The sequence below is a fragment of the Catellatospora aurea genome (assembly GCF_042663325.1).
In the GTDB taxonomy this organism is placed as follows: domain Bacteria; phylum Actinomycetota; class Actinomycetes; order Mycobacteriales; family Micromonosporaceae; genus Catellatospora; species Catellatospora aurea.
In genome coordinates this window covers 335,108-423,905 of sequence record NZ_JBHTAC010000001.1, presented here as the reverse complement: position 1 = coordinate 423,905, position 88,798 = coordinate 335,108, and the positions used below count along the sequence as shown (strand labels likewise).

82 protein-coding genes (1 of these 82 only partly in view) are annotated in these 88,798 nt (G+C 72.0%); 51 read left to right on the top strand and 31 right to left on the bottom strand.

The window, feature by feature from the left end:
* Nucleotides 1-70: 70 nt before the first annotated feature.
* Genes ACFQO7_RS01975 through ACFQO7_RS01965 form a run of 3 tightly spaced genes read right to left on the bottom strand, consistent with a single transcriptional unit; the run spans nucleotide 71 to nucleotide 1,840 of the window.
* Nucleotides 71-712 carry a tetratricopeptide repeat protein gene (locus ACFQO7_RS01975; RefSeq protein ID WP_376804693.1) on the bottom strand — a complete coding sequence of 214 codons (642 nt, stop codon included), beginning with the start codon at nucleotides 710-712 and terminating at the stop codon, nucleotides 71-73.
* 58 nt (nucleotides 713-770) lie between these two features.
* Nucleotides 771-1,547, bottom strand: a complete 777-nt coding sequence (locus ACFQO7_RS01970) for an alpha/beta hydrolase (RefSeq protein ID WP_376804692.1) — start codon at nucleotides 1,545-1,547, stop codon at nucleotides 771-773.
* Nucleotides 1,544-1,840, bottom strand: a complete 297-nt coding sequence (locus tag ACFQO7_RS01965) for an antibiotic biosynthesis monooxygenase family protein (RefSeq protein ID WP_376804691.1) — start codon at nucleotides 1,838-1,840, stop codon at nucleotides 1,544-1,546. Before ACFQO7_RS01965 ends, ACFQO7_RS01970 begins: the two co-directional genes overlap by 4 nt.
* 57 nt (nucleotides 1,841-1,897) lie before the next feature.
* Here ACFQO7_RS01965 and pnuC point away from each other — a divergent pair, with 57 nt between their 5' ends.
* From pnuC to ACFQO7_RS01950, 3 genes are all read left to right on the top strand, one after another.
* Nucleotides 1,898-2,527, top strand: coding sequence for a nicotinamide riboside transporter PnuC (pnuC, locus tag ACFQO7_RS01960; protein ID WP_376804690.1), 630 nt, complete (start codon nucleotides 1,898-1,900; stop codon nucleotides 2,525-2,527).
* Entirely contained in the window at nucleotides 2,524-3,603 is a 1,080-nt protein-coding gene (locus tag ACFQO7_RS01955; protein ID WP_376804689.1) for an AAA family ATPase, read from the top strand. Before pnuC ends, ACFQO7_RS01955 begins: the two co-directional genes overlap by 4 nt.
* Before the next feature lie 247 nt (nucleotides 3,604-3,850).
* Nucleotides 3,851-4,861 carry a TerC family protein gene (locus tag ACFQO7_RS01950; RefSeq protein WP_376804688.1) on the top strand — a complete coding sequence of 337 codons (1,011 nt, stop codon included), beginning with the start codon at nucleotides 3,851-3,853 and terminating at the stop codon, nucleotides 4,859-4,861.
* Between the two features lie 65 nt (nucleotides 4,862-4,926).
* On the opposite strand, the gene ACFQO7_RS01945 is transcribed toward ACFQO7_RS01950, so the two are convergent.
* From ACFQO7_RS01945 to ACFQO7_RS01935, 3 genes are all read right to left on the bottom strand, one after another.
* A complete protein-coding gene (locus tag ACFQO7_RS01945; protein ID WP_376804687.1) occupies nucleotides 4,927-5,643 on the bottom strand; it encodes a C40 family peptidase in 717 nt (238 codons plus the stop codon).
* Nucleotides 5,644-5,659: 16 nt separating this feature from the next.
* A complete protein-coding gene (locus ACFQO7_RS01940; protein ID WP_376804686.1) occupies nucleotides 5,660-6,748 on the bottom strand; it encodes a mandelate racemase/muconate lactonizing enzyme family protein in 1,089 nt (362 codons plus the stop codon).
* Between the two features lie 69 nt (nucleotides 6,749-6,817).
* Complete coding sequence (locus ACFQO7_RS01935) at nucleotides 6,818-7,651, bottom strand: serine hydrolase (protein WP_376804714.1); 834 nt, start codon at nucleotides 7,649-7,651, stop codon at nucleotides 6,818-6,820.
* Nucleotides 7,652-7,718: 67 nt separating this feature from the next.
* On the opposite strand from ACFQO7_RS01935, the gene ACFQO7_RS01930 reads away from it, so the two are divergent.
* Nucleotides 7,719-8,378 (top strand): hypothetical protein, encoded by a 660-nt coding sequence (locus ACFQO7_RS01930; protein ID WP_376804685.1) that lies wholly within the window; start codon nucleotides 7,719-7,721, stop codon nucleotides 8,376-8,378.
* A gap of 123 nt (nucleotides 8,379-8,501) precedes the next feature.
* On the opposite strand, the gene ACFQO7_RS01925 is transcribed toward ACFQO7_RS01930, so the two are convergent.
* Together ACFQO7_RS01925 and typA are read right to left on the bottom strand one after the other, a co-directional pair.
* Nucleotides 8,502-9,158, bottom strand: coding sequence for a lysoplasmalogenase (locus ACFQO7_RS01925; RefSeq protein ID WP_376804684.1), 657 nt, complete (start codon nucleotides 9,156-9,158; stop codon nucleotides 8,502-8,504).
* A gap of 308 nt (nucleotides 9,159-9,466) precedes the next feature.
* Nucleotides 9,467-11,329: a translational GTPase TypA gene (gene typA, locus ACFQO7_RS01920; protein WP_376804683.1), complete on the bottom strand. Its 1,863-nt coding sequence runs from the start codon at nucleotides 11,327-11,329 to the stop codon at nucleotides 9,467-9,469.
* A gap of 111 nt (nucleotides 11,330-11,440) precedes the next feature.
* Here typA and ACFQO7_RS01915 point away from each other — a divergent pair, with 111 nt between their 5' ends.
* From ACFQO7_RS01915 to ACFQO7_RS01895, 5 genes are all read left to right on the top strand, one after another.
* Nucleotides 11,441-12,739 carry a glucosaminidase domain-containing protein gene (locus ACFQO7_RS01915; protein WP_376804682.1) on the top strand — a complete coding sequence of 433 codons (1,299 nt, stop codon included), beginning with the start codon at nucleotides 11,441-11,443 and terminating at the stop codon, nucleotides 12,737-12,739.
* A gap of 126 nt (nucleotides 12,740-12,865) precedes the next feature.
* Nucleotides 12,866-15,838: a hypothetical protein gene (locus tag ACFQO7_RS01910; RefSeq protein ID WP_376804681.1), complete on the top strand. Its 2,973-nt coding sequence runs from the start codon at nucleotides 12,866-12,868 to the stop codon at nucleotides 15,836-15,838.
* Nucleotides 15,835-18,765: an FtsX-like permease family protein gene (locus ACFQO7_RS01905; protein WP_376804680.1), complete on the top strand. Its 2,931-nt coding sequence runs from the start codon at nucleotides 15,835-15,837 to the stop codon at nucleotides 18,763-18,765. The genes ACFQO7_RS01910 and ACFQO7_RS01905 overlap by 4 nt, the downstream gene beginning before the upstream one ends.
* Nucleotides 18,762-19,586 carry an ABC transporter ATP-binding protein gene (locus ACFQO7_RS01900; protein ID WP_360529255.1) on the top strand — a complete coding sequence of 275 codons (825 nt, stop codon included), beginning with the start codon at nucleotides 18,762-18,764 and terminating at the stop codon, nucleotides 19,584-19,586. Before ACFQO7_RS01905 ends, ACFQO7_RS01900 begins: the two co-directional genes overlap by 4 nt.
* 202 nt (nucleotides 19,587-19,788) lie before the next feature.
* Nucleotides 19,789-20,181 carry a VOC family protein gene (locus ACFQO7_RS01895; protein ID WP_376804679.1) on the top strand — a complete coding sequence of 131 codons (393 nt, stop codon included), beginning with the start codon at nucleotides 19,789-19,791 and terminating at the stop codon, nucleotides 20,179-20,181.
* Between the two features lie 10 nt (nucleotides 20,182-20,191).
* Here the strand turns inward: ACFQO7_RS01895 and ACFQO7_RS01890 are convergent, their stop codons facing one another.
* Nucleotides 20,192-20,401 carry a DUF397 domain-containing protein gene (locus ACFQO7_RS01890; protein WP_376804678.1) on the bottom strand — a complete coding sequence of 70 codons (210 nt, stop codon included), beginning with the start codon at nucleotides 20,399-20,401 and terminating at the stop codon, nucleotides 20,192-20,194.
* A gap of 24 nt (nucleotides 20,402-20,425) precedes the next feature.
* Nucleotides 20,426-21,286, bottom strand: coding sequence for a helix-turn-helix domain-containing protein (locus ACFQO7_RS01885; protein ID WP_376804677.1), 861 nt, complete (start codon nucleotides 21,284-21,286; stop codon nucleotides 20,426-20,428).
* Nucleotides 21,287-21,470: 184 nt separating this feature from the next.
* Between ACFQO7_RS01885 and ACFQO7_RS01880 the strand changes: the two genes are divergently transcribed.
* Both ACFQO7_RS01880 and rsgA read left to right on the top strand, forming a co-directional pair.
* Nucleotides 21,471-21,668 (top strand): hypothetical protein, encoded by a 198-nt coding sequence (locus ACFQO7_RS01880; protein WP_376804676.1) that lies wholly within the window; start codon nucleotides 21,471-21,473, stop codon nucleotides 21,666-21,668.
* 190 nt (nucleotides 21,669-21,858) lie between these two features.
* A complete protein-coding gene (gene rsgA / locus ACFQO7_RS01875; RefSeq protein WP_376804675.1) occupies nucleotides 21,859-22,917 on the top strand; it encodes a ribosome small subunit-dependent GTPase A in 1,059 nt (352 codons plus the stop codon).
* Between the two features lie 135 nt (nucleotides 22,918-23,052).
* Here the strand turns inward: rsgA and ACFQO7_RS01870 are convergent, their stop codons facing one another.
* Both ACFQO7_RS01870 and ACFQO7_RS01865 read right to left on the bottom strand, forming a co-directional pair.
* Nucleotides 23,053-23,724 carry a hypothetical protein gene (locus tag ACFQO7_RS01870; RefSeq protein WP_376804674.1) on the bottom strand — a complete coding sequence of 224 codons (672 nt, stop codon included), beginning with the start codon at nucleotides 23,722-23,724 and terminating at the stop codon, nucleotides 23,053-23,055.
* A 201-nt stretch (nucleotides 23,725-23,925) separates the two neighbouring features.
* Nucleotides 23,926-24,669 (bottom strand): 3-oxoacyl-ACP reductase family protein, encoded by a 744-nt coding sequence (locus ACFQO7_RS01865; protein WP_376804673.1) that lies wholly within the window; start codon nucleotides 24,667-24,669, stop codon nucleotides 23,926-23,928.
* A gap of 112 nt (nucleotides 24,670-24,781) precedes the next feature.
* On the opposite strand from ACFQO7_RS01865, the gene ACFQO7_RS01860 reads away from it, so the two are divergent.
* The 12 genes from ACFQO7_RS01860 (at nucleotide 24,782) to secG (ending at nucleotide 40,683) form a co-directional block, all read left to right on the top strand.
* Nucleotides 24,782-25,372, top strand: coding sequence for a TetR/AcrR family transcriptional regulator (locus ACFQO7_RS01860; protein ID WP_376804672.1), 591 nt, complete (start codon nucleotides 24,782-24,784; stop codon nucleotides 25,370-25,372).
* Nucleotides 25,373-25,776: 404 nt separating this feature from the next.
* Nucleotides 25,777-28,683: an excinuclease ABC subunit UvrA gene (gene uvrA / locus ACFQO7_RS01855; protein WP_376804671.1), complete on the top strand. Its 2,907-nt coding sequence runs from the start codon at nucleotides 25,777-25,779 to the stop codon at nucleotides 28,681-28,683.
* 437 nt (nucleotides 28,684-29,120) lie between these two features.
* Complete coding sequence (locus tag ACFQO7_RS01850; protein ID WP_376804670.1) at nucleotides 29,121-29,585, top strand: Rieske (2Fe-2S) protein; 465 nt, start codon at nucleotides 29,121-29,123, stop codon at nucleotides 29,583-29,585.
* 214 nt (nucleotides 29,586-29,799) lie between these two features.
* Nucleotides 29,800-31,872 (top strand): excinuclease ABC subunit UvrC, encoded by a 2,073-nt coding sequence (uvrC, locus tag ACFQO7_RS01845; RefSeq protein ID WP_376804669.1) that lies wholly within the window; start codon nucleotides 29,800-29,802, stop codon nucleotides 31,870-31,872.
* Between the two features lie 192 nt (nucleotides 31,873-32,064).
* Nucleotides 32,065-32,952, top strand: a complete 888-nt coding sequence (rapZ, locus tag ACFQO7_RS01840; RefSeq protein ID WP_360529611.1) for an RNase adapter RapZ — start codon at nucleotides 32,065-32,067, stop codon at nucleotides 32,950-32,952.
* Nucleotides 32,949-33,923 (top strand): gluconeogenesis factor YvcK family protein, encoded by a 975-nt coding sequence (locus ACFQO7_RS01835; RefSeq protein ID WP_376804668.1) that lies wholly within the window; start codon nucleotides 32,949-32,951, stop codon nucleotides 33,921-33,923. Before rapZ ends, ACFQO7_RS01835 begins: the two co-directional genes overlap by 4 nt.
* Nucleotides 33,924-33,991: 68 nt before the next feature.
* Nucleotides 33,992-34,972, top strand: a complete 981-nt coding sequence (gene whiA / locus ACFQO7_RS01830; RefSeq protein WP_120315989.1) for a DNA-binding protein WhiA — start codon at nucleotides 33,992-33,994, stop codon at nucleotides 34,970-34,972.
* A 312-nt stretch (nucleotides 34,973-35,284) separates the two neighbouring features.
* Complete coding sequence (gap, locus tag ACFQO7_RS01825) at nucleotides 35,285-36,289, top strand: type I glyceraldehyde-3-phosphate dehydrogenase (protein WP_120315988.1); 1,005 nt, start codon at nucleotides 35,285-35,287, stop codon at nucleotides 36,287-36,289.
* Nucleotides 36,289-37,488, top strand: a complete 1,200-nt coding sequence (locus tag ACFQO7_RS01820; protein WP_376804667.1) for a phosphoglycerate kinase — start codon at nucleotides 36,289-36,291, stop codon at nucleotides 37,486-37,488. The genes gap and ACFQO7_RS01820 overlap by 1 nt, the downstream gene beginning before the upstream one ends.
* A 52-nt stretch (nucleotides 37,489-37,540) precedes the next feature.
* A complete protein-coding gene (gene tpiA, locus ACFQO7_RS01815) occupies nucleotides 37,541-38,320 on the top strand; it encodes a triose-phosphate isomerase (protein ID WP_361039516.1) in 780 nt (259 codons plus the stop codon).
* Nucleotides 38,321-38,597: 277 nt separating this feature from the next.
* Entirely contained in the window at nucleotides 38,598-40,340 is a 1,743-nt protein-coding gene (locus tag ACFQO7_RS01810) for an ABC transporter substrate-binding protein (protein WP_360529216.1), read from the top strand.
* Between the two features lie 76 nt (nucleotides 40,341-40,416).
* The gene (gene secG, locus ACFQO7_RS01805; RefSeq protein ID WP_203696709.1) at nucleotides 40,417-40,683 is read left to right on the top strand and encodes a preprotein translocase subunit SecG; all 267 of its coding nucleotides are present in this window, start codon (nucleotides 40,417-40,419) and stop codon (nucleotides 40,681-40,683) included.
* Between the two features lie 67 nt (nucleotides 40,684-40,750).
* On the opposite strand, the gene pgl is transcribed toward secG, so the two are convergent.
* From pgl to tkt, 6 genes are all read right to left on the bottom strand, one after another.
* Nucleotides 40,751-41,554 carry a 6-phosphogluconolactonase gene (pgl, locus tag ACFQO7_RS01800; protein WP_376804666.1) on the bottom strand — a complete coding sequence of 268 codons (804 nt, stop codon included), beginning with the start codon at nucleotides 41,552-41,554 and terminating at the stop codon, nucleotides 40,751-40,753.
* Nucleotides 41,551-42,546, bottom strand: a complete 996-nt coding sequence (locus ACFQO7_RS01795; protein WP_376804665.1) for a glucose-6-phosphate dehydrogenase assembly protein OpcA — start codon at nucleotides 42,544-42,546, stop codon at nucleotides 41,551-41,553. Before ACFQO7_RS01795 ends, pgl begins: the two co-directional genes overlap by 4 nt.
* Nucleotides 42,547-42,574: 28 nt before the next feature.
* On the bottom strand, nucleotides 42,575-44,110 hold the full coding sequence (zwf, locus tag ACFQO7_RS01790; protein ID WP_376804713.1) for a glucose-6-phosphate dehydrogenase: 1,536 nt from the start codon (nucleotides 44,108-44,110) through the stop codon (nucleotides 42,575-42,577).
* A 12-nt stretch (nucleotides 44,111-44,122) separates the two neighbouring features.
* The gene (locus ACFQO7_RS01785) at nucleotides 44,123-45,769 is read right to left on the bottom strand and encodes a glucose-6-phosphate isomerase (RefSeq protein WP_376804664.1); all 1,647 of its coding nucleotides are present in this window, start codon (nucleotides 45,767-45,769) and stop codon (nucleotides 44,123-44,125) included.
* Between the two features lie 67 nt (nucleotides 45,770-45,836).
* Nucleotides 45,837-46,952 carry a transaldolase gene (tal, locus tag ACFQO7_RS01780; protein WP_376804663.1) on the bottom strand — a complete coding sequence of 372 codons (1,116 nt, stop codon included), beginning with the start codon at nucleotides 46,950-46,952 and terminating at the stop codon, nucleotides 45,837-45,839.
* 3 nt (nucleotides 46,953-46,955) lie between these two features.
* Entirely contained in the window at nucleotides 46,956-49,034 is a 2,079-nt protein-coding gene (gene tkt / locus ACFQO7_RS01775) for a transketolase (RefSeq protein ID WP_376804662.1), read from the bottom strand.
* Nucleotides 49,035-49,353: 319 nt separating this feature from the next.
* Here tkt and ACFQO7_RS01770 point away from each other — a divergent pair, with 319 nt between their 5' ends.
* From ACFQO7_RS01770 to ACFQO7_RS01760, 3 genes are all read left to right on the top strand, one after another.
* Entirely contained in the window at nucleotides 49,354-50,256 is a 903-nt protein-coding gene (locus tag ACFQO7_RS01770) for a heme o synthase (protein ID WP_376804712.1), read from the top strand.
* 217 nt (nucleotides 50,257-50,473) lie between these two features.
* Nucleotides 50,474-50,794 (top strand): hypothetical protein, encoded by a 321-nt coding sequence (locus ACFQO7_RS01765; protein WP_203696723.1) that lies wholly within the window; start codon nucleotides 50,474-50,476, stop codon nucleotides 50,792-50,794.
* Between the two features lie 82 nt (nucleotides 50,795-50,876).
* A complete protein-coding gene (locus ACFQO7_RS01760; protein ID WP_376804711.1) occupies nucleotides 50,877-51,785 on the top strand; it encodes an ATP-grasp domain-containing protein in 909 nt (302 codons plus the stop codon).
* Between the two features lie 164 nt (nucleotides 51,786-51,949).
* Here the strand turns inward: ACFQO7_RS01760 and ACFQO7_RS01755 are convergent, their stop codons facing one another.
* Together ACFQO7_RS01755 and ACFQO7_RS01750 are read right to left on the bottom strand one after the other, a co-directional pair.
* Nucleotides 51,950-52,669: a hypothetical protein gene (locus tag ACFQO7_RS01755; RefSeq protein ID WP_376804661.1), complete on the bottom strand. Its 720-nt coding sequence runs from the start codon at nucleotides 52,667-52,669 to the stop codon at nucleotides 51,950-51,952.
* A 76-nt stretch (nucleotides 52,670-52,745) separates the two neighbouring features.
* A complete protein-coding gene (locus ACFQO7_RS01750) occupies nucleotides 52,746-53,666 on the bottom strand; it encodes a COX15/CtaA family protein (protein WP_465252376.1) in 921 nt (306 codons plus the stop codon).
* A 211-nt stretch (nucleotides 53,667-53,877) separates the two neighbouring features.
* Between ACFQO7_RS01750 and ACFQO7_RS01745 the strand changes: the two genes are divergently transcribed.
* The 12 genes from ACFQO7_RS01745 (at nucleotide 53,878) to ACFQO7_RS01690 (ending at nucleotide 63,331) form a co-directional block, all read left to right on the top strand.
* Nucleotides 53,878-54,642 (top strand): helix-turn-helix transcriptional regulator, encoded by a 765-nt coding sequence (locus tag ACFQO7_RS01745; RefSeq protein WP_376804660.1) that lies wholly within the window; start codon nucleotides 53,878-53,880, stop codon nucleotides 54,640-54,642.
* Nucleotides 54,639-56,060 carry a Fe-S cluster assembly protein SufB gene (gene sufB, locus ACFQO7_RS01740; RefSeq protein ID WP_360529192.1) on the top strand — a complete coding sequence of 474 codons (1,422 nt, stop codon included), beginning with the start codon at nucleotides 54,639-54,641 and terminating at the stop codon, nucleotides 56,058-56,060. The genes ACFQO7_RS01745 and sufB overlap by 4 nt, the downstream gene beginning before the upstream one ends.
* Nucleotides 56,060-57,202 (top strand): Fe-S cluster assembly protein SufD, encoded by a 1,143-nt coding sequence (gene sufD, locus ACFQO7_RS01735; RefSeq protein WP_376804659.1) that lies wholly within the window; start codon nucleotides 56,060-56,062, stop codon nucleotides 57,200-57,202. Before sufB ends, sufD begins: the two co-directional genes overlap by 1 nt.
* The gene (locus ACFQO7_RS01730) at nucleotides 57,199-57,534 is read left to right on the top strand and encodes a non-heme iron oxygenase ferredoxin subunit (protein ID WP_376804658.1); all 336 of its coding nucleotides are present in this window, start codon (nucleotides 57,199-57,201) and stop codon (nucleotides 57,532-57,534) included. Before sufD ends, ACFQO7_RS01730 begins: the two co-directional genes overlap by 4 nt.
* Nucleotides 57,531-58,310 carry a Fe-S cluster assembly ATPase SufC gene (sufC, locus tag ACFQO7_RS01725; RefSeq protein WP_376804657.1) on the top strand — a complete coding sequence of 260 codons (780 nt, stop codon included), beginning with the start codon at nucleotides 57,531-57,533 and terminating at the stop codon, nucleotides 58,308-58,310. The genes ACFQO7_RS01730 and sufC overlap by 4 nt, the downstream gene beginning before the upstream one ends.
* Before the next feature lie 16 nt (nucleotides 58,311-58,326).
* The gene (locus ACFQO7_RS01720; RefSeq protein WP_376804656.1) at nucleotides 58,327-59,619 is read left to right on the top strand and encodes a cysteine desulfurase; all 1,293 of its coding nucleotides are present in this window, start codon (nucleotides 58,327-58,329) and stop codon (nucleotides 59,617-59,619) included.
* A 2-nt stretch (nucleotides 59,620-59,621) separates the two neighbouring features.
* Entirely contained in the window at nucleotides 59,622-60,074 is a 453-nt protein-coding gene (sufU, locus tag ACFQO7_RS01715; protein ID WP_120315971.1) for a Fe-S cluster assembly sulfur transfer protein SufU, read from the top strand.
* On the top strand, nucleotides 60,074-60,487 hold the full coding sequence (locus ACFQO7_RS01710; RefSeq protein ID WP_376804655.1) for a metal-sulfur cluster assembly factor: 414 nt from the start codon (nucleotides 60,074-60,076) through the stop codon (nucleotides 60,485-60,487). Before sufU ends, ACFQO7_RS01710 begins: the two co-directional genes overlap by 1 nt.
* Before the next feature lie 64 nt (nucleotides 60,488-60,551).
* Nucleotides 60,552-61,007 (top strand): hypothetical protein, encoded by a 456-nt coding sequence (locus ACFQO7_RS01705; protein WP_376804654.1) that lies wholly within the window; start codon nucleotides 60,552-60,554, stop codon nucleotides 61,005-61,007.
* Between the two features lie 42 nt (nucleotides 61,008-61,049).
* Nucleotides 61,050-61,790: an N-acetyltransferase gene (locus ACFQO7_RS01700; protein WP_376804653.1), complete on the top strand. Its 741-nt coding sequence runs from the start codon at nucleotides 61,050-61,052 to the stop codon at nucleotides 61,788-61,790.
* Between the two features lie 157 nt (nucleotides 61,791-61,947).
* Nucleotides 61,948-62,577 (top strand): LysE family transporter, encoded by a 630-nt coding sequence (locus tag ACFQO7_RS01695; protein ID WP_376804652.1) that lies wholly within the window; start codon nucleotides 61,948-61,950, stop codon nucleotides 62,575-62,577.
* A 4-nt stretch (nucleotides 62,578-62,581) separates the two neighbouring features.
* A complete protein-coding gene (locus ACFQO7_RS01690; RefSeq protein WP_376804651.1) occupies nucleotides 62,582-63,331 on the top strand; it encodes an HAD family hydrolase in 750 nt (249 codons plus the stop codon).
* Between the two features lie 48 nt (nucleotides 63,332-63,379).
* Here the strand turns inward: ACFQO7_RS01690 and ACFQO7_RS01685 are convergent, their stop codons facing one another.
* Both ACFQO7_RS01685 and ACFQO7_RS01680 read right to left on the bottom strand, forming a co-directional pair.
* Nucleotides 63,380-64,018: a TMEM175 family protein gene (locus ACFQO7_RS01685; RefSeq protein ID WP_376804650.1), complete on the bottom strand. Its 639-nt coding sequence runs from the start codon at nucleotides 64,016-64,018 to the stop codon at nucleotides 63,380-63,382.
* A 26-nt stretch (nucleotides 64,019-64,044) separates the two neighbouring features.
* Nucleotides 64,045-64,521, bottom strand: a complete 477-nt coding sequence (locus ACFQO7_RS01680) for a DNA alkylation repair protein (protein WP_376804649.1) — start codon at nucleotides 64,519-64,521, stop codon at nucleotides 64,045-64,047.
* Here ACFQO7_RS01680 and ACFQO7_RS01675 point away from each other — a divergent pair.
* Both ACFQO7_RS01675 and ACFQO7_RS01670 read left to right on the top strand, forming a co-directional pair.
* A complete protein-coding gene (locus ACFQO7_RS01675) occupies nucleotides 64,520-65,557 on the top strand; it encodes an aminotransferase class V-fold PLP-dependent enzyme (RefSeq protein WP_376804648.1) in 1,038 nt (345 codons plus the stop codon). The two genes, ACFQO7_RS01680 and ACFQO7_RS01675, sit on opposite strands and share 2 nt — an antisense overlap.
* Entirely contained in the window at nucleotides 65,554-66,186 is a 633-nt protein-coding gene (locus tag ACFQO7_RS01670; RefSeq protein ID WP_376804709.1) for an acVLRF1 family peptidyl-tRNA hydrolase, read from the top strand. Before ACFQO7_RS01675 ends, ACFQO7_RS01670 begins: the two co-directional genes overlap by 4 nt.
* A 121-nt stretch (nucleotides 66,187-66,307) precedes the next feature.
* Here the strand turns inward: ACFQO7_RS01670 and ypfJ are convergent, their stop codons facing one another.
* A complete protein-coding gene (gene ypfJ / locus ACFQO7_RS01665; RefSeq protein WP_376804647.1) occupies nucleotides 66,308-67,339 on the bottom strand; it encodes a KPN_02809 family neutral zinc metallopeptidase in 1,032 nt (343 codons plus the stop codon).
* A 152-nt stretch (nucleotides 67,340-67,491) separates the two neighbouring features.
* Here ypfJ and ACFQO7_RS01660 point away from each other — a divergent pair, with 152 nt between their 5' ends.
* A complete protein-coding gene (locus ACFQO7_RS01660; RefSeq protein WP_376804646.1) occupies nucleotides 67,492-69,090 on the top strand; it encodes an ABC-F family ATP-binding cassette domain-containing protein in 1,599 nt (532 codons plus the stop codon).
* Nucleotides 69,091-69,189: 99 nt separating this feature from the next.
* On the opposite strand, the gene ACFQO7_RS01655 is transcribed toward ACFQO7_RS01660, so the two are convergent.
* Nucleotides 69,190-70,503 carry a hypothetical protein gene (locus ACFQO7_RS01655; RefSeq protein ID WP_376804645.1) on the bottom strand — a complete coding sequence of 438 codons (1,314 nt, stop codon included), beginning with the start codon at nucleotides 70,501-70,503 and terminating at the stop codon, nucleotides 69,190-69,192.
* Between the two features lie 137 nt (nucleotides 70,504-70,640).
* On the opposite strand from ACFQO7_RS01655, the gene ACFQO7_RS01650 reads away from it, so the two are divergent.
* From ACFQO7_RS01650 to ACFQO7_RS01640, 3 genes are all read left to right on the top strand, one after another.
* Nucleotides 70,641-70,868 (top strand): helix-turn-helix domain-containing protein, encoded by a 228-nt coding sequence (locus ACFQO7_RS01650; RefSeq protein ID WP_120315961.1) that lies wholly within the window; start codon nucleotides 70,641-70,643, stop codon nucleotides 70,866-70,868.
* A 45-nt stretch (nucleotides 70,869-70,913) separates the two neighbouring features.
* A complete protein-coding gene (locus tag ACFQO7_RS01645) occupies nucleotides 70,914-71,666 on the top strand; it encodes an enoyl-CoA hydratase/isomerase family protein (RefSeq protein ID WP_376804708.1) in 753 nt (250 codons plus the stop codon).
* A 284-nt stretch (nucleotides 71,667-71,950) separates the two neighbouring features.
* Nucleotides 71,951-73,843 carry an ABC transporter ATP-binding protein gene (locus ACFQO7_RS01640; protein WP_376804644.1) on the top strand — a complete coding sequence of 631 codons (1,893 nt, stop codon included), beginning with the start codon at nucleotides 71,951-71,953 and terminating at the stop codon, nucleotides 73,841-73,843.
* Nucleotides 73,844-74,074: 231 nt separating this feature from the next.
* Here the strand turns inward: ACFQO7_RS01640 and ACFQO7_RS01635 are convergent, their stop codons facing one another.
* The 5 genes from ACFQO7_RS01635 to ACFQO7_RS01615 form a co-directional block, all read right to left on the bottom strand.
* Nucleotides 74,075-74,500, bottom strand: a complete 426-nt coding sequence (locus tag ACFQO7_RS01635) for an SCO6045 C-terminal-like domain-containing protein (protein WP_465252375.1) — start codon at nucleotides 74,498-74,500, stop codon at nucleotides 74,075-74,077.
* 86 nt (nucleotides 74,501-74,586) lie between these two features.
* Complete coding sequence (locus ACFQO7_RS01630) at nucleotides 74,587-75,426, bottom strand: MbnB/TglH/ChrH family RiPP precursor modification enzyme (RefSeq protein ID WP_376804642.1); 840 nt, start codon at nucleotides 75,424-75,426, stop codon at nucleotides 74,587-74,589.
* Complete coding sequence (locus ACFQO7_RS01625) at nucleotides 75,423-76,349, bottom strand: TIGR04222 domain-containing membrane protein (protein ID WP_376804641.1); 927 nt, start codon at nucleotides 76,347-76,349, stop codon at nucleotides 75,423-75,425. Before ACFQO7_RS01625 ends, ACFQO7_RS01630 begins: the two co-directional genes overlap by 4 nt.
* A 47-nt stretch (nucleotides 76,350-76,396) precedes the next feature.
* Nucleotides 76,397-77,155, bottom strand: coding sequence for a dimethylargininase (gene ddaH / locus ACFQO7_RS01620; RefSeq protein WP_376804640.1), 759 nt, complete (start codon nucleotides 77,153-77,155; stop codon nucleotides 76,397-76,399).
* Between the two features lie 471 nt (nucleotides 77,156-77,626).
* Entirely contained in the window at nucleotides 77,627-78,199 is a 573-nt protein-coding gene (locus tag ACFQO7_RS01615; RefSeq protein ID WP_376804639.1) for a TetR/AcrR family transcriptional regulator, read from the bottom strand.
* Between the two features lie 210 nt (nucleotides 78,200-78,409).
* Here ACFQO7_RS01615 and ACFQO7_RS01610 point away from each other — a divergent pair, with 210 nt between their 5' ends.
* The 4 genes from ACFQO7_RS01610 (at nucleotide 78,410) to ACFQO7_RS01595 (ending at nucleotide 82,557) form a co-directional block, all read left to right on the top strand.
* Complete coding sequence (locus tag ACFQO7_RS01610; RefSeq protein ID WP_376804638.1) at nucleotides 78,410-79,828, top strand: DUF2637 domain-containing protein; 1,419 nt, start codon at nucleotides 78,410-78,412, stop codon at nucleotides 79,826-79,828.
* An 83-nt stretch (nucleotides 79,829-79,911) separates the two neighbouring features.
* Entirely contained in the window at nucleotides 79,912-80,580 is a 669-nt protein-coding gene (locus ACFQO7_RS01605) for an HAD family hydrolase (protein ID WP_203699328.1), read from the top strand.
* Nucleotides 80,581-80,873: 293 nt separating this feature from the next.
* On the top strand, nucleotides 80,874-81,803 hold the full coding sequence (locus ACFQO7_RS01600; protein WP_376804637.1) for a serine protein kinase RIO: 930 nt from the start codon (nucleotides 80,874-80,876) through the stop codon (nucleotides 81,801-81,803).
* Between the two features lie 151 nt (nucleotides 81,804-81,954).
* Nucleotides 81,955-82,557: a hypothetical protein gene (locus ACFQO7_RS01595; protein WP_376804636.1), complete on the top strand. Its 603-nt coding sequence runs from the start codon at nucleotides 81,955-81,957 to the stop codon at nucleotides 82,555-82,557.
* 84 nt (nucleotides 82,558-82,641) lie between these two features.
* On the opposite strand, the gene ACFQO7_RS01590 is transcribed toward ACFQO7_RS01595, so the two are convergent.
* Together ACFQO7_RS01590 and acnA are read right to left on the bottom strand one after the other, a co-directional pair.
* The gene (locus ACFQO7_RS01590; RefSeq protein ID WP_376804635.1) at nucleotides 82,642-83,601 is read right to left on the bottom strand and encodes a pirin family protein; all 960 of its coding nucleotides are present in this window, start codon (nucleotides 83,599-83,601) and stop codon (nucleotides 82,642-82,644) included.
* 220 nt (nucleotides 83,602-83,821) lie between these two features.
* Nucleotides 83,822-86,560: an aconitate hydratase AcnA gene (acnA, locus tag ACFQO7_RS01585; protein WP_376804634.1), complete on the bottom strand. Its 2,739-nt coding sequence runs from the start codon at nucleotides 86,558-86,560 to the stop codon at nucleotides 83,822-83,824.
* 138 nt (nucleotides 86,561-86,698) lie between these two features.
* Here acnA and ACFQO7_RS01580 point away from each other — a divergent pair, with 138 nt between their 5' ends.
* The 3 genes from ACFQO7_RS01580 to ACFQO7_RS01570 all read left to right on the top strand — a co-directional run.
* Nucleotides 86,699-87,061 (top strand): VOC family protein, encoded by a 363-nt coding sequence (locus tag ACFQO7_RS01580; RefSeq protein ID WP_376804633.1) that lies wholly within the window; start codon nucleotides 86,699-86,701, stop codon nucleotides 87,059-87,061.
* Between the two features lie 256 nt (nucleotides 87,062-87,317).
* The gene (locus tag ACFQO7_RS01575) at nucleotides 87,318-87,962 is read left to right on the top strand and encodes a LysE family translocator (RefSeq protein WP_376804632.1); all 645 of its coding nucleotides are present in this window, start codon (nucleotides 87,318-87,320) and stop codon (nucleotides 87,960-87,962) included.
* A 242-nt stretch (nucleotides 87,963-88,204) separates the two neighbouring features.
* Nucleotides 88,205-88,798: the 5' portion of a pirin family protein gene (locus ACFQO7_RS01570; protein WP_376804631.1), read on the top strand. Its footprint extends 411 nt past the window's final position; only the first 594 of its 1,005 coding nucleotides appear in the window; its start codon is at nucleotides 88,205-88,207; its stop codon lies beyond the right edge, outside the window.

Sequence of the window (88,798 nt, the reverse complement as noted above, 5' to 3'; positions counted from 1 at the left end):
GGAGCCGATCCTCGGCTCCCGCGACGGCGTTTCGGCCAGGTCGCCGTAGCGGGGAACGGGTGGTGGCCGGTCAGATCCGGACGCGGGCCGCGTCGATCCAGGCGAGCACCCCGTGGGCGCGACTGCGGGCGGCCGCGGTGCGGGCCTGTTCGAGCAGCTCCGCCGCCTCCTCGTCCCGGCCTTCCGCATAAGCGAGCTGGCCCAGCGCCAGTTGCGCCGCCGCGAGGCCCGGCAGGAATCCCAGCTCCTGGCGGATCCGAGCGGACTCCTCCAGCTTCTCCCGGCCACTCGCGCGGTCGCCCGCCTCCAGGTCGGCGAAGCCCAGGTGGCGCACCGCGTACGACCGCGTCAGCTCGTCACCGCTGTGCTGGGCCAGGTCGTAGGAGCGCTGCAGCAGCGGCCGGGCGGTGTCGGCGTCGTCGCGCACCACCTGGTGGAAGCAGCCGAGCCAGAACAGCGCCTCGCTCTCGCCGCGCGCGTCGCCGAGCTGGGCGTAGAGTTCCGCGGCGCGCTCGAACGCGGGCAGCTCGCCCGGGTCCTCCTCGCGCCGGTGCAGGAAGTCGGCGTGCAGCAGTCGGCCGCGAGCCAGGGACAGGTCGGCTTCGAGGCTGTCCAGGTCGCGGTGGGCGGGCTCGGTCGCGGTGGTGTCGCCGCCGAAGACGGCGTTCTCGTACGACTCGCCGGCGCGGGTCAGTCGTTCGTCCCCGTTCATGCCCACCAACCTAGTTGGACGGACGGTGCGGGCGCAGCCCCGGAATGAGCTGGCCGGATCAGTTGCCGGCGTGTGCGAGCGCCCACGCGCCGATGCGTTCCAGCAGCTCGTCGGGCGCGGCGTTCTCGGCGTGGCCGAAGCCGGACTCCAGCCACAGCTCCTTGGGCTCGGCGGCGTTGCCGTAGAGCTGCTCGGCGTGCTCGACGGGGAAGTACGCGTCCGCGTCACCGTGCACGACCAGCAGCGGGATCGGGGCGATCAGCCCGGCCACGGCGTACGGCGGGTCGGGCACCGGGTCCCAGCCGCCGGACGCGATCCGGGTGCGCAGCGCGACCCGGCCGACGAGCCGTCCCAGCCGCCGTTCCAGCACCCAGTGCACGCGCCGCATCGGCGGGGTGCCCCGGTAGTACCACCGGGCCGGCCCGCTGACTGCCACCACGGCGTCGACGCCGCGGTGCAGCGCCGCGTGACGGACCACGACGGACGCGCCCATCGAGAAGCCGACCGTGACGATGCGGCGGTAACCCAGCTCACGGGCCCAGGCGACGGCCGCCTCGACGTCGTGGATCTCCAGGTCGCCGACCGTGGACAGGCCGCCGGAGCGGCCGTGGCCCCGGAAGTCGAAGCTGATCACACCGGCGTTCCGCCCGAAGACCCCGGCGGCGCGGCGCACGGCCTCGCGCCGCCGGGAGCCGGTGAAGCCGTGCGCGACGACGATCGCCAGCCCGGGGTCACCCGGGTCGTGGTGGGCGTCGATCCGTACGCCGTCGGAGGTGGTGAGGATGCGGCCGGTCATGTCGGCGGTGCGCAAGCGGCCGGGCTCAGCGCGCGTCACTCACCGGCCACGTCGGCGTAGTGCTCGACGAACGGCGGCTTGGCGAAGAACGGGCTGAGGATCGTGCGCCACTGGGTGAAGCGGTCGGTGTTGCGGAAGTTCTCCACGTGCGCCTCCACCGACTCCCACTCGACCAGCAACACGAAGCGCGACGGCGACTCGATGCCGCGCGTCATCCGCGTGGTGAGGCAGCCCTCCGTGTCGGCGAGGATGGGCCGGGCCTGCGCGTACGCGGCGGCGAAGCCGTCCTCCTGGCCGGGCAGGACGTCGATCTGGGCGATCTCGAGCACCATGTCGATGATCCTCGCACGGCCGTCCGGCCCTGGCACGGGTGCCCTAGGGTGTCGCCCATGCTCGACTGGCTGCTCAGCACCGCTCTCACCGTGTACGGCACGCCGATGACCTGGGCCGAGGTGCTCGGCTTCGGCACCGGTGTGCTCAACGTGTGGCTGCTGGTGCGCCAGAACGTCGCCAACTGGGCCGTCGGCATCCTCAACGTGGTGCTGCTGGGCGTGGTGTTCGTCACCTACGGCCTGTACGCCGACGCGAGCCTGCAGGTGGTCTACGTGGCGCTGGGCCTGCTCGGCTGGTGGCAGTGGCTCCGGGGCGGGGAGCGCGGCGGCCGGCTGGAGGTGTCGCGGACCACGCGGGCCGAGTGGACCGTGCTGGCCGTGGCGGGCGTGGCGGCGACCGCCGGGCTGTGGCTGCTGCTGGACCGGGTCACCGACTCGACGGTGCCGCTGCCCGACGCGCTGACCACGGTGCTCTCCCTCGTCGCGACGTACCTGCAGACCCGCAAGAAGCTGGAGAGCTGGTGGATCTGGATCATCGCGGATCTGTTCTACATCCCGCTCTACCTCTACAAGGACCTGTGGCTGACCGGCGCGCTGTACGTGGTGTTCCTGGGCCTGTGCGTGGCGGGCCTGCTGGCCTGGCAGAACGCGCTGCGGGCCCGGGTGGCCGCACCGGTGGCGGCATGACCCGCCCGTATGCCCACGGCATGGTGGTGGGCAAGTTCTACCCGCCGCACGCCGGCCACCACCTGCTGATCCGGACGGCCGCCGCGGCCTGCGCGGCCGTCACCGTGGTGGTCGCGCCGTCGCGGCAGGAGTCGATACCGCTGGACACCCGGCTGGACTGGCTGCGCGAGGAGCACGCGGACACCCCGTGGGTGCGCTTCGCGGGCCGCTACGACGACCTGCGGGTCGACTACGACGATCCGGCGGCCTGGGACGCGCACTGCGCCGTGTTCCGCGAGGCGGTCGGCGACCGGCCCGTGGACGCCGTGTTCAGCTCGGAGAAGTACGGCGATGAGCTGGCCCGCCGGTTCGGGGCGGTGCACGTGGAGGTCGACACCCCCCGCGTGGCCTGCCCGGTGTCGGGCACCGCGGTGCGCGCGGACCCGGTGGCGCACTGGGACCTGCTGTCCGCCCCGGTGCGGGCCTGGTTCACCCGCCGGGTGGTGGTGCTGGGGGCGGAGTCGACGGGCACCACCACGATGGCCGCGGCACTCGCGGAGCACTACGCCGCGCGTGGCGGGGTCTGGGCGTCCACCCGCTGGGTCCCGGAGTACGGCCGGGAGCTGACCGCACGCAAACTGGACCTGCTCCAGGCGGCCGACCCGGCGGCCACGGTGTTCGACGTGACCTGGGACCGCGCCGACTTCGTCGAGGTGGCCCGGGCGCAGTCGGCAGCCGAGGACGCGGCCGCCCGGTCGGGCTCACCGCTGTTGATCTGCGACACCGACGCCCTGGCGACCCAGGTCTGGGAGGAGCGATACCTGGGCAGTTCGTCACCGCAGGTGCGCGCGCTGGCCCGGCGTCCCGATCTGTACCTGTTGACCTCGCCTGTCGGGGTCGCGTTCGACGACGACGGGCTGCGGGACGGGGAGCACCTGCGTGGCTGGATGACCGGCCGGTTCCGCGAGGTCCTCGCGGGGTCGGGGGTCCCGGTCGTGGAGTTGTCGGGATCACACGAAGTGCGCTCCAGGGCGGCGGTGAAGGCGTGCGAGCAGGTGCTGAGCGCGGGCTGGAGGTTGGCTGCACCACTTGGCTGACCTGGCCGGATGTCCCGGATGACCCGATCGCCCGTCCGTGCGGGCGACCCCGTCTGGGTTTACGGCTCGGCGTGGTAAACAATAGAGAGACGCGGGAGGGGAGTATCCCTCACGACGGTGTCGTCAGCACGGCTCCCCCCGGCCACCATAGGCCTGGTGTGATCCCGGCATCGTCGGTCATCGGTGGCACACCGGTGGCAGGAGAGACCTCCGGGGCAAAAATGATGCCGACCGGAGGTCTGTTCATATGAACGTGTCCACTTGGGAATGGGCCGCCACCCTTATCGGGTTGCTGGCGCTGCTGACCTTCGACTTGATGATCATCGGGCGGCGCCCGCATGAGCCGTCGATGAAGGAGGCCACCGGTTGGGTGGTCTTCTATGTCGCACTGGCCTGCGCGTTCGGCGCCTGGATCTTCTACAACCACGGCTCGCAGTACGGCCAGGAGTTCTTCGCCGGCTGGGTCACCGAGTACAGCCTGTCCGTGGACAACCTGTTCGTCTTTGTGATCATCATGAGCCGGTTCGCCGTGCCCCGGATCTATCAGCAGAAGGTGCTGCTCATCGGCATCGTGCTGGCGCTGATCATGCGTGGCGCGTTCATCGCGGCCGGCGCGGCGCTGGTGTCGCGCTTCGTGTGGGTGTTCTACATCTTCGGCGTCTTCCTGATCTACACCGCCTGGACGCTCACCAAGCACGGTGAGAGCGACGAGTCGGACTTCAAGGAGAACGCGCTGATCCGGTGGAGCCGCCGGGTGCTGCCGATCAGCAAGGAGTACAACGAAGCGAAGATGACCGTGGTGCAGAACGGCAAGCGCTTCTTCACCCCGATGCTCATCGTGATGATCGCCATCGGCACCACCGACCTGATCTTCGCGCTCGACTCCATCCCCGCGATCTTCGGCCTGACCAAGGAGCCGTTCCTGGTCTTCACCGCGAACGTGTTCGCCCTGATGGGCCTGCGCCAGCTGTACTTCCTGCTCGGCGGCCTGCTGGACCGGCTGGTCTACCTGTCGCTCGGCCTGGCCGCGGTGCTCGGCTTCATCGGCGTGAAGCTGATCATGGAAGCCCTGGCCGGCAACAACGTTCCGTTCATCAACGGCGGCGAGCCCATCACCGCGGTCCCGCACATCAGCATCGGCGTCTCGCTGGGCGTGATCATCGGCATCCTGGCCATCGCCACGGTCGCCAGCCTCATCAAGTCCTCCCGCGAGGCCAAGAACAACCACGAGGAGAAGTCCCCCACCCCGGTGGGCTGACCCCGCGTCCGCACCCCGAAGAGCCCCGCCCCGGTCCGCCGGGCGGGGCTCTCGTGTCGAGCGGGTCAGGGGGTGAGACGGCCGGCGCTGACGAGGGTGGCGACGCGGTTGGGGCGGAGTTCTTCTTCGACGACGAGGTAGGCGTCGCCGCAGGCGTGGAGCATGTGGCGGCGGCCGTCGGGGGCCGGTGGGGTGGTCACGAAGCCGACGTGCTGGATGCGGCCGTCAGGGCGGGAGAAGAAGTAGAGGTCGCCGGGGCGTTCAGTGCCCAGCGGCACGTCGGCGGCGGCGGCGTGCTGGTCGTAGGCGTCGCGGGGCGTGGTCACGCCGAGCTGGCGGAAGGCCAGATGGACCAGGCCCGAGCAGTCGATGCCGTACGGAGTCAGCCCGCCCCAGACGTAGGGGACACCGAGCCAGGCGCGGGCCACCTCCAGCGCGGCGAGGCCGTCCACCCCGGCCGCGCCGCCGTCGGCGGACTCACGCACGCTGAGCTGGTCCAGCGGCAGCCAGCCGGGGTATCCGCGCGGGTCGAGCCTGGCCGCGGGCTGCGCGGTGGCGACCACGCGGGCCCAGCCGTCGCGGATCTCCTCGATCAGCACCGGCTCGCCGTGCAGCAACTGGGTGAGCACGCCGTCGTACAGGCGGCCGCTGTCGTCGAGGCCGGCCGCCCAGGACCGGAGGTCGCAATGCGGGCCGAGGGCCGCCGCGTCGACGCCTGGGCGGGGCGCGTCGGGGCGGGACCAGAGCGTCGCCACCGGGGCGGTCACCGTGGCGATCTTCATGCGCACACCTCGCGAATCACTCGGCCGAGCCCGGACTCGGCAGCGACACACCCAGGCCGGGGGCGTCGGGCAGGACCACCGTGGCGCCCTCGTAGCGGATGCCGCCGCAGACCGGCGAGGCCGACAGCCACCAGGCCGCGTCGAGGTCGCTGACGACGGTGGTCGGGTGGGCCGCGACCAGGCTCGCCGCCGCGCCGATGCCGACCGGGCCCTCCATCATGGAGCCCACGCAGGTGCCCAGGCCGTGGGCGGTGGCCAGCTCCAGCAGCGTACGGGCCACGGTCAGCCCGCCGCTCTTGGCGAGTTTCACGTTGACCAGGTCGGCCGCCCGGCGGCGGATCACCTCGACCAGGTCGCGCAGGCCGAACACCGACTCGTCCGCCATGATCGGCAGGTCGGCGCGGGCGCTGACCCAGGCCAGGCCGTCCAGGTCGTGCCGGGCGACGGGCTGCTCGACCAGCTCGACCGGCAGCTCCAGCGCGGCGATGTGGTTGACGATGGTCACCGCCTCGCGCGGGGTCCACCCCTGGTTGGCGTCCAGGCGCAGTCTCAGGCCGGGCTCCAGAGCGTCGCACACGGCGCGGATCCGGGCCAGGTCGCCCGCGGCGTCGGTGCCGACCTTGAGCTTCAGCGCGGTGAAGCCCTCGGCGAGGCGCTGCTTGGCGGCCACGGCCAGCGCTCCCGCCTCGCCCGCGGACAGCGTCACGTCGGTGGGCACCGTCAGGGTCGTGCCGCCGAGCAGGCGTACCAGCGGAATGTCCAGACGGCGCGCGGCCAGGTCGTGCAGGGCGATCTCGACGGCCATCTTGGCGGCCTCGTTGCCCACCACGGCGCGGGCCATGTCGCGGCAGCGGGCGGCCAGGTCGTCGGGGTCGCGGCCCAGCAGCAGCGGGGCCATCATCTCCTCGACGCAGGCCTGCGAGCCGGCCAGGCTCGCCCCGGTCACCGCCCAGACCTGCGGCGCCTCGCCGAAGCCGGACCGCCCGTCGGCGTCGACCACCTCCACCAGCAGCGTCTCCACGGCGGTTGCCCGGCGCAGGGCGGTCACGAAGGGGGTGTGCAGCGGCGCGGAGATCCGGCGCGTGCGAACTGCGGTGATCGACACGCTTTCGACCCTACTTCTGAAGCGGATGCTGCAGAAGCACCGATCGGTAACGACTGACCAGGGTGGCGGTCAGTTCACGCCGAGCTGCGCCCAGCTCGCCGCCGCGATGCGGCCGAGCAGCGCGCAGGCGTCCGCGTCGGACACCTCGCCCGTGGTGCAGGCCGCCAGCAGGTACGGCGCGGCGTTCGGCGGGAAGATCAGCGCGCTGCTGTGCCGCTCGCCGGTGACCCAGCCGTTCTTCAGCGCCACCCGGGTGCCCGTGGGCAGGCCCAGGTGCAGGTCGTCGCGGCACTGCTGCGCGGTCAGGACGTCGATCATCGCGGCCGACCCGGCGGCCGATGCCAGCCGCTCGTCGGCCAGCGCGCCGAACAGCGCGGCCAGGTCGGCGGCGGTGACCTCATTGCTGATCCCGCTCTCCCGCGCCGGGTAGTCCTCGATGCCGCGGTCGGTGTGCGCCCGGGACGCGCCCGCGAGCTGCCACACCTCGTTGACCTGCGCGAACGCCTGCTCATTCGGGCCCAGCGCGCCGAGCACCAGGTTGGTGGCGAGATTGGACGAGCGCACGATCATCCGCTCGATCAGCCAGCGCAGCGGCGCGCCGCGACCGAGCCGGTCCCACACCTGCTGGTCGCTGTCGTACGCCGGGTCGTTGGTGTAGACCGGGGCGCCCGGCGCGGCCGAGACGTGCTCGTTGTGCACGGGGATCTCGGCGTCCAGGTCGAGCCGGCCGGCCTCGGCGGCCCGCCAGGCGGCCGCCATCACCCCGACCTTCATGGTGCTGGCCGCGTAGTGCAGGTGGTGCTCGGCGCGCGCGAACACCGCGGACCCGTCGAGCGGGCCGCACCAGACCGAGGCGGTGCCCGGGAAGGCGTCGAGTTCGGGCGTGAGGCTCTGCAGCGTGATCACGGTTTGGCAGCGTACCCACTTCCGGGGCCGCGGCATGCCCCGGGCTGCACTAGAGTCCCGCGCCGTGACCGAACTGATCCCCTCGTACCTCTCTTCGCCGGCGCCGCAGCCGGACCGTACATACCGCTGCCAGAACTGCGGCTGCAGCCCGGCCGCGGAGATGACCTTCCGCGGCCACCGCGGCTTGATCATCATGATGCAGTTCCTCAAGGAGCGCGGGACCTACTGCCGCACCTGCGGACTGGCGATCTTCCGCACCATGACCAGCCGCACCCTGGTGCAGGGCTGGTGGGGCTGGGCGTCGTTCATCATCACGCCGTTCATCCTGCTGATGAACCTGTTCGCGCGCCGCAAGCTGAACCGGCTCACCGAGCCGGTCCCGGCCCCCGACGGCTCGTCGGGCACGCCGTGGAACCCGGGCAAGCCCGTCTACCAGCGGGCCACCATCGTCGGCCTGCTCGTCCCGCTGGCTCTGGTGGGCCTGGTCGCGGTCGCCGTCGTCGCCGCCGACCCGGCGAACAAGATCGGCAAGTGCGTCGTCGCGAGCGGCTCCGACGTCGAGTTCGTCGACTGCGGCCGGCCGAACCAGGGCATGGTGACGAAGGTCGTCGACGACGAGGACCAGTGCCCGTCCGACACGATCGGCGTCGTGGAGGAGACCCACACCCGGCGCGGCCGCACCACCAGCATTGACATCTACTGCCTCGCCGCCGACCCGTCCTGACGGCGCGCTTTCATAGACGCTGGCCTATGACATCTACTTTCCGTCTCCCGGAGTCGACGTCATAGGCAAGCGTCTATGAAGAGGTCGGGGGGCTGGGGTCGTGCGGTGCGCCCCGTGCGCGGGTCAGGCCGTGCGGCGCTCGGCCCAGCCGGTGGCCAGCAGGAACTGCGCCGCGATGTAGGTGACCATCACCCAGACCGGCGGGCCGGGGATGGTGAACGCGTCGGCGACGCGCACCGCGATCAGCAGGTCGGAGATCAGGAACAGGCCGCCGCCGAGCGCGGTGCGCCAGCCGAAGGCCGACGCCAGTGCGGCGGTCGACGACAGCAGCGTGCCGTACACGGCCATCGGCACGGCCAGCCCCGCCTCGGACAGCGCGGGCCAGAGCCAGGTCAGCGCGCCCACCAGGAAGATCGCGTACCCGATCGGGACCAGCAGCATGGGGAACCGGCGCACCCGGCCGAGCGCCCCGTTGCGGACGAAGGTCGTCACGTAGCAGACGTGCGCGGTCCCGAACAGCGCCATGCCGATGATGAACGCGGTGCTGCCCTCGAACTGCAGTGCCACGTCACCGGCCCAGGAGAACAGCAGCGCGGCCAGGATCCCGGTCGTCGGCGGCACCCCCTTGCCCCGCTGGTTCAGGAAGTACCACAGCGCCAGCAGGGGCAGCAGCAGCGGCTTGGTCGCCCAGTCCAGCGGCTTGCTCCCGAGGCCGGCGGCGAGGATGTTGAGCACCGAGGCGAGGCCGAAAAGCCCCAGCACCAGCCGGTCTGCGCGCATTGTGGATCTCCCGAGGGTCGAGGGTCCGCGCAGCATACCCACCAGTAGCCCGCGCCCAACACCCCCTCGCCCCGGGCCCCACCGTCGCGTTGATCATGAACTTATGGCACGGGTCGACGGCGTGTCATCGCCACAACTTCATGATCATCTTCAACGAGGGCTCTGGCGCCGCCGGCCATCACGATCGATCATGAAGTTGTGGGCACGACTCGCCGACGAGCCGTGCCATAAGTTCATGATCAACGCAGCGAGGCCCCCGGGGCGCCTGTGGGGCGCGGCCGGGGGCCTCGGTGGTTGCTGCGGGTGGGTCAGGCGTGCTTGCGGCGGGCGGCGAGGCGGCCGCGCTGGGTCTGGTCGAGGATGACCTTGCGGATGCGTACCGCGGCCGGGGTGACCTCGACGCACTCGTCCTCGCGGCAGAACTCCAGCGCCTGCTCCAGGGAGAGCTTGCGCGGCGGGATCAGCTTCTCGGTCTCGTCCGAGGTGGACGCCCGCATGTTGGTCAGCTTCTTCTCCTTGGTGATGTTGACGTCCATGTCGTCGGAGCGCGAGTTCTCGCCGACGATCATGCCCTCGTACACCTCGACGGTCGGCTCGACGAACAGCGTGCCGCGCTCCTGGAGGTTGGTCATCGCGAACGCGGTCACCACGCCCGAGCGGTCGGCGACCAGCGAGCCGTTGTTGCGGGTGCGCAGCTCGCCGAACCACGGCTCGTACTTCTCGAAGACGTGGTGCAGGATGCCGGTGCCGCGGGTGTCGGTCAGGAACTCGGTCCGGAAGCCGATCAGGCCGCGGGCCGGGACGAGCCACTCCATCCGGATCCAGCCGGTGCCGTGGTTGACCATCTGCTCCATGCGGCCCTTGCGGGTGGCCAGCAGCTGGGTGATCACACCGAGGTGCTCCTCGGGGGAGTCGATGGTCAGGCGCTCGACCGGCTCGTGCAGCTTGCCGTCGATGTCCTTGGTGACGACCTGCGGCTTGCCGACGGTCAGCTCGTACGACTCGCGGCGCATCTGCTCGACCAGGATGGCCAGCGCCAGCTCGCCGCGGCCCTGCACCTCCCAGGCGTCGGGGCGCTCGGTCGGCAGGATGCGCAGCGACACGTTGCCGATGAGCTCCTTGTCGAGCCGGTCCTTGACCATGCGCGCGGTGACCTTGGCGCCCTTGACCCGACCGACCAGCGGCGAGGTGTTGGTGCCGATGGTCATCGAGATGGCGGGCTCGTCGACGGTGATCAGCGGCAGCGGGATCGGGTTCTCCGGGTCGGCCAGGGTCTCACCGATCATGATGTCGGCGATGCCTGCGACGGCGATGATGTCGCCGGGGCCCGCCTCATCGGCCGGCTTGCGCTCCAGTGCCTCGGTCATCAGCAGCTCGGAGATGCGCACGTTCTGCTGGGTGCCGTCGGTCTTGCACCAGGTGACGGTCTGGCCCTTGCGGATGCGGCCCTCGCGGACCCGGCACAGCGCGAGGCGGCCCAGGAACGGCGAGGCGTCGAGGTTGGTGACGTGCGCCTGCAGCGGCGCGCCCTCGGTGTAGGTCGGCGCCGGGATGGTGTCGAGCAGCGCCTGGAACAGCGGCTGCAGCGAGTCGCTGTCGGTGGGGACCTTGCCGTCCTCGGGCTGGGTCAGCGAGGCGATGCCGTCGCGGGCGCAGGCGTACACGATCGGGAACTCGATCTGCGACTCGTCGGCGTCGAGGTCGAGGAACAGCTCGTAGGTGTCGTCCACGACCTCCTTGATCCGCGCGTCGGGCCGGTCCACCTTGTTGATGACCAGGATGATCGGCATGCGGGCCTTGAGCGCCTTGCGCAACACGAAACGGGTCTGCGGCAGCGGGCCCTCGGAGGCGTCGACCAGCAGGATGACACCGTCGACCATGGTCAGGCCGCGCTCGACCTCACCGCCGAAGTCGGCGTGGCCGGGCGTGTCGATGATGTTGATGGTCACCTGCTCGCCGCTCTCGCCGACGTACTTGACGGCGGTGTTCTTGGCGAGGATCGTGATGCCCTTCTCCCGCTCCAGATCGCCGGAGTCCATGACCCGGTCGGCGGCCGCGGCGCGCGCGTGGAAGGCGCCGGCCTGCGTGAGCATGGCATCGACGAGCGTGGTCTTGCCGTGGTCGACGTGGGCGACGATCGCGACGTTACGGAGATCGGGGCGGGTAAGCATGGATCCATTGTCCGGCAGGCGTGATCCAAAATAGCGGTCGGGGTCGTTCGGGTGGCGGGTATCACCCGGATGAATGGGTGTCTTTCGCGCGTAACTTCCGTTATTGGTGGTATGTCGGCCACGCCGCGTACGGTCCTGCGCACCGCTCTGCTCACGCCCTTCCTGCTGCTCGCCGCGATTCCGGCCCCGTTGGCCGCGGCGGCGGCCCCCCGAGCCGTGCCTGCCGCGGCGGTGCCGGCCGCGTCCGGAGGGCTGCCGGCCGCGATCGCCGATCCGACAGCGCCGAGCGCGCGCATCAACACCGACGGCGGCGTGGTGAGCGTGCGGTCCGGCCCCGCCACGGACAAGCGGGCCATGGCCTCCCTCGGCGACGACACCAGGGTCGCGGTGCACTGCAAGGTGTGGGGCGAGCAGATCACGGGCACCGAACGGCGCTCGGCGTACTGGATGCGCGTCGGGGCGGACCGGTACCTGCCGGACGCGTTCCTGGCCTGGCCGGCGGCCCGGCCCGAGGTGGCGTGGTGCGGCTCCGGCAGCACCGGCGCGGTCACCGCACGGGTCGCGACCGGCGGCTCGGTGCTCAACCTGCGCCGCGAGCCGGGCACGGGCGCGGCGCGGCTCGGCACGGTCGACGACGGCCAGGCGCTGGCAGTGCTGTGCCAGGCCAGCGGGGAGCAGGCCGCCGGTTCGGCCGTCTGGCTGCGGCTGGCCGGCGGCCGGTACGTCGCCGAGTCCTTCGTGCGCTGGTCGCCCCAGCGGCCCTGGCTGCCCTGGTGCGGGCAGGAGCCGGTGCGGGTGCCGCCCGCGTCGTCCGGCGACTTCGTCGCGCAGGCGTCCGGCCCGGCGCAGGCCGCGGCTCGAACGAGCGGCGTGCCCGCCTCGGTGCTGGTGGCCCAGGCGGTCGACGCGTCGGACTGGGGCCGGGCCGCGTCCGCCCGCCGCGACCACAACTATTTCGGTACGGCCTGCACCCCGCCCGCCATGCACCGCCCGGCCGCGGCGAGCCCGCAGCCCACCGGGAACGCGCAGCCCACCGGGAATCCGCCGGACGCCAAGTCCTCGCCGGTCGCCGGCCCGCAGGCTGCGGCGAGCCCGCGGCCGGGCGCGACTGCGCCGGCAGCCCCGAACCCTCGCGCCGACGCGCAGCAGGCGGCCGTCGCGCTGGGCTGCCGCGCGTATGCGGGGACCTCGCTGCGGGTGTACCGCGACCAGGCGGACTCGTTCGCCGACCACGCGGCACTGGTGGCCCGGGCACCGCAGCACGTCCGGGCGCTGGGCCACGCCGGTGACCCGGAGCGTTTCATGCGGGAGCTGCAGGTCGCGGGCTATCCCGGCGGGGCCCGCTACGCGGACCGCGTCATCGACCTGATGCGCCGCTACGACCTCTACCGGCTGGACGCCGTGCGTTAGCCGGTCACCCGTCCGGGCGACCCACCACCAGCCGATCGGCCACAAACGGCAGGCGGGGTCAACCGCGCGCCGGGCCTTGATCGCTTATGGCATGGCGGTCACCACGGGTTCGGGCAGAGGTTGGCGATGGTTCGGCTGGTATGGAGCGCTGTCCGGGAGCGGCTGGGCGAGACGGCGCTGCTGGGTGTGCTGGCCGCGCTGGTGGTGGCCGTGGGTGTGGCGGGTCCGCTGTATGCCGACGCCGCCGCGCGCAACGTTCTGGCCGCCTCCTCGGCGGCGGCCACTCCGGGCGAGCAGAGCCTCACCGTCACCGTGGAGATGACCGCCCGCAACGGGATCGCGGCCGCGCTCGCCGAACTGCGCGGCTCCATCGCGGTGGTCCCGGCGGGCCCCGGGGTGCGCGAGATCCGGGGCGGCTACCGCCGCGGCGCGGTCACCCCCCGGGAAGCCGGTGCGCCGATCGAGATCCTGCTCGCCGCCCGCGACGACGTCTGCGCGCACCTGTCGCTGGCCGGCACGTGTCCGGCGCAGCCCGGTGAGGTGGCGCTGGCCGCCACCACCGCGCGCCGGCTCGGGCTCGCCGCGGGTGACACGTTCGCGTTCCAGGTCCAGCCCACGGCTCCACCGGCCACGCTGCGGGTGACCGGGGTGTACGACGTGGACGGCGCGGGAGGCGCGCTCACCGACCCGTACTGGGCGGGCCGACGCGAGCTGACCCCGGTGCCCCTGCGCGTGGAGAACCCGGTCTTCACCGTGCCCGACACCCTGCAGACGCTCGGCGCCGACACGTTCCAGGCGACCCTCGACCACGTCGCCGACCTCACCGCGATGAGCCCCGACGACGTGGACGCCCTGGCCCGGACGCTGCGCTCGGCCCAGGAGCCGGGGCGTGGCATCGCCGTCACCGGCGGCCTCTCGCGCTTGCTCCCGCAGATCATCGCGGACCGGGACAAGGTCGCCGTGCCCGTGGTGGTCGGGGCCGTGCTGCTGCTCGGGGTCGCCTGGTGGGTGCTGCTGCTCGGGGCGGGCCACGCGGCCGCCGAGCGGCGTACCCAGGCGGTGCTCGGGACGCTGCGCGGCGCGCCGGCCCGGCACCGGGCCGCGCTGACGGCCGGGCCGGGGGTGCTGACCGTGCTGGTCGCCCTGCCGGTCGGGCTGGTGCTGGGCCGGTGGCTGGCGCAGCTGCTGGCGTGGGCCACCATGTCCGCGCCGGGGCCGGTGCCGCTGTCGGCGACCGCGCTGGCGGTGGCCGGCGGGCTGACCCTGGCCGTGCTGGTCAGCGTGGTGTTCGCGCAGGTCCGGGTGCACCGGGGCGGCGTGCTCGACGCGCTGCGGCAGGTGCCCGCCCGACGCGGCGCGGCAGGCGGCGCCGCGGTCGTCGTCGTGGTGGTCCTCGCCGTCGCGGCGACCTGGCAGCTGCGCAACGGCGACGCCGAGGTGCTCGGCCTGGCCGAGACGGTGCTGCCCGCCGCCGCGCCGGTGCTCGTCCTGGTAGCGGCGGGACTGGTCGCCGCGCGGGCGGTGCGCCCGCTGGCGGGCCTGCTCGGCCGGGCCGCGCTGCGGGTGGGACGGGTGGGCACGGCGCTCGGCGCCCTGTCGGCCGCGCGCCGGCCCGGCATGGACCGGCTGGTCGCCCTCATCGTCATCGTGGTGGCGCTGCTCGGCCATGCCGCGTGCGGCTGGCAGGCGCTGCAGGCCGCCGAGCAGGAGCAGGCTCGGCTGGCGCTGGGCGCGGCCGAGGTGGTCCGGGTCCGCGCGCCGTCCCGGGCCGCGCTGCTGCACCTGGTGCGCCAGGCCGACCCGGCGGGCGACTGGGCGATGGCGGTGGCCCGGCAGGAGTCGTCGACCGGCACGACCGTCGCCGTCGACGCCGACCGCCTGGCCCGGGTCGCGTACTGGCCGTCCGGCACCGGTGTCGCGGCCGACCGGGTGGCGCGACAGTTGCACCCGCCCGCCAATCCCTCGGTCCGGATCACCGGCGCGACCCTCCTGCTCGACCTCACCATGCCGGACCCGATGCACGTCGACCTGCCGCTGACCGCGGTGCTGGACGGGCCGGGCGGCGAGCCGGTCACCGCCACCGCGGCCGTCGTCCCCGGTTCGGGACGGCACACGCTGCGGCTGGACGTGCCGGTGTGCGCGGGCGGCGGCGGCTGCCGGCTGGCCTGGTTGAGTTTCCGCCTCGACCCCGGCGGCCTGGTGCTGCACGGCATCGCCCAGGCCGCCCCGGACGCGGTGGTCGCCGACGCGGCCGCGATGACCGACCCGGCCCGCTGGCGGACCACGATCGGCGCGGCGGGGGTGACCCTGTCGCCACTGCCCGGTGGGCTGTCGGTCGACTACGAGCCGGTCGACCCGCGCTACCCGGACCCGGAGGTGCGGGTGCAGGTCGCCGACGTGCCGCTGCCGGTGCCCGCCGTGCTGGCGGGGGAGGAACGGCTCGCGCACGACCGCACCGTGGTCCGCGGCGAGCTGCTCAGCCCGCTGCGCCGCCCCGTCGACGTGGTCGCCGCGGCGCCCGCCCTGCCCGGGGTCGGCACGCAGGGTCTGCTGGTCGACCTGGAGTACGCCGACCGGGCGAACGACAGCACCGACAACATCGCCGACCTGCAGGTATGGCTCGCGCCGGACGCCCCCGCCGACGCGGTGGACCGGCTGCGCGCCACCGGCCTGGTGTTCGTGTCGGCGGAGACCGCCGCGCAGCGCACCGAGCAGCGGCTCGCCGTCGGGCAAGGGCCGGGTTCCCGGTTCCGCTTCGGCGCGGCCTTGCTGGCGGTGCTGCTGGTGATGGTGGCGGTGGTGCTGGTGGGCGCCGTCGACGGGCCGCGCCGCGGGGCCGAGCTGGCCGCGCTGCGGACGCAGGGCGTGCCGCAGCGTTCGGTGCGCCGGGCCACCCGCAGCGGCTACCTGCTGATCGTCGCCGCGGCGGCCGCCGGTGGCGGGCTGCTCGGCGGGGCGGCCGCGGACGACTCGCCCGCCTCATCGGTGTTGCCGATCTCCGTGCTGTTCGCAGCGGGTCTGCTGCTGACCGCCACGGCGTACGTCGTGGGCACCCGGCTGTCCCGGGTCACCCGACTGGACCTGGAGGACGGCCGATGACGACGCTGCTGTGGGAGATGATCCGCGAGCGGCGCACCGCCGCCCTGATCACGTTCCTGCTCACCCTCGCCGCGGCCGCGGCCGCCGCCGGTGGCCCGGTCTACCACGCCGCGGCGGCGCAGTCGTTGCGGCTGGACCAGATCGCGCAGGCCCCGGTGACCGAGCGCGTCCTGACGGCCTCGCAACTGACCAGCGCCGACGAGGCGACCGAGGCCCGGTCGACCACCCTGCCCTACGTCGCGCACATGCGCACCGTGTACGGCCTCCAGCTGCAGGGCGCGGTCGGCGGCGGGCGGACGACCGACGCCCTGCTCGCGGCGCGCAGCGGGGTGTGCCGGGAGCTGGCCGTGACCGCGGGGCGGTGCGCGGTCGCCGACCGGGAGGCGGTGCTGCCCGACGGCGCGCTGGAGCTGCTGGGCGTACGCCTCGGCGGGGTGCTGACGTTCAGCGGCCCGGGCGGGGACCCGGCGCGGTTCACCGTCGTCGGCACCTACCGCCGCCCGGACGCCGCCGACCCGTACTGGGCCGACCGGGTCTCGCTGCTCGGCGTCGAGCAGCCGGTGCTGTTCGTCACCGACCGCTCGCTGGAAAGCTTCGGCGGCCAGGCGACCCGGACCGTCGATCTGGTGGCCGAGCCCGCGGCGTTCGCCGACACGGCGGGGCTGGCCGGGCGGATCGAAGAGGCGTTCATACAGCTCAGAGCCGGGGGATACGCCGGAAGCACGCTGATGCCGGACCTCGGCGAGCGCATCGAGCAGGGTGACCGGATGCTGGCGGACACGGTCACCGTGGCCGCCGTGCCGCTCATCCTGATCTGCTGGTTCGTGCTGTTCCTGGCCGTCGCCGCCGGCGTCGACCAGCGGCGCGAGGAGCTGGGCCTGGCCGCGCTGCGCGGCACGCCCGGCCGGCTGCGCTGGGCGCTTCCGTTCGCCGAGGTGGCCGTGCCGGTGCTGGCCGCCGCGGTGCCCGGCCTGCTCGCCGGGTACGCGGCCACGGCGGCGCTGGTCAACGTGGTGCTGCCCGGCAGCACGGTGCAGTGGGACGGAGCCTCGCTGCGCTACACCGCGCTCGCGGTGCTCGGGGCCCTGCTCGCGGGCGCGTTCGCCCAGGTCGGCGCACTGCGTACGCCGGTGCTGGGGCTGCTGCGGCGCAGTGGCTCCCCACGGCGGGGCCGGTTCGCGACGGCGCTGGAGGTGGCTGTCGGCAGCCTCGCCGCGGTCGCCGGCTACCAGGCCGCCGCGGCGGGCGACGCGGGCGGCATCGGCCTGCTCGCGCCGGTCTGCCTCGGGCTCGCCTGCGGTCTGCTCGGGGCCCGGCTGCTGCCCCTGGTGGCGGCGCGGGTCGCGCGTTCGGCGCTGCGGCGGGGGCGCTGGCGCACCGGTCTGGCCGGGTTCGCGCTGGCCCGGGTGCCGGGCACGGGGCGGCTGGTGGTGCTGGTGACGGTCGTGTTCGGGCTGCTCGGCTTCGCGGTCACCGCGTACGACACGGCCGGGCGGGCCTGGGACGAGCGGGCGCGGGTGCAGACCGGCGCGGCCCGGGTGGCCGTGGTGCAGAACGCGTCCGCGGTGCAGCTGCGCTCGGCCGTGGCCGCGGCCGACCCGGACGGGCGCTTCGCGATGGCGGTCGCCCGGTACAAGGGCAACCAGCTGCCGAACATCGTCGCGGTGGACACCACCCGGCTGGCGCGGGTGGCGAACTGGCCCGACACTGCCGGCATGGCGCCGGGCGCGGTGGCCGGCCTGCTGCGGCCGAGCGAGCCGACAGCGATCATGTTCCGGGCGCGCAAGCTGGTCGTCGAGGTGACCGTGGACAGCCCCGACCCCGAGCTCTCGCTGCAGCTGCGGGTGCTGGTGATCTCGGACCGCGGGCTGCGGCACGACCTGCGTATGCCCGGTCTGCGGCCCGGCCCGCAGCGGCTCGAGGCGGACGCCACACTGTGCGACCCGGAGCCGTGCCGCCTGGACGAGATCCAGCTCCAGAACATGCGGACCGGCCAGCCCCGCTTCGACGCCACCATTCACGCGATCCGCGACGAGACCGGCCGGGTGCTGCTGGACGCGGCCGCGCTGGGCGACGTGCGGCGCTGGGCGCAACCGCCCGCCAGTGCGGCCCGCCCGGTTCCCGCGCTGCGGGGCACGCCGGAGGGCCTGCGGATCTCGGTCGACTCCGCGGTCGCCGCGGACATGCGGCTGTCCTCGGCGGCGCTGCCCGGCCCGCTGCCGATCGCGGTCACCGGCCCGCTGCGCTCGCCGCTGCTGACCGCCACCGGCGGCATGGAGCTGCCGGTGACCGCGGTCGCCACGCTCGGCGCGGTGCCCCGCTTCGGGCCGCAGGGCGCGCTGCTCGACTTCGTCGTCGCCGAGTACGAGCTCGGCCGCGGGACCGCGCTGACGCAGCCGGAGGTGTGGCTGTCCGCCGACGCGCCCGCCGACGCCGTGGACCGGCTGCGCCGCGCCGGGCTGACGGTGTCCGAGGAGTACACCGTGGCGCAGCGGCGGGCGCAGATCAGCGCCGCGCCCCGGCTCGGGCTGTGGTTCGCGCTGGCGGTGGCCGCGTTCGCGGTGCTGCTGGCCGCGATCGGGCTGCCCGCGCTGGCGATGTTCGAGCGGCCCGGTGGCGACAGCGGGCTGTCGGTGCTCGGCGAGCAGGGCATCCGGACCCGTACCCTGCTGCTGGTCTCGGTCGGCAGCCGGAGCGCGCTGGCGCTGGCGGCGGCCGTGGCCGGGCTCGGCTCGGCGGCGCTGGCCTGGGCGCTGGCGCGTACGGTGCTGCCGGTCTTCTCCGACGGCGACACCACGTTCACCCCGCCCGTGCTGCCGGAGCCCGGCGCGGTCGCGGGACCGGTGGCCGCCGCCTGCGCGGTGCTGCTGTTGGGCTGCTGGTCGGCGGCGCACGTGGTGCGCCGGCGCAGGGAGGAGGAGCAGTGACGGGACTGGCCGTGCGGTGCCGCCGGGTGCTGCACATCTACCGGGCCGACGGCGGCGACGTGGTCGCGCTGTCCGGCGTGGACCTCGACATCGCGGCGGGGGAGAAGCTCGCCCTGGTCGGGCCGTCGGGTTCGGGCAAGTCGACGCTGATCGCGCTGCTGTCCGGCCTGATGCGGCCCAGCGCCGGGCAGGTGCGGATCGGGCCGGTCGACATCGGCCGGGTCAGCGACGCCGAGCTGGCCCGGATGCGGGGGACCGACCTGGGCGTGGTGCTGCAGGGGGCGCGGCGCAACCTGCTGCCGTACGCCTCGGTGCTGTCCAACATCTGGCTGGCCCAGCGCCGGGCGGCGCAGGTGCGCCCGGCCGACGTCGAGCGCCCCGAGCGCATCCTTTCCCTGCTCGGGCTGGTCGGCATGGGCCACCGCCGGGTGCGCGACCTGCCGCCCGGAGCCGCGCAGCGGGTCGCCATCGCGGTCGGCGTGGCCGCCTCGCCCGGCCTGCTGCTCATCGACGAGCCCACCAGCCGCCTCGACCGCGAGGCCCGCGACGAGGTGCTCGACGCGCTGGACACCATCAACCGGGAACGCGGCACCACCATCGTCGCGGTCACCCACGACCCGGACGTCGGCGCACGCCTGGGCCGGGCGGTGACCATCCGGGACGGCCGGGTCGGGGCGGAGGGCCGCGAGGGCCGCGAGTTCGCCGTGGTCGCCTCCGACGGCACCGTGCAGCTCCCGCCGGAGGTCCTGGAGAACGTCCCCCCGGGCACGCTGCTCGTCGTCGAGCAGGGCGACGGACGCCTGAGCCTGGTCATCGAGTGACCACCCGCGCTCTGCGCCCCACCGCGCGGGGCGCGAGCGGGGCGCGTGGCGCACCAAGATCGCTCGACTTGCCTGGCACATGTGGGTAACCGGCTTCAAGATACGCACAGGTGCCGGGCAAGTCGGATGACCTTGGGCGGCGGGCGCCGGTTCGCGGGTGGAGGGCGGGCCGGGGCGGTAGCGTCGCTGGTGGGAGGTCGAGATGTCGGGTGCAACGGTGATTCCCACGCTGCGCTACCGCGACGCGGTGGCCGCGATCCGGTTCCTGCGGGACGCCTTCGGGTTCCGGGAGGTGCTGGTGGTGCCGGGTGCTGACGGGACCGTCGCGCACGCTGAGCTGACCCACGGCACCGGCATGGTCATGGTCAGCTCGATCACCGACGGCGGCGACGGCCGTATGCCCTTCGAGGCGGGCCCCGCCTGGCTGTACGTGATCGTCGACGACGTCCAGGCACACTACGACAAGGCCGTCGCCAACGGCGCGGAGATCGTCTCGGAACCCAAGGCGGAGGAGTACGGCGGCAGCAGTTACACCGCCGCCGACCCCGACGGCAACCAGTGGACGTTCGGGTCCTACCGGCCCGAGGGCTGGTGAGGGCGACCCGTCAGCGGTCGAACTCACCCGCCTTGGTGCCCGCCAGGAAGGTCCCCCAGTCGGCGGCGCTGAACAGCAGCACCGGCCCGGTTGGGTCCTTGGAGTCGCGTACCGCGACCGCCCCGGTCAAGCTGGTCGTCTCGACACAGTCCCCGTTTCCGCCACTGCGCGTGCTCTTGCGCCACACTGCGTTCGACAGGTCGACATGGTGCAATGACAACTGATTACTCCTCGTTGAGTCGGCTCACCCCGTGAGCCCTTGCGCGATCTCCAGCATTCTGCGGCCGGACAGCTGCGGGCTCAGTGCCGCCGCGCTGAGATGGTCGAAAACGAGGCTGCAGCGGGTCACCTCGGAGGCGTCGTCGAGATAGATGTCGCCGGCGAAGCCTTCGAGGTAGACGGTGTCCGGGTCCCTGCGGTCGGGGAAGCGCAGGATCCGGAACGCCCCCGCCATGGCCTCGTGCCCCCCGTGGGCGAAGGGGATGATCTGAACGGTGATGTGCGGCAGTTCGTTGGCCGCGGCCAGGGCCCGCAGCTGCTCGGCCATCACCTGCGGGCTGCCGACCGTACGGTGCAGCACGGCCTCGTCGAGGACCGTCCAGAACTCCGGCGGCTTTTCCTGTTTGAGCAGCTCCTGCCGGGTCAGCCGGATCTGCACGCGGCGTTCGACCTCGTCCGCGTCGTCGTGCGGCCGGGTGGCCCGGATGACGGCGCGGGCGTAGTCCTCGGTCTGCAGCAGACCCGGCACGAAGCTCAGCTCCGCGCCGCGGATGGAGTCCGCCTCCGACTCCAGCTGGATCAGCTTCAGGTAAGGGCTGGACACCTCGCCGTACTTGAGCCACCAGCCGCCCCGGCGCTTGGACTCGCGGGCCAGCTCGATCAGCTCCTCGCGCTGGCCGGCGTCGTCGAGGCCGTACAGGTCCAGCAGCACCAGCAGGTCGCTGCGGCGTACGCCGACCTCGCCGTTCTCGATGCGGCTCAGTTTCGAGGGCGAGCAGTCGAGGGCCGGGCCGACCTGCTGGTGGGTCATGCCGGCGCGTTCGCGCAGCTCCCGCAGGGCCACCCCGAGGCGGCGGCGGCGTAGCGAGGTGCCCGACGTGGCCACGACCCTCCCCTGATCATCCATTGCCGACAGTGCGAGGAACAGTGTGCTGCCGCCCTGTCGGCTCAGGCAAGGGGACGCCACGAGCGGGCGATCCGGAGACTTCTTCGCGCGCCGGGTTGCAACTTGCATCTCGCGCGTGCACTGTGGAGTCAGGGCCCTGGTGACGGTCGTGCCGGGAGGCGACGTGCACACTGGACGCATCACTGACGCGCAGGCGGCGGGATATCGGCGGATGCTGCGCGACCACCTGCCCGACCCCGCGGCGCCCGGGGCCGCCTGCCGCCTGTGCCACCGCCCCGGCTGCGCCGACTACCACTACGCGTACCGCACCCTGCTCGTGGCCGGGCGGTCGACGGCGGTGGACGCGCCACCCGGAGAATGACCCCGGCCGGGTGACGCCCGAAATCGCGTGGCCCGGCCCCGGCGGCACGCGTACCGTGGCAGCGAAGGTGAGGACAGCTCGCCACGATGACTTCGAGGGAGGTGGCGACATGTCTGTCGAGGTATCCAGCACGCCACCCTCCCGGATGGCGTGACCCCGTTCCACTCGCGCATCCATGACAAGGAATCCGATGACAGTCTCCCTGTCGTCCCTGGGCTGGGACGACCACTTCGCTTCCGCGTACCCCCTGTTCGACCGGCCGGACCACGTGCCGGGCCGGGTGGTGCGCGCCGACCGCGGCGTCTGCACGGTGCTGACCGCCGCCGGCACGGCCCGGGCCGGGCTCGGCGGGCCCGCCATGATCGCGGCCGCGGCCGACCCGGTCGCGCTGCCGTGCGCCGGTGACTGGGTGGCGCTGCGGCACTGGCCCGACAATCGCACCACCATCGAGGCGGTGCTGCCCAGACGCAGTGCCATCGTGCGCCGCACCGCCGACAAGGACGCCACCGGGCAGGTGCTGGCCGCCAACGTCGACACCGCCGCGGTGATCGCCTCACCCGACCCACTGCCCGAACCGTCGACGATCGAGCGCCTGCTCGCGCTCGTCTGGGACTCGGGCGCGCGGCCACTGCTGATCATCACCAAGGCCGACCTGGTCGCCGACCCGGACGCGCTGGCCGATCAGCTCGCCGAGCTGGCACCGGGCGTCGAGGCGATCGCGGTCAGCGCCGAACACGGCACCGGCCTGGACGCGCTGCGCCCCCTGGTCGCCCACGGCCGCACCCTGGGCCTGGTCGGCGCGTCCGGCGCGGGCAAGTCGACGCTGGTCAACGCCCTGATCGGGGCGACCGTGATGCAGACCCAGGCGATCCGCAAGGTCGACGGCAAGGGCCGGCACACCACGACGTACCGCGCGCTGGTGCCCGTGCCCGGCGGCGGCGCCGTGCTGGACACCCCCGGCATTCGCGCGGTCGGCCTGCTCGACGGCGAGCAGGGCCTCGACCGCACCTTCGCCGACATCGTCGCGCTGATCGAGCAGTGCCGTTTCCAGGACTGCGCCCACGAGACGGAGCCCGGCTGCGCCGTGCGCGAGGAACTGGAAAGCGGCGGGCTCACCGCACGCCGCTGGGAGAGCTGGTGCAAGCTGCAACGCGAGCTCGCGTTCGAGTCACGCCGGGCCCGCGCCCGCCGCACCGGCCGCGGCGGCCCCGCCACCCGCCCCGCCCACTGGAACTACCGCTCCCGCTGACGAGACACCACCGCCGCACGCCGACCCGGACCGCCGTCCGGCCGGGCGGCGTGCAGTTTCGGGGAAAGTGCAGCTATCGGTGCACCGATTCGTGCAGTTTCCTGGAAACTGCGGCGGCGCGAAGGTCGCGGCGGGTCAGAGCACGTTGATGAGGGGCCCTGCGCCGGGGGCGGGTTCGAGGCAGTAGTAGCGGTAGAGCTTCTCGACGTAGGGGCCGTCGCAGTCCTGCCAGGTGTTCTCGATGCTGGTGATCACCGCGTCGTGCTTCTCGTCGCAGCGGACGAAGTCCGCCGTGTCGGCGCGGATGAAGGTGTCGAACTTGACGCAGCCGCCCACCACGTCGAGCTTCTCCGTCGACGGGAGGTCGGCCAGCGCCACGAATGCGATGACGCCGGCCAGGACGGCGGGCGCGAACCAGGACTTGAACCGTCGGAACACCGGGCGGGTCGGCCGCAGCGGTGCCAGGTTCGACTCAGGCTGCCCCGGGCGGGGGACCGGCTTGTCGAGGGCGAGCACGGTGCGTCGGCCGATCACGTTGCGGATCAGGGCCAGCGGCGCGAGCACGAACGAGACGGGGCTCCACAGGCCGCTGCTGATCGTCTCGGCGGTGGCGTCGCGCATCTTCGCCAGGCCGCAGTCGCGGCAGAACGGACCCCGGATCCGGTTGAAGCGCACGTAGAGCACCAGGCCGATGTGCCGGTAGAAGGTCACCTCGGCGGCGGGGACGTGGCCGCAGACCACGCAGTCGGGCTTCGCCGGCCCCGTCTCGGGCCGGCCGGTGAGCTGCGAGTCGATCAGATCCGTCACGATCGCGAATGGTATGCGCTGCTGAGGGCCTACGCACACCCGTATTCGGGCATTGGTCGAGGCGGGCGGTGGGCGCGCCGCGCTCGGCTCGCGCCCGACGCGCCGCGATGATCCCTGGTTCAGGTCATTTTCTGGGGCGCGGCCGCAGATCATGACCTGAACCAGCGATCTTCACGGAGCCCGGCAGGCCCCGGCGGTGGGTCAGGCGAGGAAGCCGCCGTCGACGTCCAGCGTCGCGCCGGTGACGTAGCCGGCCTCGGGGCCGGCCAGGTAGGCGACCGCGGCCGCCACCTCGTCTGCGGTGCCGTAGCGGCCGACCGCGAGCGCGGGCAGAAGTGCGCCGGACATCGGGCCGTCGGCCGGGTTCATGTCGGTGTCGACCGGGCCGGGCTGCACCGTGTTGACGGTGATGCCGCGCGGGCCGACCTCGCGGGCCAGGCCCCGGGTGAAGCCTGCGACACCGGCCTTGGTCAGCGCGTACAGGCTGCCGCCCGCGAAGGGCATGCGGTCGGCGTTGACGCTGCCGATGGTGATGATTCGGCCACCCTCGCCGAGGTGGCGCAGCGCCGCCTGGCTGGCGTGGAACACCGCGTGCAGGTTGACGCCCACGGTCTGGTCGTACACCTCGTCGGTCAGCTCGCCGATCGGGCCGAACCCGAGCACGCCCGCGTTGTTGACCAGGATGTCGAGCCGCCCGGACCGCCGCGCGACCTCGTCCACCGCCCCGCGCACCGCGTCCCGGTCGGCCGAGTCGGCCCGCACCGCGTACGCCGTGCCGCCCTCGGCCTCGATCTCCTTGACCACCGTCGCGGCCGCGTCGGCCGAGGACTGGTAGGTCACCGCCACGGTGGCTCCCTCGCGGGCCAGGCGGCGGGCGATCCCCGCGCCGATGCCGCGCGACCCGCCGGTCACCAGGGCCACCTTGCCGTTCAGTTGCTGCGTCATCACTCGCTCCCTCGTTCGAATTCTTGAGTGCTCATTCAATATGGCATCTGAAGCCAGGGTCTGCCACGTGATATATTGAACATTCACTCAAGAAATTGCCGGAGGTGGCGGGATGGCGGTGGGCAGGCCGCGGGAGTTCGACCTCGACCGGGTGCTGGGAGCCGCGCTCGACGTCTTCTGGGCCAAGGGCTACGAGGGCACCACGATGGCCGACCTGACCGCGGCCACCGGGCTGAAGCCCGGCAGCGTGTACGCCGCCTTCGGCTCCAAGGCCGGCATGTTCTCCCACGTGCTCGACCGCTACGAGGAGTCGGTCTTCCGGTACGCCCGCGACGCGGTCCGGCAGCCGACCGTGCGCGAGGTGGTCCGGCACTGGCTGGAGGGCGTGGCTCGGGCCACCACCGGCCCGGACACCCCGCCGGGCTGCCTGCTGGTGCACGGCGCGCTGGCTGCCGGGGACGGCGCGGCCGCCATCCGGGCCGAGCTGGCCCGCCGACGCGACGGCGGCGAGCAGCTCCTGGTGACGCGCCTGGAGCGGGCGCGCGCCGAGGGCGATCTGCCCACCTCGGTCGATCCGCGCGCGGCGGCGGGCTTCGTCTTCGCGCTGTCCTCCGGGCTCGCGGTCGAGGCCGCGGGCGGCGCGGACCGCGAGCGGCTGCTGCGCACCGTCGAGCTGACCCTGCACCGGCTGCCCTGGGAGTGACGCGGCCGGTCCACGGCGTGGTGCCGGTCAGGGCTCGGGCTGAACCCGGTGTGAGTGCCGCCGGCCCGGCTTGGTGATCGGCGACACCGCACCCGTTCGGGAATCGGCGGCGAGCCCTGTGCGGTTCATCCTCCTGGGTGACCTGTTGCGAAGCCTTCCTGCGCGCGCCAGGGTGGCGGAGAGGCCGCCCACGGCGGCTCGCGGCACCGCGAATCGCCGGGTTAGCACGTGTGTTCGTGGCGCGAAACGAGAATGTCGGAGGCCGGGGCTAGAGTTGCCCAGGCACGCGACTGCACTGCGTGCTGAGCGTGTCGTGCTGCCCCCGACCCATGCCCTGAGCTGGGCCGTCGCCGTGGCGGACCGCCCGAAGACATCGCCGAAAGACCGTGTGGGGAGAGCCTGCTGTGAGCGACCGACTGATCATCCGTGGGGCGCGCGAGCACAACCTGCGCGACGTCAGCCTGGACCTGCCGCGCGAAGCGATGATCGTGTTCACCGGGCTGAGCGGCTCCGGCAAGTCGAGCCTCGCCTTCGACACGATCTTCGCGGAGGGGCAGCGGCGCTACGTCGAGTCGCTGTCGTCGTACGCGCGGCAGTTCCTGGGCCAGATGGACAAGCCCGACGTCGACTTCATCGAGGGCCTGAGCCCCGCGGTCTCCATCGACCAGAAGTCGACCTCGCGCAACCCGCGCTCGACCGTGGGCACGATCACCGAGGTGTACGACTACCTCCGCCTGCTCTTCGCCCGCGTCGGCCAGCCGCACTGCCCCGTCTGCGGCCACCTGATCAGCCGGCAGAGCCCGCAGCAGATCGTCGACCGGGTGCTCGCCATGGCCGAGGGCACCCGCTTCCAGGTGCTCGCGCCGGTGATCCGCGGCCGCAAGGGCGAATACCTCGACCTGTTCTCCGACCTGCAGAGCAAGGGCTTCGCGCGGGTACGGGTGGACGGCGTGGTGCACCCGCTGGGCGAGGTGCCGAAGCTGGCCAAGCAGAAGAAGCACGACATCGAGGTGGTCGTCGACCGCCTCGCCGTCAAGGAGAGCTCCAAGCAGCGCCTCACCGACTCGGTGGAGACCGCGCTCGGCCTGGCCGGCGGCATCGTGATCATGGACTTCGTCGACCTGCCCGAGGACGACGAGCACCGCGAGCGCAAGTTCTCCGAGAACCTGGCCTGCCCTAACGAGCACCAGCTCGGCATCGAGGACCTGGAGCCGCGGGTCTTCTCCTTCAACTCGCCGTACGGCGCGTGCCCCGAGTGCACCGGCCTGGGCACCAAGAAGGAGGTGGACCCGGAGCTGGTCATCCCCGACCCGGAGAAGAGCCTCGGTGAGGGCGCGATCTCCCCGTGGGCGGGCGGGCAGACCCAGGAGTACTTCTCCCGGCTGCTGGAGGCGCTCGGCGAGGAGAACGGCTTCGACATGGACACCCCGTGGCGGGCCATCACCGCGCGGGGCCAGAAGCTGATCCTGCACGGCGCGGAGAACCAGGTGCACGTGCGCTACCGCAACAAGTACGGCCGCGAGCGCTCGTACTACTCCGGTTTCGAGGGTGTGATCCCGTGGCTGGAGCGCCGCCACTCCGACACCGAGAGCGAGTGGTCGCGGGAGAAGTACGAGGGCTACATGCGGGAGGTGCCGTGCTCGGTCTGCTCCGGCACCCGGCTCAAGCCCGAGGTGCTGGCGGTGACCCTGGACGGGCGCAACATCGCCGAGCTGTGCGCGCTGTCGGTCGGCGAGGCCGCGGTGGTGCTGGCCGGGCTGGAGCTGGACGACCGGCAGCGCTTCATCGCCGAGCGGGTGCTCAAGGAGATCAACGCCCGGCTGCGCTTCCTGGTCGACGTCGGCCTGGACTACCTGTCGCTGAACCGGCCGTCGGGCTCGCTGTCCGGCGGTGAGGCCCAGCGCATCCGGCTCGCCACGCAGATCGGCTCCGGCCTGGTCGGCGTGCTGTACGTGCTGGACGAGCCGTCGATCGGCCTGCACCAGCGGGACAACCACCGGCTCATCGAGACCCTGGTGCGGCTGCGCGACCTGGGCAACACCCTGATCGTGGTGGAGCACGACGAGGACACCATCCGCACCGCCGACTGGGTGGTGGACATCGGGCCGGGCGCGGGCGAGCACGGCGGGCGCATCGTGCACAGCGGGCCGTACGACAAGCTGCTGGTCAACGAGGAGTCGGTGACCGGGGCGTACCTGTCGGGCCGTAGGGAGATCGCGACCCCGGCGCACCGCCGCCCGGCGACCCCGGGCCGCGAGCTGACCGTGGTCGGCGCGCGGGAGCACAACCTGCGCAACGTGTCGGTGGCCTTCCCGCTGGGGCAGTTCATCGCGGTCACCGGCGTGTCCGGGTCGGGCAAGTCGACGCTGGTCAACGACATCCTGTACACGGTGCTGGCGAACCAGATCAACGGGGCGCGCATGGTGCCGGGCCGGCACACCCGGGTCACCGGCCTGGAGCACGTGGACAAGGTCGTGGGCGTGGACCAGTCGCCGATCGGGCGCACCCCGCGCTCGAACCCGGCGACCTACACGGGCGTGTTCGACAACATCCGCAAGCTGTTCGCGGAGACGACCGAGGCGAAGGTGCGCGGCTACGGGCCGGGGCGCTTCTCGTTCAACGTCAAGGGCGGGCGCTGCGAGAACTGCGCCGGCGACGGCACCATCAAGATCGAGATGAACTTCCTGCCCGACGTGTACGTGCCGTGCGAGGTGTGCAAGGGCGCCCGGTACAACCGGGAGACCCTGGAGGTGCACTACAAGGGCAAGACCATCGCCGAGGTGCTGGAGATGCCGATCGAGGAGGGGGCCGAGTTCTTCCAGGCCATCCCCGCGATCCACCGCCACCTCAAGACGCTGGTCGACGTCGGCCTGGGCTACGTGCGGCTGGGCCAGAGCGCGCCGACCCTGTCCGGCGGCGAGGCGCAGCGCGTGAAGCTCGCCTCCGAGCTGCAGAAGCGCTCCACCGGGCGCACCGTGTACGTGCTCGACGAGCCGACCACCGGCCTGCACTTCGAGGACATCCGCAAGCTGCTGCTGGTGCTGCAGGGACTGGTCGACAAGGGCAACACGGTGATCGTGATCGAGCACAACCTCGATGTGATCAAGTCGGCGGATCACCTGATCGACATGGGCCCCGAGGGCGGCCACCGCGGCGGCACCGTGCTCGCCACCGGCACCCCCGAGCAACTCGCCGCTGTCGCGGAGAGCTACACCGGCCAGTTCCTCAAGCCGATGCTCGCCGCCCACGCCCCGGCCCCGGTCACCCCGCCGCGCGCCCGCAAGGCCCGCACCAAGGCCGCCGTGGCCTGACACCCGGCCCGCTCGCACGACGAGTCCCGGCGACCCACCTCCGCGGTCGCCGGGACTCTCCATGTGTCCGGCCGCCGCGCTTGTCTCTTGCGTCGCGTTCGCGCCTGCCGTTGCGCGTCGTGTCCGCGGTCCTGCGTCGCGTTCGCGCTTTTGTCCGCCGTCCTGCCTCGCGTTCGCGCCTGCCGTCGCGCCTTGTCCGCCGTCCCGCCTCGCGTCCGACACGCACGGCGTCTCGCGCCGCGCGCGGTCCGCGGTCAAGATCGCTCGACTTGCCAGGCAGGTGTGTGAAAGCGCGCTCAAGATACGCCCAGGTGCCGGGCAAGTCGGGCGATCTTGTTGGCGGTGGGCGAGAAAAATAGTTGAACTCGCAGCTAAATCTCAGAACGGGCCGCTAGGTTGATCCAGAGAAAACCTCACCTACACCTGGAAGGCCTCTCATGAGTGACGTGACGACGTCCGGCGCGACCTCGCGCCGGGTCCTGCTGGCCTCCGCGGGCGCCGTCGGCGCCGGTGCGCTGCTCGCCGCGTGCGGCTCCGAGGCCCCGGCGACCGAGCCGACCGGCGGGGCGACCGACCCGGGCGCACCCGGTGCCAGCGGCGCGGCCGTCGGCGCCGGCACGGTGCTCGGCAAGGCCGCGGACATCCCGGTCGGCGGTGGGGTGATCTTCAAGGAGCAGGGCGTCGTCGTCACCCAGCCCACCGCGGGCCAGTACGCCGCCTTCAGCGCGATCTGCACCCACCAGGCCTGCCCGGTGAGCCAGGTGGAGGCCGGGAAGATCAAGTGCCAGTGCCACTTCAGCGAGTTCTCGATCACCGATGGCTCGGTGCTCCAGCCGCCCGCCCCCCGCGCGCTGGACAAGAAGGAGATCAAGGTCGAGAACGGCGAGATCAAGCTCGCCTGAGCCTCGTTTCCCGCGCTGCAGTTTCAGGGAAACTGCGTGAATGGCAGGCTCCATTCGTGCAGTTTCCGTGAACCTGCAGCGATCTTGAGTGGCGGGTTGGGCGGGCAGGCGGCGGGGCGGGTCGGGGTGGAGAGCCGGGTCCCATGTGGACCGGGGGTGGGCCTCGGATCTCGGGCCGGGAGGGCTGTCGGACTGATCGTCTAGGCTTGGCGGCGTGGCTGATCCGTCCCAGTACCGGCCCGCGCCGGGCACGATTCCCGACGCACCCGGTGTGTACCGGTTCCGCGACGAGCAGGGCCGGATCATCTACGTCGGCAAGGCCAAGAGCCTGCGCAGCCGGCTGAACTCCTACTTCGCCGACGTCTGGACGCTGCACCAGCGCACCCAGCAGATGGTCACCACCGCGGCCGGCGTGGACTGGGTCGTGGTCGGCACCGAGGTCGAGGCGCTCCAGCTGGAGTACTCCTGGATCAAGGAGTACGACCCCCGCTTCAACGTGAAGTACCGCGACGACAAGTCGTACCCGTACCTCGCGGTCACCCTCGACGAGGAGTATCCGCGGCTGCTGGTCATGCGCGGGGCCAAGCGCAAGGGCGTGCGCTACTTCGGGCCGTACTCGCACGCGTGGGCCATCCGGGAGACCCTCGACCTGCTGCTGCGCATCTTCCCGGCGCGCACCTGCTCGGCCGGGGTGTTCAAGCGGGCGGGCCAGATCGGGCGGCCGTGCCTGCTCGGCGACATCGGCAAGTGCTCCGCGCCGTGTGTCGGCCGGGTCAGCGCCGCCGAGCACCGCGGCATCGTCGAGGACTTCTGCGACTTCATGGCCGGGCGCACCGACACCATGCAGCGCCGCCTGGAGAAGCAGATGCACGAGGCGTCGGCGGCGATGGAGTACGAGCGCGCCGCACGCCTGCGCGACGACCTGATCGCGCTGCGCCGAGCGATGGAGAAGCAGTCGATCGTGCTGTCCGACGGCACCGACGCCGACGTGGTCGCCTTCGCCGACGACCCGCTCGAAGCCGCGGTGCAGGTCTTCCACGTGCGCGACGGGCGGGTGCGCGGCCAGCGCGGCTGGATCGTGGACAAGACCGAGGAGCTGAGCATCGGCGACCTCGTGCACCACTTCTGCACCCAGATCTACGGCGGCGAGACCGGCGAGGCCGACGTGCCCCGCGAGCTGCTCGTGCCGGAACTGCCCGCCGACGCCGACGCGCTCACCGACTGGCTGTCGCAGCACCGGGGTTCGCGGGTCACCATGCGGGTGCCCCAGCGCGGCGACAAGAAGACGCTGATGGAGACCGTCGCGCGCAACGCCCTGCAGGCGCTGGCCCAGCACAAGCTGCGCCGGGCCGGTGATCTCACCGCGCGCAGCAAGGCCCTCGAAGAGATCGAGGACGCGCTCGGGCTGGCCGCGGCACCGCTGCGCATCGAGTGCTACGACATCTCGCAGATCCAGGGCACGGACGTGGTGTCCAGCATGGTCGTGTTCGAGGACGGCGTGCCGAAGAAGTCCGACTACCGGCGCTTCATCATCAAGGGCGCGACCGACGACGTGTCCGCGATCAGCGAGGTGATGCGGCGGCGGTTCGCCCGCCACCTGGCCGAGGGGCCGGTGGACCCGACCGAGGAGGCCGCCGCGGGGCGGCCGAAGCGCTTCGCGTACCCGCCGCAGCTGGTCGTGGTCGACGGCGGCGCGCCGCAGGTCAACGCCGCGGCCGCGGTGCTCACCGAACTGGGCGTCACCGACGTGGCCATCTGCGGGCTGGCCAAGCGGCTGGAGGAGGTCTGGCTGCCCGACGACTCGATGCCGATCATCCTGCCCCGCACCGCCGAGGGCCTCTACCTGCTCCAGCGGGTCCGCGACGAGGCGCACCGCTTCGCCATCCGCTTCCACCGCGAGCGGCGCTCGGCCCGGATGACCGCCTCCGACCTCGACAGCGTGCCCGGCCTGGGGGAGATCCGCCGCAAGGCGCTGCTGCGCCACTTCGGGTCGCTCAAACGCCTGGCCGCCGCGAGCGTCGACGAGATCGCCGAGGTCCCCGGCATCGGCCCGCGCACCGCGGTGGCGGTGCTGGCGGCCCTCGGTGTGCCACCTCAGCCCGCACCGGTGGCGCAACCCGCGCCTGTTGCGGAGACCGCGCCCGGGACCGCCGCCACGCCCACGCCCGAGGCGGTGCCCGTCCCGCCCGGAACGGCGGCGGCCGGGTCCGCGCCGGGCGAGGCGCAGGCCACGCCCGAGGCGGGGGCGACGCTGGCCACGGCGGAGGAACCGGGCACGGCTGGCTAGGATGTTCTCTCGTTGCCGACATCCGGTGGCAACGTGCCTGCCCGCCGCCTGAGGTTCGCAGGACCCGGTGGCCGTCGCGGGCGGCCGCCCCGGCAGGCGGCGACGACAGCAGTGGGGGCACACGTGAGCGTGGATACACCGGCCCGGCGCAGTACGCCGGGCGAGCGCGGTGAGCAGCAGGGCGAGCCCCGGGTGACCGGGGACGAGTCCGGCGAGGGCCCGGCCACGAACCTGGTGGTGGTGACCGGCGTCTCCGGCGGCGGGCGCAGCACCGTGGCCCGCGCCCTGGAGAACGTCGGCTACTACGTGGTCGACAACCTGCCGCAGGCGCTGCTGGTGCAGCTCGCCGAACTGGCCGCGAAGGCCGGCGGCGCGGCCCGGCACACCGCGATGGTGCTCGACGTGCGCAGCCGCGTCTTCTCGACCGACCTCGCCGGCGCGATCCGCGACCTGCGCGAGAAGGGCTTCTCGCCGCGGGTGGTCTTCGTCGACGCCGACGACGAGGTGCTGATCCGGCGGTTCGAGAGCGTACGCCGGTCGCACCCGCTGCAGGGTGACGGCCGCCTGTCCGACGGCATCGCCGCCGAGCGCTCGCTGCTGGCCGAGGCCCGCGAGCAGGCCGACGTGCTGATCGACACCTCGCACCTGAACGTGAACCAGCTCCGGGCCCGGGTCGAGGAGCTGTTCGCCAGCCCGGAGGCGCTGCGGCTGCGGGTCACGGTGCTGTCGTTCGGCTTCAAGTACGGCCTGCCCCCGGACGCCGACTTCGTGCTCGACGCCCGCTTCCTGCCCAACCCGTACTGGGTGCCCGAGCTGCGTGAGCACACCGGCCGCGAGGAGGACGTCAGCCGGTACGTGCTGGGCCAGCGCGGGGCGAACACGTTCGTGGAGACGTACGCCCGGCTGGTGACCGCGACCGCGCCCGGCTTCGAGCGCGAGGGCAAGCGCTACCTGACCGTGGCCGTCGGCTGCACCGGCGGCAAGCACCGCAGCGTCGCCATCGCCGAGGAGCTGGCCAAACGCCTGCGCGAGCTGCGCGTGGTCGCCCATGCCCAGCACCGCGACCTGGGACGCGAATGAGCGAGCACAGCATCGGGTTCAGGCCGCAGGCGGGCGGTGACCGGATCCGGGTGGTGGCGTTCGGTGGCGGGCACGGGCTGAGCGCGAGCCTGCGCGCGCTGCGCGCGACCGGGCTGCCCCTGGAGATCACCGCCGTGGTGACCGTCGCCGATGACGGCGGCTCCAGCGGCCGGATCCGCGCCGGCCGCGACGTACTCCCTCCGGGTGATCTGCGGCAGGCGCTGGCCGCCCTCGCCGGGGACGACGATCTCAGCGACCGCACCGCCCGGCTGATGCAGTACCGCTTCGGCGGCGCCGACGAGCTGGCCGGGCACCCGGTCGGCAACGTGGTGCTGTGCGGCCTGATGGAGCAGCTCGGCGACCCGGTGGCGGCGCTCGACCTGGCCGGGGCGATGCTGCGCGCGGTGGGCCGGGTGCTGCCGATGTCGAACAAGCCGCTGGGCATCGAGGCGGACCTGTTCGTCGACGGCCGGCAGATCACCGTGCGCGGCCAGCACCAGGTCGCGGTCGCCCAGGGGCGGGTGCTGGAGGTCCGGCTGGAGCCGCCGGAGCCCGACGCGTGCCCGCAGGCCCTGGCGGCGATCGCCGACGCGGACTGGTTGGTGTTCGGGCCCGGGAGCTGGTACACCAGTGTCATCCCGCACTTGCTGGTGCCGCAGCTGGCAGCCGCGGTCACCTCCAGCGCGGCACGCCGGCTGGTGACCCTGAACCTGGCGGCGGACTCCGAGACGGTGGGCCTGTCGCTGCCTGATCACCTGGGCGCGCTGGGTCGGTATCTCCCGGACCTCAAGGTCGATATTGTTCTGGTCGACAGGAATGCCGTGGGAGACCCCGAACCGGTCGCGAATGCGGCAGAATCACTCGGTGCTCGCATCGCGATCGCTCCGGTGGCCGTCCAGGACGGCACCGCGCGACACGATCCGGTCCGATTGGGCCGCGCACTGGTGCCACTCTTGGCCACCGCTCGTTAAGCACGTACGACAAACCGCACGACACAATCAGGCATCACAGCCGCGACCGGCCACGAGGTGACGACACGATGGCGATGACCGCTGCGGTCAAAGACGAGCTCAGCCGGGTCGACGTGCCCAAGCCGTGCTGCCGGCGCGCGGAGATGGCGGCACTGCTGCGCTTCGCGGGCGGGCTGCACATCGTCTCGGGCCGCGTCGTGGTGGAGGCGGAGCTGGACACCGGAGCGGTGGCCCGGCGGCTGCGCACCACCATCGCCGACCTGTTCGGCTATCCGAGCGAGGTGCACATCCTCGCGTCGGGCGGGCTGCGCAAGGGCAGCCACTACATCGTGCGCATCGTCAAGGACGGCGAGGCGCTGGCGCGCCAGACCGGCCTGCTCGACGTGCGCGGGCGGCCGGTGCGGGGCCTGCCGCCGAACGTGGTCTCGGCGAGCGTGTGCTGCGCCGTGGCGGCCTGGCGCGGGGCGTTCCTGGCGCACGGCTCCCTGACCGAGCCCGGCCGCTCCTGCGCCCTGGAGATCACCTGCCCGGGTCCGGAGTCGGCCCTGGCGCTGGTCGGCGCGGCCCGCCGCCTCGGCATCACCGCCAAGGCCCGCGAGGTGCGCGGCGTCGACCGGGTCGTGGTCAAGGACGGCGACGCGATCGCCGCCCTGCTCACCCGCATCGGCGCGCACTCCAGCGTGCTGGCCTGGGAGGAGCGCCGGGTGCGCCGGGAGGTCCGCGCGACCGCGAACCGGCTGGCCAACTTCGACGACGCGAACCTGCGCCGCTCGGCCCGCGCCGCGGTCGCCGCCGCGGCCCGGGTCACCCGCGCCCTGGAGATCCTCGCCGACGACGCCCCCGGCCACCTGACCAGCGCGGGCCGCCTGCGCCTGGAGCACCGCCAGGCCTCCCTGGAGGAACTGGGCGCGCTGGCCGACCCGCCGCTGACCAAGGACGCCATCGCCGGCCGCATAAGGCGTCTGCTCGCCCTCGCCGACAAGCGCGCCCGCGACCTGGGCATCCCCGACACCGAGGCGGCCGTCACCGCCGAGATGCTCACCGTCTGAGCCGTCGTCCCCGAGATCGCCGCGACCCGGGCGGGTCGCGGCGATCTCTCGTTTCCGCGTACCGCGTGGCGATCTTGGGATTGGGGTCGTTGTCGTTTCGTGTGACAGGGGACACGGGGGTGAAACAAAGACCCCGCCGGGGATGTCCGTCACAGCTCAGCTAGGGTCGAAACCGTACGGCGACGCTGCCGGCAGCTCGGCCGCGACGCCGTCCGCCAGGTGTGTTGGCGGCGTGACCGGGCGAGTGACCTATCGGCCGCCGCACTGGGCGAACTGCCGCCAGTCGGCGCACATGGCGAGGAGATGGGACCTGTGACCATCCGGGTTGGCATCAACGGCTTCGGCCGGATCGGGCGTAACTTCTACCGGGCGCTGCTCGCGTCCGGCGCGGACATCGAGCTGGTGGCCGTGAACGACCTGACCGACAACGCGACGCTGGCGCACCTGCTCAAGTACGACTCGATCCTGGGCCGCCTGCCCTACGAGGTGAAGGCGACCGAGACCGAGCTGACGGTCAACGGCAAGTCGTTCAAGGCGTTCGCCGAGCGTGACCCGGGCAAGCTCCCCTGGGGTGACCTGGGCGCGGACGTCGTCATCGAGTCGACGGGCCTGTTCACCGACGCCGCCAAGGCGAAGGTGCACGCGGACAACGGCGCCAAGAAGGTCATCATCTCGGCTCCGGCCAAGGGTGAGGACATCACGATCGTGCTCGGCGTGAACGGCGACAAGTACGACGCCGCCAAGCACACGATCATCTCGAACGCCTCCTGCACCACGAACTGCCTCGCCCCCATGGCGAAGGTCCTGAACGACACGATCGGGATCGAGAAGGGTCTGATGACCACGATCCACGCGTACACCCAGGACCAGAACCTGCAGGACGGCCCGCACAAGGACCTGCGTCGCGCCCGCGCCGCGGCCCTGAACATCGTGCCGACCTCGACCGGCGCCGCCAAGGCGATCGGCCTGGTCCTGCCGGAGCTCAAGGGCAAGCTGGACGGCTTCGCGCTGCGCGTGCCGATCCCGACCGGCTCGGCCACCGACCTGACCTTCACCGCCGCCCGCGAGACGTCGGTCGAGGAGGTCAACGCCGCGATCAAGGCCGCGGCCGAGGGCCCGCTCAAGGGCATCCTGGTGTACACCGAGGACGAGATCGTCTCCTCGGACATCGTGACCGACCCGGCCTCCTGCATCTTCGACGCCGGCCTGACCAAGGTCATCGGCAACCAGGTGAAGGTCGTCGGCTGGTACGACAACGAGTGGGGCTACTCGAACCGCCTGGTGGACCTCACCAAGCTCGTGGGCGCCTCGCTGTAATGCGCGGCCTCGACGAATTGCTCGCCGAGGGTGTCTCGGGTCGGCGCGTGCTGGTGCGCGCCGACCTGAACGTGCCCTTCGTCAAGGACAGCCCCGGGACCATCGCCGACGACGGCCGGATCCGGGCGGTGCTGCCGACCATCACGGCGCTGCGCGACGCGGGCGCTTCGGTGATCGTCATGTCGCACCTGGGCCGCCCCAAGGGCGAGCCCGACCCCAAGTACACGCTCGCGCCGGTCGCGACGCGCTTCGCCGAGCTGCTCGGCTCGCCGGTCACCTTCGCCGGTGACACGGTCGGCCCGTCGGCGCAGGACGCGGTGGCGGCGCTGACCCCCGGTGGCGTGGTGCTGCTGGAGAACCTGCGCTTCAACGCGGGGGAGACCAGCAAGGACGACGCCGTGCGCGGCGCGTTCGCCGACCAGCTGGCGGCGTTCGGCGACGTGTACGTCGACGACGCCTTCGGCGCGGTGCACCGCAAGCACGCGAGCGTCTACGACGTCGCCTCCCGGCTCCCGCACTACGCGGGCGGCCTGGTGCTGCGCGAGGTCGAGGTGCTCAAGCGGCTCACCGAGAACCCGGCCACGCCGTACGTGGTGATCCTTGGCGGCTCAAAGGTCTCCGACAAGCTCGCCGTGATCGAGGCGCTGCTCGGCAAGGCAGACAAGCTGCTCATCGGCGGCGGCATGTGCTTCACCTTCCTCAAGGCCCAGGGCCACGAGGTGGGCGCGTCGCTGCTGCAGGAGGAGATGCTCGACACCTGCCGCGACCTGCTGGCCCGCGCCGGCGACCGGATCGTGCTGCCGACCGACGTGGTGGTGGCCGACAAGTTCGCCGCCGACGCCGCGACCGACACGGTCGCCGCGGACGCGATCCCGGCCGGCTGGCTCGGCCTGGACATCGGCCCGGCGTCGGTGGCCCTGTTCACCGAGGCGCTGTCCGGTGCGAAGACGGTCTTCTGGAACGGCCCGATGGGCGTGTTCGAGCTGGCCCCGTTCGCGAACGGGACCCGGGGCGTGGCCGAGGCCATCACCAAGGTCGACGGCTTCACCGTGGTCGGCGGCGGCGACTCGGCCGCGGCCGTGCGCGCGCTCGGCATCGACGAGGCCGCGTTCGGCCACATCTCCACGGGCGGCGGCGCGTCGCTGGAGTACCTGGAGGGCAAGTCGCTGCCCGGTCTCGAAGCCCTGGAGGCAGAGTGAGCACGCGAGGAGTGAGCTTGCGAGCCCCGCAGTCGCGAACCATGGAGGCACAGTGGCAGAGGTGAAGCGCCGGCCCCTGATGGCCGGCAACTGGAAGATGAACCTCAACCACCTCGAAGCCATCGCGCTCGTGCAGAAGCTGGCCTTCAGCCTGACCGAGAAGCAGCTCGAGGACGTCGAGGCCGCGGTGCTGCCGCCGTTCACCGACATCCGCAGCGTGCAGACGCTGGTGGACGGCGACCGGCTGCTCATCAAGTACGGCGCGCAGGACATCTCGGCGCATCCCTCCGGCGCGTACACCGGGGAGATCTCCGGCGCGATGCTGGCGAAGCTGGGCTGCTCGTTCGTGACGGTGGGCCACTCGGAGCGCCGGCAGTACCACAACGAGTCCGACGCGCTGGTCAACGCCAAGGTCAAGGCCGCGCTCGCCAACGAGATCACGCCGATCCTGTGCGTGGGCGAGGGCCTGGACATCCGCGAGAAGGGCGAGCACGTCGAGTACACGCTCGCGCAGCTCGACGGCGGCCTGGCCGGGCTCACCCCGGCCGAGGTGGAGAAGGTCGTGGTGGCGTACGAGCCGGTCTGGGCGATCGGCACCGGCAAGACCGCCACGCCCGAGGACGCCCAGGAGGTCATCGGGGCGATCCGCGCGCAGCTGGCCAAGACCCAGGGCGAGTCCACCGCGCAGGCGGTGCGCGTGCTCTACGGCGGCTCCGTGAAGGCGGGCAACGTCGCCGCGATCATGGCGCAGCCCGACATCGACGGTGCGCTTGTCGGCGGGGCGAGCCTCGACGCCGACGAGTTCACCCGGCTCGTGCGCCTCGGCCTCTGAGCCACCGGCACGAACCTGCTCCGCCCCCGCGGCTCCGGCCGCGGGGGCGGACTTCGTCTATGGCCGGACCGCCGGACGTACACGCTAAGTGATCTTTCGGATGCCCGCAGTCCTGCTTTGTTGCGATCTGACTCCCGGCTGCCGCGCCGGTCCCCGTAGTGCCTAGAGTGTGCGCGTGGCCGGGCGACCGAGACGTCGTGCGGCTGCGAGCGGTTCACCCCCCGACCACCCCTGAGATCCTTGGCGGGCCACCCCCACGCCCGCTGGGAGGACGACGATGCCATACCTCAAGCACCGCATGCGGCAGATCACCGCCGCCGCCGTCGCGGTCATGGCGCTCGGCGCCGCCTCCGCCTGCGACTCGGCGGCCGACGCCAACGACACGGTCTCCACGGGCGGCACCCTGCGCGTCGTGTTGCCGCAGCTCCCGGAGCACCTGGACCCGCAGCGCATCGCGGCCGCGATGGACAACAACATCAGCCGCCTGATGTCGCGCACCCTGACCACCTACAAGGCCGAGTCTGGCCCGGCCAGCAGCGAGCTGGTGCCCGACCTGGCCACCGACCTCGGCCGGCCGAGTGAGAAGAACACGGTCTGGGAGTTCAAGCTGCGCGAGGGGGTGAAGTGGGAGGACGGCTCGCCCGTCAACTGCTCGCAGGTCAAGTACGGCGTGGAGCGCAACTTCGCGGCGCTGTTCGACTCGGGCCTGCCCTACGCGGAGCTGATGCTGGCCGACAACGCCACCCCGTACGAGGGCCCGTACAGCGGCAAGGGGCTGGACTCGGTGGTCTGCGAGGACACCCGGACCATCAAGTTCAAGCTCAAGCAGCCGGCCGGCGACTTCAACTACACGGTGGCGCTGCCGATCTTCTCGCCCGCCAAGCAGGGCGCCGACGGTGACAAGGACGCCTACGACAAGCGTCCGCTGTCCAACGGCCCGTACCGCATGGAGCCGCGCTCCGGCGACAAGGGCTTCACGCTGGTCCGCAACGAGCACTGGTCGTCGAGCCTCGATTCGGTGCGCAAGGGCCACCCCGACAAGATCGTCTTCGTGGTCGACTCCAACGACCCGGCCGTCACCAACGCGCTGATCCAGGACCAGGGCGCCGACCGCAACACGATCATGTTGCAGAGCAACGTGGCGCCGAACTTCCTGCAGCAGGTCATCAACGACCCCAAGCTCTCGCAGCGGGTGGCGACCGGCCCCAGCGGCTCGGTGCGCTACTTCGCCATCAACACGGTCATGGTGCCGAACCTGGACTGCCGCAAGGCGCTGGCGTACGCGTTCAACAAGCGCAAGTACCGCCAGGCCATGGGCGGCTCGGTGATCGGTGAGCTGGCCACCTCGATGATCCCGCCGAACCTGGCGGCGCACGCCAAGTTCGACCACTACGGCACCCTCACCGACAGCGACGGCGACGAGGACAAGGCGCTCGCGCTCATCGACAAGGCGCGCAAGGACGGCAAGCCCTGCCCCGAGAAGATCTCGGTCTCGCTGCCGGAGAACGACACCATCGCCCGCTACGTCAAGACGATGGTCGACGCCTACGTGCGCATCGGCATCAAGGTCGAGCTCAAGCGGCTGCCGGCGGACCAGTACTGGGGCCGCATCGCCGACGTGGGCCACGGCAACCACCTGGTCTACGCGGGCTGGATCCCGGACTGGGCGAACGGCTCGGCGGTCATCCCGCCGCTGTTCGACGGCAAGCTGGTCAAGCCCACCGGCGAGCAGAGCGGCTCGAACTACTCGTTCCTGAACGACTCGGACGTGAACAAGGCGATCGCCGACGCGCTGGCCGAGCAGGACCTGAACCGGCAGTACAAGCTGTGGGGCGAGATCGACAGCAAGCTGTCGGAGATGGCCGTGACCATCCCCGTGCTGTACCCGAACTCGATCCGCATGTACGGTTCGAACGTCGCGGGGGCCTTCATCCACGCCCAGTTCGGCGCGCCCGACCTGGCGTCGCTGGGCCTGAAGGACCCCTCGATCCCGGTGGATGTGACCTCCTCGGCCTCCTAGCCGGTACGATGGACCGCTATTGTTGACCGACACCCAAGGCCGCGCGAGCGGCCACCGAGCCTAAGGACACCTGCTCATGCCGATCGGCTTCGCCTACACGTTGATCGTGTTGCTGATCATCACCAGCGCCCTGCTGACGATGCTGGTCCTGCTGCACCGGGGCAAGGGCGGCGGCCTGTCCAGCATGTTCGGCGGCGGTGTGTCGTCGAGTCTGGCCGGGTCGTCGGTGGCGGAGAAGAACCTCGACCGCTACACCGTGCTGGTGGGCATCGTCTGGTTCGCCTGCATCGTGGGGCTCGGCCTCTGGCTGAAGCTCGAAATGGCCGCCGGCGCCGTCGGCTGACGACCGCAAGCACGCGAAAGGGCGGCTGACCTTCGGGTCGGCCGCCCTTTCGGCGTTACTCGGTCGATCAGCGCGGGGCGAAGTGCGCCGGGGCGTTCGCCGCCGCCGCCCGGTCGAGCAGCCAGACGGTGCGCGAGACGCCGTGCACCCGGGCCGCCGGCAGCAGCGCCGGCCCGGTCAGCGCCGCGCCGACGGACTCGGCCTTGTCCGGCCCGGCGGCGATCAGCCAGACCTCGTCCGCGGTGTCCAGGGCGGGGATGGTGAGCGTGGTGCGCAGCGGCGGCGGCTTCGGGCTGTCCCGGACCGCGCAGACCGGCCCGGGTTCGGCCGAGCTCGGGTGGCCCGGGAACACCGACGCCACGTGGCCGTCCTCGCCGACGCCGAGCAGCACCAGGTCGAAGTGCGGCAGCGCGCCCCCGTCGGGCGCGTGCCGGGCCAGCTCCGCGGCGTACCGCGCGGCCGCCAGTTCCGGGTCTGCGCCGTCGGGGCCGTCCGAGGGTGGCATCGGGTGCACCCGTGCCGGGTCGAGCGGCAGCGAGTCCAGCAGGGCCGCGCGCGCCTGGGTCTCGTTGCGGTCCGGGTCCCCGGCGGGCAGGAAACGCTCGTCCCCCCACCACAGGTTCACCCGGGACCAGTCGACCGCGTCGCGGGCCGGGGCGGCCAGCACGGCCCGGTACACGGCCGCGGCGACCCGGCCGCCGGTCAGCACGACGTCGGCCGTGCCCCGCGCGGCCTGCGCGTCCTGTATCCGCACGACGAGCCGTGCGGCCACCGCTGTGGCCAGCACGTCCGCGTCGGCGTGCACGACCACGGTCGGCGCCGGCACGGACCCGTCGGCGGCATGCGCGCCGGGTGCGGTGTCCGTGCTCATGCCGCCACCGGCTCCCAGGCCGGGTCCTGCCAGATGTGGGTACGGGTGGACGCCCGGTCGCCGAGGTTCTCGATCCCCGTCGCCGCGGCCAGCGCCGCCGCGTACGGCTGGTCGGCGTCGAGGCGCTGCAGCTCCTCGGCCAGCACCTCGCCCAGGCGGCGTTCCACCAGCGGCAGCACCTGGTCCAGCGAGCCGGACTTGCGCAGCAGGGCCATGCCGTCGCCGGTGCTGTGCAGGCTCAGCGAGCCGCCGTCGGCCAGCGCGAAGTCGACCCCGTGCAGCGGTCCGGCGACCTCGGCGAGCTGCACCGGGATGCCCATCCGCGCGATGATCCAGCCGCGCAGCAGCGCGCCCAGCGGGTCCCCCGCGGCCGCGTGCACCGTCGCCGACAGCGCGCCTGCCGACGCGGTGTCGAACGCGCCCGCGATCAGCGAGCGCCAGCCGGTCAGCCGGGTCCAGGACAGGTCGGTGTCGCCGGGGGCGTAGTCCAGCGCTCGCTGCCGCAGCGCCGCGGCCGGGTCGGGGCACTGGGCGATGTCGGTGACCCGGCGCTCCGCGACGACACCCAGCGGGTCGTACGCGATGTGCTCGGGCGGGCAGCCGTGCCACCAGGTGACCACCGGCACATCCGGGGCCAGCAGCGGCATGACCACCGACTCGCTGTGCAGGGCGAGCCGGCCGTGCATCCGCATGATCACGGCCTCGCACGGTCCGAGCCGCCCGCCGACGACGATCTCGGCGTCGAGCCGGTTCTTGGCGTTCGCGGTCGCCGCGTCGACGCCCGCGACCGGGCCGCGGCTGACCACGAGCAGGCGGCAGGGGTGCGACGCGGCGGCGATGGTGGCCGCGTCCTCGACCTGGCGCACCCGGCCCTCGTCCACGATGACGACCAGGTTGAGGGCGAGGCCGCTGGCGACGCCGCCCGCGTTGCGCCGCTCCGAGGCGAGCTTGCGCACCACCTCGTTACCGGTGGTGTCCCACAGGGCTAACATTCCGTCCCACTTCCAGAGAGCTTCGAAATCATGCCCGCCGCCAGGTGCGGCCATCGCGGGCCAGCATCTCGTCGGCCTCGCGCGGACCCCACTCGCCCGCCCGGTACGTCGCGGGCTTGGTGCCCGCCCAGGCGTCCTCCAGTGGGTCGATGATGCGCCAGCCCTCCTCGACCTCCGCCGCGTCCGGGAACAGCGTCCGGTCGCCGAGCAGCACGTCGAGGATGAGCCGCTCGTACGCCTCGGGGCTGGACTCGGTGAAGGCCTCGCCGTAGGCGAAGTCCATGGTGATGTCGCGCAGCTCCATCTGGGTGCCGGGCACCTTGGAGCCGAACTTCAGCATCACGCCCTCGTCCGGCTGGACCCGGATGACCAGCTGGTTGTTGCCCAGCAGCTCCACGTCCTCGGGGTAGAACGGCAGGTGCGGGGCCTTCTTGAACAGCACCGCGACCTCGGTGACCCGCCGGGGCAAGCGCTTGCCGCAGCGGATGTAGAACGGCACGCCCGCCCACCGGCGGTTCTGGATGGTCAGCCGCACCGCCGCGTACGTCTCGGTGTTCGAGTCCGGCGGGACGTCCGACTCCTCCAGGTAACCCGGCACCCGGGCCCCGGCGACCCAGCCGGTCAGGTACTGCCCGCGCACGGTCTCGGCGGCCACGTCCTTCGGCGGCACGGTCGCCCGCAGCACCTTGAGCTTCTCCGCGCGGATCTCGGAGGCGTCGAACGTGGTCGGCTCCTCCATGGCGACCAGCGCCAGCAGCTGCATCAGGTGGTTCTGCATGACGTCGCGGGCCGCGCCGGTGGCGTCGTAGAAGCCGGCCCGGGTGCCGATGCCGACGTCCTCGGCCATGGTGATCTGCACCGAGTCGACGTACTTGGAGTTCCACAGCGGCTCGAACAGCGAGTTCGCGAAGCGCAGCGCCAGGATGTTCTGGACCGTCTCCTTGCCCAGGTAGTGGTCGATGCGGAAGACGTCCTCCGCGCTGACCACATCGTCGACCAGGTCGTTGAGCGCCTTGGCCGACTCCAGGTCCTCGCCGAACGGCTTCTCCACCACGACCCGCCGCCAGCCGCCCGACTTGGCGTTGTCGGCCATGCCGGTGCGCTCCAGCTGCTTGAGCACGGTCGGGAAGGCGGCCGGGGGGATGGACAGGTAGAACGCCGCGTTGCCCATGATGCCGTGCGAGTCGCGCAGCTCGTTCAGGCAGTCGTGCAGCCGGTCGAAGGCGGCGTCGTCGTCGAACGCGCCGCCCACGAAGCGGAAGTTGCCCGCCAGCCGGGCCCAGACCTCCTCGCGCCACGGGGTGCGCGCGTGCTCCATGGCCGCGGTCCGGGCCACGTTCTCGAAGTCGCCGTCGCCCCAGTCACGCCGGGCGAACCCGGCGATCACGAAGCCGGGCGGCAGCAGGCCCCGGTTGGCCAGGTCGTACACGGCGGGAATGAGCTTCTTGCGGGCGAGGTCGCCGGTGACCCCGAAGATGACGAGCGCGCAGGGCTCCGGGATCCGCGGCAGTCGGCGGTCCTGGGGGTCCCGCAGCGGGTTGCGCCGCTGCGGGTCGGACGACACGGTCACGTGACGTCACCTCTCCTTGTCCGGCTGGAGCCGGGCTGCGGCGTCCAGCAGCTGGGCGATGCCCTTGGCCCGGTCGGTCAGGTGCAGGTGCAGCAGCGGGCGGTCGCGCCCGGCGAGCGCCTGCCGGTCGCCTGCCGCCTGCGCCGCCTGCAACTGCCCGAAGGTGTACGGCCTGCCCGGCACCGCCAGGTCCTCGGCGGCCTCGCCGGTGATCTGCAGGAACGCCCCGACCTGCGGGCCGCCCTTGTGGTACTGGCCGGTCGAGTGCAGGAAGCGCGGGCCCCAGCCGAACGTCACCGGGCGGCCGCTCGCGCTCGCCAGCAGCTCGCGCAGCTTGGCGGTGTCGGCGTCGGCGAACCGGTCGAGGTAGGCCATCACGGCCACGTAGCCGTTCTCGCCCGCGGCCCCGAGCAGGGCGCGCAGCGCGTCCTCCAGGGAGGTCGCGTCGCCGTACCCGACGACGGCGCCCTCGGTGAACGACGGCGTCGCCGCCGGCAGTCCCGCCTCGAGGATCTTGTTGGTGTTCTGCTTGGACTCGGTGACGTTGGGCTGGTCGAACGGGTCGATGCCGAGCACCCGCCCGGCCACCGCGGTCGCGACCTCCCAGCACAGGAACTGCGCGCCGAGCGGCCCGTTGACCGAGACGTGCGGCACGACGCCGCTGCCCGGCACCGCGCCGACGCCCAGCGACCCGCCGACCGTGGCGGTCAGCACGTCGGAGCCGGTCGCCCCGGCGCTGGTCGGGGTCTCCACCACGACCGGCAGGATGCCCTTGCCGTCCTTGCCGGTGGACTCGGCGATCAGCTGCTCGGCCCAGTCGCCCAGGCCGGTGATGCCGCTTCCGTCGTCCACCAGCGCGATCTTGTCGCGGCCCGCCAGGGCCGCCGCGCCCATCGCCGCGCCGAGCAGGAACGCCGGGTTGTCGAGGTCGCCGGTCAGCGTGCTCGCGAACTCCTCCGCCTGGTCCAGCAGCTCGGCCACGTCCACGCCGGTCAGCGCCGTCGGCACCAGGCCGAACGCGGTCAGCGCCGAGTAGCGGCCACCCACGTCCGAGTCGGCCAGCAGCACCGTCGCGCCCATCTCGCGGGCGGTCGCCTCCAGCGGCGAGCCGGGGTCGGTGACGACGACGAAGCGCCGGCCCGCCTCGGCCGGGCTCAGCCCGGCGTCGAGGAACGCCTGCAGGTACGCCCGGCGGTGGCTGTCGGTCTCCACGGTGCCGCCGGACTTGCTCGACACCACCACCACGGTGCGGTCGAGCCGGTCGCGCAGCGCGGCGGCGACCTGGCCGGGATCGGTGGTGTCCAGCACGGTGAGCTGCTTGCCCAGGGTGAGGGAGATCACCTCGGGGGCCAGTGAGGAGCCGCCCATGCCGGCCAGCACCACGTGGTCCAGGTCGCCCAGCTCGTCGTGCAGCTCGGCGAGCTGCGGCAGCAGCGCCCGGCTGCGCTGGAAGGTGTCCACCCAGCCGAGCCGAACGGCGGCCTCGGCCTCGGCGGCCGGACCCCACAGCGTGGCGTCCTTGGCCACCAGCTTCGCGGGCACCCCGTCGGCCAGCAACCGGGCGAGCACCGGCTCGGCCGCCTCGGCGACCTCGCGGGACACCCGCACGGTCAGCCCGCCACCGAACACGACTTCCTCAACGTTCTCGCTCACGCCTTCTCCTCGCTGCGCTCGTCGGCGGCGTGTCCTACCTGCACCATGGTTCGCTCGCTGCGCTCGCTCACGCCTGCTCCAGCTTCGCCTGCACGCCCGCGAGCAGTTCCTTCCAGCTGGCGTCGAACTTGGCGACGCCGTCCCGCTCCAGGAACTCCACCACGTCGTCGTAGTCGACGCCGACCTCGCGCAGCGCGTCGAGGGTCATCTCGGCCGACTGCAGGTTGCCGGTGACCGTGTCGCCGGGCACCTTGCCGTGGTCGGCGAAGGCCTTCATGGTCTTCTCCGGCATGGTGTTGACCGTGTTCGGCGCGATCAGCTGCTCGACGTAGAGCGTGTCCGGGTAGGCCTCGTTCTTGGTGCCGGTGGAGGCCCACAGCGGCCGCTGCGGCTTGGCCCCGGCGGCCTTGAGGGCGGCCCAGCGCTGGCCGTTGACGACGTCCAGGTGCGCGCCGTACGCCAGCCGGGCGTTGGCGACCGCGGCCTGCCCGCGCAGGGCGAGCGCGTCCGGGGTGCCGATCTTCTCCAGCCGCTTGTCGATCTCGGTGTCGAAGCGCGACACGAAGAACGACGCCACGGACTCGATCTTGGCGATGTCGTGCCCGTTGGCCTGCGCCTGCTCCAGGCCGGTCAGCCAGGCGTCCATCACCGCGCGGTAGCGCTCCAGCGAGAAGATCAGCGTCACGTTGACGCTGATGCCCTCGGCCAGCGCCGCGGTGATCGCGGGCAGGCCGGCCAGGGTCGCCGGGATCTTGATGAACAGGTTGGGCCGGTCGACCAGCCACCACAGCTGCTTGGCCTCGGCGATGGTCGGCTCGGTCTGGTCGGCCAGCCGCGGGTCCACCTCGATGGACACCCGGCCGTCGGCGCCACCGGAGGCGTCGAACGCCGGGCGCATCACGTCGCAGGCCCAGCGGATGTCGTACGTGGTGAGCATGCGCACGGCCTCGTCGACCGTGACGCCGCGCACCTTCAGGTCGTGCAGCTGCGCGTCGTAGTCGTCGCTGCCCGCCAGCGCGCCCGCGAAGATGGTCGGGTTGCTGGTCACACCGACGACGTGCGACTCGTCGAGCAGCGTGGCCAGGGCGGTGTGCTTGCCACCCTCGGTCAGCCGCTCACGGGAGATGTCGTCGAGCCATACCGCGACGCCCGCGGCGGAGAGCTCGCCCAGTGGATCAGTCATGTGTCACTCGCCTGCCTTGTTCAGGGAGCGGCGGGCCGCGGCCGCGACCGCCTCCGGGGTGAAACCGAACTTCTCGAACAGGGTGGCCGCCGGTGCCGACGCGCCGTAGTGCTCCAGGCTCACCGACTCGCCGGCGTCGCCGACCAGGTCACGCCACGACATGGCGATACCGGCCTCGACGCTCACGCGGGCCTTGACGTTCGCGGGCAGCACGGACTCCCGGTACCCCGCGTCCTGGGCGCGGAACCACTCCTGGCACGGCATGGACACGACCCGGGTGGGCACGTCCTCGTCCTCCAGCAGCTCCTGGGCTTTGAGGCAGATCGAGACCTCGGAGCCGGTGCCGATGAGGATCACCTGCGGGGTGCCGGTGGAGGCCTCCTCCAGGATGTAGCCGCCGCGCTCGAAGCCGACGACCTTCGCCGGGTCGAGCGTGGGCACGTTCTGCCGGGTCAGCGCCAACGCCGTGGGCCGGTCGCTGTGCTCCAGCGCCATGCGCCAGGCGTGCGCGGTCTCGTTGGCGTCGGCCGGCCGCACCACGTCGAGGCCGGGGATGGCGCGCAGCGCGGTGAGCTGCTCGACCGGCTGGTGGGTCGGGCCGTCCTCGCCGAGGCCGATCGAGTCGTGCGTCCAGACGTACGTCACCGGCAGCTTCATCAGCGCGGCCAGGCGCACCGGCGGGCGCATGTAGTCGGAGAAGACCAGGAACGTGCCGCCGTACACGCGGGTGCCGCCGTGCAGGGCGATGCCGTTCATGATCGAGCCCATGCCGTGCTCGCGGATGCCGAAGTGCAGCGTGCGGCCGTACTCGTCGCCGGGGAACTCCTTGGTGGCGAACTCGGCCGGGACGAACGACGGCTCGCCCTTCATGGTGGTGTTGTTGCTCTCGGCCAGGTCGGCCGAGCCGCCCCACAGCTCCGGCAGCACCGGGGCCAGCGCGTTCAGCACTTGGCCGGACGCGGCCCGGGTGGCCAGGCCCTTCGGGTCGTGCGGGAAGGACGGCAGCGCCTTCTCCCAGCCCGCGGGCAGGGTGCGGGTGCTCATCCGGTCGAACAGGGCCAGCCGCTCCGGGTTGGTCTTCGCCCAGTCGTGGAAGGCCTCCTCCCACTGCTCGTGCAGCAGGCGGCCGCGCTCGGCCACGGCGCGGGTGTGCGCGATGACCTCGTCCTCGACCGGGAACGCGACGGCCGGGTCGAAGCCGAGCAGCTCCTTGACCGCGGCGGCCTCGTTCGGGCCGACCGCCGAGCCGTGGATCTTGCCGGTGTTCTGCTTGGTCGGCGCGGGCCAGCCGATGATGGTGCGCAGCGCGATGAAGCTGGGCCGGTCGGTGACCGCCTTGGCGCGCTGGATCGCCGCCCACAGCGCCGGGACGTCCTCGTGGTAACCGGTGTTGCCGCCGGTCCAGTCGACCTTCTCGACGTGCCAGCCGTACGCCTCGTAGCGCTTGCAGACGTCCTCGGACTTCGCGATGAGGGTGTTGTCCTCGATCGAGATCTCGTTGTCGTCGTAGAAGACGATGAGGTTGTCCAGCTTCTGGTGGCCCGCGATCGAGGAGACCTCGTGGGTCACGCCCTCCTCGATGTCGCCGTCCGAGCAGATCACGTAGATGTGGTGGTCGAACGGGCTGGTGCCCGGGGCGGCGTCCGGGTCGAACAGGCCGCGCTCGCGGCGCGCCGCCATCGCCATGCCTACCGCGTTGCCCAGGCCCTGGCCCAGCGGGCCCGTGGTGGTCTCCACGCCGCGGGTGTGCCCGTGCTCCGGGTGGCCCGGGGTCAGCGAGCCCCACTGGCGCAGCGCCTGCAGGTCCGACAGCTCCAGGCCGTAGCCGGCGAGGTAGAGCTGGACGTACTGGGTGAGGGAGGAGTGGCCGGCGGAGAGCACGAAGCGGTCGCGGCCGGTCCAGTCCGGATCGTTGGGGTCGAGGCGCATGGCCCGCTGGAACAGCAGGTACGCCAGCGGTGCGAGGCTCATCGCGGTGCCCGGATGGCCGTTGCCGGCCTTTTCGACGGCGTCCATGGCCAGGACGCGGGCGGTGTCCACCGCGCGGCGGTCGATGTCAGACCAGATCAACTGCTCGGTCACAGCTGTGCTACTCCTAGCGGCTCGTTTCCGTCGCGCCAGGCCGTGGAATGGTTCGCCACGCCCAGGGGCTCCGGCAGGTATGAAGCATCGTCGTCCGGGCGGCCACGGTGTCGCCTGGCGTCGTTGTTGACCCTACTCATACCGCGCACAGCGCATGTGTGAACCCGTCCATTCCGGGTGTGGCGTAGCGCTCGCAGGGGTTGACCAGCGTTGCCGTACCCTGTTGCGGGTGAGCACGCTCGCCGCAGAGTCGCCTGAGGCGGCCACCGTAGATCTCCCGTCCCCCCGCACCGCCACGATCCCGGTCCAGCCGGGCGCGGTGGCCCGTGCCGCGCTGCTGCAGCAGCGCAAGGCCAGATGGGCCGTGGTGGGGGCATACGTGTCGCTCACCAAGCCGCGCATCGTCGAGCTGCTGCTCATCACGACGATCCCGGCGATGATGCTGGCCGCGCAGGGGCTGCCGTCGATCTGGCTGATGCTGGTGGTGCTGGTCGGCGGCTCGTTCGCGGCCGGCGCGGCCAACGCGATCAACTGCTACATCGACCGCGACATCGACCCGCTGATGGGCCGCACCTCGCGTCGCCCGCTGGTCACCCACCAGATCTCGCCGAAGAACGCCCTGGTGTTCGGCCTCACTCTCGCGGTCGCCTCGACCGTGCTGATGGCGGCGTTCACCAACTGGCTGGCCACCGCGCTGACCGTGGCGGCGATCGTCTACTACGACGTGATCTACACCGCGTGGCTGAAGCGCACCACGCCGCACAACACCTTCTGGGGCGGCGTGTGCGGGGCGATGCCGGTGCTCATCGGCTGGGCCGCGGTGACGAACTCGCTGGCCCCGGCGGCCTGGCTGCTGTTCGGCGTCGTCTTCTTCTGGCAGATGCCGCACTTCTACGCGCTGGCGATCCGGTTCAAGGACGACTACGCCAAGGCCGGCATCCCCATGCTGACCGTGGTGGCGACCCCGCGTCGCGTCGCGATCGAATCCGTGGTGTACTCCTGGCTCACGGTGGCCGTGTCGCTGGCGGTGTGGCCGCTGGGCATGTCGTCGGTGTACGGCGTTCCCGCGCTGATCTGCGGCGGCTTCTTCATCCTGGAGGCCCACGGCCTGTACAGCCGCACGGTCAAGGGTGAGGACGTCAAGCCGATGCGGCTGTTCCACTGGTCCACGGCGTACCTCACGATCGTGTTCGTGGCCACCGCGGTCGACGTGTTCATCTGAGCGGTTCTTACCTGTTTCGGCCGGACACGCCCTTTTTCGGTAACGAGTGTCGGCCAGCTGACTGATTTCTGTCCGTTCTGTGACGCATTGACGATGCTATTTCCGGGCGAACCCGGACAGTCGATCTCTGTACATCGGGTTGCGATCACGTAACAGGAATCACAAAAGCTCATCACCATCCCTCCACAGGACACCCGTTCTGCTTATCGTGCTTGGCATGGCAGAAGGTTCAGATACGACGACGACCATCGAGCACCCCACCGCCACGCTTGTGGCGGGCCTGCGCGCTTTCGCGAGCGAGCACGGGGGAGCGAAGGGAGTCGTCGAGTACGTCGGACGGCGCGGTGCGCGCATCGTGCTGGTGGGCAATGACGGGGCATGGGGCGACCGGATGGCCGCCAGCACCGACATCGCCCGAGCCGCCTGCGAGAAGGCCGGCATCACCGTGGAGAACGAGTGGGAGCGCGAGCTGATCGAGCTCATGCGCCCCACGAACGACCTCTGGCGTTCCATGTCCAAGCGAGTTTTGGCGCGCTGAGGTTTCTTCAGATCCCGCGTTATATTCGGATCTTGTGAGCACATCCCTTGACCACGCGACCCGGGCCCAGGCCCGGGTCGCCCTGGTTTCCGAAGCAGGTTCCACCTCGCCCCGCCCCGGTGGGCGTCCCCGGGTCGCGATCGTGACCTGCGCCGAGATCCCGCTGCTGGAGGCGGACGACCAGTTGGTGCTGCCCGCGCTGGCGGCGCTGGGCGTCGACGCCTCGCCGGTCGTCTGGGACGACCCCGCGGCCGACTGGTCCGCGTACGACCTGGTCGTGCTGCGCTCGCCGTGGGACTACGCCCAGCGCCACGACGAGTTCCTCGCCTGGGCCTCCGGAGTGCCCCGCCTGGTGAACCCGGTCGAGACGGTCGCCTGGAACACCGACAAGCGCTACCTCGCCGAGCTGGCCGCGGCCGGGCTGCCCGTCACCCCGACGACCTTCCTGGCTCCCGGCGACACCTGGACGCCCCCGTCCGGCGACGGCGAGTACGTGATCAAGCCCGCGGTCAGCGCGGGCAGCCGCGACACCGGCCGCTACGGCCCCGGTGACGCCGCGCAGGCCGTCGCCCACGTCCACCGCCTCCAGGCGGCCGGCCGGATCACCATGGTCCAGCCGTACCTGCCCGCCGTGGACTCGTACGGCGAGACCGCCCTGCTCTTCTTCGCCGACCCGGAGTCCGGCCGCCTGGCGTACAGCCACGCCATCCGCAAGGGCCCCATGCTCACCGGCCCCGATGAGGGCCTGGAGACCCTGTACAAGCCCGAGGAGATCACGCCCCGGGTGCCCACCGCCGCCGAGCGCGCCGTCGGCGAGGCCGTCGTGGCCACCCTGCCCACCGGCCTCGTCTACGCCCGCGTCGACCTCATCCCCGACGAGCGCGGCAACCCGCTCCTGGTCGAACTGGAACTCACCGAGCCGTCGGTCTTCATGCTCCACGACGAGGGCTCGGCCGCCCGCCTCGCCGACGCCATCCGCTGGGCCATCTGACCCGGACCGGCCGCAGTCGCGACGCCCCGACCCGCCCACGCGGGCAGCGCCCAAGATCGTCCGACTTGCCTGGCACCTGTGCGTATCTTGACGCCGTATTCGCCCACGTGCCTGGCAAGTCGGACGATCTTGGTGTGGTCGACGCCCCGGCCGAACCAATCGGGTCAGTGGGGGGTGCGGGAGAGGAAGTCGCGCAGGCCCGCGCCGGGTGGGTCGTCGGGGTGGGCGGTGAGGCCGCGTTCGGCCCAGGAGCGGGCGGCGAGGGGGTCGCCGATGTCGGCCAGGGCGCGGGCGAGGCGGCCGTACTGGGCGGCGTGTTTGAGGTCGCCGCCGATGACCTCGATGAGGGTGGGGACGTCGCGTTCCCAGCGGGCCAGGCGTTCGACGGCGTCGCGGGCGGACAGATCGCCGGGGTCGGCGGCCCAGCGGCGGCGGACCACGGCGCGGTAGTGGTCCAGGCCGCCGGGGCCCAGGGCGGGGCCGTACGCCCAGATGTCGACGGGGCACCAGCGGCCGGTGTCGAACTGCACGGTGACCAGCCAGTCGGCCAGGTCGACGGGGTCGGGCGGAGACTGGCGGCAGGCCTCGGCGTGGGTGGCCAGCAGGCGGTTGAGCAGGTTGTCCAGGGCGCCGGAGGCGTCGTCGGCGTGGTCGAGAGTGCTCAGCAGCAGTTCGACGGCGTGGGCGAGGGGCTCGCGGGCGACGGCGGGCCGGCCGGTGCGCACCAGGGTGGCCAGCTCCTCGGCGACGTGCGCGGCGCTCTCGGCGTGCCGGACGCTCGCCCAGTAGTCGAGGTCACCGGTGGTGGTGAAGGTCCGGGTCACCACGCCGGGAAGGGAGTCCTCGGGGTGGGCCTGCGGCGCGCGGCGCAGAGAGGTGGGCACCCCGCCATCATCGCTCCGACGGGCGGTCCGTGAGGCCCTTGCGCGACCGGTTGACGACCGGATCGGAATCTGGCGGTTACCGGACGGTGACCAATGTCCGGTTCGTTTCGTGGCTGGTCACGCTGGACGCGCTCCCATCGGCCGTGGGGGCGTCGAACCCGGTGTGCCAGACCGCGGCCAGCGTGGCGACCCACACCGCGCACGCGCCGGCCATGTGCGCGCCGACCAGGATCGCGGGCAGGTGGGTGAAGTACTGCACGAAGCCGATCGCGCCCTGGGCGAGCAGCACGGCCAGCAGGGTCGCGCCGGTGCGGGCCATCGCCGGCGCGCCGACGGCGCGGGCGGCGAACCAGCACGCGACCGCCAGGCCGAGCATCAGGAAGACGGCGTCCACGTGCAGCTGCGAGATCATCTCGGGGTTCAGGCCGGTGCGGTGCGCCTTCTCGTCCCCGGCGTGCGGGCCGCTGCCGGTGACCACGACGCCGATCACGATGACGACGGCGGAGGCAGCGGTCAGCGCCCAGGTGAGCGGGCGCAGCCGGACCGCAGCAGGCTCGGCGGGCAGGGGAGCGGTACGCCGCCAGAGCAGGTACGAGCCGGCGATCATCGCGGCGGACAGCAGGAAGTGCAGGCCTACGACGTACGGGTTGAGGTCGGTGAGGACCGTGATGCCGCCGACGACGCCCTGCCCGGGGATGCCCAGGGCGAGGATCACCGCGGGGCGGCGCAGCCGGGCGTGCCGCCACACGGCCACGACGAGCAGGATGGCGATGGCGGACAGCACGAAGGTGAGCAGCCGGTTGCCGAACTCGATCGCGCCGTTGATCCCCATCGCCTTGGTGGCGGTGTACGAGTCCTCGGTGCACTTGGGCCAGGTCGGGCAGCCCAGACCGGAGCCGGTGAGCCGGACCGCGCCACCGGTGATCACGATGCCGATGTTGCCGATGAGCCCGGCCAGCGCCAGCCTGCGGCGGGTGACCGCGCCGGCGTCGAGCAGGTGTCCGACGAGCGGCACCCGCTCCAGGACCCGGGTGACCCGGGGGACGAATCCGGCTGCTTTGACGGTCTCGACATCACGCACGAACCGATGGTAGGCGCGCGTTCCGGACGTGCCGAGTTAGGGCAGCCTGGGTGTCAGGGGTCACGCCGGGGGCGGTTTGCGCACGTCGAACTAAATAAGTAACACTGGTGTAGTGAAAAAGGGCGGGGTGATCACCGAGGCAGCCGACCGCCGCGTGGGCCATCCTGCCACGCGCGGCCGGGTGATCGAACTGCTCGCGCAGGGCCCCGCGACCGCGGCGGCGCTGAGCGAGGAGCTCGGTCTCAGCCCGGCCGGGGTGCGCCGCCACCTCGACGCCATGTACGCCGAGGGCCTGGTCAGCGCCCGCGAGCAGGTGATCCGCGGCCCGCGCGGCCGGGGACGCCCCGCCAAGGTCTTCTCGCTCACCGACACCGCCCGCGACGGGCTCGGCCGGCACGCCTACGACGGGCTGGCCACGGCCGCGCTGCGCTGGATCGCCGAGCGCGGCGGCGAGCGCGAGGTGGCCGCCTTCGCCGCGGCCCAGATCGCCTCGCTGGAGCAGCGCTGCGAGGACGCCGTACGCGACTCGGGTGATGATCCTCTCGCCCGTGCGGAGGCGCTCGCGGAGGCGCTGACCGCTCAGGGATACGCTGCGAGCGCGTCCACGATCGCCACCGGCGGGCAGCTGTGCCAGCACCACTGCCCCGTCGCGCACGTCGCCGCCGAGTTCCCGCAGCTGTGCGAGGCCGAGACCGAGGTGATCGGTCGCCTGGTCGGCACGCACGTGCAGCGGCTCGCGACGATCGCGCACGGCGACGGGGTGTGCACCACCCACATACCTCCCAAGATGGCCCGCCCGGGAGCACCGCCGCCTGGCGGCGCGCCTGCTCCGGCGGGGCGCACCGAACTTGTTCAGATCCACGATGGCGTCACGATGAGGACGGACTCATGACCGAGCAGATCACCACGACCGAGGACCAGCTCGCTGGCCTGGGCAAGTACGAGTACGGCTGGGCCGACCCGGACCTGGCCGGGAGCAACGCACGGCGCGGTCTGAACGAGGCCGTGGTGCGCGACATCTCGGAGAAGAAGAGCGAAGCCGACTGGATGCTCGACCTGCGGCTGAAGGGTCTGCGCCTGTTCGGCCGCAAGCCCATGCCGAACTGGGGCGCGGACCTGTCGGGCATCGACTTCGACAACATCAAGTACTTCGTGCGCTCGACCGAGAAGCAGGCGGCGAGCTGGGAAGACCTGCCCGAGGACATCAAGAACACGTACGACAAGCTGGGCATCCCGGAGGCGGAGAAGCAGCGCCTCGTGGCCGGTGTCGCCGCGCAGTACGAGTCCGAGGTCGTCTACCACGCGATCCGTGAGGACCTGGAGCAGCAGGGTGTGCTGTTCCTGGACACCGACACGGCGCTCAAGGAGCACCCGGAGCTGTTCAAGGAGTACTTCGGCACCGTCATCCCGGTCGGCGACAACAAGTTCGCCGCGCTGAACACCGCGGTGTGGTCGGGCGGCTCCTTCATCTACGTGCCGCCGGGCGTCAACGTGGAGATCCCGCTGCAGGCCTACTTCCGGATCAACACCGAGAACATGGGCCAGTTCGAGCGGACCCTGATCATCGTCGACGAGGGCGCGTACGTGCACTACGTCGAGGGCTGCACCGCGCCTATCTACTCGTCGGACTCGCTGCACAGCGCGGTCGTCGAGATCATCGTGAAGAAGAACGCGCGCTGCCGGTACACGACCATCCAGAACTGGTCGAACAACGTGTACAACCTGGTCACCAAGCGCGCCGTGTGCCACGAGGGCGCGACCATGGAGTGGGTCGACGGCAACATCGGTTCCAAGGTCACCATGAAGTACCCGGCGGTGTTCATGGTCGGCGAGCACGCCAAGGGCGAGGTCCTGTCGGTCGCCATGGCCGGTGAGGGCCAGCACCAGGACGCCGGCGCGAAGATGGTGCACGCGGCTCCGCACACCTCCAGCACGATCATCAGCAAGTCGATCGCCCGGGGCGGCGGCCGCACCTCGTACCGCGGCCTGGTCCAGGTCATGGAGGGCTCGCACCACAGCAAGAGCACGGTCAAGTGCGACGCGCTGCTGGTCGACACCATCTCCCGCTCGGACACCTACCCCTACGTCGACATCCGCGAGGACGACGTGGCGATGGGCCACGAGGCGACCGTCTCCAAGGTGAGCGACGACCAGCTCTTCTACCTGATGAGCCGGGGCCTGTCCGAGGACGAGGCCATGGCGATGATCGTGCGCGGCTTCATCGAGCCCATCGCCAAGGAGCTGCCGATGGAGTACGCGCTGGAACTGAACCGACTGATCGAACTGCAGATGGAAGGCGCCGTCGGCTGATGAGCACCGAAGTTATCGCACCGCCCAAGACCAAGTCGCAGGCGTTGCGCTCGTTCCACGTGGCCGACTTCCCGGCGCTGACCGGACGCGAGGAGGAGTGGCGCTTCACGCCGCTCAAGCGCCTGCGCGGCCTGGCCGCCGGGGACGTCACCGCCGTGGCCGCGCCCAAGCACGAGCACGGCGAGCTGCCGGCCGGCGTGACCGTGTCGACGGTGTCGCGCTCCGACGCGCGCATCGGCGGGGTGCTCACCCCGTTCGACCGGATCAGCGCCTGGGCGTACGAGAACGCCGCCGACGCGCTGCTGGTCGAGGTCGCCAAGGAGACCGTGCTCGCCGAGCCGGTGTTGCTGCGGCTGAACGGCCACGGCGCGGACGGCGCGGCGGCCGCCCACACCTACCTGGCGGTCGGCGCGTTCGCCGAGGCCACGGTGGTGCTGGAGCAGACCGGCAGCGTCACGCTGGCCGACAATGTGGAGATCGCGGTCGCCGACGGCGCGAAGCTGACCCTGGTCACGGTCGCCGACTGGGCCGCCGACGCGGTGCAGGCGCAGCACATCAAGGTCAAGCTGGGCCGCGACGCGAAGATCCTGCACGTGCAGGTGTCGCTCGGCGGCGACCTGGTGCGCCAGTTCACCAGCGTCGACTACACCGGCCGCGGCGGCGAGGCCGAGCTCTACGGGCTCTACTTCGCCGACGGCCTGCAGCACATCGAGCACCGCCTGCTGGTGGACCACTCGGTGCCGGACTGCCGCTCGTACGTGGGCTACCGCGGCGCGCTGCAGGGCGACGGCGCGCACACGGTCTGGGTCGGCGACGTGCTGATCCAGGACCAGGCCACCGGCACCAGCACCTACGAGGTCAACCGCAACCTGCTGCTGTCCGACGGGGCGCGGGCCGACTCGGTGCCGAACCTGGAGATCGAGACCGGCGAGATCGTCGGCGCGGGCCACGCCTCGGCGACCGGCCGCTTCGACGACGAGCAGCTGTTCTACCTGATGGCCCGGGGCATCCCGGAGGCCGAGGCACGCAAGCTCGTGGTCCGGGGCTTCTTCGCCGAGCTGCTCGGCAAGATCCCGGCCGAGGACCTGCGCGAGCGCCTCGGCGCGGCCATCGAGGCCCGGCTGGAGAAGGCGGGCGCGTGAGCGAGTTTCTGAGGGCTTGTGCCGCCGACGAGGTCGCCAAGGGCGCGGCGCTCGCGGTGGACCTCGCCGGCACGCCGGTGGTGGTCGTGCACGCGGAGGACGACGGCTTCTACGCCGCGTACGACGAGTGCTCGCACGCCGCCGTGGCGCTGTCCGAGGGCGAGGTCGACGGCTGCACGCTGGAATGCTGGCTGCACGGCTCGCGTTTCGATCTTCGTACCGGTGAGCCGACCGGCCTACCCGCCACCGAACCCGTACCCGTCTTTCCCGTCGAAGTCCGTGACGGTGATGTCTACGTCAGCATGACGCCAAGCAATGGAGTGACCCGATGAGCAAGTTGGAGATCCGCGACCTTCAGGTGTCGGTGAAGCTGCCCGAGGGCGAGCTGAAGCCGATCCTGCACGGGGTCACGCTGACCGTGGAGTCGGGCCAGACGCACGCCATCATGGGCCCCAACGGCTCCGGCAAGTCGACCCTGGCCTACTCGATCGCGGGCCACCCGAAGTACGAGATCACCGGCGGCACGGTGACCCTGGACGGCCAGGACGTGCTGGCGATGACCGTGGACGAGCGCGCCCGCGCGGGCCTGTTCCTGGCCATGCAGTACCCGGTCGAGGTCCCCGGCGTGTCGGTCGCGAACTTCCTGCGCACCGCCAAGACCGCGATCGACGGCGAGGCCCCGAAGCTGCGCACCTGGGCCGGCGAGCTGAAGGGCTCGATGGAGAAGCTGGGCATGGACCCGGCCTTCGCCCAGCGCAACGTCAACGAGGGCTTCTCCGGCGGCGAGAAGAAGCGGCACGAGATCGTGCAGCTGGAGCTGCTCAAGCCGAAGATCGCGATCCTCGACGAGACCGACTCCGGCCTCGACGTCGACGCGCTGCGCGTGGTCTCCGAGGGTGTGAACCGGGTCAAGGACAACAGCGACACCGGCGTGCTGCTGATCACCCACTACACCCGCATCCTGCGCTACATCAAGCCGGACTTCGTGCACGTGTTCGTCGCCGGCCGGATCGTCGAAGAGGGCGGCCCGGAGCTGGCGGACAAGCTGGAGGCCGAGGGTTACGAGCGTTACGTGGCGGGCGCGGGCGCGGCCGTCGCGGCTGCCTGAGGGAGCTGAGCAGAACATGACCGCCCTGACCATCCCGGCCGGGATGCCGCAGTACGACGACAAGCCGCGCTTCGACGTGGAGCGCGTGCGCGCCGACTTCCCGATCCTGGGCCGGGAGGTCAACGGTCACCCGCTCGTCTACCTCGACAGCGGCAACACCTCGCAGAAGCCGCGCCAGGTCATCGACGCGGTGGCCCGCTACTACGCCGAGCACAACGCCAACGTGGCCCGTTCGGTGCACACGCTGGGCACCGAGTCGACCGAGGCGTACGAGGGCGCGCGGGCCAAGGTCGCCGCGTTCATCGGCGCGCCGAGCGTGGACGAGGTGGTGTTCACCAAGAACGCCACCGAGTCGCTGAACCTGGTCGCGCACGCGTTCGGCCCGCACGCGCGGGACGAGCGCTTCCGGCTGGGCCCCGGCGACGAGATCGTGATCTCGGAGATGGAGCACCACTCCAACATCGTGCCGTGGCAGCTGCTCTGCGAGCGCACCGGCGCGACGCTGCGGTGGTTCGGCCTGACCGAGGCCGGCCGCCTCGACGAGTCGAACCTCGACGAGCTGGTCAACGAGCGCACGAAGATCGTCTCGATCGTGCACATGTCGAACGTGCTCGGCACCGTCAACGCCACCTCGCGGATCACCGCGCGGGTGCGCGAGGTCGGCGCGCTGCTGATGCTCGACTGCTCGCAGTCGGTGCCGCACCTGCCGATGGACGTCGTCGACTACGACGTGGACTTCATCGCGTTCACCGGGCACAAGATGCTGGCCCCGACCGGCATCGGCGTGCTGTGGGGGCGCGGCGAGCTGCTCAACGCCATGCCGCCGTTCCTGGGCGGCGGGTCGATGATCGAGACGGTGAAGATGACCGGCTCGACCTTCGCCCCGGCCCCGGCCCGGTTCGAGGCCGGCACCCCGCCGATCGCGCAGGCGGTCGGGCTGGGCGCCGCGATCGACTACCTGAACGCGGTCGGCATGGACGCGATCGCCTGGCACGACAAGCAGCTGACGGCGTACGCGCTGGACGCTCTGGACACCGTGCCGGGCCTGCGCATCTACGGCCCGAAGGTGCCCGTGGGGCGCGGCGCGACCATCTCGTTCACGCTCGACGGGATCCACCCGCACGACGTGGGCCAGGTGCTCGACTCGCTCGGCGTGCAGGTGCGGGTCGGCCACCACTGCGCCAAGCCGATCTGCGACCGCTTCTCGGTGCCCGCGCTCACCCGGGCCTCGTTCTACCTCTACACGACGACCGACGAGGTCGACGCGCTCGTGCGCGGCCTGGATCAGGTGCGGAAGGTCTTCGCTTAGCCATGCAGCTCGACCAGCTCTACCAGGAGATCATCCTGGACCACTACAAGCGCCCGCAGGGGCGCGGATTGCGCGAGCCGTTCGCGGCGGACGTGCACCACGTCAACCCGACCTGCGGCGACGAGATCACCCTCCGGGTCGCCCTGGACGGGGAGACCATCAGCGACATCTCGTACGACGGCCAGGGCTGCTCCATCAGCCAGGCGTCCGCGAGCGTGCTGTACGAGCTGCTCAACGGCCGCAAGGTCGACGACGCGCTCGCGGTGCACGCCGCGTTCGTCGAGCTGATGGGCGGCAAGGGCCAGGTCGAGCCCGACGAGGAGGTGCTGGGGGACGCGGTCGCGTTCGCCGGCGTCGCCAAGTACCCCGCGCGGGTCAAATGCGCGCTGCTGTCCTGGATGGCGTTGAAGGACGCGGTCGCGCAGGCCGTCGCCCTCGAGAAGGAGGAAGTGTGATGAGCGAGACCGACATCGTCGACAGCGCCGTGGAGTCCGCGCGCGCCGAGTCCGCGCCGGTCGCGGACGCCGCGCCGAAGGCCGGCAAGAAGGCCGAGGTGGACGAGGTCCGCGAGGCCATGAAGGACGTCGTGGACCCCGAGCTGGGCATCAACGTCGTGGACCTGGGCCTGGTGTACGGCGTGCACATCGACGACGAGAATGTCGCCACCCTGGACATGACGCTGACCTCGGCGGCCTGCCCGCTGACCGACGTCATCGAGGAGCAGACCCGCGCGGCGCTGTGCACCGGCCCCGGCGGTGGCCTGGTCGACGACATGCGCATCAACTGGGTGTGGCTGCCGCCGTGGGGCCCCGACAAGATCACCGACGACGGCCGCGACCAGCTCCGCTCGCTCGGCTTCAACGTCTGACCGAACGTCCCCGAAAAGGCGTCCACCCGTGAGGTGGACGCCTTTTCGCGCTTAGGCTCGCGGCGTGGGGAGTGTGCCCGAGGGGCCGTCGGCGGAGTTGCAGGCGTGGACGTGTGCGGTGTGCCCGGCGCAGGGGCTGGCTCCGGGGCGGTTCGACGTGGTCGCGCGGCCGGGGCCGGACAGCCGGTACGAGCCCGCGGCCGGGTGGCGGGTGGACCTGTCCACCGGTGCGCCCACGTGCGTGCACCCGTACCGCGTGGGGCTGCCGCCGGGCGCGTACGCCACCGGGGGTGTGCCCCTGCCACCGCGGGCCGCGCAGCCGCCCGACCCACGCGACCTGGTCCTGCCCGACGATCCCACGCTGCTGGAGGCCTGGTTCGTCGCGGTGCTGCGCGACGCCGAGCCGGACCGGATGCGGGCCGCCCTGGCGCGGGCGGAGCAGGTGGCGGGGGAGCGGTTCCCGGGACGCACGGTGGTGTCCGCCGTTCGCCGGGTGATGTCCACCGAACTCGCGGGATAATGCGGTTGATCGGCTCCGGCCAGGCAGGGGAGGCTCGCGGTCATGCACATCGCCACCCTCGACCAACGCCCCGACCTCGTCGACGCCCTCTGGGACATGCCCACGGTCTGGCCCGAGTTCATGCGCCACGACCCCATCTCGAACCTCTACTACGGCCTGTGCACCGAGCAGTGGCCCGAGTACATCCTGGTCGCCGAGGATCCCGACGAGCCCGGCCGGCTCGTCGCCAAGGGCCACAGCGTGCCGTTCCTCCTGCCCGAGGGCGACGAGCTGCCGATCGACGGCTGGGACGGCGCGCTGCGCCGGGCCGTGCGCGCGCGGGTCGCGGGGGACAAGCCGAACATCGTCTCCGCGATCGAGATCGCGGTGCGCCCCGACCGGCAGGGCACCGGGCTGTCCGCGCTGATGCTGGCCGCGATGCGGGACAACGCGGCCCGGCTGGGCTTCGCGGACCTGGTCGCGCCGGTGCGGCCGAACGGGGTCAAGGACCCCGAGGAGCCCATGACGTCGTACGCGTACCGCACGCGCGACGACGGCCTGCCCGTGGACCCCTGGCTGCGCGTGCACGTGCGCGCGGGCGGCGTCATCGAGAAGATCGCCACCCGGTCCATGGTCATCCCGGGCACCTGTGCGGAATGGCGCGAGTGGACCGGGCTGCCGTTCGACACCACCGGGCCGGTCCACGTGCCCAAGGCGCTCACCCCGGTGCACGCCGACGCCGAGCACGACTGGGCCGTGTACGTCGAGCCCAACGTGTGGATCCGGCACCGCACCGGGGCCTGAGACATCGACGGAAAAATAGGTCGCAGGCAGGGGCGCGGCGGCCCAGAATGATCCGCATGACGACTACCTGCCTGCGCCTCGCGCCCCTGTCCGCTTCGGCGGAAGGACGGCGTCGACAGCAGCGTGGGCCCGTGGCCGGAACGAGCCGCCCGCAGTCGTGACCGCCGCCCTCGTGGGCGGTCTGCTGGCGGGGTACGGCGTAGCCGTGCCCGTCGGCGCGATCGCGCTGCTGTTGATGAGCCTCACCGCCCGCACCTCGCTGCGGATCGGCGCCGCCGCCGCACTGGGCGTGGCGGCCGCCGACGGGATCTACGCCCTTGTCGCCGTTCTCGGCGGAGCCGCCCTGGCCCGCTGGATCGAACCGATCTCCACCCCGCTGCGCTGGATCGCGGTGGCCGTGCTGCTCTACATCGCGGGCCACACCGCGTGGAACGCGATCCGGCACTACCGCGACCCGGCGCGGGCCCGCGAGACGAAACTGCTGGACACCCCGGGCCGGGCCTTCCTGGCGCTGCTCGGGCTGACCCTGCTCAACCCGATGACGATCGTGTACTTCGGCGCGCTCGTCCTCGGCGGGCGGCAGGCCATGGACGGGCTGACCGGGCCGGAGGGCGCGGTGTTCGTGACCGCGGCCTTCCTCGCCTCGGCGAGCTGGCAGCTGACCGTCGCCGCGGGCGGCGCGCTGGTGGGCAAGGTGCTCGCCACGCCCCGGGGACGCCTGGTCACGGCCCTGGTGTCCAGCCTGGTGATCTCGGTCCTCGCGGTGGCACTCGTCGTGGCAGAGTAGGCCCATGCTGCCTACCCCCTCCGCTCTGCTGCTCGACTTCGGTGGGGTGATCGTCGAGTCCGGACGGTCACCCCAGCCGGAGGAAGCCACCCCTCGGCAAGCCGAACTCGTCCGGCGCGTCCACCGGCTCACCGGCGGCGCGGTCGGCGAGGACGAGATCCGCCACGCGCTGGACGCCGCGAAGAAGGCCCGCTCGCGGATGCGCGAGAACACCGAGGAGTGCCTGGAGATCAGCCACGAGCAGCTCTGGGGGGAGCTCATCGCCGTCGAGTGGCCGGCGGTGGCGCGGGCGACGGTGCTGGTGCACGCCAGCGACCTGACCAGGCAGTGGGCCCGGCGCGACGACTGGCGGCTGCGGCCCGGCATCGCCGACCTGCTGGACTTCACGGTGGGCCGGGGCATGCCGGTCGCCGTGGTCAGCAACACCCCGTGCGGCCAGGCACACCGCGAGGCGCTCGACGAGTTCGGCCTGACCGGCGCGATCGCCGCCCAGATCTACAGCGACGAGCTGGGCGTGTACAAGCCGCACCCGAGCATGATCTGGGCCGCCGCGCGGGACCTGGGCGTGGCCGCGGCCGACTGCTGGTACGTCGGCGACCAGCCGCATCGCGACGTCGTGTGCGCCCGGCGGGCCGGGGTCGGCGCCGCCATCCTCATGCCCGAGGGCGAGCCCCGCGAGATCGGCGAGAACACCCCGGACGCGGTCGTCGCCGACGGCACCGAACTGCTCGCCCTGCTCCGCCAGTCCCTCTAGCAAGGAAGGGCACCTTCACGTCGCCATGCGTTGTAGAAGGTGCCCTTCCTAACCTTTCCGGCGGTCGGTAGCAGCTCCGGGGTGGTGGCGGCGGTGGGCGCGGCGCTCCGCCGCGGCCTGCGCCAGGGGCATCAGCGCCAGCAGCGGCAGCGCCAGGTTGGCGAGGAAGAGGGCCGCGACCAGGGTGGCCACCATGGCGCTGGTCGCGATCACGCCCCGGCGCACCGCCCGGTCCACCGCCTCGCTGCGCCCGGGGCGCTGCAGCGGCACCCGGTCGCGGATGCGCAGCGACAGCAGCAGCCCGCTCAGCGCGATGAGCACCAGGTTGGCCATGTACAGCAGGGTCGCCCCGCGCCCCTGGTTCACCTCGTACGTCAGCACCGCCGTGGGCACCGGCAGGAACACCACGCCCAGCAGCCACATGCTGTTGAGCAGCATGATGCCCTCGCCGACGTCGACGAGGTTGTCGAACACCCGCCGGTGCACCATCCAGAACAGCGACACCACCGCGAACGACATCACGAACGCGGCGAAGTCGCCGGCGTGCTCGCGCACGAGATCGCGGACCGACTCGGTCTGCGCGTCCCGGGCGGTGTCGACCAGCGGCAGCACCAGCAGGGTCAGCGCGATCGCGACGACCCCGTCGGTGTACGCCGTCAGCCGGACCAGCGAGCGGGACTCCTGCACACCTCTGGTTACCACAACGGCGCTGGTCAGCTCAGGTGCTTGAGCGCTTCCCGGCGGGACAGCCCGGACAGCTCGGCGGCGTGCGCGGCGACGAACGCGCGCACCGCCGCCGGATCGGTCTTGCCGTAATCCCGCAGCGCCCAGCCGATCGCCTTGCGTACGAAGAAGTCCGGGTGCCCGGCCTGCGCCGCGCAGTAGCGCAGCAGCCGTGGCGCGTCGGTGGCCGCCTGGTACGTCAGCTGGTGCAGGATCGCCGTGCGCACCAGCCACAGGTCGTCGTCGGCCGCCCAGGCGTCCATCGTCGTGACCAGACCCGGGTCCCGGGCCACCAGCGGGCCGACCACGTGCGCGGCGAGCGCATCGCCGGTGCCCGCGCCGGATCGGCGGCGGCGGCCAGCCGCTCGTCCAGCCGCGCCATCAGCTCGACGGCTTCCGACGCCATGCCACCTCCCGCGTATTGGCCTGCGGTGATCGCCCACCACCGGTGGAATACTGCGAATCATGGACAGTATCGACCTCGCCTCGCGGTGGTCCGCGGAACCGGGCTACCTGAACACGGCCAGCTTCGGGCTGCCCCCGGACCGGGCGTGGGACGCCATGCAGGCGGCGCTGGCCGACTGGCGGGCGGGCCGCACCTCGTGGGAAGGGTGGGGTGAGTCGACCGAGCGCGCCCGGCAGTCGTACGCCCGGATCATCGGGGTCGACGCGGCCGACGTCGCGGTCGGCGCGCAGGTGTCGCAGCTGCTGGCCCCGGTCGCGGCGGCCGTTCCCGACGGTGCGACCGTGCTGGTCCCGGAGCTGGAGTTCACCTCGGCGGTCTTCCCATGGGCGGTGCACGCCGACCGCGGCGTGACCGTGCGCACCGCGCCCGCCGACCGGCTCGCCGAGCGCATCGACGCGAGTGTGGACGTGGTCTCGTTCGGGCTGGTGCAGTCGTCGGACGGGGCGGTCGTCGACTACGCCGCGGTCGTCGCCGCGGCCCGCGCCGCGGGCGCGCTGGTCGTCGTGGACGCCACGCAGGCCTGCGGCTGGCTGCCGTTCGACGGCTCGCTCGCCGACGTGGTGGTGACCGTCGCGTACAAGTGGCTGATGTCGCCGCGCGGCACCGGTTTCGTCTACCTGAACCCGGCGGTGCGCGAGCGCACGCGCCCGCTGGCCGCCAACTGGTACGCCGGCGAGGACGTGCACAGCTCGTACTACGGCCTGCCGCTGCGGCTGGCCAAGGACGCCCGCGCGTTCGACATCTCGCCCGCCTGGCACGCCTGGGTCGGCACCGCGCCCGCGCTGGAGGTCGTCGAGGAGATCGGCGTGCCCGCGATCCACGCGCACGACGTCGGCCTCGCCAACAGCTTCCTGGCGGGCCTGGGGCTGCCGCCCGGCGACAGCGCCATCGTCACCGTGGACGTGCCCGGCGCGGACGCCAAGCTGGCCGCCGCGGGCATCCGCACCGCGGTGCGCAACGGCCGGATCCGCGCCTCGTTCCACGCGTACACCACCCAGGCCGATGTGGACGCCGCGCTGAACGCCCTGGTGGGCTGATGCCCGCCAAACCCGCCGCGGGCGGGGGCCGCTGGGCCGACGTCGAACCGCGCCGGCTGCGCCGCTGGCTGGACGGTTTCTACTCGCGCCACGACGGGGCGCAGGAGGAGGGCCTGAAACTCGTCGCCGCCAACGGCGACACCGCCGAGCTGCTGCCGCCGCCCGGCGTCGGCCCGGTCGCCGACGTGGACGCGCTGCTGGCGGCGCTGGCCGTGCCGCGGCGGCTGGGGCTGCTGCTGGCCCGGCGCAACGCGGTCGCGGTCGGGGTCGCCGACGGCGACGAGCTGGTCAGCTCCAAGGTGGACACGTTCTACGTGCAGGGCCGCACCGCCGCGGGCGGCTGGTCGCAGCAGCGCTACGCCCGCCGCCGGGAGAACCAGGCGTCCGGCGCGGCCCGCGACGCCGCCGACATCGCCGCGCGCATCCTGCTGCCGTACGCGGACAGCATGGCGGCCCTGGTCTGCGGCGGCGACCGGTCCACGGTCGACGAGATCCTCACCGACCGCCGTCTCGCCCCCCTGCTCCCACTGCGCCACGACCGCCTCCTCGACGTCCCCGAACCCCGCCACGCCATCCTCGTCGACGCCATCACCGCGGCCCACGCCATCCGCATCCACCTCGTCCCCTGACCCCCGGCCCCCGGCGCCCCTCCGGGGCGCCCCCCGCGCCGCAACTCTTAAAAACTTGCGGCCTCAACGCGTGGTCGAGGCCGCAAGTCTTTAAGAGTTGCCGCAGGCGGCGGGTGGTGGGTCAGCCGGCGAAGGTGTTGCACTGGCGGGGGTCGCCGGTGCGGTAGCCCTGGTTGAACCATTGCTGGCGCTGGGCGGAGGAGCCGTGGGTGAAGGCCTCCTGGTTGATGCGGCCGGTGGCCTTCTGCTGGATGGCGTCGTCGCCGACGGCCGCGGCCGCTTCCAGGGCCTGGTCGATGTCCTGCTGGGTGATGGACTTGAACAGCGGCTGGCCGGTCGCGTCGGTGGTCTTGGCGGCCGAGTTGGCCCAGACCCCGGCGTAGCAGTCGGCCTGCAGCTCCATGGCGACGGAGTACTTGTTGGCGTTGGCCGGGTCGCGCTGCTGGGCGCGGCGCACCTGCGCCTCGGTGCCGAGCAGGGTCTGGATGTGGTGGCCGTACTCGTGGGCGAGCACGTAAGCCTGGGCGAACTGGCCCTTGGCCCCGAACCGGCTGGCCAGCTCGTCGTAGAAGCTCAGGTCGATGTAGACGTGGTTGTCGCCGGGGCAGTAGAACGGGCCGACGCCGGCGGTGGCCGGACCGCAGGCGGTGTCGACCGAGCCGGTGAAGAACCGGGTGGTCGCCGGCTGGTACTGCTGGCCGAGGTACTGCGGCATGGCCGAGCGCCAGTACGCCTGGATCGAGTTGATGTAGAGCAGGTTGCGGCAGGCCGGGTTGTCGAAGCGGTTGGGGTTCGACTTGTCGCACTGCTGGGCGAGGGTGGTGCTGTTGACGTCGTTGGGCCCCGGCTGCTGGCCCTGTTGCTGCTGCGGGCTGAGCCCGCCGACGCCGCTGAACAGGCTGGAGCCGCCGCCGGTGCAGATGAAGATGCCGATGCAGAGCGCCCCGATCAGCAGCACCGCCATGCCGATCTTGCTGCGCATGAGCAGGGGCAGGAGCCCGGCGAGGCAGCCCGCGCCGCCCATGCCGCCGCCCCCACCGCCTCCGCCGCCCATGGGCGGGAAGTTGAAGCCGCCTCCGCCGCGCCCGCCCCCGGCGCCGCGCATGTCCTCGACCTGTGACGGGTCGAGTTCGGCGTTCTCGTTGATGCTCACGTTCGTCAGCGTAGGCAGTTTTGTGGCGAATCACACCCAAATCAGGCCGTCTCCGGGGTAAATGCCGTGGCAGGGCGGGTCGGCGGGCTCGGTAGACTGGAGGCTCCTTCCCGAAGCCACCCGGTGGCCCACCCCCGACCTGGGAGCAATTCATGATCACGGCCACCGGTCTGGAACTGCGCGCGGGCGCGCGCATCCTGCTGGGGGACACCACCCTGCGCGTGCAGCCCGGTGACCGTATCGGTCTCGTCGGGCGCAACGGGGCTGGCAAGACCACCACGCTCAAGGTCCTCGCCGGCGAGGGCTCCCCGTACGCGGGCAAGATCGACAGCCGCGGGCCGGTGGGTTACCTGCCGCAGGACCCGCGCACCGGCGACCTGGACATCACCGCCAGCGACCGGGTGCTCTCCGCGCGCGGCCTGGACGTGCTGCGCAACGAGATGAAGGAGCTGGAGGGCAAGCTCGCCGACGACGAGCGCTTCATGCGCCGCTACGGCCAGCTGGAGGACCAGTTCTCCGCGCTCGGCGGCTACGGCGCCGAGGCCGAGGCCGCCCGCATCTGCTCGAACCTGGGCCTGCCCGACCGGGTCCTCCAGCAGACCCTGGGCACCCTGTCCGGCGGCCAGCGCCGCCGCGTCGAGCTGGCCCGCATCCTGTTCCGCGACGCCTCGGAGACCGGCGGCGGCATCCTGCTGCTCGACGAGCCGACCAACCACCTCGACCACGACTCCATCACCTGGCTGCGCGGCTTCCTCGCCGGGCACAAGGGCGGCCTGATCGTGATCTCCCACGACGCCTCGCTGCTGGAGGCCGTCGTCAACAAGGTGTGGTACCTCGACGCCAACCGCTCGGTCGTCGACTCGTACAACATGGGCTGGAAGACGTACCTGGAGGCGCGGGAGACCGACGAGCGCCGCCGCAAGCGTGAGCGGGCCAACGCGGAGAAGAAGGCCGGCGCGCTCATGGCGCAGGCCGACAAGCTGCGCGCCAAGGCGACCAAGACGATCGCGGCGCAGAACATGGCCAAGCGCGCCGAGAAGATGATCTCCGGCCTGGACGAGGTGCGCGCGACCGACAAGGTGGCCAAGGTGCGCTTCCCCACCCCGGCGGCCTGCGGCAAGACCCCGCTGACGGCTGAGGGACTGTCCAAGTCGTACGGCTCGCTGGAGATCTTCACCGACGTCGGCGTCGCCGTGGACCGCGGTTCCCGCGTGGTCATCCTGGGCCTCAACGGCGCGGGCAAGACCACCCTGCTGCGCATGCTCGCCGGCATCCTGCAGCCGGACACCGGCGAGGTCAAGGCGGGCCACGGCCTGCGCCTGGGCTACTACGCCCAGGAGCACGAGACCCTCGACGTCGACCGCACCATCCTCGACCACATGCGCTCGGCCGCCCCCGAGCAGACCGACACGGAGCTGCGCCGCATCCTGGGCGCGTTCCTGTTCAGCGGGGACGATGTGGACAAGCCCGCGGGCGTGCTGTCCGGTGGCGAGAAGACCCGCCTGGCACTGTCCACCCTGGTCTGCTCCGGCGCGAACGTGCTGCTGCTCGACGAGCCCACCAACAACCTCGACCCGGTCAGCCGCGAGCAGGTCCTCGACGCCATCGCGCGCTACCCCGGCGCGATCGTCCTGGTCACCCACGACCCCGGCGCCGTCGCGGCCCTCAAACCCGACCGCGCCATCCTCCTGCCCGACGGCGACGAGGACGCCTGGTCCGACGACCTCCTCGAACTCGTCGAACTCGCCTGACCGCCCCTTCCTCTGTCGCAACTCTTAAAGAGTCGCGGCCATCGGCACCCGCCGAGGCCGCGACTCTTTAAGAGTTGCGGCGCTTGGGCGGGCGGCGGGTCACCAGGGGGTCGAGAGGACGGCCTCGATGATCATTGCGGAGAGGGCGCCGACGGCGACCAAGAGCAGGGGAGCGGGGACCGGGTCGCCGCCGGGGCGTTCGGGGGCGACGGCGGCGATGGTGAGCCAGGGGAAGTACGGCAGCCACGCGTGCTCCACCCCGCCCCGGGCCAGCCCCGCCCCGACCGAGAACAGCACCGCCCCGGACGCGCCCACCAGGAACGGCCAGCCGGGGGTGTTGCGCACCTTGCGCAGGCTCGCGAAGATGGGCGGCCCGACCGCCAGCAGCAGCGCGCACACGCTGATCAGGCCCCACCACAGCGCCGAGCGGTGCGGCTCGATGCGCGCGGCGAAGTCGGCGTACGCCGTGCCCAGCCCGTCGGTCCAGGTGAAGCCCAGCTTGGCCGCGCCGAGCACCGGCAGCAGCACCCCGAGCCCGGCGAACATGTTCAGGGCGGCCCGTCGCCGGGCGAAGTTCAGGAACACCACGGACAGCCCGAGCCACGCGACGGCGTACGAGAACAGCGCGGCCGTGCCCAGCAGCAGCCCGGCCAGCACCGCCCAGGCCGCCGCGCGCCAGCCGTGGCGGCGGGTGGCCCGCACCCCGGCCAGCGTCATCGCCGCGCCGATGGTGGCCACGACGGCGTCCATCGACACCGCGGTCCAGATCGCGTACGGCGCGAGCGCCAGCACCGGCGCGTACGGCCGCGCGGCGGCCTCGCCGCCCATGTCCCGCACCGCGGCCAGCACCATCGGCACCGACAGCGCCCCGATCGCGGTCACCAGCAGCGCCAGCGCCAGATGGTCGGTGACCCCGAGCCGCTGCACGGCCCACAGCACCAGCACCGGCGCGGGCGGGTGGCCCCGCGTGGCGGCCGTGTGCTCGGCCGACCGGCCGGTGAAGCTGCGCAGGTACGCCAGCGGGTCGTCGCCGACCTCCTGCACGTCGCCGAGGTAGCTGTCCGGGGTCAGCGAGCGGGTCAACCCGTCCGCGCCGTCGACGAGCGCGAGCGAGACGGCCCAGGCGAAGAACGCCACCGTCGCCCCGGTGCTGACGGCCCACCACGGCAGTCGATGGATCCAGCCGCGCCAGGCCGCGCCGAGCACGGTCACCGCGACGACCGGCGCCAGCAACGACATCGGCGACAGTTCGAAGCGGTAGCGGCCCAGGAACGGCGCGCTCGCGGTGCCCAGCCGGGCCCCGGCGCGCACCGCCAGCCAGGTCGTGAGCAGGCCGATGGTCACCAGCGCGAACCAGCCGAACAGGTCTCGGCGTTCGCGGTGGAGGGCGCTGCGGGGGTCGACGGTGGTCACGGCGAGACACGCTATCGGGTACCCGACAGCACCGTGCGTGTCGGTTGGCATGGAATTGATATCTAGCGCATGATCGTCGGAGGCGGTCTAATAGGTTGGACCGCAAACCGCATCGTCCGGGACGTGAGGATTTCAACATGGCAGCCACCGGCACAGCTACCACCACCGAGAAGGGTCGCCGGATCGTCGGGACCGAACGCCAGACGCTCGCCAAGGACCTCGTGAAGCGCTACACGTCGGGTGAGTCCATCCGCGCGCTGGCCGCGTCGACTGGCCGTTCGTACGGATTCATCCACCGGGTGCTCACCGAGTCCGGAGTCGCGCTGCGCCAGCGCGGCGGAGCCCGTCGGCGCAAGAAGGCATGATCCGCCCGCACCACGCAGAGCTTGGGGAGCCGGTTGATGTCTGAGATGGCAGCGGCCGGCTTTCGCATCAGCCAGGACGGTCCGGTCGCGACGGTGACATTGGACCGCCCGGAGGTGCGCAACGCACAGACCCCCGAGCTCTGGGCAGGTCTGGCCGCTGCCGCACGGGGGCTCGCCGGCGACGTGCGCGTCGTGGTCGTACGCGGGGAAGGGCGGTCCTTCTCCGCGGGACTCGACCTGAAAGTGGTGCAGGGCGGCGAGTTCCAGCAGCTCGCCACCGTCAGCCCGGAGGAGTGCGCGGATCGGATCGCCGATTTCCAGCAGGCCTTCTCCTGGCTCCGCCGACCCGATCTCATCACCATCGCCGCGGTGCAGGGCCACGCCATCGGCGCGGGCTTCCAGCTCGCGCTCGCCTGCGACCTGCGGATCGCGGCAGACGACGCCCTGTTCGCGATGGCGGAGGTGACGCTGGGGCTCGTGCCGGACCTCACCGGCACCAAGCGCCTGGTCGAACTCGTCGGCTACGCCCGCGCGCTGGAGCTGTGCGTGACCGGCCGCCGCGTGAACGCCGCCGAGGCAGACCGGATCGGCCTGGTCAACCTCGTGGTGGGGCGCGAAGAACTCGACGCGGCAGCGGCCGACCTGGCCAACGCGGTGCTGGCGGCTCCGCGCGACGCGGTCGTCGAGATCAAGGCACTGCTGGCCGCGGCGGGCGGCCGGAGCTTCCCGGAGCAGGAGCGCGCGGAGCGCGAGGCGCAGACGCGCCGCATCCGCGATCTGGCCGGCCTGGGCGAGTGACATTCCGGCGGTATCTGTTCCGCCGTCCCTTTCCGGATCGCTGAGCCACTCTTTCGGGCGTCATACCGACGGCTGATTCGTCATGGTGGAAAGGCGACCGCCTTCTCCTTTCCGGGGGATGGGCGGCATCCGGTCGCGTGCCATTGTCCGCCCGGCGGAATAGTTAATGAGCCGGGCTAAGGAATTTTCGTTCGGCACGCCACGTTGAGCGGCACGTCTGGTCTTTCACAGCGGGAGGTTCACCGGTGAGTTATCCGGGTGGGGGCGGCGGTATGGAGACGCTCATGCGGTCCATGCGCCGGGGGCAGAGCGTCGAGAACCGCAAGATCGGCAAGCCCACCGCGAAGCGGATCCTGTCCTTCGCCCGGCCGTACCGCCGGGAGATCGGGTTCTTCCTGGTCACCATCGTGGTCGGCGCGGTCATCGGCGTGGTCACGCCGCTGCTGGCGGGCCGGGTCGTCAGCGCGATCACCCCGAAGGACGGGGTCATGGCCCCCGACGCGGGCCGCACCGTCGTCACGATCGCGGTGGTGATCGCGGCGCTCGCCCTGCTCAGCGCGGGGCTGTCGCTGGTCGAGCGGTTCTACTCGGCCCGCATCGGCGAGGGCCTCATCTTCGACCTGCGCACCCAGGTGTACGACCACGTGCAGCGCATGCCGGTGCAGTTCTTCACCCGGGCGCAGACCGGCGCGCTGGTCAGCCGGCTCAACAACGACGTGCTCGGCGCGCAGCGCGCGTTCACCTCGACGCTGTCCGGCGTCGTCGGCAACATCATCCAGCTCGTGCTGACCGTGCTGGTCATGCTGACCCTGTCCTGGCAGATCACCGTGCTGTCGCTGATCCTGCTGCCGGTCTTCATCCTGCCCGCGCGGCGGGTGGGCCACCGGCTGGCGGAGATCACCAAGGAGTCGTACGACCTCGGCGCGAAGATGAACGCCACCATGACCGAGCGCTTCGGGGTCGCCGGGGCGCTGCTGGTGAAGCTGTTCGGCCGTCCCGAGACGGAGTCGACCCGCTTCGCCGAGCGGGCCGGCCGGGTCCGCGACATCGGGGTGCAGAGCGCGATGTACTCGCGTACCTTCTTCGCCGCGATGATGCTGGTCGCCTCGCTCGCCCAGGCGCTGGTCTACGGCCTGGGCGGCTGGTACGCCGTCGCGGGCAGCCTCGACGCCGGCGACGTGGTCGCCCTCGCGCTGCTGCTGACGCGCCTCTACGGCCCGATCACCGCGCTGTCCAACGTACGCATCGACGTGATGGGCGCGCTGGTCTCCTTCGACCGGGTCTTCGAGGTGCTCGACCTGCCGCCCGCGATCGCCGAGAAGCCCGGTGCCGTCGACGTGCCCAAGGGCGCGTCGAAGGTCGAGTTCCGGGACGTCGAGTTCCGCTACCCGACCGCCGCCGAGATCTCGCTGGCCTCCCTGGAGGACGTGGCGACGCTGGAACGCACCGCCACCGCGCCGGTGCTGCGCGGCGTCTCGTTCACCGTGGAGCCCGGCCAGATGGTCGCGCTGGTCGGCAGCTCGGGCGCGGGCAAGTCCACCACCTCGATGCTGGTCAGCCGGATGTACGACGCCACCGGCGGCACCGTGCTCGTCGGCGACGTCGACGTCCGCGACGCCACCCTGCAGTCGCTGCGCGACACCATCGGCGTGGTCACCCAGGACGCGCACCTGTTCCACGAGACCATCGCGGAGAACCTCCGCTACGCCAAGCCTGACGCCACCGACGACGAGCTGTGGGCCGCGCTGGCGGCCGCGCAGATCGACACCCTGGTCCGGGCCACCCCCGACGGGCTGGACACCGTGGTGGGCGAACGCGGCTACCGCTTCTCCGGCGGCGAGAAGCAGCGCATCGCCATCGCCCGCCTGCTGCTGAAGGCCCCGTCGATCGTCATCCTCGACGAGGCCACCGCCCACCTGGACTCCGAGAGCGAGGCGGCCGTCCAGCAGGCCCTGTCCACCGCCCTGGCCGGCCGTACCGCCCTGGTCATCGCCCACCGCCTCTCGACGGTCCGCGAAGCCGACCAGATCCTCGTCCTCGACCAGGGCCGCATCGTCCAACGCGGCACCCACGAACAACTGCTCGCCTCCGGCGGCCTCTACGCCGACCTCTACCGCACCCAGTTCGCCGCGGCGGACTCCCCCCGCCCCACCCACCTAGCCGACACCCCCGCCTGACCCCCGCCCATCCGCCCGCCCGCCGGCCCGCCCGCCGCGACCGCACCGCTGGGTTGATCATGAACTTATGGCACGGCTCGACGGCGTGTCATGCGCATAAGTTCATGATCACTTGGCGCCCGGCGGCCCGCATGTGATCGATCATGAGGTTGTGGCGACGACTCGCCGGTGACCCGTGCCATAAGTTCATGATCAACCCGGGCGGGTGGGCGGGGCGGGTGGCGGTGGGGGTCAGGGGCGGTAGGTGAGGGCGCGGCCGCGCCAGCGGAGGAGCAGTTCGCCGGCGTGGAGGCGGGCGGCGGGGCCGCGGCGCGGGCGGGGGGCGGTTTCGCCGTCGTACGCCCAGAGCAGCTCACGGAGGGCGAGTTCGCGCCGCGCCGCGGCATCGCGGGGCGGGTCGGCGCGGGCGAAGTCCCAGCCGTCGCGCAGCGACCCCTGCGGTGCGCGCCCCGCGGCCCAGGCCGAGAACACCCGGGCCCACTGCCCAGGACCGGCCGACGCGGCCAACCGGGGCCACGTGCGCGCGACGTCCTCGGCCCGCTTGCGCAGCAGCGCGGTCTGCGTCGCGGCCACCGCCCTGGCGTCGAAGCCTGTGGGCACGGCGGCTCCGGCCACCAGCGCCCGCACCAGCTCCTCCTGCCGCTGCGCGAGCCCGATGCCCGCTCTCGGACCGCCCGCTCTCGGACCGCCCGCTCTCGGACCGCCCGCTCTCGGACCGCCCGACGTCGGGCTGCCGGGGCTGGTCATGGTTGTGCCGCGCCGGTGATCGCGGGGTAGCCGGTCGCCGCGGACAGGGCGTCCAGCTCGGCGCGCAGTGCCGCGGCGGGTGGGTAAAGGCCGTCGCGTTCGAGCAGGATCGCGGGCGGGCGCTGCCGCGCGCAGAGCTCGCCCAGCAGCTCCAGGACCTCGCCGGGCACCGGGTCGGTGTGCGTGTCGTGGTAGCGGCCCTCGTGCAGGCGGCCGCCTGCGACGTGGACGTACGCCATGCGCTCCAGCGGGAGCCGGGTCAGCAGGTCGGCGGGGTCCTCGCCGCGGTTGAGCGCGTTGGCGTACACGTTGGCGATGTCGAGCAGCAGCAGCGCGTCGGTGCGTTCGAGGATCTCGGTGAGGAACTCGGCCTCGGTCAGCTCGTCGTCGGGCCACTCGAACAGCGCCGCGATCGGCTCCAGCGCCAACGGCACGTCGAGTTCGGCGGTGGTCCGCGTGACGTTGGCGACGACCGCGTCGACGGCCTCGCGGCAGCGCGGCAGCGGCAGCAGGTGACCGGCTTCGACCCCGCCCGCCCGGACGTACGCGATGTGCTCGCTGACCAGCGGCGCGCCGACGGCGCGGGCGGCCTGCGCCAGGTGCTCGACCCGGTGCGGGTCGACCGGTTCGGCCCCGCCGAGCGACAGTTTCACGCCGTGCGGCACCACCGCCACCCCGGCCGCGAGCAGCCGGGCCAGCGCCTCGGGCGGCTCACCGGAGTGCGGCAGCGACTCGGCGATGACCTCGACGAAACGCAGGCCGGGCAGTTCGGCGACGAAGCCGGAGATCTCGGGGCGCCAGCCGATGCCGACGCCCCGCCCGGCCAGCGGCGTCATCCGCCGCACCCGCCTCCGCCGCCGCAGCCACCCCCGCCACCGCAGGAGGAGCCGCTGCTGCAGGAGGAGCCGCCGCTGTCGCCGCCGCTCGAACCGCCGCCGTCGGAGCCGCCGTAGAACGGGCCGTACGCGCCGCTGGTGTCGTCGCGCTCCGGGATCTCGGTCTCCCCGGCGAAGGCCGGGTCGGCGGCCCACAGCACGGCGGTGCCGAACAGGCCGACGGCCAGCGCGGTCTGCGCGGGACCGTAGGTGTCCCAGGCGGGCCGCGACGCCGGGCGCAGGTGGCTGAAGTGGCGCTTGGCCTGGAACAGTGCGTTCTCGGCGGCCTTGGTGCGCCGCGGCTTGCGCGCGAGCAGCACCAGGCCGAGGATACCGACCGGGATGACCAGCAGCACCAGGAACATCACCGGGCGGTCGTTGGCGATCCCGGCGATGATCCGGACCACGCCCACCGCGAACAGGGCGAGCAGCAGCAGCGGGCCGCGCCGCGCGCGGGACACCACGTCGGGGCCGACGGTGAGGCCGCCGCGGCGCAACTCCTCGCCGATCGCGGCCAGCGCCTCGGCCACGGAGCGGTCGGTGTGCAGCTCCTTGGCCCGCTGGCCGTTGCCGACGGCGTGCAGGACGGCCGCGTCCAGCGGGGTCGCGCCCGGCGGCAGGCCGCCGGTGCGGGTGAGCCGCCCGGCCTCGTCGGCCGCGACGACGCCGCTCTGGCGCAGGAAGGTCAGCGAGGAGTACACCGCCAGCGCCGCGCCGCCGTTGAGGTAGGCCGTGTGCTGCGGCGACAGCTGGTCCACGCGGACCTGGCCGGGCCCGGCGAACAGGCGGGACCGGTGGATCAGCGTGCCCACCAGCACGACCACCGCGGCGAGCGCGAACAGCAGCAGGAAGGTGGGACCGGGGATGCCCCAGGTGTCCGCCATGGGAGCTCCTTCGACGAGGGAGCCCTCATGATGGACCATCGGAGCAATCAGCGGGAGACCAGCACGCTCAGGCAGGTGACGCAGCCTTCGAGCTTCTCGAACTCGCCGATGTCCACCACGACCGGGGTGAAGCCCAGATCCCCGAGCAGTTCGGCGGTACGCGGCGCGGACGCGGCCAGCAGCACTCGGTCGCCGCCGAGCGGCACCACGTGGCAGCCGCCCTCCTCCTCGACGGGGCGTACCGCCGGGAACAGGCCGGTCGGCACGAGGTGGGGCAGGGCCAGGAAGGTGCCGTCGGGCAGCGCGGTCACCGCGGACTTCAGGTGCAGCACCTCGCCCAGCGGCACCGCGACGACGGTACGGCCGAGCGGTGCCAGCAGGTCACGCAGCTGCCGGATGCCCTCGGCGTTGGTACGGCCGCCGCGTCCGACGTAGACGGTCGTGCCGACCTGGAGCACGTCGCCGCCCTCCAGGGTGCCCGGATCGGTGATGCGCGCGGTGCGCAGGCCCAGCTCCAGCACGGCCTGCTCGACCCCGGCGACCTCGCCGCGGCGGGCCGGGGCCCCGGGGTGGGTCAGGACGGCGAGGTCGTCGACGACCACCACCGCGTCCTCGACGAACACCGAGTCCGGGCAGTCGTCGGCGGCCGGGGCGGGGTAGACCTCCCAGCCCGCCGAGGCCAGCGCGTCGGCGTACGCCATGTGCTGGGCGCGGGCCAGGGACAGGTCGATCTCGCTGCGGCCGATGTGGGTCACGATGCCGTCGGCGAGCCGGGAACTGGGCTCGCGGACCAGGGCGGTTCTCATCTCTTACGCATTACCAGGAAGGCCACCAGGGCGACCACCACCACGGTGGCGCAGCAGACGGTGCCGCCGAGCAGCAGATGCCAAGGTTTGAGGGCGCCCATGGGGTGGCACTGTAGCGCCCGGATGCCCGCCAGAAAATATCTTGTCGATCCTCCGATCTCGTGGATAGTGTCGGCGGTACACGGGAAAGGAGGTGGTCCAGCTTTGAGTAGCTACAGGACACGTGAGGTGGCTGCCCGCTAGGCGGCTGTCATCGACTGCACTTCTGTCGATACCTGAAGGTTCGACTGGAGCGTCGAGGCCGTGTGTCAGCGGCCCTGGCGAATCCAAGGGAGCCACCCGATTCCCGGGGGAATGTTCGGTTTGTCCAGCCGGCCCGCGCACCCGCGCGGAACCCCCGGGTTTCGTCATTTCCGGAGCAGGTCATGCTGTTTCGACGAGACAGAGCCGAATGCCCGCTTCGCGGAGGCTTCAGCGGCGGCGCACCGTCTCCTCGATCAGGTCCAGCACCGGGCCGAAGTCGTCGGCCGAGCCGCCCATCGCCAGCCGCTTGACCAGCCCGTCGTATGCCAGCTCCAGGAAGTGCGCGAGCACGTCGATCGGCACGTCCTCGCGCAGCACGCCCGCGCCCGCCTGGCGTTGCAGGCGCTCGCGGGTCGCGGTGTCGATGGCCTCGCTGTGCTGGGCCCACCGCTTGGCGAACGCGGGGTCCGTGCGCAGCCGCCGGGCCACCTCCAGCTGCGTGCCGAGCCAGCCGGCCGCGTCCGGGTCCTGGGCGTGCGCCAGCAGGTCCCGCATCACCTGCACCAGGCCGTTCGCGGCGACGGTGGCGGCCATCTCGACCGCGTCGTCCTCGGCGACGGCCAGGAACAGCGAGTCCTTGTCGCGGAAGTGGTGGAAGATCGCACCGCGGGACAATCCGGTCGCCTGCTCCAGGCGGCGTACCGTGGCACCCTCGTAGCCGTAGCGGGCGAAGCAGGCCCGGGCCGCGGCGAGGATCTCGTGGCGGCGCGCGTCGAGCTGATCCTGACTCACCCTGGGCACATGCCGATCTTCGCAGGTCGGCCCCGCACATGCAATCCGTACGTACGGCTTGACGCCGGGTGACGTATCAGCGACGCGATGCGCGGGAAACCGGCGCATGGAAGAATCCTCCGCGGCCCGGCGTGCGTTGAGCGTCGGGGACAGTAAGGCGACGCCGTGCGAAACGCCTGCGGGCCAACAGGTCTGCGGCCGCCGGGGAGGATGCGAGCTGTGGACCTGGAACAGTTGACCACGACCTGGGTGCCGACCTGGGTGATGGTGCTGGTGGTGTCGATCCTGACGATCTCCCTGCTGATCGGTGTGCCGCTGGCGCGCTCGGCGGGGCGGCGGCGGGGCGTCCGGCTGGCCAACCCGGGGGCGTACGCGACCCGGGCGGACAAGGCCAAGGACACCGGCCTGTTCCTGGCCGCGCTGATCCCGACGCTGCTGGTCTGGCTGGCCGTGATGGGCGTGTCCTTCATCGGCCTCACCGGCTTCGCCAACGACGTCATGGGCTGGGACCACTGGACCAACATCCTGGTGCCGCTGAGCCTCGACGGCATCAGCATCTCCTTCGGCGCGTGGGCGTTCGTCGCGGTCAAGCGCGGGCGGCACCCCGGCCGGGCGTACAAGATCGTGCTCGCCGCCGCGACCGTGTCGGCGACCCTGAACTTCGTGCACGGCCGCGACAAGTGGTCCATCTGGGCGGGCCTCTACCTGGCGTTCCTGTCCTTCGCGGGCATGGCGATGTTCCACGAGCTGCTGGATCAGTTCATGGCCGGCTACGACGACGAGGTGGCGCTCAAGACCCGTTACCCGCGCTTCGGCCAGCGCTGGTTCTACGCGCCGATCTCCACGTTCGCGGCCCGCCGGGCCTGGATCGTGCACCCGCCCGCGGAGGGCCTGCGGCCCAGCGTGCGCAACGCGCTGACGCACCTGGAGGACACCCGCGAGGCCAAGCGCCAGCGCCGCCTGTACGGCGCGCAGCTGGTCCGTGAGGAGCAGCAGGCCAAGCTGGTCGAGGTGCACGCCCGAGCCGAGGTGCGCCGGGCCCGCTCGGCGAGCTGGCGCTCCGGAGCCGCGCCGGGCTCGTCGCCGCAGGTGCCGCACCTGCCCGTGCCGCACCAGTCCGCGCCGATCCCGCCGAACGGGCACCAGCCGAACGGGCACCAGCCGAACGGGCACCAGCCGAACGGCTTCCAGGCGTACCCGCCGCAGGCGGTGTACCAGCCGACGCCCCAGCCGGAGGCCTTCCCCGAGCCGACGCCCACGCCGCGCCAGCCGGAGCCGGAGCCGATGTCCCAGGACCTCGTGCCCGAACGTGACGAGCGGGGCACGATCCTGGGCCGGGACCTGCGGGCCACCCTGGAGTCGGTGCTGAGCGCCCCGACCGGGCGCGAGCCGATGGGCCACCGGCCCCTGTCGGACACCAGCGAGATCACCTCCCGCGGCATGCTCAACCACCTCCAGGAGCCGGTCCAGCGGATGATCACCGAGGCGCTGTCGCGCGGCGAGCAGGTCAGCCCGGCCTTCGTCCGCGAGTGGACGGCCCAGGAGTACGGGCGCACGCCGAGCGAGAACTGGGCCCGGAACCAGATCAAGGCAGCTCGCCAGCGGGACACCATCGGCGTGGACGCGGATCTGGCGTGACCAGGCATCGATTTCGTTACCGCGAGGTTTCCCGCACAACGGGGGGCTTCACCAGCGTGTCCTGAGTCACGTAAGGTGCCCGCGTGCCTCTGTTGCTGTTGGACCTCGACAACACACTGGTCGACCGCGAGGGCGCCTTCCGGATGTGGGGTACTCGGTTCCTGTCCGAGATCAGCGCCCCGCCGTACGACATCGACTGGCTGGTGGACGCCGACGCGGACGGCCTGACCTCGCGCTGGGACCTGGCCGACGCGATCCGCGACCGCTATCGGCTGCGCAACTCCGTCGTCGACCTGGTGGAGGAGTTGCACGAGGGGCAGATCGAGGCGACCCGGCTGGACCCGATGGTCGGCGCCGCACTGCGCATCGCCGCCGAGGCCGGCTGGGTGCCGGTGATAGTCACCAACGGCGAGACCCGCCAGCAGGAAGCCAAGATCCGGCGTACCGGCCTGGACCGCTTCGTGGCCGACTGGGTGGTCTCGCAGGAGGTCGACTGCCGCAAACCCAACCCGCGCATCTTCGAGATCGCCGCGGAGCGGGCCCGGATGCGGCTGCGCGGCGCCTGGATGATCGGCGACAGCCCCGAGGCCGACATCGGCGGCGCGACCACGATCGGCATCCCCAGCGTCTGGATCCACCGCGGCCGCCAGTGGACCGAACGGCGCTTCGGCCCCACCCGCATCGTCGAAGGCGCCATCCAAGCCGTAGCCGCCGTCCTCGCCGCCGACCCACCCCACCGCATGGCCCGCTGACGTTCTGCGCCTCCCGCGTTGATCATGAACTTATGGCACGGGTCGACGGTGTGTCGCTGCCATAACTTCATGATCAGCTAACGGGTGGGTGCGGCTGGGGCGGTGTGATGCGGGTCGCTGCGGAAAATCGGTTGACAGGGTCGACGGGTCGGGGGAAGACTCGTCCGCGTTGTGCGAGATCCCGGAACTGATCCGGGTCGAGAGAGAAGGGGGTTGAGCCGAATGGTTGCCGTCGCTGTGCGCTGCGCTTTTTCCGCCTCTTTCTTCTTCTCTCCGACCGAGGAGCTTTTCCAGTGCGAGAGCACGACTTTCCGCGCTCCGGCCGCGTCAACCGCCGGAACCGTTTCGACGACGACGAACTGACCTTCGAGAAGTCGTACGCCGAAGAAGTCGAGTGGGACGAGACCCCCGACAAGCCTGAATTCGGTGACCGCTGGTCCACCTGGGACCTGTCGACGCCCACCGAGCGCGGGCCGGAGCCCCACCCCGACTGGCTCGTCACCGAGCTGGCCGCGGTCGACGTGGAACGCGGGGTGCTGAAGACCGGCAAGGAGGCCGACGTCTTCCTGCTCCACCGCCACGTTCCCGGCACCGAACGCGGCTGCCTGCTGGCGGCAAAGCGCTACCGCAGCCACGACCACCGCATGTTCCACCGCGACGCGGGCTACCTGGAAGGCCGCCGGGACAAGGAGTCCCGGGTCAACCGGGCGATGGCCAACCGCAGCGCGTTCGGCAAGGAGGCCATCGCCGGGCAGTGGGCGGCGGCCGAGTTCGGCGCACTGGCCCGGCTGTGGGAGATCGCGCGGCAGCTCGACGTCGCGCCGTTCACGCCGTACCCGGTGCAGATCCTGGGCACCGAGGTGCTGCAGGAGTTCATCGGCGCGCCCGACGGCACCGCCGCGCCGCGGCTGGCCCAGGTGCGCACCGACGAGGCCGGCCTCGCCGACCTGTGGGCGCAACTCGTGCTGGGCCTGACGGTGCTGGCCCGCGCGGGGTACGCGCACGGCGACCTGTCGCCGTACAACATCCTCGTGCACGAGGGGCGGCTGGTCATCATCGACCTGCCGCAGATCGTGGACGTGGTGGCCAACCCGCAGGGCAAGCGGTTCCTGGCCCGCGACGTGCACAACGTGGCGACCTGGTTCACCGCTCGCGGCCTGACCGGCCTGGACGAGGCGGCCCTGACCGCCGAACTCCTCGCCGAAGCCGGCATGCGTACCTGACCCGGCGCACCGCCGGCCGTGATCGTCGGACTTGCCTGGCAATCGGGCGAAAGGGCGTGCAAGATACGCCCGACTGCCAGGCAGGTCGGCGGATCTTGCCGAGGCTGAACGGGGTCTTGTCATGATCGCGGCGGGCCGCGATGATCACCCGATGTCGTCGTTCACGTACACCGCCCCGTTCCGGTTCGGCCGGCTGACCAAGTCCATGCTGGCCGTCGGAGTGCTCGCGGCTGTCGCGGGCCTGCTGCCGGGCTGGAGCGAGGACGTCCGGGTGGTGCTGATCGCGGGCGGGCTGGCGCTGCCGGGCACGCTGCTCGCCCTGTACCTGCCGCTGATCCTGGGCGGCAAGCCGGGCCTGCGGGTCGACGCCGACGGCGTCCTGTTCGGCGGGCGCCCGCTGATCTACGCCCGGACCAGCGCCTTCGTGCCCTGGTCGGCGATCAGCGAGATCTACCTGTTCCGGGTGCACCAGGGCCTGTTCGTCACCACGTACGTCGGGGTCCAGGGCGTCGACGGGGTCGCGCCGCTGCGGCCGTCCATGCCGGCGAGCGTGGCCGCCACGATCTGGCACGTGCCGACCGAGGTCGTGCTGGCGAGCCGCCCGGCCTTCGGCTGGCAGCTGGACAAGGCGGCGCTGACCACAGCGGCGGGCTACTTCGCACCCGGCGTGCCGGTGATCGACCTGACGGAGGCGGCCCCGATGCAGCGCCAACTCCGTGAGACGCCGCAGACCTTCGGCCCGCCGTCCGCGTGACGCGCGCCGTGCCCGACCGTGCTCTGGCCGGACACGTGCTCCGGCCCGCCACGGCCGTCTCGGCGGAGCCTGCCGCCAGGCGGGTCAGCGAACGCGGCCGCGGGGTTTGAGCTGGGCGTTGGGCAGCACCGGAGCGGGCAGCGGCGCACCGTCGTAGCCGGTCACCGCGCCGAAGCGCGGGTCGGCCGCCATCCACTGCTCGCGTGCGGCGGCGACGTCGTCGTGGCTGCGCCCGACGAAGTTCCACCACATCACGATCTCCTCCTCGAACGGCTCGCCGCCGAGCAGCAGCACCCGGGCCGGTCCGTCCGCGGCCAGGTCGAGGGCGGTCCGCTCGCGGCCGAGATAGAGCAGGGTGCCGGGCTCCAGCGGTACGCCGTCGACGTGCGCGGCGCCGTCGAGCACCAGCGCCGCGTACTCGAAATCGCCGCGCAGCGGCAGGGTGATCGCCGACCCCGCGGCCAGTGCGGCTTCCGCGCCGACCAGCGGGGTGTACGCCGTCGCGGGCGACACCGCGCCCGCCAGCTCGCCCATGATCACCGTCAGGACGGCCCCGGCCAACTCGACGACGGGCAGGTCGGGGTGATGCTCGAAGGCCGGGGCGACCGAGCGCGCCGCGTCTGGCAGGGCGACCCACAGCTGCACGCCGTGCAGGGGTTCCGTACGCGGGACGGGCGACTCCTCGGAGTGCGAGATGCCCTGCCCGGCCGTCATCAGGTTGAGCTGACCTGGGCGGACGAGCGCTTTGCTGCCGACGCTGTCGCGGTGCAGCACCTCGCCCTGGACCAGCCAGGTGACGGTCTGCAGGCCGGTGTGTGGGTGGGGCGCGACGCGCATGTCGTGGTCGGCGGGGCCGTACTGGTCGACGAAGCACCACGCGCCGACCATGCGCCGGTCCTTGTGCGGCAGCGTACGGCTGACCATCATGCCGCGCGGCCCGCCCAACACGACCTCGCGGCCGGGGAGCAGCTCGTGGGTCGGCCCGTCCGGCACCGGCTCGTGCCCGCAGGCGGTCTCGACAGGCGCCGTCTCAACGTTGCTCATTCAACTAACTGTACTGCTGGCAGCCGCCTTCGGCGGCTGCGGCGTTCGGCCTCTCAGCCGGCGTCACACGCCAGTCGTCGGCTTCGCTTCGCTTACCTCCTTGGTGGCGCGTGACGCCGGCGGCCGAACGCGGTGCTCCGGGCGGCCGGATGTGAAGGAAGGGCACCTTCCTAACGCAATGCGTTAGGAAGGTGCCCTTCCTTGTCCTCACGCGGACTGGTCAGCTCGCGAGCATCCGGCGGAGGACGTACTGGAGGATGCCGCCGTGGCGGTAGTAGTCCGCCTCACCGGGGGTGTCGATGCGGACGACCGCGTCGAAGGTGACCCCGGTGTCGGTGGTGACCTTGACCGTCTTCGGGGTGGTGCCCTCGTTCAGGGCCTCCACGCCGGTGAAGGTGAAGGTCTCGGTGCCGGTCAGGCCGAGCGAGTCGGCGGTCTGCCCGGCCGGGTACTGCAGCGGCAGCACGCCCATGCCGATGAGGTTCGAGCGGTGGATGCGCTCGTACGACTCGGCGATGACGGCCTTGACGCCCAGCAGCGCCGTGCCCTTGGCGGCCCAGTCGCGCGACGAGCCGGAGCCGTACTCCTTGCCCGCCAGGATGACCAGCGGGATGCCGGCCGCCTGGTAGTTCTGGCTAGCGTCGTAGATCGTGCTGACCGGGGCGTCCGCGACGGTGAAGTCGCGGGTGAAGCCGCCCTCGGTGCCGGGCGCGATCTGGTTGCGCAGGCGGATGTTGGCGAAGGTGCCCCGGATCATCACCTCGTGGTTGCCGCGGCGGGAACCGTACGAGTTGAAGTCCTTGCGCTCCACCCCGTGCTCGGCCAGGTACTTTCCGGCCGGGGAGTCCGCCTTGATGGAACCGGCGGGGGAGATGTGGTCGGTGGTCACCGAGTCGCCGAGCTTCGCCAGCACCTTCGCGCCGGCGATGTCGCTGACCGGCCCCGGCTGCGCCGCCATGCCCTCGAAGTAAGGGGGCTTGCGCACGTACGTCGAGTCACCTGCCCAGGCGAACGTGTCACCGGTCGGCGTCGGCAGGCCCTGCCAGCGCTCGTCGCCCGCGAACACGTCGGCGTAGTCCTTGGTGAACATCTCCGCCGAGATCGAGGCGTTGATGGTGTCCTGCACCTCGGCCGGGGTCGGCCAGATGTCGCGCAGGTACACCGGCTGCCCGTCGGCGTCGACGCCCAGCGGGTCGCTGGACAGGTCGATGTCCATGGTGCCCGCGATGGCGTACGCCACGACCAGCGGCGGGGACGCCAGGTAGTTCATCTTGACGTCGGGGTTGATCCGGCCCTCGAAGTTGCGGTTGCCGGACAGCACCGACACCACGGCGAGGTCGGCCTCGTTGACCGCGGCGCTGATCTCCTCCGGCAGCGGGCCGGAGTTGCCGATGCAGGTCACGCAGCCGTAGCCGACCAGGTGGAAGCCGAGCTTCTCCAGGTACGGCACCAGACCGGCCTTGGCGTAGTAGTCCATGACGACCTTGGAGCCGGGCGCCAGCGTGGTCTTCACCCACGGCTTGGCGCGCAGACCCCGCTCGACGGCCTTCTTGGCCAGCAGCGCCGCGCCCAGCATGACCTGCGGGTTCGACGTGTTGGTGCAGGAGGTGATCGAGGCGATCACGACCGCGCCGTGGTCGAGGTGGTACGTCGAGCCGTCGGCCGCGGTGACCGGCGTCGGGTTGCTGGCCCGGGTGAGGCTCTGCGCGGGGGAGTCCGATGCCGGGAAGCTCTCCTTGCCGGCCTCGTCCTCCTCCTCGTCCTTGACGTAGTCGGGCAGCACCGAGCGGAACGCGGTCTTGGCGTTGGTCAGCTCGACCCGGTCCTGCGGGCGCTTCGGGCCGGCGATGCTCGGCACGACGGTCGCCAGGTCCAGCTCCAGGTACTCGGAGTAGGACGGCTCGACCGACGGGTCGTGCCACAGGCCCTGCTGCTTCGCGTACGCCTCGACCAGCGCGATCTGCTCGGCCGGGCGGCCGGTCAGCTCCAGGTAGGCGATGGTCTCCGCGTCGATCGGGAAGATCGCGCAGGTGGAGCCGAACTCGGGGCTCATGTTGCCGATGGTGGCGCGGTTGGCCAGCGGCACCGAGGTCACGCCGGGGCCGTAGAACTCGACGAACTTGCCGACCACGCCGTGCTTGCGCAGCTGCTGGGTGATGGTGAGCACCAGGTCGGTGGCGGTCGCGCCGGAGGGCAGCTCGCCGAACAGCTTGAAGCCGACGACCTTCGGGATCAGCATGCTGACCGGCTGGCCGAGCATCGCGGCCTCGGCCTCGATGCCGCCGACGCCCCAGCCCAGCACGCCCAGGCCGTTGACCATCGTGGTGTGCGAGTCGGTGCCGACCACGGTGTCCGGGTAGGCCTGGCCGTTGCGCGGCATGATCACGCGGGCCAGGTGCTCGATGTTCACCTGGTGCACGATGCCGGTGCCCGGCGGGACGACCTTGAACTCGTTGAACGCGGTCTGGCCCCAGCGCAGGAACTGGTAGCGCTCCTGGTTGCGGCCGTACTCGATCTCTACGTTGCGCTCGAAGGCGTCCTGGCGGCCGAACACGTCGGCGATGACCGAGTGGTCGATGACCAGCTCGGCCGGGGCCAGCGGGTTGACCTTCGAGGCGTCGCCGCCCAGGTCGCGGACGGCCTCGCGCATGGTGGCCAGGTCGACCACGCAGGGCACGCCGGTGAAGTCCTGCATGAGGACGCGGGCGGGCGTGAACTGGATCTCCACGCTGGGCTCGGCGGTCGGGTCCCAACCACCCAGCGCGCGGATGTGGTCGGCGGTGATGTTGGCGCCGTCTTCGGTGCGCAGCAGGTTCTCCAGCAGGATCTTCAGGCTGAAGGGCAGCCGCTCGTGGCCCTCCACCTTGTCGATCTGGAAGATCTCGTAGCCCGCGTCACCGACGCGCAGCTCACTCTTGGCACCGAACGTGTCGAGGCTCGCCACGTCGTACTCCTTCACAGCGGGTCTGTTACCACCTGAGTCTTTCGCAGAGGCCGACACGTGGGCAGGTAAGGCAAGGCTTACTGCCTGCGGCGGCGTCACCCAAACCGTACGTCCGTCTTGTTTAAGGCGCAAGTCCGTGCCAGACTCCGGGATGTGATTCACCACGTACAGGTCGCCTGCCCCCGGGGCAGCGAGGACGTGCTGCGCGGCTTCTACGTCGGCGTCCTCGGCATGACCGAGAAACCCAAACCACCCGCGCTCGCGGTCCGTGGCGGCTGCTGGTTCATCGACGAGTACGGCAGCGAACTGCACCTCGGCGTCGAGGACGACTTCCGCCCCGCCCGCAAGGCCCACCCCGCCCTGCTCCGCCCCGACCTCGACACCCTCGCCGCCCGCCTGGAGGCGGCAGGCTACCCGGTGACCTGGGGCAACGACGAGGTCCCCGGCATCCGCCGCTTCCACACCGAAGACCCCCACGCCAACCGCCTCGAATTCGTCCTGATCGCCCCCGCCTGACGCGCTCCCTCTCGCGTCGACGCCCCCGCCCGACCGCGTCGATCATGAACTTATGGCCGTGTTCGACGGTGTGTCGCTGCCATAACTTCATGATCGATCACATCTGATCTCGATGGGCCGGGGTGTGCCGAGTGGCCCGTGGGATGTCGGGTGGCCTGCGCGCCGAACCGCCCGCGGGGGCGGCGGTTCGGTGTGCGGGCCAGCCGATCCGGATTGGTGCTCCACCGGTGGCGTCACGTGGTGGGACGATCCGGTCATGATCTCTTCGGGCGCGGTTCTCGGTGTGTTCGCGGTGGCGCTGGCCATGGTGCTCACCCCGGGGCCGAACATGATGTATCTCGTCTCGCGCAGCATCACCCAGGGGCGCCGGGCGGGGCTGATCTCGCTGGCCGGTGTCGCGGTGGGCTTCCTCGTCTACCTGGTGGCCACGAACCTGGGGCTCTCGGCGCTGTTCGTGGCGGTGCCGTCGCTCTACCTCGCGGTGAAGCTCGCCGGTGCGGCGTACCTCGGCTGGTTGGCTTTCCAGGCGCTGCGGCCCGGCGGGGTGTCGGTGTTCGAGCCGGCGGCGCTGCCGCCGGACTCGAACCGGCGGCTGTTCACGATGGGGCTGGTCACCAACCTGCTCAACCCCAAGATCGCCATCATGTACCTGTCGCTGATCCCGCAGTTCATCGACCCGGCGGCCGGGCACGTGCTGGCGCAGGGCTTCCTGCTCGGCGCGGTGCAGATCGTGGTCGCGGTCACCGTCAACGGGCTGATCGCGCTGGCCGCGGGCACGATCGCGAGCTTCCTTTCCGGCCGCCCGGTATGGCTGCGCGTCCAGCGCTACCTGATGGGCACCGTCCTCGGCGTGCTCGCCGTCCGCATGGCGACCGACCACACCCGCCCCACCCCCGCCTGACCGCCCGGCCCCACCCGTCTCGCCGCGCCGCGCCGTCTCGCCGCGCCGCGCCGTCTCGCCGCGCCGCGCCGAGCGATGATCATGAAGTTATGGCACCGACACGCCGTCGAACCTGCCCATAAGTTCATGATCACCGCGGCGCGGCGCGGTGCCGGGCGGGCGTGTGATCGGGGGAATGTTGGAGGATCGTTGACTGTTCAACTATCTTGTCAGGGGAAACGTTAGTACAGAGGGAGGGCGTCATGCCTGCCGTTACCGTCGATGACCTGTTGGTGCTGCCCCGGGTGCCCGTGCCGGGTGAGGCCGCGGTCGAGCGGAAGGTCACGTCGGTGACCGCCGCGCCGTCGGGGTTCGAGGGGGAGGGGTTCCCGGTCCGCCGCGCGTTCGCGGGCGTCGACCTGAAGGCCCTGGACCCGTTCATCCACATGGACCAGATGGGTGAGGTCGAGTACGCACCCGGAGAGCCGAAGGGAACCCCGTGGCACCCGCACCGGGGCTTCGAGACGGTCACCTACCTGCTCGACGGCATCTTCCGGCACCAGGACTCGCACGGCGGCGGCGGGCTGATCTCCGACGGTGACACCCAGTGGATGACGGCCGGCAGCGGCCTGCTGCACATCGAGGCTCCGCCGGAGGAGCTGGTCATGTCGGGCGGCCTGTTCCACGGCTTCCAGCTGTGGGTCAACCTGCCCGCCAAAATGAAGATGTCGCCGCCGCGTTATCAGGACATCCGGGCCGGTCAGGTGTCGCTGCTCAGCTCGCCCGACGGCGGCGTGCTGCTGCGCGTCATCGCCGGTGAGGTGGCCGGTTACTCCGGGCCGGGCATCACGCACACC

Excerpts from the sequence above, each read along its gene's own strand:
- ACFQO7_RS01975 (WP_376804693.1), bottom strand. The coding sequence starts at position 712 with ATGAACGGGGACGAACGACTGACCCGCGCCGGCGAGTCGTACGAGAAC.
- ACFQO7_RS01965 (WP_376804691.1), bottom strand. The coding sequence starts at position 1,840 with ATGGTGCTCGAGATCGCCCAGATCGACGTCCTGCCCGGCCAGGAGGAC.
- pnuC (WP_376804690.1), top strand. The coding sequence starts at position 1,898 with ATGCTCGACTGGCTGCTCAGCACCGCTCTCACCGTGTACGGCACGCCG.
- ACFQO7_RS01955 (WP_376804689.1), top strand. The coding sequence starts at position 2,524 with ATGACCCGCCCGTATGCCCACGGCATGGTGGTGGGCAAGTTCTACCCG.
- ACFQO7_RS01950 (WP_376804688.1), top strand. The coding sequence starts at position 3,851 with ATGAACGTGTCCACTTGGGAATGGGCCGCCACCCTTATCGGGTTGCTG.
- ACFQO7_RS01945 (WP_376804687.1), bottom strand. The coding sequence starts at position 5,643 with ATGAAGATCGCCACGGTGACCGCCCCGGTGGCGACGCTCTGGTCCCGC.
- ACFQO7_RS01925 (WP_376804684.1), bottom strand. The coding sequence starts at position 9,158 with ATGCGCGCAGACCGGCTGGTGCTGGGGCTTTTCGGCCTCGCCTCGGTG.
- typA (WP_376804683.1), bottom strand. The coding sequence starts at position 11,329 with ATGCTTACCCGCCCCGATCTCCGTAACGTCGCGATCGTCGCCCACGTC.
- ACFQO7_RS01915 (WP_376804682.1), top strand. The coding sequence starts at position 11,441 with ATGTCGGCCACGCCGCGTACGGTCCTGCGCACCGCTCTGCTCACGCCC.
- ACFQO7_RS01910 (WP_376804681.1), top strand. The coding sequence starts at position 12,866 with ATGGTTCGGCTGGTATGGAGCGCTGTCCGGGAGCGGCTGGGCGAGACG.
- ACFQO7_RS01905 (WP_376804680.1), top strand. The coding sequence starts at position 15,835 with ATGACGACGCTGCTGTGGGAGATGATCCGCGAGCGGCGCACCGCCGCC.
- ACFQO7_RS01895 (WP_376804679.1), top strand. The coding sequence starts at position 19,789 with ATGTCGGGTGCAACGGTGATTCCCACGCTGCGCTACCGCGACGCGGTG.
- rsgA (WP_376804675.1), top strand. The coding sequence starts at position 21,859 with ATGACAGTCTCCCTGTCGTCCCTGGGCTGGGACGACCACTTCGCTTCC.
- ACFQO7_RS01865 (WP_376804673.1), bottom strand. The coding sequence starts at position 24,669 with ATGACGCAGCAACTGAACGGCAAGGTGGCCCTGGTGACCGGCGGGTCG.
- ACFQO7_RS01860 (WP_376804672.1), top strand. The coding sequence starts at position 24,782 with ATGGCGGTGGGCAGGCCGCGGGAGTTCGACCTCGACCGGGTGCTGGGA.
- ACFQO7_RS01850 (WP_376804670.1), top strand. The coding sequence starts at position 29,121 with ATGAGTGACGTGACGACGTCCGGCGCGACCTCGCGCCGGGTCCTGCTG.
- ACFQO7_RS01835 (WP_376804668.1), top strand. The coding sequence starts at position 32,949 with ATGAGCGAGCACAGCATCGGGTTCAGGCCGCAGGCGGGCGGTGACCGG.
- whiA (WP_120315989.1), top strand. The coding sequence starts at position 33,992 with ATGGCGATGACCGCTGCGGTCAAAGACGAGCTCAGCCGGGTCGACGTG.
- ACFQO7_RS01820 (WP_376804667.1), top strand. The coding sequence starts at position 36,289 with ATGCGCGGCCTCGACGAATTGCTCGCCGAGGGTGTCTCGGGTCGGCGC.
- ACFQO7_RS01810 (WP_360529216.1), top strand. The coding sequence starts at position 38,598 with ATGCCATACCTCAAGCACCGCATGCGGCAGATCACCGCCGCCGCCGTC.
- secG (WP_203696709.1), top strand. The coding sequence starts at position 40,417 with ATGCCGATCGGCTTCGCCTACACGTTGATCGTGTTGCTGATCATCACC.
- pgl (WP_376804666.1), bottom strand. The coding sequence starts at position 41,554 with ATGAGCACGGACACCGCACCCGGCGCGCATGCCGCCGACGGGTCCGTG.
- ACFQO7_RS01795 (WP_376804665.1), bottom strand. The coding sequence starts at position 42,546 with ATGTTAGCCCTGTGGGACACCACCGGTAACGAGGTGGTGCGCAAGCTC.
- tal (WP_376804663.1), bottom strand. The coding sequence starts at position 46,952 with ATGACTGATCCACTGGGCGAGCTCTCCGCCGCGGGCGTCGCGGTATGG.
- ACFQO7_RS01765 (WP_203696723.1), top strand. The coding sequence starts at position 50,474 with ATGGCAGAAGGTTCAGATACGACGACGACCATCGAGCACCCCACCGCC.
- sufB (WP_360529192.1), top strand. The coding sequence starts at position 54,639 with ATGACCGAGCAGATCACCACGACCGAGGACCAGCTCGCTGGCCTGGGC.
- sufD (WP_376804659.1), top strand. The coding sequence starts at position 56,060 with ATGAGCACCGAAGTTATCGCACCGCCCAAGACCAAGTCGCAGGCGTTG.
- sufC (WP_376804657.1), top strand. The coding sequence starts at position 57,531 with ATGAGCAAGTTGGAGATCCGCGACCTTCAGGTGTCGGTGAAGCTGCCC.
- ACFQO7_RS01720 (WP_376804656.1), top strand. The coding sequence starts at position 58,327 with ATGACCGCCCTGACCATCCCGGCCGGGATGCCGCAGTACGACGACAAG.
- sufU (WP_120315971.1), top strand. The coding sequence starts at position 59,622 with ATGCAGCTCGACCAGCTCTACCAGGAGATCATCCTGGACCACTACAAG.
- ACFQO7_RS01710 (WP_376804655.1), top strand. The coding sequence starts at position 60,074 with ATGAGCGAGACCGACATCGTCGACAGCGCCGTGGAGTCCGCGCGCGCC.
- ACFQO7_RS01700 (WP_376804653.1), top strand. The coding sequence starts at position 61,050 with ATGCACATCGCCACCCTCGACCAACGCCCCGACCTCGTCGACGCCCTC.
- ACFQO7_RS01690 (WP_376804651.1), top strand. The coding sequence starts at position 62,582 with ATGCTGCCTACCCCCTCCGCTCTGCTGCTCGACTTCGGTGGGGTGATC.
- ACFQO7_RS01675 (WP_376804648.1), top strand. The coding sequence starts at position 64,520 with ATGGACAGTATCGACCTCGCCTCGCGGTGGTCCGCGGAACCGGGCTAC.
- ACFQO7_RS01680 (WP_376804649.1), bottom strand. The coding sequence starts at position 64,521 with ATGATTCGCAGTATTCCACCGGTGGTGGGCGATCACCGCAGGCCAATA.
- ACFQO7_RS01660 (WP_376804646.1), top strand. The coding sequence starts at position 67,492 with ATGATCACGGCCACCGGTCTGGAACTGCGCGCGGGCGCGCGCATCCTG.
- ACFQO7_RS01650 (WP_120315961.1), top strand. The coding sequence starts at position 70,641 with ATGGCAGCCACCGGCACAGCTACCACCACCGAGAAGGGTCGCCGGATC.
- ACFQO7_RS01645 (WP_376804708.1), top strand. The coding sequence starts at position 70,914 with ATGGCAGCGGCCGGCTTTCGCATCAGCCAGGACGGTCCGGTCGCGACG.
- ACFQO7_RS01640 (WP_376804644.1), top strand. The coding sequence starts at position 71,951 with ATGCGGTCCATGCGCCGGGGGCAGAGCGTCGAGAACCGCAAGATCGGC.
- ACFQO7_RS01630 (WP_376804642.1), bottom strand. The coding sequence starts at position 75,426 with ATGACGCCGCTGGCCGGGCGGGGCGTCGGCATCGGCTGGCGCCCCGAG.
- ACFQO7_RS01625 (WP_376804641.1), bottom strand. The coding sequence starts at position 76,349 with ATGGCGGACACCTGGGGCATCCCCGGTCCCACCTTCCTGCTGCTGTTC.
- ddaH (WP_376804640.1), bottom strand. The coding sequence starts at position 77,155 with ATGAGAACCGCCCTGGTCCGCGAGCCCAGTTCCCGGCTCGCCGACGGC.
- ACFQO7_RS01595 (WP_376804636.1), top strand. The coding sequence starts at position 81,955 with ATGTCGTCGTTCACGTACACCGCCCCGTTCCGGTTCGGCCGGCTGACC.
- ACFQO7_RS01590 (WP_376804635.1), bottom strand. The coding sequence starts at position 83,601 with ATGAGCAACGTTGAGACGGCGCCTGTCGAGACCGCCTGCGGGCACGAG.
- ACFQO7_RS01575 (WP_376804632.1), top strand. The coding sequence starts at position 87,318 with ATGATCTCTTCGGGCGCGGTTCTCGGTGTGTTCGCGGTGGCGCTGGCC.